This window comes from Paenibacillus sp. FSL R5-0486 (assembly GCF_037975155.1).
Classification (GTDB): Bacteria; Bacillota; Bacilli; order Paenibacillales; family Paenibacillaceae; genus Paenibacillus; species Paenibacillus amylolyticus.
Map to the genome: position 1 here is coordinate 4,786,726 of NZ_CP150237.1, position 115,343 is coordinate 4,902,068.

A 115,343-nucleotide genomic window follows, 5' to 3' on the forward strand; every position below is an offset into this window, starting at 1 on the left:
AGCGCACTTTGGCTTGTCCATTTACCTGTTCCTTTTTGTCCAGCCGCGTCCAGAATAACGTCAACCATTGGTTTGCCGGTTTCCGGATCGTATTTGGAGAAGATATCTGCTGTGATTTCGATCAGGTAGCTATCCAGCTCTCCTTGATTCCATTCCGTAAAGATCGCATGCAGCTCTTCAACGGAAACGTTCAATACGGATTTGAGCAAGTGGTACGCTTCACCAATCAACTGCATATCTCCGTACTCGATACCGTTATGCACCATTTTCACATAGTGTCCGGCACCGTCTGGTCCAATATATGTACAACATGGATCGTCACCGACTTTGGCCGAGATTGCCGTCAGGATCGGTTCAACCAGTTTATAAGCACTTTCCTGTCCACCTGGCATGATGGAAGGGCCTTTCAGTGCGCCTTCTTCACCACCGGATACACCTGTACCGATGAAACGAATGCCTTTGTCTTCCAACTCTTTGCTGCGACGTTGCGTGTCAGGGAAGTATGCGTTCCCTCCATCAATGATGATGTCGCCCTCATCCAGGTGAGGAAGCAGTTGTTCAATGGTAGCGTCGGTCGCTTTACCAGCTTGTACCATGATCAAAATTTTGCGCGGGGATTCCAGGGATGCTACGAACTCTTCAATGGAGAATGAGCCTGTCAGGTTTTTACCTTCAGCTTCTTTCAGAAGATCATTGGTTTTCTCCGGGGAACGGTTAAATACCGATACTGAGAAACCTTTGCTTTCAATGTTAAGGGCCAAATTTTTGCCCATGACAGCCAGGCCAATTACGCCAATTTGTTGTTTTGTCATCTGGTCCTCCATCCTTTGCTCCAATTAATTTTATTGAAATAAATTCTCAACAATACTCCCATTTTAACGGTTTTATGTATAGAAGTGAACCCCGTGGCACAGCTACGCAACGAGAAAACACCCCAATCTGCTGAGGTGTTCATCGTATTTTCATAAATACGGCCTTATCTTGTCATCCTTCCAACATTAACAGATGTCCAGACAACTGTTTTAAGACTTGACGGCAAGCATTTGCTTTTTCGATATTATCCATCTGCATGGCCGTGTAGAGGCGCTCCAGTTCATCGTCTACTTCCATGCGCAACAACATGAGCCTTTCCTCGCCTTCACGCGAGAGGAACATTTCTTCCATCTCTTCCGCCGTCGGCGCAGGTTCCTTTTGAAAAATGACACGCTGTTTGAACCCAGACACTTCCACGAGCCGAATGACTTCACCGAATAAAATGTTCTCCACGGTCATCTGTTGATCCTTAAATCGCTTCACAACCGCATGCCCTCGTGTATCCCCAATCAGCTTCTCCAGCCACTCTGCAAGTTTTGCATCCTTAATGATATAATCTCCAGTCATCTTGTAGTTCCCCGTGCGTGTCTGTTGAAAGCGGAGCTTTACCAGCTTGCGGCCGGTCCGGACTGACAGGATAAAAAAGGATTCGTCCTCGCTCCAATATAGTGAATATCCCTCACGAATAAGGTCTCTGATCAAATTTTGGATATGCCGACGGTTGAACCGCAGCTCCAGATTGCAATATTCAACTTCATAACTCTTATTCACGGCACTCCCTCCATCTGTACCGGATCAACTCCGGCCCTCGTCTTCAATCGCTTCTACTCAATCGGCTTACCCTATTTTATACTTCATTTTATGTAAGGGTACTTGGTTATTTGACTATTTTTCACCGAAAGGACCGCCGGATTGCAGCTTTCCGCAGACGCACAGGGGCAAGCCCCCGATTATCGTGATATATTGGACGCGAAAAAGGGAGCCCCACAACCAAGACGGTTGGTGGAACTCCCTTTTCTTTTGCTTTATTTGGCCGGAGCGGTGCGAAACGGATTGCGGGATAACACAAAGTGCACAACGGCAAGTCCTGCCATGACGATGGCACTGCCGATGAATGGAGCCGGATGGCTCACGTGGTCCCACAGCAGTCCAGAAACAATAGGTCCTACAACCATGCCTGATCCCTGCAATGTAAGGAAGAATCCCCAGATCGCTCCCCGCTCTCCTTTGGGAATCAGCGTGGCTACAAAAGCATTCCAGGCGGGTAAAATCATGGCATAACTGATGCCCACCAGCATGACAACACCAAACACCACCGGAATGGATGTTATGGAGGAGAATGCAAACAGACTCGCTGCCGCCATCAAAAAACCAACGTTCAGGAACGGTTTCGTGCCAAACCTGTCTACCATTTTACCAACAGGTAGCAAGGCAATGACCGTTATTCCACCACCTGCAATCAGCAACAAACTGTATAGATTCGGTGAGATGTGCAGGTCTGTGCGTGTATATAGCGTGATTACTGGACTGAGCAGCCCGATGACAAACGACTGCATAAACAGGGCAGGATACACCAGTGGATTAACATTAAGTGTGCTGCGTACCCGTTGCAGTGTGTCCTTCACACTCTTTTGCAGCCGGATGAACGGCGTGAGCAGATTTGGTTTGGCTGGATATTTCACATCACTATTCTTCGCTACTTGCTCGGCATGCTCTCCTTCAACAATGACACGTCCAGGAAGAATCATGGCCACCAGAATAACGAGAATGGCACAACCCATCAGCACGAGGAATATGGTGCGATAATCATGATGCGTGCGCTCCAGTAGCCAGTTCATGCCTATAGGTCCAAGCCCAGTTCCGCCGAGAGCAGCCATCTCCAGCGCACCCATTGCTGTACCATTCTTGTTCTGTGGGCCTGACATCGCCGTCACCCCTGTCATGGCGCAAGGCCATAGTGGTGACGTACCAATGCCAAGAATGAGACAGGCCATGGCCAGTCCAACGGCACTTTTGAGAAAAAGGATCATAATAACAGCGATTAAGGTACAGATTAATGCTGTAACCATCGTTGCGCGGAACCCGATCCGTTCTGCTGCCCAGCCGGAAGGCGCCCGGAACAGATTATCTCCCAGATATTGAAGAGCAAATGCCACACCAATGACGCCTGCAGACAGACCCAGTATATTGTCCATATACACGGGCAGAACAGCTACCAACAGGGCTCCTTTGATAATTTCAACTAGAAAAAGTGTCAGCCACATCGCGATAAAAAATGGTGATCGCAAAATTTTGGCTGGTTTTGTGTCGGTTTGCATTCTTTTTCCCCTTTCGGTGTTCATTTGCCTATTCCCTATCCTTAGTGTAACCGTGGGGAATGTGCCCAAATCTCGGCAATTTAAAAAATTGTCGATTATACTGTTGCATTCGGTTCTTAATTTGCTATACTCATCTTTGTTTACCAATTTTATTAGGAAGGGTTGTGACAGCACTGATGAATCACCACCGTACGCCGCTGTTTACCGCTTTAAAAAATCATGCGGCACTCAATCCGGTACAGTTTCATATTCCGGGCCATAAAAAAGGATTGGGAGCGGATACCGAATTCCGTGAATTTATTGGCGATAATGCCTTCTCCATAGATTTGATTAACATCGCACCGTTGGATGACCTGCATCAGCCAACCGGTGTCATTCAGGAAGCACAGATTTTGGCAGCAGATGCCTTCGGAGCCGATTATACCTATTTTAGTGTACAAGGCACAAGCAGTGCCATTATGACCATGATTCTGTCTGTATGCTCACCGGGTGACAAAATTATTGTGCCCCGTAATGTGCATAAATCGGTTCTGTCCGCGATTATTTTCTCAGGCGCCAAACCCGTATTTGTTTCTCCTTCACAAGATGCCAATCTGGGCATTGACCATGGAGTGACTACACAGTCTATCCGTCGCGCACTTGAGCGTCATCCAGATGCCAAGGCATTGCTTGTAATTAACCCGACCTACTACGGCGTGGTTACCGATCTGAAAGAGATTGTTGAGCTGGCACACAGCTACCAAGTTCCTGTACTTGTTGATGAAGCACATGGCGTACTCATTCATTTCCATGAGGATCTGCCGTTGTCTGCGATGGCAGCAGGTGCCGATATGGCTGCAACCAGTGTCCACAAGCTTGGTGGCTCCATGACACAGAGTTCCGTACTCAACCTGAACACAAAGAATGGGTTCGTGAATCCACAGCGTGTACAGACGATCCTGAGTCTGCTCACCTCAACATCAACTTCATACATTTTGCTTGCTTCACTCGATACATCAAGACGTAACCTGGCACTCCACGGTCGTGAGATTGCACAGAAGGCGATTGAACTAGCTGAGTTTGCCAGACGTTCGATTAATGATATGGATGGCCTGTATTGCTTCGGCAGAGAGCTGCTGGGTACAGAAGCGACTTTCAACTATGATCCAACCAAAGTAACGATCCATGTTCGCCATCTGGGTATTACAGGGTATGAGACAGAGAACTGGCTGCGTGAACATTACAACATCGAGGTTGAACTTAGTGATATGTACAATATTCTGTGTCTCATTACGCCAGGAGATACGGATAATAGTGTGGATATCTTGCTGAACGCTTTGCAGGATCTCTCCCGTACCTATTATCAAGTGAATCCGGCCCATGAACTGGTCGTAAAAGTTCCGGATATTCCACAGTTGATGCTGACTCCACGTGATGCATTCTACGGTGATACCGAAGTGATTCCGTTTAAGGAATCCGCAGGACGTATTATCTCGGAATTCATCTATGTCTATCCGCCAGGAATCCCGATCCTGTTACCGGGTGAGGTTATCACCCAGGAAAATATCGACTACATCATCGATCATGTCGAAGTTGGATTACCCGTCAAAGGACCCGAAGATCGCAGCGTAACCAACGTTAAAGTGATCGTGGAAGCCGATGCCATTTTCTAAAACAACCTCCTTGCGCTGTGCAGGGGATAAACTTAAAGGACCAAGCCCTAGCTTGGCCCTTTTTTATTTTATGGGACAAGCGAATTTGCATTTTCCCGTCTATTTCGTCGTTCAAACCGGTGGTGTAAATGCTCGTATACCTCTTAAAAAACAAACAAAAGGCCCCCTGAGATCAAGGAGCCTTCATGTTATGTTCCAAAAGAATGACTATTCTTGTGATGCAACGAGTTCGTTGTAAGCCGCTTCAACGCGGTTCCACTCTTCTTCGTCTTCAATATTGTAGAGCACCATTTCCTCGTCTTCTTCTTCCATACGCAGGATGATGCCGTCAGCTTCAGGATTGTTACGTTCCAGCAGGAGCGCATAAACATGCTTCTCCACGTCAAACGTCTCCACCAAAACCATCTCCACGTCTTGGCCGTTCTCGTCTGTTAATGTGAGAAGGACTTCTTCATGCTCGTGGTCGTGGTCGTGGTCTTGCCCGCATCCGCAGCCATCGCCGTGTTCATGTGTGTGATCGCTCATTGAAATACCTCGCTTTATAAATAGAAATTGTGTAACCTTGCATATCGTAACATGTTCAATGACACAGGTCAATTTAACTCACAGGGTTATTTTTGCTTCAATCGTTCAGCGCTGTAATGATTTTCTCCGCTACCAGGACGTAGCTGCTATTTGCATTTTCTTTAATATGAAAGCCGACCTGATACTTGCCGGCACGACTGAAATCATACGTAAAATCATATGTGCGGAACCAGAAGTTATCCTTCTGGGTCGTAAGCTCCTGTGACTGGATATCCTTCACCTGACCGCTTGGATTGGTAATCGTTACTTTCACCGCAGCTACATCTGCTGTCAGACTGTCCACTTGTGAAAATACATTGAATTTCAGCTTACCTACGTTAACGTTGCCAAATACAGTGTCTCCCTTGAAGAGAAAAATATGTACATTCGGTTTGATCACCGTTACTCTCTTGTTACTGCTGTCCCATTTGACGACGCCTCCGGCTTCCCTGACAGGTACATAGGTCGTTCCATCAATGAGATAACCTCCATCAGCTGCTTCCTTGCCGTTAATGAGAACACGAATCTTCTCGTTCACCGAATCTGCAAACAATAGAGACCCGCCGAGCAAGGAGAATACCGTGACACAAAGCAATATTCGTTTCCATTTCATCCCGTCAATATTCCCTCCCCTGCTGCTAGCTGTTGTACATTTATACTGCAGATTCATCCACAAAGTTGCGCTGTTTTTCATCATTTTTCATTTTTTATCCAGAATTTTTTCCACCCCTTGGAACGCACAAAAAGAGGCGATCCTCATTAAAGGATGCCCCTGATCTATAATTGTTATATATACGGGATTATACGAAGAGTTATGAAGAAGTATGGCGGGTCAATATACAGGGAACGCCCTTGCCTAAAGCCCCTTCAATTCTCATACGTGCAGCGTAATCCATACCTCGTGTACATGGTGTCTTACATCTCTCGCATACATCCGATGTGACCAACTTCATGGATACACGTATTTTATCACTCTTTAATGCGGGAGCTTTCTTACCTTTTGCCTTTGCCATCCCGGATTCCCCATTTCCCCAAGTGCTTACTAATGTAATGCATCATATGGGGATTCGCCCGGTTGTGTGTCTATTTAGAAAACGTATTTAAATAATAAAAATATGACAAGAAGGATACCTCCGAGAATGAGCCAGTTGCTGATTTCATACCAAATGCTCTTGCCTCCGGACAGGTATTTCTGTTCATTCTCCTGATGACGCTGACGGTGGGTATCGGTCTCAGAGCCATGGGGTGGTTTGCTAAAATCCATCATAAGTACATTCCCCTTTCAGCAGTTTTGTGTAAACTTACTACCATTATAACCCACAATTGAGTGCGAAATTGATTTTTATGCATAAAACACCAAAAAACCTCCGATTTCTCGGAGGCTTCTTATCAACAAATAGTATCAGTGATTACGCCAGTTCCACGTTAACATTCACGTTCCCTTTGATTCCTTTGGAATATGGGCAGTAGTCATGGGCAAGTTTCACAAACTTCTGTGCTGTTTCTTCATCTAGACCAAGGATTTTAACTTCCAAATCTACTTGAAGCTTCACGCCGTTATCCTCAGAGTCCGTCACCAACATTACGGTTGCAGCTACCGTACTTCTTTCAATCTCAACTTTGTGTTTCTTCAATTGAAACTCCAGTGCGGAGTTAAAACAAGCACTATACCCTGCTGCAAACAACTGCTCCGGATTGGTAGCTGTCGTCACTTGTCCTCCGAGTTCAGGCGGTGCAGCAACATCCAACATAAACACGTTATCTGGGGATTGTACGATGCCTTGACGTCCGCCTGTATTGATTACTGTTGTTTCATATAATGTTTTCATTTGTGAAAACTCCTTTAGTTAATTAGATTTATTTTGACTATATTTTGATCTCTTTTGTATCACCAACAATTACATTGTACACAATTAAATTGTGTATGTAAATAGTTAATATAAAAAAAATATAGTTTAAAACACGTTTGGAGAATAATTCATTTTTAACCCCGGACAAACCCAAACCTAAAGTCAGAGCACTTTCTGAAGTGTTAGCTATATCCACTAAACTTGGCCTGACTTCATTTGGAGGACCGATCGCTCATCTTGGTTACTTTCATGAAGAATATGTTCGCCGTAGAAAATGGATAGATGAACGAAGCTATGCAGATTTAGTTGCGCTATGCCAATTTTTGCCCGGGCCTGCCAGCAGTCAAGTCGGGATTGGAATTGGCATCATCCGCGGCGGTTTGCTGGGGGGACTGATGGCTTGGCTTGGTTTCACACTTCCTTCTGTCATTGCGTTAGTTTTGTTCGCTTTCCTTCTGCAAGGATTTGATATCAGCAGTACTGGCTGGATTCACGGCCTTAAGATTGTTGCTGTAGCAATTGTCGCTCAAGCGATATTGGGCATGGGGCAAAAACTAACTTCTGACCGTTACAGGGCAACCATCGCTATCTTTACTGCAGTGGCGACTCTTGTATGGCAGAATGCGTTCACTCCAATCCTTTTTATTGTTATTGCAGGCATAATAGGCATGATTCATTTCAGAAAAATGACAGGTATTAAGACAACAGACTTGTCTATCCCGGTGAGTCGTAACTTGGCAATATTCTGTTTGGCCACGTTCTTTGGAATCCTGATTCTTCTCCCGTTACTCACACCCTTTGATCGTTCGGGATGGCTGTTATTCTTTGATAGCTTCTACCGTTCAGGATCACTTGTATTTGGTGGAGGGCATGTTATACTTCCGTTACTGGAACGTGAATTCGTCCCTACGGACCTGATCAACAAGTCCGACTTTTTGGCAGGATATGGAGCAGCACAAGCTGTACCAGGACCATTGTTCACCTTTGCCGGTTATTTAGGAGCGATGATGCGTGGGGTTCCAGGTGCTTTGGTTGCAACGATTGCTATCTTTTTGCCAGCGTTCCTTCTGATCGTAGGCGCATTGCCCTTCTGGAATTCTTTATGCAAAAGCTCGAAAATTCAAGGAGCATTAATCGGAATTAATGCAGCCGTTGTAGGTATTTTGTTGGCATCGTTGTACGATCCGCTTTGGACAACTGCGATCCTAACTCCTGTTGATTTTGCACTGGTATGTATGTTGTTTCTAATGCTCGTTTTTTGGAAAGTACCACCGTGGATCGTTGTCGTTGCTGGTGCAGCAGGCGGTACAGTCATCAATCTTCTCTAATAAATAAAGGTACCCAAACACTGCACTTCATTTTCAAAGCGTCCGTGTTTAGGTACCAAATTACTGCACGTATATCTTTTTACCGATCCATACAGATAATCTATTTATCCTCGTCCTCATTCCAATTCAAATCATGCACCTTGTTCATCTTCATACGTCTTCCCTGTTTGATTAATTACTCCAGATATCCACTTTCATCTGTGCACATTTGAAATACTTGGCCTCGGCCTTACTTGTAGTCAGTTTCAAAAGACATTGCAGTTCTCCATGTTGGAACAACCCACCGCTAAGGTCAGCAGCAACACCGCCATATTGATCATCCGCACCAAGCCATACGGACGGTCTCTCGAACCCAGCTGAGAACTGTAATCCGGTACAGAGCAACACAGTGAGATTCTTACGGTTCTGTGCTTCATCTCCTGCTACGCCATGTGTGGTGAAGAACACCATGTTTTGATTAAAATCCGTGTACGTTCCATCTGCTTTATAGGCACGGACCATACCATATTTCTGATTTACGTTTTGAAAAAAAGTGATTCCGGCCTTGCTATCCTTCGATTTAATGCCAACCTGAACTGAGATTCCAATGTTCCCGTTTAATTGTAGCGCTTCCAAAGTGATTGCAATTGCGGTTACTTTCGAGCTGTCAATTAGATGTTTCATTTTTAACTCTGCCGTGGCTCCTGCCGTTGTCGGAGTTGTAACAGTAATGGTCCCTCTGTCGGGCAAAGGCTCAAACGTAGGGGTGCCCACCACCTCCACCCAATCCGGTAACGTTCCGTAAAGGAAATCGGCCACAAGCTGTTTGTGAACCTTTCCAAAGGGCACAATCTGACCCGCTGCATCACGTATAACCATCTCTACACCCCCACCGAATAGGCTACACCGATATTATGATCGGTATTGTAATACACGTACACTACACCGTCCATAACGGACACCATCAAGGACTGCATGTTGGTCGTTTCCCAATCCAATGCCGGAAAATATATATCTGTAGGTTTGTCCAGCAGTTGACGAAAGTCTGCACTGATCTTGGCAATGGCAGGCCGAGCTACCGTCGTAACCCCACCGGAAGCATAAGCTGATAACATACCCAGCCACCACATGCTCCCTTTGTACATAAATACACCAGCATTGGGTCTCGAAATGTTTTCTCCTGCACTTAAAGTGGCATCATTCCCACCCATTAATGGTCTTGGATCAGCTAACCAGCTACGTCCGTCATGTGAATGCCAGATACATTTACGACCAAAGTCCCCACCGCCCATCACTGAGAAACCGATCCATTTGCCACCATTTCTGAAACACGAGAAATATCCGGTATGACCATCACCTGGGAACCCGGGAGGTTTGTCCAAAATCAAACCCACTCTTGTCCAGTTGATCATGTCTACAGAGGTCGCAAGTGCCGTCGATTGATTGATCCCCAGTCCGTTTTGTTGATAATACATAAAGAACAATTGTTCTTCATCGTTCCAGATCACAAATGGAGTTTCCGTCGAATTCCCAACCACAGTATCGAGATACACCTGTCCGTGTTTGGTCCATGGTCCTGTCGGGCTGTTCGAGTAGGCTAGTCCAATTCCTCCGATGTGATTATGATTGGTAGAATACGTAGCATAATAATCTGCTTTTGCATCAGGGATAAGCCCCTTCACTTTGATCGCCCGAAACCAATAGATCGATTGAAGACCCGCCATTGTAGCAGTATACATAGGATTGTCCATTTTTTTATCAAATTGAGGCGTGTACATCCGTCTGGTTTCTGCATCACAATAATCATAAGGCGCAACGGCCCTGCTTGCCTTCATCGCTGCGTCGAGTGCTGTCTGAGCAATATTTTCAGTCATGGACATGGGAACTCAACTCCTTCGTGAGCAGGGTATTACCATTTACCGGTCGCGAATATAAAACATCCGAAGTGTCCTTTAATAGGATTGAAAAATCAACAACATTATCCTCATTCGTAGCGGGCTCCAGAGTAATACAAATGATAGGACAAATTCTAGCATTATATGAATACGCTTTCATTTTGTTCATTCCTTTATTTCCTTTACAGTTGTAATCAGCAACTGTCCCTTTCATTGGTACGCCCGGATAATGTTGATCCTTCATATTAATCCCTCCTATTGTTTTCTCCCGATAAGTATATTCATGAAGTTGCCTTTGTGTTAAAGCATTATGCCCATCTTGCAGCCTATTATTCTAAGACTGGTTTTCATATAAAACATAAACAGGCTAACCAATACAAATTGGCTAACCTGTTTGAACGAAGAAACTGCAAAACCAATTACTTATTACTCTGCAAAAAGTGAAGATATGGGATTCGTAATTTTTTTATTGGATTGCTCCTTGCCTTGGTTATCCAATACATAGTACTGATAAAAGTCGTTAGTGAATCCGATAGACTCCTGTATTTTCAGCTTAAAAGCTTCAAATGCCACATCACTCAGCTGATCCTCATTCCAGAAATAATGAAGCATCAATCGATTCTGGTTATAGGGATGTTTGATAACATATGCACCCGCGGCGAGAGGTTGATTCATGGTATTTTTCCAAGGAAAACCCGTCTGTTTCGTTCGATCAATAATGTTGAATTTTAAAGCCTGCACCAATCCGTTTGACTTGGCATTGCCAATGACAATAAGGTTGCTGTTGCCGATCTCTTTTTTCATCTTTTGCTTCAGTTCCTTGCGATCCCTTATAATGTCGTATCTCATACCAGTCATATCAAGGAATCCAGTCAACTGATTAACTATATCTTCCTGCTGTTTAGTTGCAAGCTTACTCACCTGATCGCTGAGCACAATGGTTAATTCCTCGCCTTGAAGGGCTTTGTACATCAATCGATTCATCACTTCATATGGCAGATCAGGGATCATACCCATGACAGCCTGATATTGCACTTGTAAGACATCATGCACATAGGCGGCGGTCTCTTCCTGTGATAATTGGTATTCCGGCTTTAAGACAAAATCAGGCTGATATAGGGCCATCTGCATTTCTGAACGTATTTCTTCACCAAGCACATCTTCAATGGTTTGAAGCAGCCCCTCTACCGTTGCATTTTGGTACACGTAGCGTTTGAAATATGTCCTCATCAACTCGTCAAATTTCTCTTCACCGACGGAACGGTAAAGCTGATAGATCGCTTGTCGCCCCTTCTGATAATATACCAAACTTGCCAAATCCCCAGCTTCATCGTTTGTTGACGCAATCGCCATATCTACGGGCGCAGTATCAAACTGTATGGATCTGAACCCATTTAGCTTGTCTCCCTGTTTCTCGGCAAAATACACCATGGAGAAATCAGCAAAGCCTTCATCCAGAAAGGATTCTGTCTCCGAGTTATTACCGATCAATGCATGGAACCACTGATGCGCTATTTCATGAACAAATGTTGTGTCTTCTTCTGGAACCGCACCATTTTGAATCTGTCCCATCTGAATGAGCCTCGCATACTCCACGGCAACGCCTTGTACATACGTCTCGACAATTCGGAACTCTGGATAGGGATACTTGCCATATTTCTCACTATAGAAATCGATGACCTTGAATGCCTGATTAATGTAGCGGTCAACTATCTTTTTCTTGGATGGATCATCGTTGTAATAATAGTATTCCACCGTCAGACCGTTACGAGTAACACTCTCCACTTGAAGGTTTGGGCTAGCAAAGAATACAAACTCCCTTGTGTTCTCGGCCACAGCAGAAACAACTTTACGACCATGTTCTGTACTGTTTTGAGTAGTGATCGTACCCGGCATGGCTACCTGATACTCATCAGGAACATTGAATTGAACTTCAAAGTCCGATGAGGTGTAATAATCACTCTCAAATGTTTGACTATACGGTGCCTTGTTCCATTGATGCTCAACCTCGTCGTATACAGACATCACCGGGAACCAGTGTGCACCATTGATCATGTCCTTGTAGTAGGAAACTCGCTGTGAGCCATAGGGTATATTCAACTGAAACTCCAGTTGGAATGATACCGATTCCCCTGGTTGAACGGGCTTCTTCAATTGCACGGTCAACGCCTGGTTTTCCTTATGGAAATCCAGCGATTGGCTATCTGCTGTTACAGCCTGAATATCGATGCCACCCAGAAAGTCCTCCGCTGTCTTCTCCGGGTGATCTTCACTAATCTTCTCATTATGCTGTTGGTACATGCTCGCCTGTGTAGACTTGGAGAGGTTTGCGTCAGCATATGTATGAAGGACCAGCTGCTGGAGTGCATCCTTGCTTGTGTTGCGATACGTTACCTCCTCGCTCCCCTGGATCGTCATTTCCTTCTCATTCAACCGAGCCTGAATCTGGTATTGAATCGGCGTCTGCTCTAGAGAGTCTTTCTGTGTGTTATATATCTTCATAGATACAGGTGCTGGGCCTGCTTCCGCGGCAACAACCCCCATGTTGGCAAGTGGGCTTGCTGCCAGTATTAAAGCCAGTGTACCCGCGATCCCTACTCTGGCTAACTTTGATGTAAATGGACTTGAATAATTCATAAGTTCTCTCCTTCTCCTGTTCTATGTTGACCTCATGACCAAGTATAGAAGACGAACCTTACGCTGAATTTATGTTTTATTTAAGTTTTGTTTAAAAAGAGGAAGAGAAACTGAAACTATCGCAAATCGCATTCATGTCTGTATGTAAAAAAAGAAAAGAAGCCTTACAATGTAAGGCTTCTCATGTATGATCTGTAGTGGGCTCGAACCACTGACCCCTACCCTGTCAAGATAGTGCTCTCCCAGCTGAGCTAACAGATCATGATATATAATTGTTTCCCAATCAAGTAACAGTATCATATCAAGTAACCGTGTTCATTGTCAATGATTTATTTGGTTATAAATCACCCGAAATGGTGCACAATAAAGGAAAGATTACCATTTCTACAACGAGGTGAATTCCCTATGAGAAACATAACAAAACGGTCAAAATCTAATAAACATACATTTACCAAATGCTTCTTTCTCTTTGCTGGGCTTATGATTCTCATTACAACCGTTACTGGTTGCGGCTTAGAGAGGGATGAACATACAGTTCAATTCCAACAATTACAACAGCCCAATGAAAATGGTGAATCTCTGCCCGTTTGGCTGGACGTATACTCCAAATCTGTAATTCAAGATGTGTATTCTCCGCGAGGAAGCAGTGAAGTCTTGCCGTGAAGGTTAACAGGTGAATTACTCATCTTCATCCCACTTGCGTGAGTATGCTTTCTTCGTAACGTAATACAACAGAGTAATCATTCCCGCCGACATTAGCAATGTAATTACCATGATGCCTGTCATGCCCATCACTACCCCCTCCTCTCCCAATATGTTCCAGACTTCACTATACAGGAAAAACATTTTTTTGTATAATTCAGTCTGATATGTCGCGCAAGAGCAGAAAGAAGGAATGGAATTGGCAGCTGAGATTAGTTATGTATCAACAGAAGAACAACTGGAGCAAGCCCTGGGAATTCGCCATCACGTATTTGTTATCGAGCAACAGGTGCCTGCCGAGATTGAGATTGATCAATATGATGTCATCAGTCCGGATGTGCATCATGTATTGTTAAGTACGGATGGCCAAGCTGTAGCCACAGGACGTCTGATCTATTACAGCAAGGATACAGCCAAAATGCAGCGAATCGCAGTGCTTGAATCTCATCGTTCATTTGGTTATGGACGTGTGCTTCTGCTCGCGATGGAGGAGCTGGCACGTGAACTCGGCTTATCCTATTCTGTACTGGATGCGCAGTGTCAGGCACAGAAATTCTATGAAAAACTGGGTTATGAAGTGATTTCGGAAGAACCTTTTTATGATGCAGATATTCTGCATGTTCGTATGAGAAAGAGCTTGTAAAACCTCGACGTTGGCAGCTCTTATCAGCATATGATGCATACTTCCGAGGAAATCGGATAGGCTAATCAGGTAGACAGATTCCTATCTCGTCATATAAGGAGAGTGTGACATCATGGATCAAACAACACGCGAGAGTTTCACAGCCGTACAGAAAAATGGCGACGGTGACCTGACAGCATTTCAGACTTCAGCAGGACGCGTACTGGATTATCAGCAGGCACTTGCAGAAGTAAAAGCTGGCGCTATTGCCGGTGTGAATGTATTTAAAGGCAAGGATGGCGAAATGTACATTCGCGGAGATGCCGACGGTGACCCAACCAACAACCTGGACCAACTTCCCCATTTCTAAAATAGATGCACATGTCGTACATGTGACACAGTAAGCGCCGATCCGGATATCCGGGTTGGCGTTTTCTTATTATGATTAGTAGTCCGTAAAATATTTTACGGAATCACCGGAAGGTTGGCTTTTGCGAATTGGCTGTTGTACCTGTTCCCATGCCTGCAAAATCTGTATCCCTTCAAGAGTAGACCGGTTCTCCCACGCGATGTGCCCGGTGCGTTCAAGCTCCAGCAAAGACTCATGAATGTAAGCTCTGCTTCGTCCCGTCTTGTTCTCCAGTTCATCCATACGCGGCAGCCTGCGCCGTTGTCCTGCATAGTTCACCATAATACGCAAAATCTTGCGTTCAAAGTCGTTCAGCATACTTTACCTCCCCATTCAGATCGGTAACAGGACGCCATGCCAGAATACCTTGCTCCAGAAATGTTCGGGGCGAGCCTTCTTTTCCCGCTGATGCTCTAATCATCCCGCCACGTACACTGTTAATTCGAATCTGTCGCTGCGTAATCTGCCCTGCACGATCCATGTAGACAAGCTCCACCATCTGGCCAATATATTTCCCTAGCATAATCATCCCTCCGATAAGAACGTTTGTTTGTATTTCATATTATATGCGAACATAAGTTCTTTATTCAATAGTAAAAAAAGGATTTTGTAAAATAAAAAAAACCAGACTTTCACCTTAATGATTAAGGCAGTCTGGTTCAACCCATAGTATAGCTAATATGAAAACATGACTTGTAATGACCAAGTTCAGCGGATCAGTGCCGATCCGATTCCGAAAATTGTACTTTCTTTAACTGTTGTGTAGATGGGTTAAAATCAACATTCACATAGACTGCGAATTGTTTGCCGTCTTTCGCACGAACCCATAGCTTGAATTGTTCCCGTGATTGATCTGCTGTTAGAGAGGTGCGACCGATATGCTTATAGTCCAAAATATCCACATTATACTTGGTCTGTGTTTCTTTGACCGCAATAATTCCCCACTTCGCATAATCAGGGATGGCGGCGCCTGTGCCTGATGTAATTCCGGCTAAACTCAGAACTACCGACATGACGGTAACGATGAGCATTCTCATTTCACTCACTCCTTGGGACAATATGTTTCTGTTATATTGCCCGTCCGGGTTTCATTTTACACGAATAAACGAAAGATCCAGGCCAGTGGCCGTAGGGAAAAAGGAACCACATGAACAAGTCGGTCAAACGAATCAGGAGGCTCCGTCCGGAAACTCATTCCCCAGTCACCCGAGAAAAAGTGTTGTTGTGTCTTCGGCTCCTCAGGACGATCCAACCCGTATTTCTTTTCAATTAACTGCCGTATTTCTTCATCCACCTGAACCTCATTCGTAACGACATATGCTGTGGCAGGCTCGCTGCTTATGTACATAAGCATCATTAGAAACATCACAATCCCAACTTTTTGTATCCAAAGCTTGTTCATCTCTTACTCCTTTATGGATTCATGACTCTCTTCTCTTATACGTGAAGACTCGTTTGAATGTTTGATTATACATAAATTTGACCGTATTGGAAATAACAAATGGGAGAAGAGTTGGGGCATGCGTTATGCGATGCTTAAGTCCCATTTGGTTGATTTTTTGTTTAAAAAACCCAATAAACGTGTAATAGGCCATGACAGAGTGACTCCACGATCTGAAACCCTACACGATCTGCAATACCAATATGAGGAGGTTACACCCGAATGTTCAAACGCTTGGATGAAATCCTGATTGAGATTCCCAATGTCGAGAAGCCAGATCCGAATGCTGCGGCAGCCATACAAGAATTACTCGGCGGCAAATTCGGAGAAATGTCAACGTTGAACAACTACCTCTATCAATCATTTAATTTTCGATCCAAAGAAAAGCTGAAGCCCTTCTATGACCTCGTCATGAGTATTACGGCCGAAGAATTGGGTCATGTTGAGCTCGTGTCTCATGGTATTAACAAGTGCCTCAGAGGTTCAACCGAGTACAAAGAACCCGACGATACACCGCTAGGTTCCGTAAAAGATGCTCGTCTGTCGTATCACTACCTGGCAGGTGCACAAGGCGCAATGCCTTTTGACTCTATGGGTAATCCATGGACGGGAGCAAACGTCTTCAACAGTGGCAATCTGGTCGAGGATCTGCTGCATAACTTCTTCCTAGAATGTGGCGCTCGTACCCATAAAATGAAAGTATATGAGATGACGGATCACCCAGCAGCCCGGGAAGTGGTTGGTTTCCTGCTGGTACGTGGCGGCGTGCATGTTGTCGCATATGCAAAAGCACTTGAGATTGCAACTGGCGTAAATGTGACCAAGCTGGTTCCTATCCCTTCACTGAACAACAAAGCCTTCAACGAGGCTCGCAAATATGAAGAAAAAGGGGTACACACTAAGCTGTATACCTATAGTGATAAAGATTTCAATACGATCGGCCAGATCTGGAAAGGAACTCACCCGGAAGATGGACAACCTCTTGAAGTCATTCAAGGGATACCTGAAGGATTCCCAATTCCAGAAGCTCCTGCGGTCGAGGAAGAATTTGCACCGGGCATTTCGCAAGAAGACTTTAAGGAAATTGCGCGTCGTCTGAAAATGGCTGGGAATATTGCGGATTAAAACTAAGATATACAGGAGATGTGCAAATATAATAAAGCCCTTATACTGTCAACGCAGTATTGAGGGCTTTGCTGTCTTCTAATCCATCATCAATCCCCACTAGGTAATTTTGAAGGTAAAATAAACTCGCTTTTTTAAGTTAATCAGCGTCTTCAATTGAATGTCTGTTGATCATCTGCGAGAGCTCTTCCTCACTATTCAATCGTATAGAATCTGTATATTCCCAACTGAAATAAGGGGCAAGATTTTTAGTTATATCTTCCCAGGTTTCTCCTTGATGTTTCAAGAGAATTTGATTTATTTCTTCAGTTATTAATTCGAAATCCAGTTTATTAACAATAAAGTGCCTTGCACCCAATATGATATCTGTTCCAGCTCTAAGTTCTTTTTCTAAAGCTTTCGGAGTTATGATTGTAAAATCAAAATTATCCTCACCTTCAGAATCTTTCGTCCCAATACAGGCTGTACCTGATAAGTAAAAATCGTCTCCAATATCTTCAGTTTCCGTGAATTGTAACTTGCCATAAATATTCGGATTTCCAGTAATAATAAGATCCTTCAAGATCGGTTTAATCACGTTTCGCACCTCTTAGGTATTTAGTGTCTTCCAGTAACATCTATTTTTCTTAATGCACAGCTACCATATTTCATTTTTTCTCAGCAAATTAAGTAGCAGTTCCTATGTATCCAAACTTCCATCTCCACCTATCTCTCGTTGGTCTCCCTTCATCTTTTCCAAAAGCTCCAAGATAACCTCATCCAACTCCTCTAGTATCTCATCATGTGTAGGAGACTCCAGTATTCTTACCAAATCCGACCGTAACATACTTAGATGAGATACAGGCAATCGATCAATTAATCCAACCAAAATAAAATATTCCCAAGTAGAATCTTGGGTTTGCAATACATCCTTAATATGAGGAACTAAGTCCTCGCCTAGTCTCAATAGTATATCCTCTACCGGCTTAGAGATAGGCCAATTCCCGTCTTGCAACCACTCCATAAGCTCTGGGATGATAACTTTTAATTCGACATCACTGAACTCACTTAACTTACGCACCGCTTCATAATCAAACTTATCGCGGGGAAGGCACTCCCTAAAATCCATTTAAACTTCCTTCCTCATCTCAATGTGCAAAATCATAAACTCCCTCTGTTACTCTACTGGCTCTATATCCTCTACTCTGATCTCAATTTCATCTTGATTCTTCGTTGTTGACATCGCGTCTCTTATGCGAATCGCCCACGTTCCTGCATCCTGATAGAATTGTACATCTTCAATCACAGGAACACGTACTTTTTCTCCATCTGGTGAATATAGTCCACCCCGAATTGCGTCCGCCTCACTTAGATGAGCACCATCCGGTGCTACTGGACAAGATACCGCTATCTTTTCTGCTCTGGCCTGCCCAGGATAAGGTTCATTTTCCGGGCCTCCATCCGTCCAGACTTCAACATAAGAGCCGATCTGCGGATCAGGCGCATTGGAGAACCATTTTGCCGGATAATACCGATTTCCTCCTCCGTTCGCACTGAAATCTTCATATGCAGGATCAACCACAAGAATGGAATTGTCTTTGCGTTCAACCACATAACCAGTGAAACCATCTTCACTTGGTGCATTCGCTTGAGTCTGCACAGAGTTGCATTCGTTTGATCCAGAACATCCCGTAAGGCATACGATCAGGATTGAGAGAAATATAAGGATTCGACGAAGATAGGTCATATGTAAATCCCCCTTTTAACAACACCTCTTCCTAAATTTAACGTTCCATATCAGGTTATTGTTGCAAATATAGCCTTTAGCTCACCCTTAACTTTCTGACGTGCTCAGCACGATCAACCCAAATATTCACTTCTTCATATCCCTTTTGTACACATACCTTCCCCATACCACCAACGCCGCACACAACAAGATCACACAATAAGCCCATACAAAAAACATGGCAAGCCCCAACCCGATGTTGGCATCCAGGCGCTTATCAAAGATCTCTGTGTATAGTGAAAAACCGAGTGGCACGGCGCCAACAATGAAAAGTCCAATGGACCATCCACCCCCGCGTCGGAAACCGGACCCCGCACGAGTACTGGAAAGTTTGCGAATCCCTTGAGTCAGTAGCCACCAAATCAGAATAAATAATAGACAGGTTATAAGAATTTTCAGCATATCGCTCAACTGCATATCGTGTACCTCCTATATCTTGCAAGATGATGAACATATCTTACACGTTAAGTGTTCTCTTTACTATATTACCCGTTTCCACATCCATGATCACAGGCAGATATGAGCACAGTATCCCTGACCCACAATTGATCATGAAAAAGAAAAAAACGCCAACGTCCTGACTCCTTCCAAGTCAAGAACGATGGCGTTACTTCTCGTATTTACATTGTTACATCCACATCGAATAGGTTACGCGCCAAACTGCGCATAGTGAAGGCGGCTGTACACCCCACCTGCTGCGAGTAATTCTTCATGACGCCCCTGCTCCGTAATCCCTTGTTCAGCAACGACAATAATGCGGTCTGCATTTTTGATCGTAGCCAATCGGTGAGCAATAACCAGTGTGGTCCGGCCCTCGGACAGTTCAGCAAGGGATTGCTGAATCGCCGCTTCCGTTTCTGTATCCAGCGCGGATGTGGCTTCGTCCAGGATCAGAATTGGCGGGTTTTTCAGGAACATACGTGCAATGGACAAGCGCTGTTTCTGTCCACCGGACAGCTTCACGCCGCGTTCACCAATTAACGTATCCAATCCTTCCGGCATCGATTGAATCAAAGGTTCCATCTGTGCACGTCTGGCGGCCATCCAGATTTCTTCTTCGGATGCATCCAGCTTGCCGTAGGCAATATTCTCCCGAATGCTTCCATCGAAGAGGAACACGTCCTGTTGTACAATCCCGATATGACTACGCAACGAGTCTAGTGTCATATCCTGTATCTCCTGCCCATCGATTGTGATGCGACCTTCCAGCACATCATAGAACCGCGGCAGCAGACTGCATAGCGTTGTTTTACCTGCCCCCGATGGACCGACAAGCGCTACAGTTTCACCTGCACGTACGTTTAGATCAATACCTTTGAGAACAGGTTCCTGATCGGAATAACCAAAGGTCACTTGCTCATAACGGATATCTCCACGCAAATGGGATACCGTAACGGCTCCTGGACGATCTTCCACATCCGGTTCCATATCGAGTAGCTCCGTATAACGTTTGAAGCCTGCAATCCCTTTTGGATACGTCTCAATAACCGAGTTGATCTTCTGGATCGGTGTCAGGAACACATTGGACAGCATAATAAATGCAATGAACTGACCGTAGGTCATACTGCCTTGAATGACAAACCACGTTCCGCATACCAGGACAAAGAGGGATACCAACTTCATCAGCATATAACTGACAGAGGAGTTCCAGGCCATGATTTTGTATGCGATTAGTTTGGTCTGACGGAAACGACCGTTGTTCACAGCGAATTGTGCTTTTTCATGCTCTTCATTAGCAAAAGCCTGAACAACACGGATACCTGTAATATTGTTCTCTACGCGAGCGTTGAAGTCCGCAATATCACCAAACATTCGGCTGAATGCCTTGGACATTTTGCTACCAAAGTAGAGCGACAGATAAATAATCAGCGGTACGATGATAAAGGTTAACACCGCCAGATTCCCGTTAATACTCATCATGATGCTGAATGCACCAATTAGCGTCATGACCGCGATAAATACATCCTCTGGACCATGATGGGCAATCTCACCGATATCCATCAAGTCGTTAGTCATGCGGGACACGAGGTGTCCTGTTTTTGTATTATCGAAGAAACGGAACGATAACTTCTGCACATGATTGAACAGACTTTTACGCATATCCGTCTCAATGTTAATACCGAGCTTGTGTCCCCAATAAGTAACCACGAAGTTGAGAAATGAATTCAATAAGTAGATGCCGAGCAATGCCAGACACGCCCATAGAATCCAGTCCCAGCGGCCGCCTGGCAGCAGATCATCAACTACCCGGTTGACCGCCAGTGGAAATGCCAGCTCCAGCAGGGCGACTAAAATCGCACAACTGAAGTCAAGAATAAAGAGCTTTTTGTAAGGCCTATAATAGGCAAAGAAACGGCGAAGCATGGACTGAAGTCCTCCTTATGCAATCACACAATGATGATTACGTTCTATTTCGTCTTGCTTAAGAGGTACAGGAAGTATGGCGCACCAATAATGGCAACCAGGATCCCCGCAGGAATCTCCGAAGGCTGCAGGATGACACGACCCAGCGTATCTGCAACCAGCACAAGCAATGAACCAATCAGCGCAGATGCGGGTAACAGGAATTGATGTTTTGGACCCACCAGACGACGTGCCAAATGCGGTCCGATCAGACCTACAAAACCGATCCCCCCACTCACAGATACACATGAGCCAGCAAGTCCTACAGCAGCCGCAAGCAAAATCAGTCGCTCACGCTCAACCGGAGTCCCGAGTCCGCTTGCAGTCTGGTCCCCCAGATTCAGTACGTTCAATACACGTGCCTTATACAGAACAAGCGGGACAAGAATAATAAGAAACGGTAGCAATGCCGTTACAAATTTCCAGTTCGAACCCCAGATGCTGCCTGCCATCCAGGTAGCTACAAATTGATACTTTTCCGGACTAAGCCGTAACGTAAGTACGATCATGGCAGAACTGATTCCCGCCGCTACCCCGATCCCCGTAAGTAACATACGAGTAGGCATAATGCCCTCTCCTTTTTTGTAAGAGAGAACATAGATCAGAAATGCAGCAAAACCGGAACCGATCAGGGCCAGAATTGGCAAAAGAAATACCGGCGCTGCTGTCGTTGTCGGGAAAAAGGAAACAAATAACATGACGACCAGACCAGCACCTGCATTAATCCCCAGGATCCCCGGATCTGCCAATGCATTCCGAGATACTCCCTGCAAAATACAACCAGATAACGCAAGTCCGGCCCCGACCAGCACCGAAATCACAATACGTGGCAGACGGAATTCAAACAGGATCAATTCCTGTTTCGCCGTGCCTCCACCAAACAGGGTTCGCAACACCTCAAGCGGCGAAAGCTTGGTAAAACCTGTGTTCATGCTCACCACAAAAGCCGTAATAATTAATAGGGCAAGCACAATGAGGACAATCGTACTCTTGGTTCTCTTCTTGCGCTCTGCTCCAACAATTGTTGAGGATTCCATCGTTACAGAGTCCTCCTTTCTTTACGCGCCAGATACAGGAAGAATGGTACCCCGATGAGGGCAACCAAAGCGCCAATTGGCGTCTCGTACGGCGGGTTAATCATACGTGCAGCCAGATCCGCAAATACAAGCAACAGACTGCCCATCACAGCGGAACATGGAATAATCCAGCGATAATCTACCCCAACCAGCTTCCGCGTGAGATGGGGAATAATGAGTCCAACAAAACCGACCGCACCCACCACGGACACAGCTGTACCCGCGAGAATCAGTACAACAATCAGGCCTATGAGCTTGATCAGCCCAGTACGTTGCCCCAAGCCCACCGCAATATCTTCTCCGAGACTAAGCAGAGTAATGGAACGGGAGATGAGAAGACCTGCGATCAGTGCCGCGAGTACCCAGGGGAACATGACCTCAAGTTGAGACCACTTCGTTCCGGCTACACCACCAGCTGTCCAGAAAGCCAAATCTTGTCCAATTCTGAAATATAATGCAATCCCTTCACTGAGTGCCGACAACATCGCAGATACAGCCGCACCTGCAAGCACAAGGCGTAGTGGTGTAAGGCCTGATTTAGAAGCTGCACCAAAACCATACACCAACAGGACACCAAGCCCCGCACCAAGGAAGGAATACATGATGATATACATAAATGGCAAGCCAGGGAAGAAGGCAAAACAAACTGCAAGCGCAAATCCAGCTCCTGCATTTAACCCAAGCAGACCTGAATCGGCCAGCGGGTTACGAGTCATGCCCTGCATGATCGCACCAGCTACAGCGAAACATGCACCTACCATTGCTCCTCCAAGGATACGTGGCAACCGAATCTCCCATATGATCTGATGTGGAGTCAGCTCAGGATTGAAGTCAAAGATGGCCTTCCAGACTACACTAAGCTTAATATCAGCAGCGCCAAAAGAAATGGACAACGCCATACCCAGAGCGAGTAGCAAAACTCCCCCTGTAAGAATAAGTGTGGCCGCCCACGGACGAGTGTGTATCTTCGCTGTGGGTGAATCCGGATTATGTTTTTCTGGTGAAGCTTGTGAACTCATACGCGCCCACCCTCGTTATGAGTGGAGCTGCTCAAACCTATGTACATAACAATCACCTCTCTATGAATACCGAACTTTAATGATATTGATTCTCATTCCCATAGACCATTGTAAGTGAATCCACCGGCTCTGGCAATGGACAAATAGGACATGTTTATTGCATATATGAATATTTGCACACAATTTCACACGCAAAAAGGCTGCGCAAGAGCCAAAAAGCTCGTACACAGCCTTATCATTGCATATGTAGAACATGTAAAATACAGACTCATTTAACGGGCATGTACCGTAAGTAAGGATGCCAGGACATCCGGAACATCGGTAATGATCCCTTGCACACCCATGTCAATCATGGCCTGCATCTCAGCAGGATCATTCACCGTAAATGGATAGGTAACAACGCCATGTGCAAGTGCAGCAGCAACATCTTCCTGTGTGACTGCCAGCTTGTAGGGATGAAGGCCGGTAGCTTCGAGTTTGGCGGCATAATCATAGGGTCGATATAACTTTTCCATATATAGAAGTGCTGTACGAATCTCCGGGGCAAGACGTTTACATCTCACAAGCGAAGCATGATTGAAGCTGGACAGCACGACCTGTTGCTCCAAATTCCAGTCCCGGATTGCCTGTATAACCTTCTCTTCCATCCCCTTATAACTCACAATACCATTTTTCAATTCCAGATTAAGCAGTGTTCCTTTCCCCTGTACCAGCTTGAATAACTCCTCCAGAGAAGGAATACGTTCCCCGGTAAAATCAGCATGGAACCAGGACCCCGCATCCCGTGTGCGCAATTGATCGTAAGTCGTATCCTTAACCCAGTCTTCTGCGCCGCCAGTTCGGTTTAACGTCTCATCATGAATCAGTACCAGTCTGCCATCACTCGTCATCTGCACGTCGGTTTCAATGCCTGTCGCTCCAAGCTCCAGACTCCGTTCAAAAGCGCTCATCGTATTCTCCGGGCATACGGCAGATGCACCGCGGTGGGCAATAATCTCCAAGTTCCTCATTCCAGCGCCTCCTGTGTTCAAGCTTCACTCTATGATCCTTACTATAAACACCGTTTGTTAGACCTGTATTAACAGAGCGTATAATGGGTTACCTGCTTCGCTGATACTAGCGAACGGGTTCAACATCTAACGGGCTGGGGATTCACTCATTTTTGCGAACTCAATCTGAAAATCGACATAACATAGTATGAACGATGGAAGCACTGAACTCCGTTATAAGGAGGTTGACTATTGAATCCCTCAAAGAAAAAATCGATACCTACGCGTCCTCACACATCCCAGTTACAGTCGGCTTCCAGGCTTTCCAGAACATCTGTCCATATCAAAAACAAATCCGGTAAGACGGCTAATCAGCGTTCTCTTAACTCCAGTTCACCCAACACACTGGATCAGCTGGCTATTGTTGCAGCAATACTCTCCTTAATTGCAGCCGCCATCGGGCTATATATCGCCTGGAAATCGTTAAGTAATCCGGATCAAACTGCTGTTGTGGTGTAAGCTGCTTGTTGTGCAGCTAATGGCTCAGGAGGCTCTCTCCTGCTTCTGACCTTATTCAGGGGCAGGTTTTTGCTTTTTCAATTACTCAACGTATGCTGGAAACGTCAAAAAACCGTTCCCCTGAAACGCCGGCATATACCGGCGTCTCTTTGGAAAGGTCATTTTTTATTCGGGCGCTGCCTCTGCAGCTTAATCCCCGTCCCGGGATACTGACCGAATTACAGAATGAATGTGCGAGAGATAATAACCAACAGAATGAACAATACCAGAATTGCACCTGTTGATGTCCATGCTCCACCACCGAAGCCTCCGCAATATCCGTAACCTGTACCTTTGAGTTCGCTCATGAGTGACACTCCCCTCTTCATCGAAGTACACTATAGACTATGTCCGATAGCGCAACTTGCTTGGGCAGATCGAAAATTCTCCCGAGGAACGAGTAGGTTCAGGCCCGTCTTCTTATGCACTCATTTCCCGTTGAGTTGTGACCACTTCTGAGTCAGCTCTGCAGGAATATAGGATGACATTTGTTTGATCAGTTCAGCCGGATCAGCTTCCAGACTCCATAGACTGAGATGGGAGGTATTGGAAAATCCTTCCTGTACGCTGTGTTCTACCATCTTCATCAGCGGTCCATAATACCCGTTGACATTCAATAAACCGACAGGCTTACGATGAATACCGATCTGTGCCCAGCACAGCACCTCGAATAGTTCTTCAAATGTACCCATACCTCCGGGAAGTGCAATGAATCCATCGGATAATTCAGCCATCGTAGCCTTCCGTTCATGCATGGTTCCCACTTCAATCAGTTGTGTGAGCCCTCCATGAACAACCTCGCCCCGGAACAATCCAGTAGGCATAACCCCGATTACCTCTCCCCCTTGCTCAAGAGCAGCATCGGCTACTGCACCCATCAAGCCCATGCAAGAACCACCATAGACCAGTGCATAACCACTATCAGCAATCTGTTTGCCCAGTTGAACAGCCTTCTCTGTATAATCGGGGTGATTTCCCGGATTGGAGCCTGCAAAAACAGCTATACGTTTCATTGGGTTTCACTCCTTCTCATGATCTTTTTAGATTGAACTAAAGAATATTTACACTTGCCACTTCGATGACAGAACAACCTTCCGATCGCTGTTATCCCCAGATTTTTTAATTCAATTTTACAAAGGTGAAAATCTGTTGATAAAGGCGAACGCTCCGCTTCTTCAGGTTATTTCTGCCCTCTACGTTCTCGTGTAAATGTTTAGTTCAATTTTCTATTTTAATAGTATACAACATGAATGTAATGGGTATGTACAACAGGTTAACAGAACCAATGGACAAAAAAAACCCGACCGTTTGCAGCCGGTCGGGCTCCCATTTCAATACACATCAATTTAGAAGGGGTTGTTATTACCTAATATACAGACCAAATATTAAATCCGTATGATCTTTGCATGAAATGAATATTAAATCTTCGTATAACTAACGTATCCCACGGCGTGAACGTACGACAAACATATGCTTGTCTTTACGAAGAACCCGACCATCTGCAAGTTCAACCTGATCCTCGTCATGACGCAGAATCGTCGTGGATAACGCTACAATTTTGGCCCGGCGCCAGATCATCACCTGTGACTTGAAATAGATCGCATTTTCGAACTGAATCGCCTTTTTCATCACATATCCAACCTTGTGCACTTCAGAACGTGCTTTCTTTAAGGGAAGACTCTCTTCGGGAAGAGGTCTGATCATTGCGATATTGTCAAACGATACCTTAATCCGTTTCGGTCCGATCCGTACACATTCCGCTTCTTCATCCCACTCGACCAGCGTTCCCTTTAATGGCTCCCGTATGCCTGTTGCACGATATACCGCTACTTTTCGTCCTATCCAATGTCGCAATGTTCTCACCTCCATCTGTCTAGTTTTCAGGTATCTTCCAATCGATCGGTTCAATACCTTTGGAGGTCAAGAAATCATTGGCTTTGGAAAAGGGACGACTGCCGAGGAATCCGCGATGCGCAGCCAGCGGACTGGGATGTGTAGACTCCAGTACCAGGTGCTTGTCCCTGTTAATAAATGCACCTTTCTTCTGGGCATGACTGCCCCACAGCATATATACCATCGGCTCTGAACGTTCATTCAACGCACGAATGACAGCATCCGTAAACGTCTGCCAGCCCAGTGCCTGATGGGAGTTCGGCTGACCTTCACGGACCGTTAGAACAGCATTTAATAGCAGGACTCCCTGCTGTGCCCAATGAACGAGAGATCCATGATTCGGAATGGGCAGGTCCAGATCCGCCTGAAGTTCCTTATATATATTTTTCAGAGAAGGCGGTACACGTACCCCCGGTCTAACCGAAAAACTTAATCCATGAGCTTGTCCCGCTCCGTGATAAGGGTCCTGACCAATAATAACAGCCTTAACCTGATGGTAAGGCGTCAGCTTCAATGCGGAGAACAGGTCTTCTTTGGGCGGAAAGACCGTCTGTGTTTTGTACTCAGCGGCGAGAGTGTAACGAATCTTGTTAAAATAGTCGGCTTCCGTCTCTTCCTGAAGCACCTTGTCCCAATCGTTTCCAAACATATGTATAGGCTCCTTTCCCCTGATGAATGCAGTTTCGTTCAGCCCAACTACTGGGCTCTACCTTCTGAGAGCCGCATGTCATGCAACTCATAGACTATCCACCATTTTAACATAACCGGGGACAGCAGACCAGAATTGCACATCAAGGTGTACGTTCACCTCGAAATAAATCGTATTCTTGCTACAATCAGTATACTCATACAAAAAAGTCACCTCGCTATTGCGTGATGACTTGATGACTTTATACTTGAACGGGCACCTCTTCTACTTCTTTCACAAGCACACTGCTGATTCTCCGTAACCCTTCCTGAAGGACAGAACGGGGACAAGCCAGATTCAACCGAATGCAACCCTCACCATTTGCTACAAACATATGACCATCTTCCAGCAACACACCCGCTTGCTCCGCGAAGAATAAAGGTAGACTTACATGCTCGGGAGCATATGCCGAGATATCAATCCAGGCCAGATACGTGGCATCTGGGATGTGAAAGACGGCCAGTGGCAGATGCTGCTTCACATACTGTTCTACGCAGGCGAAATTGGCATCTAGATACCCTTTTAATTGTTTCAGCCATTCATCACCCATTTCGTAAGCCGCTTGAGTGGCAGCAATGCTCAGTGGGTTTTTGAAACCATAATGGCGTGCCTGCCAGATGTCTCGAAGTGCTTTGTTCGGAATGATGACATTAGAGAACATCAGACCAGCCATGTTGAATGTTTTGCTCGGGGACATACATGTAATGATTCGATCCGTATCCGGGAACAGCTTTGCGAGTGGCGTATGTCTCTTACCCGTCCGCAGCAGATCACAGTGAATTTCATCTGAAATGACCCATACGTTGTTCCGCAGGCAGATCTCACCCACACGTTGTAACTCTTCGGTTGTCCAGACACGTCCAGACGGATTATGGGGGTTGCAGAAAATACATACCCTTACCTTCTCATCCTTCGCCTTGGCTTCAAAATCCTCAAAATCAACCGAGTAACGTCCCTGATCGTTGATCATATCCGAACATACCAGTTCAAGATCATTATGCTCCGCAGCTGACTTGAAGAAACCATAAGACGGGGTCACGATCAGTACTTTCTCATCCGACTGACAGATATATTCCACCAGTTCATACAAAGCGGGAATGATCCCGTTTGAGGTCTCCAAATGCTCCTGCGGGAAGGACCAGTCATAGTATCTTTTCATCCAGTTCGAGACAGCTTCGTAATACGCCGGATCAAACACCTGAGAGTAACCCATGATTCTACGGTCCAGACGTTCCTTAACTGCATCCAGAATCTCGGGAGGTGTGGCAAATTCCATATCTGCAATCCACATGCGAATGAATTCTTCATCTTTGAATGGAAAAGTCATGTCCTCTGTGGCGTTAAAAATATATTGACGGAAACCATCCGTATTCATCGCATTTGTTCCTGTGCGGTCGATAATCTCATCAAAGTTATATTTCATAGCTTCTGCTCCTCTATCTGCTTTACTTTTTCATTGTCGTTTCATGTCTTATTACACCTATTATTTCATGACGCAGGAATTGCATCAAATGTAATACAATCTATCCTGACGAAACAAATGAAGTTAATTGTTTCTCCAAAATAGGTATTTCAATGAAAAAGTGATATATTTCTCATATAACATCATTTTTATGAATGACTTTCATCATTTTCACGTACTCTCAAGAAACATTGCATAAGGAGAACCGTTTATGAACAATATCAATCAGGAAGTTGGCAAGAAAATACGAAACTTTCGGAAGTGGCGGGGACTGACCATTCAACAGCTTGCGGATCAGATCTTCAAAAGCAAGGGTACGCTGTCCAAATATGAGAGCGGAGATATTACACTTGATCTGGTCACGTTACATCATATTGCTAACGCGCTCAACATTCAGGTGGAGCAACTCTTGTACCAAGAACCAAGGCATGCATCTCCCCTGATGAATGCGGTCCCGTCCAGCTTTTTCAAGAACTCCACACGTTTCTATTCTTACTTCTATGATGGGCGTAACAACAGTCTCATTCGTTGTGTCATTGACATGATGGCTCAATCGGATGCCAACCGTTATCGCACCGTGATGTATATGAATGTGAAGGATTTTGAGAACTACCAAGAGTGCGAGAATATGTATTGGGGCCACACCGAGCATTATGATACACTCACCACGCTGATTTTGAAAAATCAGGCCACGCCGCTGGAGAACCTATATATTAATATTTTGGCGTCTTTTCAGGAATCGGAGAAAAAATGGGGACTGATGGCTGGAGTCTCGTTCAGACCTTTCATGCCTATCGCGCTCAAAATGTTATTCTCCAGAACCCCGCTGCCCGAGAATCAGGAGTTATATAATGAATTAAAAATCTCAAAGGAAGATCTGCGGACCCTGAAAATATACAACATGCTCGCTGTCACCTGAACAACGCAGTGTGTCACACATTCTCATATGGGATGGAGACAGTCCTTCCCCATTAGAAAAGGCACTTCTATAAGCTGTTGAAACCAGCTCATAAAAGTGCCTTTCGCTTTGCTGCCTATTCGACCCGGAAATAAGCGACTAATGCTTAGTTTTTAATTAAATCCAGCGTCTCGTCAAACATTTGTTTCTGTTCCTCAATTTTGTTCTCATTACCGATTACGCAGCGCTGTTGCTGTTCAAGTATGGCCGATAAGAGCTCAGCAAAACCGATAATGTCGCTTTCCTTCGTGCTTAACACTTCGTCACGTTCTTGTTGCAGATCCGCTTCAGTCACATTCGACAGATAACACTCCAGGGAGAATGCCCCTTCACCATAAGGTGTTCTCGGCGTATCAAGATCCTGGATCGCACCAATGATATAACGCGTCATTTCCCGCTCGTCTGCCCGGAAATCGGTCAAATATTGCGGTATCTCTTCATATACTTTGTACGTTTTATCCAGGTTCGGATCACGATACGATGCAACGTAGCTGTCTCCGTTCCGTCTGAAGCCTGACATACAGCCATAAGCTCCACCTTTGGCTCGGATATTGGTCCACAAGTAATCCAGAGACAGGATTCCTTGCAAGACTCGTAACGAACCGGTGTATTGATATCCTTTGTCGATATAATTGCCCGTTTGCACCACGTACTGCACCTCTGAAGGAGATCGGAATCCTTCCTTATGAGTAGCCGGTGTGAATGTAAATTCTTCCTTGGCAACCTCATGTGTGAACAGCTTCGCTTTCAGATCGGATACCTGTTGCTCCAGTCCTTCATATCCCTGCTCATCGGCAGTATAACTAACAAGCAAGTTCTCCGGTCTGAAAATATACCCCGTCAACTCTTGCAGGCTGGAAGATAACTCTTCTTTTCTCGCCTCAAAGTTCGCTTGAAGATCCTCAAGCCACTGGTAAGAGGCAATGCCACTCACAGCTTCTCTGAAATCCGCAACCGCTGAATGTTTGGACGAAGACCGGCCAATTCCCGCAGAGTGTCCGCTATTGATCAGATTACGTTGCAGGTTACCTTTCATCTGAGAGATGATCTCATATAACCGCTTCGAATTATCGAATTGGGAAGTGAACACGATTTCTTTGATCATATCAAAGGCAAATCCAAGCTTGTCATACAACACTTTTGCTTTGAACTCATAGGTAGCCTTGAATTCATTGTGCTTATGCGCGTTAGCATAAGATCCTATCCCGCTATGAATACCACCCGAATGGATATGGATTTCATTGGATAGTTCATTGAACGAGTAGTGTTGAGTATCCACGTAACCCAGTACATTTTTCAGCAATCCTGCATACGGCAGGAGATGACGTGGCACTTCTTTAATATCAAACAGCAGTCTCAGATAGCCAATTCCGTTGGTGTAGAGGTTATGATGGAGAATGGTTGTGCCGTCGACCTGGTTCACCGTTTGATGCAACGTAGAGGCCTTTGGTTCAATATCTTCAATCGATAACGTCGGAATGACCTGCTGCTGCTCTTTGGTTGAAGGTGTATTCTGATACTCGGCGAGTGCCTCCGTTTTCTGAATCAACGTCTGAACTTCTTCCTCACTAAGACCGGCCTGAATAGTTTTCAGACGTTCTTTCAACGCTTCTTCTTTGCGTGAATTCAACCCTTTGTCCGGTGTCAGGGCTACAAAGGAAGTATGTGTGTTCTGCAAAATATATTTCTCAATCAGTTGCTCGAAGTAACCTTCGTTCATTTTTGTCCGCAGTTCGGCAAATACGTCATTGGCTTCCAAATGAGTGAAAGGCGCTTCTTCATCGTACAACCAGCTTTGCAGGGAAGAGAATCCGTAGATCAGCCCCTTCGGCATTCTGCCATAGTCCGCTTCTCTATGATTGAACTCAGATGAGTTAATGCCTGCAAGCAGTGCCTTAGGATCAAAGCCTTCTTTTACCACACGCTCAAGCACTTCTTTGACCGTTCCCAGGAAATCCTCTTTGCTCGCCAGATTGCTCTTCTTCAGTCCCACAGTGAATACAGGTTGATACAGGCTGTCATCATACGAACCGTAGACATCCTTCGCAATTCCTTTGTCCAGCAAAGCCTGTTTCAATACCGCTCCCGGAGCGTTCAGCAGGGCGTATAAAAGAATTTGAAACGAAATGTTCAGTTCCTTGTCTAGACTTGTGCCGATCACTGCATTATAGGTCAAGAAGCTATTATCCACTTCCGATTCCGTACTTCCCGCAGAGTAAGTCTTAACCGTGTCTACCCGTTCTGCAAAGGCATGTTGAAGTTGAATGGCTGAATCAATATCGATTCGATCATATGCACTCAGGTAGTTCTCATCTAGCCATTGCAACTTCTCTTCCATATCCATATCCCCGTAGAGATAGATGTAACTGTTGGAAGGATGGTAGTATCTCGTGTGGAAATCCAGCAGCCCCTGATACGTTAAATCCAGGATAGCTTCCGGGAAACCGCCCGATTCACAGGAGTACGTTGTGTCCGGGAAAAGGGAGTTCAGCACTTCTCTGCGCACCATTCGTTCCGGTGAAGAAAAGGCCCCCTTCATCTCGTTATATACCACTCCGTTATAGGTTAACTCATCGTCGGCAGAGGCCAGATTATAATTCCAGCCTTCCTGCAAAAATATTTTTTCATTCTCATAAATATTCGTATTTAATACCGCATCCAGATAAATATCCATCAGATTGTGAAAGTCGTGATCATTACGGCTCGCGATCGGATAGATCGTCTTATCGGGATACGTCATGGCGTTAAGAAATGTATTCAATGAACCTTTCAGCAACTCAACAAAAGAATCCTTGGCCGGAAATTTCTTGGACCCACAGAGCACGGAGTGTTCTAGGATATGGGCTACCCCTGTATCATCTTCCGGAGGTGTGCGGAAGCCGATACTGAACACTTTGTTATCATCCTCATTGGACAAAAGTACAATTTGGGCCCCGGATTTCTGGTGTTCCAGCAGGTATGCATCGGATTTCAGTTCTTCGATTCTGCGCTCCTGTAACACCTTGTATGGTTTAAGCTGTTTCAACATGAATTGAGTTCCTCCGTCCATATGTTTGTTTTTATTTGTTTGTGAGCTTTCTATAAGTTCACATATGATTATTTACACTGGCACTCCGATGACAGAACAACCTTTCGATCGCTGTTATCCCCAGATTTTTTTGATTCCCTTTTGAAAGGGAAAATCCGGTGCTAAACGCGAAGCGTATGCTTCCGAAGCAGCTTTAACTTTCGGCTATGCTTCTTCAGGTTATTTCTGTCCTCTCCGTTATCGTGTAAATGTGTAGTTGAACCTATATCGTTCAGCACGGTAAAGGTAATATATGCCTATGGATAGTATACACCATTGTTCCGTCTCTTCATAAAAGCCAGTTAAAGAAATAGTACTTTGTATTGTTAAACCATTTCGGTTAAGAATATGCTAATAGATCTTTAACATACACTCTCTCAACAGTTGCTGTGAAAAAGACGTATTTAGTTCAGTCTAATTTTAGACAAAAAAAAGACAACAGAACAATTTCTAATTCTGTTGTCTTTATCAAATTATTCCCCCAATATGTCTTACAGGAAACTGCGGAGAGGAATACTTGAAAACAAGAAAAATAAAATACAGCGTTCGTTATTGATGGAGGCAAAGTCATGACCTTTCGGAAAAAACACCCGCAGCAGATCATTGGCGTTCTCGTTCGATCCTTGTTGCCACGACCCCTGAAAGACCTCCTGTGGAAATTGGCCAGATTTCGGGTTTGAGCCAGTATTTGCATAGGTATGCGATAATTAAAATGCTGGGTCATAGTTCACTTCCAATTGATTTTATGACTGGGGCGACCTAAAATAGATACGCCTACCAACATAACAACGATATATACGAAAGATTAGAAACTATACGCATGACAAGCATTACTGATACTCTCTTTAATTTTATTACAGCCAATCATCAAATTCTCTATATTTATCGTCAAAGGAGGCATGATTTTAATCACTGTGTCGTTACGACCAGCTCTTTCGAGAATAAGCCCATTTTTAAAGCAATTCGCTGTGATTTCCCGTGCCACTTCTTCGCCCAGACAAGAGACATCAATCCCCCAAATCATGCCAATGCCTCGAATATGTAGTCCAGGATATAGCGGTTCAATTTCATATTTTAAATATTGCTTAAGAAATTCTTCTTTTTTGCGTACCTGTTCCCCAAGCCTTTCCGCAGTCCTGAATTCAAGCGCGGCCTTAGCCGTGACAAAGGCTAATTGATTCCCCCTAAACGTTCCATTGTGCTCACCCGGACTCCATATATCCAGCTCCGGTTTCATCAGCAACAACGACATCGGCAATCCATACCCACTAATCGATTTGGATAAAATAACGATATCCGGCACGATTCCCGCCCGCTCGAATGAGAAGAACGCACCCGTTCTTCCGCATCCGACCTGAATATCATCGACAATCATCAAAATATCGTGATCATCACATAGCTGTCGCAGGCTTTGCAACCATTCATTTTCAGCAACGTTGATTCCGCCCTCCGCCTGAACGGTTTCCAGAATAACCGCTGCAGGCTTGCCAATACCGGAATGCGTATCTGACAGAATATGCTCCATGTAACGGATCGTATCCAACCCTTCAAAAGACTGTCCGTAAGGAATAAAAGTCACATTATTCAGCGGAATTCCCGCACTTTCCCGCATCGCATTGCTGCTCGTGACAGACAAACTTCCGAGGGACATCCCATGAAAGCCCCCCATGAAAGCAAATATACCATTTCTACCCTTGACCTTACGGGCCAACTTCAAAGCAGCCTCCACAGCATTCGTGCCTGTCGGGCCGCAAAATTGCAGCTTATAATCCAAAGATTGAGGTTGAAGGATATGCTCCGAAAATGAAAGAATAAAATCCTCTTTCGCTTTCGTATACATGTCGAGTCCGTGCATGATTCGGTCCTGAGCTACATACTCAATGATTCCGGCCTTCATATACTCATTATTATGCCCATAATTCAGCGCTCCGGCTCCTGCGAAAAAATCGATGTAGGCTTCTCCCGTAACCGAGTATAATTGCTCACCCTTAGCTCTATCGAAAATAACCGGAAAACTTCTGCAATAAGACCTCACGTTGGACTCCAACATTTCGAACGTATCCATTTTACATTCCCCTTTTCGTCTTTTGCAATTTCGATAGAAATTGTCAGGCCTCGTGTGTTTCCACAACTCTTAAAGGCTCAGGCTCGCTGCCTTGGGTAAAAAACTCTCTGAGATCGCGGTTACGGTAAGCCAGGATGCCGACCACAAGCAAACCGGCACCGGAAACCAATGTAATATAGTACCAATCTACAATTTCCAGAAGTGCACCGTATACCCCCATTCCTATAGGCACAGCGATGGTTATTACCGTGTTCACCACCCCTAAAACACTAGCTCTTATTCGCTCAGGTATATAGAGCTGAACATAAGAAAGCATTGGAATATTGCCCATTGTGTTAAGTATTCCGGTGAACATCAAGACGATCATGAAGCCTATCATAAGCACTACCTTTGTGCTTGTCTCAAAGATGGGCCACTCGGGGAACATCCATAGGACAATCATCAACGCCTGGATCTGAATTAAAATGAAGATTTTGTTGGTAATAAACCGGTTGATGACCGGTACCGACACAGCAACGGCCCCTATAATTACGCCTACCGCCAGCGCCGCTTCGATAAATGATAATTGCTGTGGCGTCATATCGAGCGCTTGATAAACGATAAAGGGCAGGATAAGGGAAACTGCCGGAGCAATTACAAAGTTAATAAAAACAAAAATCATCAGCAGATACTTGATCGCAGCCCGGCGGCGAATGTATTTGTAAACCTCTTTTACACTTTCAAAATAAGGCTTTGCTTCTCCGATCTCCTCTTTGCGGGGCGAGAATTTCAATAGCAAATTCAAAAACCCGGAGAAAATGAACGCGGCTCCCTCGATCAAAAAGATATGCTCCAGCCCAAATTTGCTATAAGCCGCTGCACCGAGCACCGGTCCCAGTATGCCGATTAGGGCACTGATGCTCTGCGTGCTGGAATTGACCGTCGGAACCCTTTCCGGAGAGACAATATTGGGAACGGATGAGTTTACCGTCAGAGTAAAGAGCGCTTGAAGAGCGCTCAAGATCATAGAATAAACAACGAACAGCCAAATGCTGTCGTGAAAAGCCTCAAACATGAACATAAGCATTAGAACTGAGATTCCACATAGAAAATCACAGACTATCATAATCCTTTTTTTACTACGGCTGCGGTCAACGAACACCCCAGCGATAATATTGACGAATATGCCCGGTATATAGGTGAAGCTCAACACTAAAGCGAACATACTCGATGAACCGGTGAGATCCAGAACATACAGACTGAGTGCAAAACGAAAAATGGATGTTCCCAATTCGGTGATTAATCTGCTTAGACTGAAAACGATTATATTTGTTGAGTCTCTCATATTTTTACACCCTTCATATGTTTCCGTGCGGCTTCATCAAGCATGCTGCGAAGAGTATCTGGATTCTCTTCCGCAGGAATAACAAGCGTCATGTGAATCCGGTTCCCTTGGTGCCACGCCATGCATAAGATCCGGTTAGGCTCATCGCAATTCACACCATCTTCCTCAAGGTAGTCCAAATCCGTTTCCGTGCCGAGTTCTCCCAAATAGTTGAAATTGATCGGCATCTCCCGATGGGCTGCAGCCAACCGCTGCGCCGCATCCATAAAGGCTGGATCAATCGACTCGTTGTACAACAGATTCGCAAAATGGATGTTATGCTCGGAAGCGGATTTCAGCATCCCTTTGATCGATTCGGTCTGCCTGTCCATTTCTTCTCCGCAGTCTAACAACAGCGGAATATAATCTATGCATTCACCGACAATATCGAAATAAGACTGATCCCGGTACTGTCTGCCAAAATGCGTCATCCACAACGGAATCCGTGACTTACCGAAGTACGTTCCGAAAAACGCAGCGCATATCCCCAACGCTGTCTTCCATTTAAACTCTGCATCCAGCGTTTGCGATAATTCCATATCAAATGGGACGCTATGGTGGAGAACCGTAATCTTTGCCGGATCCAAGTCGCTGCGCCGATACATACTGACGGCGATTTCCCTAGCAGCGGATTCAAATGACGGAATATTGTAAAGCTCGTTAAAACTTGCTGCCGATATCCCTTCCGGGCCTCTGCGAATCTGGTCGGCAAAATCCGTAAAGGTACGGCTTTTTCTCGTTTCGTCAACTCTCCCTTGGCTTAGTGATTCATATTCATGGATTACTCGATTACGAATAATTTCATTACTCATGTAATCGAATATCGTATGTGAGAACGGGAGCAGCAGGACATATTCCTTTACGTTTTGCTTGACCAGCAGCACCCGGTACATCAATGGATCGCTGTCCGTATACGGCCTGATGAAAAAATTCTTCATAAGCGCCCGCAGAATATCCCTTTGCGACTCTGGTTCGAAACCGGAAATATCTAAAGTTGGCAGCTCGAGCTGCTCCGGGCTTTCATGCAATCGCCAACGTCCGGTTTCCGTTTCAGTGTCTTCGATGAGTACACTGCGCATGACTTCCTCGGCAGACACAATTCGCTGCAAGGCTCGGCCCAACAACTCCGGCTGAATCACTTTTCCAAATTTCACCATGGTTCCCGACACATCTTTATGCTTGAAATGGTACGTTTGGGAAGGCGAAATATCATACTCTTTGACTATCGGCTGGTTTGTAATGCCTTTGGCGTACGCCTTCTGCTTCCGTGAGATCGAATTCATCATCGTTTCTACCCAGTCTGCGCCATTCGTCTGCCGCAAACCCAATTGGTCGTTCAGTTCTTGCCTGCTTAGGTTGCGTTCTGATGTCGGAATCAGCGCGCTCAAAGCATCCGCAATGAAGTGCGGTTGAATCTTCTCGTCCAGGTGTGCAGCAATCAAGTTCTCTGCTCTCCGTTTCAGTCCCTCATCCATTCCTGAAATGTGGACGACCATGAATTCCTCGCCGTCAACGGAATAAGTTTTCCAGTTGCATGTGCGTTCTAAGCGTTCCCCAAGCCATTGTTCCGCAGTGGGAATATCTGTAAAGTGGTGCTCAGATTCCACCGTTACAGAACGTGCCGTAGAAGCCGCCAGCTCGGCAGGAGTCTGATGGGCGAACACCTGATTTATACTCAGTTCGAAGCCAAGATTAGCCAGCTTTGAAACAACCTGCATGGCCTTTAATGAATGTCCCCCGATTTCAAAGAAATTGTTGTGGACACCAATCCGTTCCAATCCCAGCACTTCCGACCATACCTGCACAATTACAGCTTCCGCCTCATTCCTTGGCGGAGTATATTCGCCCTCGGTTACGTCATAATCCGGCTCGGGGAGCGCTTTTCGGTCAACTTTGCCATTCACGTTGAGCGGAAGTTGAGCCATAAATAGGATTACGGTCGGAATCATGTAGTCGGGGAGCTGTTGTCCCATAAACTCCTTTAGCGACTGTATGGTCAATTCAACCTCCGCCACAACATAACCGCAAAGGATCTTATCCTGCGACTCTCCGGCCTGCTTGACAAGGATGACGGCTTCTTTCACGGAAGGATGACTGAGCAGTATATTCTCGACCTCGCCTGTCTCGATCCGGAACCCCCGAATTTTCACCTGATTGTCCATTCTGCCGATAAACTCGATAGAGCCGTCTGGAAGCCATTTGGCGGCGTCCCCGGTCCGGTAGACCCGCTCACCTGGAATAAACGGATTGGAGAAAAATTTCTGAGCCGATAATTCTTCATTATTTATATATCCCCGAGCCACGCCGTCTCCCCCTACCCAAAGCTCGCCGGGGACACCTACCGGATTCAAATTCCCGTTTTTATCGACGATATAGGCCGTGGAGTTGCTGATCGGCGGTCCAATTGGCACGCTATTTCCGTATGCCTTATCGATGACGAAGCAGCATGAAAAGGTTGTATTCTCCGTAGGTCCGTACCCGTTTACCATGGTTAACGGACCGGATTGCTCTCTTACCTGCTGAATATGTTTCGGGGAGAGAACATCTCCACCGACAATCAAATAGCTTACGTTGCGGAACATGTTTGGCTTGTGTTGGGCAAATTGTGTAAACAGCGGCGATGTTAACCACAAAGTCGTAATGTCATGCTGCTGAAGCGCGGATTCAAAGAGGACCGGATCCAGCAGCGTAAGTTTGTCGACCAGGTGCAGCCTCGCTCCGTTCAGCAGCGCCCCCCATATATCAAATACACTGACATCGAATACGGGTGCCGCCGTTTGCAAGACCCGGTCTTCAGTGCTGAAGCGAACATAGTTGGTATTCTTGACCAATCTGGAAACGCCCAGATGCTCGACCATAACGCCCTTAGGCAGTCCGGTTGATCCCGATGTATACATTACATAGGCGAGATTGTCGGTGCCCGTCTTATTCAGCAGGTTCGGGGCACTCTCGTCACAGAGCTGCCGATGATCCATCAAGATGACTTCCGCGTCGCAGGCAGCCCGATCCGCAAAGCAGCTCCGGGCGAGCAGCCATTTGGCGCCGCTGTTTTTGAAGAAATATTCCACCCGATCACGCGGATAGTCAGGATCGATCGGAAGATAAGCACCTCCCGCTTTTAGAATGGCGAGCATCCCGATAATCATTTCCAGCGTACGGTCACCCATGACGGCAACGACCCGTTCAGGCCCTACACCCTTCTCTCGCAGCAGTGCCGCGAGCTGGTTTGCTTTGGCATTCAGTTCGCCATATGTCAGTTCGATACCATCACAGGCCAGCGCGATGCTCTCTGTATGCTTATCCACTTGTTCCTCGAACAGTTCGTGAATGGTTTGACGGGGATACTCGGTTTTCGTGTTGTTGAAGTCCCCAATGATCTGACCCCGTTCTTCTTCCGTCAGCATACGGATGTCGGATAGCCAGATCTCCACATCTGTGGTCACGGCCTCCAGAATTTGAAGGTAATGCGCGATCATCCGCTCCACCGTATCTTTAAGGAACAGCTTCCGGGCATATTCTACATCCAGGCGAATTTCCCCCTCCTCTTCTGCTGCCGTAACCATCAGGTCGAATTTGGATGTTCCGTTGTCGAAGTCATACGGTTCTATAAGAAGTTCACCAAGCTGAATTTCCCCGACGCCGACGTTATCGACGGCAAACATGGTATCAAACAGCGGATTTCGGCTGACATCCCGCCGTACATTCAGCCTTTCGAGCAAATCCTCATATTGGACCATCTGATGCTCGAATGCTTGCAGCGAATGCTTTTTAACTTCCTCCAAAAAGTCGATGAACCGTTTGCTTCCTTCCGGCTGATTTCGAATCGCCAGGGTATTGACGAACATACCGATGACACTTTCCAATTCCTTTTGCAGTCGACCAGAGGTCGGTGTGCCTACGATAATGTCCTCTTGGTTGGCGTATTTGGACAATAGAATGTTGTATGCAGCCAATAGAAACATGTATAACGTAGTTCCAGTCCGGGCAGCCGTCCCAAGAATCCGGGAGCTTAATTCACTGCCGATCGCAATAGAGAAAGCATCGCCTTCAAAGCTTTGGATTTGCGGCCGTGGATAATCTGCCGGAAGGTTTAGAGCGGGCAGCTCTCCTGCAAAACGCTCCAGCCAATACTGTTCTTGCTTCGCGTAGGCTTCCGATTGAAGCATTTCACTTTGCCATGCCGCATAATCCTTATATTCGATGCGTGATGAGGTATCATCCAGCTCTTGGCCGCTATAAAGCAAGTTCAGCTCCTCGACAAGAAGGCGGATCGATCCTCCATCCGAAACGATATGATGCATATCTATGATCAAAATATGCCTATCCTCACCCAAGTTTGCCAGCCCTACGCGCATTAGCGGAGCCTTTTGCAAGGAGAAGGGTTCAACGAACCGCTCTATGATTTCCGAAATATGGTCCGGATCTTCCGGTGCCTCAAGCTCCCGGACAGAGAAAGAAACGTCGTGATGCACCATTTGCATCAGCTCTCCTTCTACAAACCGAAACGAGGTCCTGAACGCTTCATGCCTGCGAATGAGGATAGTAAATGCCTGGTGCAGCCGTGCACGGTCCAGCTCCCCCGTTAGCTGTAAAACAAAAGGCATATTATAAGCCGTCCCCGCCCCTACAAGCTCATTGAGAATCAGCAAGCGCTTCTGTGCTGACGACACCGGATAATGCTCTCTTTCCGGCACCTTTGCGATCGAGGAATAGCTTGTTTGTTCCACAGCGTCGATCGCCTCAGCCATCTGTTCCATCGCAGGATGTTGAAAAATACTGCTTAACGGAAAGTCAATCTGGAAGACTTCCTTGATATGGGACGCCAGCGCTACCGCTTTGAGTGAATGCCCGCCCAGTTCAAAGAAATGGCTGTATGCTCCTATCGGGGCCGTTCCGAGAACCTCCGACCATATTTCGGCCAGCTTTCGTTCCGTCACACCGCGCGGTGGCACATAATTATCTGCTGCAGCGGATGCAAAGTCCGGTTGCGGAAGCGCGCGGCGATCCACCTTTCCGTTGGAGGTCAGCGGGATTTTGTTCAATTCCACGTAGTGAACAGGGATCATGTATTCCGGCAGCTCCCGCGCCAGACATCCCCGAATCTCGCGGACGGCAATATTACGGGATGTCGTAATATAAGCGCACAACTCTGTTTCCTGCTTCGGATTTAATACCACAGCAACGATAGCCTCAGCAACGCCCTCCTGTTTGAGCAGGACATTCTCCACTTCTCCAAGCTCGATGCGGTAACCTCGAATTTTGACCTGCTCGTCCATCCGGCCTAGATACTCCAGGTTTCCATCAGGGAGCCACCTAGCCAGATCACCGGTTCTGTACATTCTTTCACCGGTTTGAAATGGATCGGCGGTAAACTTCTCCGCCGTCAAATCGTCCCGGTTCATGTACCCCCGTGCCAGACTGTCTCCGGCAATACACAGTTCACCGGGAATCCCGATCGGAAGGAGCTTGTCATTTCTGTCAAGGATATACACCCTTACGTTGTCAATCGGGCAGCCGATCGGAATGTTATCGTATTCGCCATTCACCTTGAAAGCTGCCGTCACGATGGTATTTTCCGTAGGTCCGTAATTATTTACCAGGTCATAGGGTACGGGATGATAAGACTTGAGCTTATCTCCACCGGTAAGCAGCACACGCAGGGAATCGTTCTGGATCTGGGTGAATTGCTCGCAGACGGCCGTCGGCAGGAAGCTGACAGTGATACCCTGTTCGTTGTAGTAATCCGCCAATCGCGGCACATCGTATCGGATTTCCTCCGGGATAATATGAAGCTCACCGCCCGACAAGAGTGATGGGAATATCTCCCACACAGAGGCATCAAAGCCGAATCCGGCGTATTTGGTACTTTTGTCCTCAGGCGTCAGCCCGTAATACGATTGATACCATCCTGTCATATTGAGCAGGGAGCGGTGTTCGATCATCACGCCTTTCGGTTTCCCCGTAGACCCTGACGTATAGATCACATAGGCCAAGTCGGCGGACGAACCCTTTGGCGTCGAGAACGGCTTCTGTATATGAAGCTCACTGTTTGGCATCAGCACTGCCTCTAAATCGATCCAGGGGAGACTCAAACCTTTCGATTGTACCAGCCCATTTTTCGTCAGTAGCAAGCCAGCCTTGCTATCCTCCAGAATGTAAGTAATACGATCGGCAGGGTACTCATGGTCGATTGGGAGATATGCTGCCCCCGTTTGTAATACTGCAAGCACTGCCACAATCATTTCGACCGAATGTTCGACCATGATTGCCGTGATCCCCCCGGGTTTCACACCCTTTTCCAGCAGAACGTAAGCAAGGCGGCTCGTTTGTTCCTCCAGTTCACGGTAAGTCAGCCGCTGGTTTTTAAAGACGAGGGCAATATGGTCCGGCGTACGCTTGACCTGTTCTGCAAACAACTCATAAGCGGTCCGGTTATGGGCAAAGTCCTTTTTCGAACCGTTGAATTGTTCCAGAATCCAGCTCCGCTGCTCCGGCGGCAGCAGTTCTATATCTTCCAGCTTGATATGTCTGCTAACAACCACTGACCTTAAAACCTCAATGTAGTGCGTCATCAGGCGCTCGATCGTCCCGGCTTTTAACAGCTTCGCAGCATACTCCGCTTCGATGGACATTCCCCGGTCATTTTCCGTTACCGTCAATGTCAAATCAAACTTCGACATCCGTCCGTCCCAGGAACGAGAACTTACGGTAAGTCCGTCTAAAGCCAACTCTTCAATACCGAGATTCTGAAGCGTAAACACCGTGTCGAACAGCGGGTTACGGCTTAAGTCGCGTCTGAGTCCGAGCTTCTCGATAAGCTCCTCGTATGGATAGTCTTGGTGCTCGAAAGCCTGAAGTGTCGTTTGTTTCACTTCGCACAGGAATTGATCGAACGTTTTTGTTCCTTCCGGTTTTACACGCAAAGCAAGCGTGTTGACGAACATACCTACCGTTTGAAGCACGTCTGCATGAGTTCTGCCCATCGTTGGAGATCCAATCACAATATCCTCTTGGGAGGCATATCTGGAAAGCAATATGCTGTAGGCAGCCATCATAACCATATACAAGGTGGCTCCCGTTTCGTTAGCCAGCTGTTTCAACCGGGACGTCAGCTCTTCATCGAGATTCACTGAGGAAAAAGCTCCTTCAAAGCTTTGAATCTGCGGTCGTGGATAATCGGTCAACCAATTAAGCACGGGTGGCTCTTCGGCAAATTGATTAAGCCAGTAATGCTCCTGCTGCTCCCTGGGGCCGGACTGTTTACTTTGCCAAACGGCAAAGTCTTTATATTGAACACGTCGAACCGAATGCCCTGCATGAGTTTTTGCAACTGCTTCTTTACCCAGGCTGTTATACACTTCGCAGAATTCCTGCACGATGATTCCGATGGAAGCACCGTCGGCGACGATATGATGGATATCAATGATCAGAAGACAGCATTCTTCCCTTATTGTAGATAGTCCCGCCCTCAGCAAAGGTGCGCTTCCGAGGTCGAACGGAACTACGAATCGGTCGACGGTTTTCTCAATATCCTCACTAGGATGAGACTCCAATTCCTTTATAGCAAAGGGTACCTTCTCATGCACCACCTGGACGGGTTCCCCATGCAAAGACGCAAAAGAGGTTCGTAAAGACTCGTGGCGGGAAATCAAGATTTGAAAAGACTGTTCCAGCCGGTCGACATCAAGTTTACCCTCGATTTGCAGGACAAACGGCATATTATACGCTGTTGTAATTCCTGCCATACTATTCAAAACATACAGGCGCTTTTGCGCAGAGGACACTGGATAGAACTCGGCTAGGGGAGCAGGCTCGATCCCAACAAATTCCTCATCTTCGTTCCTGTTGATCCTCGCTGCCATCTCTGCTAGAATCGGCGTCTGGAATATATCTCTTAAAGGGAGTTGGATCTCAAATTGCTTTTTCATTTCCGTGACCAACTTTAACGCTGTCAGGGAATGACCCCCAAGCTCAAAGAAATGGTCATTCGCCCCGATCGAAGGAATGGCCAGTACAGCGCTCCAAATGTCCGCCAGCTTTTGCTCCGTTTCGTTCCGAGGCGCAACAAACGCTTCGTTACCAAGAGCATTAGCCTCCACGGGCTCCGGCAAGGCCTGCAGGTGAACTTTGCCGTTCGGAGTAAGCGGTAGTTGGTCCATAAATACCCAATGAACAGGTACCATATAATCCGGCAGATCATTCAAAAGATACTGTTTCATACTCGTCGCATCGAGATTTTCCGCACCAACCACATAAGCACATAATGATTTCAGACCGTCACCCTTGTCTCTTACTGAGACTACAGCCTCCTTCACGCTTACATGCATCTGAATCCGGCTTTCGATTTCCCCGGTTTCGATGCGGAAACCGCGTATTTTCACCTGATTGTCCAACCGGCCAATAAAATCGATGCTTCCGTCCGGGAGCCAGTTTACCAGATCCCCCGTACGATAAATCCGTTCTCCCTCGATAAAAGGGCTTGCAATAAACTTCTCCGAAGTCAGGGACAGATTGTTTATGTATCCGCGCCCGACGCCATCACCGCCAACCCACAGTTCTCCCGAAACACCGACGGGGCACAGATGCCCGTATAAATCGACGATGTAAGCAGTAGAATGGGCAATCGGTCCGCCGATCGGAATCCTTGTTTCCTCGAACGAACGGATCGTGTAGCAGCAGGAAAACGTCGTATTTTCAGTCGGCCCATACCCGTTAATGATCGTCGTATTGTGGCATTGGTTCGCCACAAGCTGAATATGCTTAGGGGAAAGGGTATCCCCCCCGACGATCAAGAAGCGAAGGGGACGGAATAACGTCGGATCCAATTGAGACAACTGATTGAACAAGGGAGAGGTGAGCCACATTGTTGTAATGCGGTATTCATGAATCGCTTCTCCCAACAGCTGCGCATCCAGAATGGAGTGCTTATCGATGATATAAAGTTCCAGGCCGTTTAGAAGTGCTCCCCAAATCTCAAATGTGCAGGCATCAAATACAGGTGCTCCGGTTTGCAAAATGCGGTCTCCTGGTTCAAAAGGGACATAGTTGCTGTTTTGGACGAGCCGTACCACATTATGATGTTCGATCATCACCCCTTTGGGACGTCCCGTCGAACCGGAGGTATACATCACATAGGCCAGGTTTGAGGGCGTAAGAATCTTTTCCGCATCGATTGCACGGTCCTCTATCACAGTTGAAGTACATTCATCCTCTTCCCGATCCAGAATGATGGATTCGACTCCGTCCATATGCTTGTCCGCATAACACTCCGACGTAACGATCCATCTCGTCTCACTATCCCTCAACATAAAGGCAATGCGATCTTCCGGGTATTCCGGATCAATAGGCAAATAGGCGCCACCAGCCTTTAAAATACCCAGCATACCCACTACCGTCTCCATTGAACGGTCGCCGATCAAGCCCACGACGCTATCTGGTTCAACACCCTTTCTTCTCAGTCGGGATGCCAGACGATCAGCTCGCACATTCAACTCCGCATAAGTCAGTTTGTGTTCCTTATTCACGATAGCGATGTTTCCCGGTATCATCCCGGCCTGACGCTCGAACAGCTGCACGATCGTTTGATCCCTCGGATATTCGCCGACGGTGTTAAATTGGTGCAGGATTTGCTGTTTCTCGTCGTCTGTAATGACTGAAATATGCTGAATCAGAATGTCAGCGTTCCGGCCGACCTGATCGAGCACTTGCTCAAAATTTTGGAACAAACGATCCATTGCGGCCTGGACATATCGGGCTGAGTTATATTTAAATTTGACTTCGAGCCCAGCGTTCGGCATCAGAATTAGGTTAAAGTCATAATGCGTCTGCTCAAAATCTTCAAGCTCAGTAATTGCAAACGCTTCTTCTCCTTCATCTAGAGGGTCCGCACTCACCGGATAATTTTGAAAGGCATAAATATGAGAGATCAGATGCTGCTTCTTGGAAGTCAGGGATTGAATCTCAGCCAGCGGATAAAAGTCGTAGCTTTGGGTTTCTAAGGAGGACTGCTGGACCTCCCGAATTAATGCAGAGAACGACATCCCGCCATGGAAGGCGATCCGGATCGGGACCGTATTGATGAACAGCCCGACCATGTTCTCAACCTCCTCCACTTCAGCCGGTCGGCCGGAGGTGACGGTACCGAAAACCACATCCTCGGTTCCGTTATAGCGGCCCATTAACAAGCCCCAGGCCGACTGGAGCACCGTATTTAAAGTCACCTGATGACTTTTGGCCAGATGCTCCAGCCCTTGTGTCGTTTCCTGGCTTATTTTGTAGGCACGGTCCACTTGAACGGCTTGCTCTCTTTGCCGTACCTCCCTGCGACCATAGCCATTCCGGCCTACCTGGGTGTTCATGCCAAAGGAGGGCAGTTCAATATCTGATTCGTAGCCTTCCAAATATCCGGCCCAGTAGCTTCGGGCTTCTTCGCGGTTCTGCCCATCCAGCCACTGAATGTATCGGGAGAAGGGCGGCGCCTCTTCCACTGATGAAAACGTACCCTGGCTGAGCGATTTATAGACGTCAAACAATTCCTGAACGATTGTTTTTAAACACCAACCGTCCAGAATGATATGATGATAGCTCCAAATCAGCTTATAACTGAGATCACCGGTTTGCAGCACGGCCGCACGAAGCAGCACATCCTTGGCCAGGTCGAACCCCTTCTTCTGGTCCTCTTGGATATAGCGGCGGATATACTGCTCCTGCTCCATTTCGCCAAACGACGACAAGTTCTCATAAAACACAGGCATCACGCGCTTTTTGAATACAACCTGCTTTGGATTTTTCGTGTTCTCATGGATGAAATTAAGCCGAAGCACATCATATTTGTCGATCAGGACATTAAAACTTTTTTCCAATATCAAGGCATTCAGCCTTCCCGAGACGGTGCAGGAAAACTGTTCGAAGTATGCGGCGGAATCCGGGTTCAAATAGGAATGAAACAGCATTCCTTCTTGCATCGGTGTTAAGTTGTATACCCCCGCAATAGTCAGCTTATCGCTCAAGACCATCTCTCCCTAAATTCATTTTTATTGGTTATAAAAATCCATAATGGCTTCCAGCTCTTCAATGGACAGATCGTCTCCCCCCACATCGGAAGGCGTCAGTTCCTGAGTCTCTTTTTCCGTGCAATGCTTGATTATTTCCATCAACTGTGTCTTAAAACGGCCGCCCAGGAGGCTGATTTCCGTTCCTGTATATTCCGCAAGATTATAGTCGATCGACATCGTCAGACAGCCATCTTCCACAAGGCCCGTAATATTCAAAGCCACTTCCCTTTCGGCTTCCGGGCTGACGGTTTGACCGTATGGCACGTCGGAAGCACTGAACAGCTCTGTATTCACATCGTTATCGAATTGCCCCAGGTAGTTAAACTTAATTTCAGGCACCAGACGGAATTGCATCTCTTCCTCAAGCCGGTTCTCACCAAGGTATTTCAGGATTCCGTAGCCAATACCCTTGTTCGGAATGCGACGTAAGTTCTCTTTGACCGATTTGATGTGGTAGGATATATCCGCTGAACTCGGGATATTCAATACGACTGGATAAATGGAAGTAAACCAACCGACCGTTCTGCTGATATTCACGTTCTTCATGATGTCTTCCCTGCCATGGCCTTCAAGACAGATCAAAACATTGTCCTCGCCTGTCCATTCCCTTACGGCCCGTCCCAATGCAGCGAGTAGAATGTCGTTGATTTCCGTATTGTAGGCCTTATGCACTTTACCGAGAAGCTGCCCGGTTTCGGCTGCAGACAGCTTAAAGGAATACGACATGTTATCCGAGACTGTTGCAGTGCCCTCAAAAAGGCCAGACTTGGGCAGGATCTTAATGTTCTGCGATTCGATTTGTCGCCAGTAGGACTTCTCTTTCTGCAGCATTTCACTGTTTGCATATTCCGTCAGTCGGTTCGCCCACGTTTGGAAGGAATCCGTCTTGGACGGCAGTGCAATAAGTTCGCCCCGCTCTGCTTGATGATACGCAAGCGTCAAATCCTCGAATAAAATGCGCCAGGAAATACCGTCAATGATCAAATGGTGAATAATGATCGCCAAATGATCACCCTGGTCTGTCTTGAATAATCCCGCCTTGACCAACGGTCCGTTTTCCAAATCGAGACTGCCATGCAGCTCATCAATGATTCGGGCCATCTCAATCCGGCCATCATCCTCATCGGCCATTGTCTTGATGAAAAGTTCGAACCACGGGTGCTCCTCCCGAATGTTCTCCCCCCTGTTATACTGCATCCATAATCCTTCCTCGCATTTATAAACCATTCTTAACGCATCATGATGACGGATCAGCCCGGTGAAGACCTCCCTTAACAGGTCCGCATCGAATCCTCCACGCTTATGCAGAACGACAGCCTGGTTCCAGTGATTTGCTGGTGAGAATCCGCATTCAAAAAACCACTTCTGAATTGGAGTAAGCTTCACAAACCCCTCGACCGGCCCCTGATCAATTTCGCGGTGGTCCGCCTGTACATATTTGGACAGCTTCCGAATTTCCGGATTTTGGAACAGATCCTTCATTTTCAACTTATAACCTTGATTGCTCAGCTTCGAAGAAATTTGAATGGCTCGAATCGAATCCCCCCCGAGCTCAAAGAAATTATGATCAATCCCGATCTTGTGGACGCTGAGAACCTCTTCCCAAATCGTCACCAGGATTTGCTCCACTTCATTACGGGGCTCCGTATAATTCCCACTCGACGCGGCGCTGCGTTCGGGAGCAGGCAGTGCATCCCGGTTGATCTTCCCGCTGATCAAAAGCGGCATTTCTGCAAGAATGATAAAGTGGGCCGGTATCATATAGCCGGGCAATGTTGCTGCCAATTCATCTTTTAACTCGAAGAGACAATTCTCCTCGCTGTCTTGCACGGAAGACTCCAGAACCAGATATGCACACAAATATTTGCTTCCGGTATCATCTTCTCTAGCCAATACAATCGTTTGTTTGATATGCGGGGATTGCATAATACAAACTTCGATTTCCTCCAGCTCAATGCGGTAGCCTCTGATTTTGACCTGAAAATCTTTACGTCCGAAAAACTCCAGATTTCCGTCATGCCGCCAGCGCCCTAAATCACCGGTCTTGTACAGACGAGGGATTTCACCCGATTCCGGGATACAAGGAGCAAATGGATCTTTCCCGAAGGACTGGTCCGTTCTTTTCGGATCATGGATATATCCACGCCCTACACCCGCACCGGATACACAAATTTCTCCGTAAACGCCTGCCGGACAAAGTTTCATTTGGTTATCGACCACATACAAATTTAAATTCGCCAGCGGTTTACCAATCGGGACGAAGTCTGTCTCCTTAGGCAAGTCGCGGATCACAAGCTGGCTGATATCATCGGCAGCTTCCGCAGGTCCGTACGCATTTACGATTGGAATTCCGGGATACAGGTTCAGCCATCTCCGGGCCAAATCCGGCTTTATGGTCTCTCCCGTAAGCATCAAGTGACTTAGAAAATCTAGTTTCATCCCTGTCTGTTCCAGCACATCCAGCATGACTGTCAAATAAGATGGGACCACTTCCAAAAGCGTCACGCGATCGGCTGTAATTGCCTCCAGGAAACGTTCTGCTTCAAGTACCATATCTTGTGGATACACCGCAGTCGTCCCGCCCAATGCAAGAGCACCAAAGCATTGCCATACCGAAATATCGAAACAGATATTGGCGTTCTGGGCAAAGACCAGATGATGATCCAGAGCAAGAGCATCGGCTTCGGCAAGGATGTGATTCAATAAACCCCGATGCTCGATCATTACACCTTTGGGCTTTCCGGTCGAGCCAGAGGTAAACAATATATATGCCAGACTGTCCGCACCCTGCAGTTTCCCGATATTCACCGGGCTTTCCTTCTCAATTTCCTCCAGCACCAAGTCAAGGCAAAGGATCACCCCTTCATACTGCTCTTCCAACCCATCCCGGACATATTCCGAGCGGGTTATAAGAACTCGTGCCCCGGAATCCTCCAAAATACTCGCTTTACGCTTTACTCCATACTCCGGATCGATCGGAACATAGGCGCCTCCCGCCTTCCAGATTCCGAGCACGCTTTGAATAAATCCGGGGGAGCGCTCCAACATCACTGCAGCAATCGCTTCCTCCGGCAGATCACCCAAACACCTTTGAAGGTAACGGCCAATCCGGTTGGCTTGGGCATTGAGTTCGGCGTAGTTCCATACTCCCCCAGCGAATTTCACTGCCGGTGAATCAGGCTGTTCATACGCAAAACGCTCAAAGCGTTGAGGAACACTCAGATTGAAGTCATAGGCTGCCTTTTGTCCCCGGCCCCAACTCATTATTTCCTTGCGCTCTTCCAAACTGAGCAGCTCCACGCTTCCCAGCGGTATATCGGGAGCCGTTACAAGGTTATGGAGGATCTGCAAGTAGTGACGACCCATTTGTTGTGCGGTGAAATCTGAAAACAAATCGGTGTTGTACTGCAAATCAAGAGAGATCTCGGTATGATCCGCATAAACATCCAGCATCAAGTCGAACTTGGAGATGTCGGTCTTCAGCTCATATGGAGTGAGGAGCAGATCGCCTATAGCAACTTCCGGTTTCTCGCGGTCCGTCAAATTGAACATGGTGTCAAAAAGCGGGTTTCGGCTTGTGTCACGATTCAGATCAAGCAGCTCCACCAACCGCTCGAAAGGGAAATCCTGATGATGGATTGCTGATAACGTGTGATCCATAACTTCCCTGACAAGCTCGCGAAACGTCTTATGATGTTCCGGAAAATTGCGAAGCGCCACTGTGTTGATAAACATCCCCAGCATGTGCTGTACGTCCCGATGATTACGCCCGGCGGCCGGCGTTCCGACGATAATTTCCTCCTGACCGCTATATTTCGATAACAGGGTGCAGTAAGCACCTAACATCACGGAAAACAAAGTTACGCCCATGTCCTGAGACAGCTTCTGAAGCGATCCAGCAAGCTCCGGGGACAGCGAAAGCTGCAATGTCTTGCCGTTAAAGCTCTGCACGGCCGGTCTACGGTAATCCAGCGGCAGGTTTAATAGAGGCAGTTCACCACAGAAATGCTCCAGCCAATAAGATTCATGGCGTTGCATCTCTTCCCCGCCGAGCCGTTCATTCAACCAGAAGGCATAATCCTTATAGTGGATGTCAAGCGGCAGCAGGCCGTTGTCGTTATACATCCGCTCCAGTTCGTCCAGTAGAATGACTCCCGACAAACCGTCGGAAATAATGTGGTGCATATCGATCAGCAGCACACCCTCGGCCTGTCCGGTATGAAGCCATTGAATCCGCAAGAGCGGTGCTTCTTCCAAAGTAAACGGGCGGATAAACGACTTGATTTGTTCATCGATCTGCTGCTTACCCGCACCGGTCATTTCAACCTCTTCAAGCTTACAGTCCGCTTCGGGATGAATGATCTGGACCAGCTCCCCGTCAACAAAGCGGAACGACGTTCGAAATACTTCATGACGGTCAATCAACCGATTGATAATATGCTGTAAGCGCGCGGAATCCAAACGGCCTTGAACTTGGTAGGCGAATGGCATGTTATATGCCGTTGATTCCGACTCCTCTAGCGTATGTAGCACATATATTCTTTTTTGCGCCGGACTCACTGGATAAGCGTCATCGGCAGGTGCCGGTGAAATGGACTCTGCATAGTACACACCTCCGTTCATTTCCCGGATTCGCTCCGCCAAAAGAGCAGCGGTCGGATACTCGAAAATGTCCCTCACTGTTACGTCAACACCCAGCTCCCCTTGAATACGGGAAACAAGGATCGTTGCTTTTAGTGAATGTCCGCCTAAACCGAAGAAATTATCTTCTATGCTTACCCTCTTCACTTCCAGAATCTCAGTCCAAATGGAAACTAAGGACTCCTCCGTATCATTGCGTGCAGGTACAAATTCGCCCTCGTTACGCTCGATGACAGGTTCGGGTAACCGGCTGCGGTTAATTTTCCCATTGGTATTATGCGGCATATCCTCCAGTTGTATAAAGATTGTAGGAACCATATAATCCGGCAAACAGGCGATCAGATACTCCTTCAATTCGGATGCCGTTAGATCGACATAAGCCGTGTAATACGCGCATAAGTATTTCTCGGCCCCACCCTTGACAAGCACTGCTGCTTCCCGAATTTGTTCGTGCTCGCTTAACCTGTGCTCGATTTCTCCGAGCTCAATCCGGAATCCCCTGATTTTGATCTGTTGATCCTTGCGGCCGATGAACTCGACATTACCGTCAGGAAGCCATCTGCCCAAATCTCCAGTTCTATACAATCGAACGCCTGGCCTGGAAGCAAACGGATCCTCCATAAACCCTTTTGCAGTCTGCTCCGGATCATTAAGATAGCCTCTTCCTACTGCAATTCCAGCTACACAAATTTCGCCAATGATTCCAATTGGACACAGTTGTGTTTGCTTGTTAACAATATACATTCGAATATTGGACAACGGTTTTCCGACCGGGATATATCCCTTATTCTCAGGTGCACAATCCATAACATACTGGCAAATATCATCAGATGCCTCCGCCGGACCGTATGCGTTAACCATTTTGATTCCGGGGCAAAGCTCAAACCAGCGTGTAGCCAGCGCAGGCGTGACGGCCTCCCCTGTAATCATCAAATGCTGCAGAGATTCAAAGCGAAGTGAACGTGCCTTAACGATATCCAAAAGTATACTCAAATACGAAGGAACGACTTCGAGAAGGGTTACCCGATCCCGGATGAGCTGATGGATGAACCTCTCGGGTGATAGAATCAGTTCCTCTGGATAGATAACCGTGGTCCCGCCAAGTACCAATGCACCGAATAATTGCCATACCGAAATATCAAAGCAGTGATTTGCCGTCTGGGCGAACACAATATCATCAGATAATTGAAGATCATGCGCTTCAGCCCAAATATGGTTCAGCATCCCCAGGTGCTCGATCAAGACTCCTTTCGGCTTTCCCGTCGAACCAGAAGTAAAGAGTGTATAGGCCAAATCGGTCATTTCTACCGGGACGCCGATATTGCTTTCGGCCTCTTCACCCTCGGGAGGGACAAGGTTGTCCAGCTCCGCAAACCGGCCTGGATAACGTGCTTTCAACTCGTCCTCCACGTGTGCGGATAATGCAACAACGATTCTGGCATCCGAATCGGCAACGATCCCCGACTTCCTCTCCTGTGGATATTGAGGATCGACAGGTATATAAGCAGCTCCAAGTTTCCAAATGGCGAGTATGCTCGCTACCATTAGCGGTGAACGGTCCAGCATCACCGCTGCAAAATCACCCTTTTCAAGCCCGAACTGTCTGAATATGCGTGCCAAGCGATTCGCTTTTCGGTTCAACTGATCGTAAGTCAGGTATTCCTCCTGATAGCGAAGTGCAACTTTTTCCGGCTGACGTCGTGCTTGCTCTTCGAATAGTTCATGCGCAGGCTTGTCAAGCCTGAATTCCTTTTCCGTGTTGTTAAAGTCGGTCAGAATGACACGCTTTTCCTGTTCGGAGATGATCTCGATATCCCGCAAATACACACCATCATTGTCCAATACAATGTTCACGATTTGCTTCAAGTGCCCTTCCAAGTTTTGCAGAAAATGCTCGTCATAGAGAAATCCGTTATAGGTGAACAACACTTCGAGTTCCTGTTCCGGGAATACGGTCACGTCCAGATTGTAATTGGTATGTTCCACCATTTCACTGTCGACTATCGACAGTCTGCCTTCATCGCCGCCCATCGTCTCCAGCGGATAATTCTCAAAAACGAGAATATGGTCGATCAGTTGATTTTTGAGTACTGTTTTTGACTGGATTTCCGCCAATGAAACATAGTTATACCGGTTCGCTTCCAGCATCGAATCATTCACTTGGGCAAGTAGTACTTGGAAAGAGGTGTCCTTATAGCTTCTGATTCGTAAAGGAACCGTATTAATAAACAGTCCCACCATGCTCTCGATACCAGGCAATTCTGGCGGCCTGCCCGATACGACCGAACCAAATACTACATCCTCGCTGTCGTTATAACGCTGCAACAATACACCCCAAATCGCATGGAACACCGTGCTTAACGTCACCTGATGTTTGACGGCCAGCGTTTTCAGGCGCCGAGTTGTATCTTCATCCCATTTAAAATGGTATTTGCGATGATCGAACCCTTTTCGATCATCCCCTCCCCCCAGGGATGGGACCGTCGCACGCAATTCGTAATCCTCAAGGTATTGGCTCCAGTATTGCAGAGCATTCTTCTGGTCTTGCTCCCCGAGCCACCTTATATAATCGCTATAAGGATATACCGGAGCCAATCGTAGCGAGGAACCACTCTCCAAAGCCTCATAAATTTGGAACAAATCTTGGGCAAGGATCCCCATACACCAACCGTCCATAATGATATGATGGAATCTCCAGACGACTTTGTAGACATCCTTATCCAGTTTGAACACAGTCATGCGAAAGAGCGGACCTGTCTCTAAATCGAACTTTCGCTCCAGGTCCCGTGCTTGAAACACCTCGATGAGCCTCGGCTGTTCTTCCTTCGGACAGGTCGAAATGTCCTCAAAGCTTATTTCCGGCTCGCATTGGTTCAAGACGATTTGTAAGGGCTGCTCCACTTCCGTATATATAAATACCGTCCTTAATACATCATATCGTTCTACCAAGGTTGTAAAACTGCGCTTCATTGTTGGAAGTGATAGCATCCCTTGAATCGTGAAGGAAACATGCTCAAAGTACGCTTCAGAGTCGGGTTCCAATAAGGAATGGAACAAGATTCCTTCTTGAGTCGGCGTAAGCGGGTATATTTTATCAATTTCATGATTGCTCAATGTCACACACTCCCCATCTACTTTGGCTGCCGGATTGCCACCAATCCGGCAGCTTCCACCTACGGCAGGACTATAGCTTCTTCTTCAGCTTGCGAGAAATGGCATCCAATTGCTTTTGCGAAAGTTTGTTGTACTGGAAGTCGGTCGGTGTCATTTCCTTAACCTCCTTACGGGAGCAGTGTTGGACAATTTGTTCAAGATGTTCTCCAAACCGCTTAGCGAGCCGCTGAATCGTTTCCTGATGATATTGATACTTGTTGTAGTTTATTTCCATACTGAATTGACCGTTGGAAACCATGGCATTCAATTCCAGCTTATATCCCTTCTGAACCTGCGGCCCGACCTCGGGTCCAGTCGAAATGTCGGACACTTGGAACACCGCCGTCCGCGCTGCCTCCTGGTCAAACTGCCCAAGGTAATTGAAGACAAGCTCCGGTTTGAGCAGGTAATCCAGTGAAAGTTCGGAGGTCGAGTCATGGAAGGTCAAATATTTCATAATTTCATAGCCCAACCCTTTACCCGGTACTCTTCGCAACTCATCCTTGGTACTCTTGATCAATTCGGCAAGATCGTCCGTCCCTTTCTCTCCGAGCACGAACGGGAACAGGGCTGTGAACCATCCTACCGTCCTCGACACATTCACCCCTTTTATTACATCCTCCCGGCCATGCCCTTCCAGTTGGATCAGTATATTACCGGAACCTGCCCACTCTTTCAGCGTGCGGCTCAGAGCCGCAAGAAGAAGGTCTTGTATCTCCGTACTGTAGGCATGGTGAGCGTCTGTTAACAGGCTACGGGTAACATTGGTGTCCAATGTCAGCTTCTGAACCGCGTGATCCCCTGCCTGATTCGAAGAAATCGAATGGTCGACGGGAAGCTCGGTGACAGAAGTCCGCTCGACGGCACTCCAGTATCCTGTTTCTTTTAATAGTGACGAGCTTACGGAATACTTCCTCAGCTTCTCCGACCATGCTTGGAAGGAATCCGTTTTGTCCGGGAGCTTCACCTCCGATTGTTCAAGCAATTGCTTGTAGGCAGTGGAGAAGTCCTCCAGAATGAACCGCCAGGACACCCCGTCAACGACCAGATGATGAATGATGAATAACAGATAATCTCCGGTATTTGTATGATAGATCGCCAGTCGGATAAGCGGTCCCTGCTCGATATTCAATTCCGTCTGCAGTTTGGCAGATTCCCGCTCGATTTCGGCCACAGTGTTTGCAGTTCCTTTGAGATCGATCACATTCAGCTTGTAATACTCCTGTTCTTCCAACCCTTGATTGAACTGAACGATCCTGTCATCCTCCATGCCAAACCTCATCCGCAGTGCGTCGTGGTGCTCCACCAGACGATCGAACGCCTCGGCGACCAACCCCGGAACAAAGCCTTCCGGCCTGTGCACCATGACTGAATGATTGTAATGATGGACATGCTCCCATTTCTGTTCGAACAGCCGATATTGAATCGGAGTCAAGCCTACCTCTCCAGTCACCGGCTCCTGACTGGTTTTGACAGTCAGCCTCTGTACGTATTTGCTCACTTCCCGGATTGTCGGATGTTTGAACAGATCCCTCATTTCCATCCGCAGACTGTAAGCTGTTAATCGTGAAGATACCTGCAGTGCCTTGATGGAATCGCCGCCGCATTCAAAGAAGTTATGATCCGTTCCTATACCTTGTACGCCCAACGTTTCCTCCCATACACGCAGCATCACTTCCTCAATTTCGTTTATTGGAGTCGAGTCTTCTCCGCAAAGCTTGACTTCCATGACCGGATCGGGAAGCGCTTTGAAGTTCACCTTGCCGTTCTCATTGAGCGGTATGTGGTCAAGGAAAACATAAGCAGAAGGCAGCATATATGCCGGAAGTCTGGCCCCTAAATAGTTTCTCATATCCTGCGCGGTCAACACTTGCGTAGTAACCAGATAGGTACAAACGTATTTGCTGCCGTTGTCGTCCTCCTTCACGGTGACTACGGCCTCTTGCACATCCGGATGAGCCGCAAGCTGAAACTCGATTTCAGCAAGCTCTACCCGGTAACCACGGATTTTGGTTTGATGGTCGACCCTGCCGATGAACTCAATGCTGCCATTCGGCAATCGCTTAGCCCGGTCTCCCGTTTTATACAGACGCTGTTCAGAATGAAGGGGATGGGAGATGAACTTTTGGTTCGTAAGTTCTGGCTGTCCCAAATATCCGCGTCCAACCCCCCGCCCGGCGATCACTAACTCACCTGGTATTCCATCCGGCAAAAAGTTTCCGTAATTATCCATAATTTGTGCTTCTGTATGAAAGATTGGCTGCCCAATTACCGGCTGACTGCTGAATTCCTCGAATGAATCCTGGTCGAATGGATGGGCAATACATCCGATCGTGGCTTCCGTAGGTCCGTAGTGGTTTACGAATCTGGTGTACGGATACCGTTCAAAATATCGCTTAACGTCCTGGATCCTCATTTTCTCGCCACCAAGAACGATCAGTTCCAGCGAGTTCAACAGCCCTTCCGTATCAAACCGTTCATGATTCGCCAAAATGTGAAACAGAGACGGCGTCACTTTAATAAATGTAATGCCGTTCAGTGACATGTAGTCCAGTACGAAAGCCGGGTCCACATAATCGTGTCGGTCGAGCAGATGCAGCTCGCAACCGCCCGCTAACGCCGGATACAGCGCGGTATAGCACAAATCAAAACCGGGCGAGGAAAGGAGCATTGTTTTGTCTGTGCAGTCGATTCGTTGACTCGTCACAAACCAGTGCACATAATTCACCAAATTACGCTGCTCGATCATAACGCCTTTGGGTGTCCCGGTTGTCCCGGAGGTATAGATCAAGTAGGCCAAGTCGTCTTCTTTCACCGGAATATTCAAATTCTTCTCCAGACCATCTGTCGCTTTGAGATGATCTAGAAGGAATAATTGCCCTCCAGTGTCAGCTGCAAGCAGATCGGCAGCATAGGTCAACAGGAACTGGGCGCCGCAATCCGCCAACATATACTTGATTCGTTCCTGAGGGAACTCGGGATCAATCGGCAAATACGTGCCTCCCGCTTTGAAAACAGCAAGCAGGGCAGCTATCGTTTCAGGCCGGTTCTCCATCCTAATCCCGGCAATACGGTTGCCTTCTCCGAAACCGTTCTCCAGCAGCATTTTTGCCAACCGATTGGCTTTTCCATTTAGTTCGGAAAAGCTCCATCGATCCTCTCCGCAGACAAGCGCCGTCTGATTCGGCATCCGTTTTGCGGTCGACTCGAACCATTCAATCATTGTGCCAAATGCCGGTTTCTTCGCAGCTTCGGTATCTTGGAGCAGCTGCCTATGCGAACCGTCTGTCTTCTCCTCACCCGACAGCAGGGAGAGCTTGGCAAGCTCCAGCTCCGGCCTGTTCGCACACGTGTGAAGCACATGGACCAATAACTGAGCAAACCGTTCCAGTGTATCAGCAGTAAACAAAGCAGTGCTGTAGACGAATTCCAAAAGAATATTATCCCCGGTCCGTTTGACCAGCAGAGAGATATCAAACTTGGATGAGTTCTGCTGTAGCGCATAAGGCTTGACTGCCAAACCTTTCACTTGAAAATCGTCTTCGTCTGCATTCTGCATCGTCAGCATCACGTCAAACAATGGGCTTCGGCTCAAGTCTCTCGGAATCGACAATGCCTCTACCAAGCTCTCAAACGGAAACTGCTGATGTTCATAAGCGTTCAGGCATATGTCTTTGACTTCCATCAAATACTCACGGAAGCTCTTCCGGCCCTCTGGGCTGGTTCGAATCGCCAGTGTATTGATGAATACGCCCATCACCTTGCGCAGATCAACATGATCTCTTCCGGCTGACGCCGTCCCTACAATAATGTCCTCTTGCCCCGCGTATTTGGATAGGAGGATGCTGTACCCGGCAAGTAAAATCATATAGAGGGTTGTCCCCGTTTCGAGCGCTAACTGCTGCAATTGAGCTGTCAGCTCCGAACCGACAGAAGTTTCAAGTTTTGCCCCCTCATTACTTTGGTATTGCGGACGAGGAAAGTCAGTCGGCATACTCAATACTGGAGGCTCTACGGCAAATTGCTTGAGCCAGTATTGCTTATCATCTTCAAACGATCCCTCATGCAGCTGCTCGTTATACCAGGCGGCATAATCTTTATATTGAATTCGAAGCTCCGGCAGTTCACCGCCGCTGTACAGCGTATTGAATTCCTCTATGAACACTTCAATGGAAGAACCGTCCGAAATGATATGGTGCATGTCAATCAGCAGGACATAACAGTTTGCATCCCTTTTTGCCAGACATGCCCTAAATAAAGGAGCTTTGCTTAGATCGAAAGGCATGATGAATCTCTTGGAAAGCGAGACTAAATCGGCATCGTCCATGCATTCGACAAGCTCAATGGCAAATTCAACCTCAGGATGAATGATCTGCACTGGCTCCCCGTCGACCGTCCGGAAGGAGGTGCGGAACGCCTCATGTCTTTGTATCATGGTACGGAAACTGGTTTCCAGCTTCCCAATATCCAGATCTCCCTCGACCTCAAAGGCTGCCGTCATGTTATATGCCGTGCTGGCCCCATTTAATTGTTCAAGGATAAACAGACGTCTTTGCGCCGCTGACAATGCGTAATGGCTGCGAGTTTCCGCAACGGGAATTTCATCAAACGTACGATGGTTGCCATGCTGAATCAACCTTGCTAATCCTCGTACCGTAGGATGATGGAAAAATTCCCCCACAGATATTCCCACACCCCATTCTTTGTTCATTCTGGCAATCATGATCGTCGCTTTCAGGGAGTGGCCACCCCGTTCAAAGAAATTATCATGAATGCAGACTTGCTCAAGGCCCAGTTCTTCCTCCCAAATCAGAACCAGTCGCTCTTCGATTGCATTTTCTGGAGGCGTATAAGACTCCAAAGTAACTGCACTCACTTCCAGCTCAGGCATTGCTGTTTTGTCGATTTTTCCGTTTAGCGTCAACGGCATCTGCTCCAGCGGTATAAAGTAGGAAGGCACCATATATTCAGGCAGCGACTTGAGCAGACTTTCCCGAATCGAGCCCAGTTCGCTCCCCGCTTGCGGAACGTAATAAGCGCAGAGGTAGGAATTTCCTTGGTTGTCCTGTTTGGCCACCACAACGGATTCCTTTACCGGAAGCTGACGAATCATCGCTGCCTCAATTTCTTCGAGCTCAATCCGGTACCCACGGATTTTAACCTGAAAGTCCATTCTGCCTATATATTCAAGGCATCCATCTTCTCGCCATTTAGCCAAATCTCCGGTCCGGTACATTCTTTGGCCCCGGACTTGCGGATTGTCGACAAATTTCTGATTCGTCAAATCGTCGCGCTGCCAGTAGCCTTCGGCCAATCCATCTCCTCCGATGCACAGCTCCCCGGGCAGCCCGATCGGAACCAGCATATCGTTGGCATCCAGTAAATAAATCTGTGTATTGCTAATCGGTGTGCCGATATCCACTATTTCCTTCTTCGTCAAGTTACTGATACAGGACCATACCGTCGTTTCTGTCGGACCGTACATATTAAATATGTTTAAACTGGAACCCTCCTGAAGTCGGTGTAAAAAATAAATCGGGAGGGGTTCTCCGCCGAGCATAATGTCGGTCACGCTGCTTAGAAATGTCATGTCCGGGTCACCGCCCAGGAGCATTTTCAAACGGGACGGCGTCATTTGCAGCATTTGCACATGATGTTTCGTGATCAAACGGTTGAGCGCTAAGGGATCCCGCTGGTCCGACTCTCCTGCGATGACGACAGTGAGCCCTTTGGTTAAAGGCACCCACGTTTCGAGAACAAAAATATCGAAAGAAACCGTCGTCAGGCACAGTATGCTTTTGCCGGGGGAGAATGCGATCTCCTTGGTCGTAGCTTCGATAAAGTTATGGACTGCCCGGTGCGATATCATGACTCCCTTGGGATTTCCCGTAGAGCCCGAGGTATATATAACGTACGCATTGTGATCGGCTGTATGAACTGGTAAGGAAGACATATCTTCCGGTGTTATCCCCTGATACAAGCTTTCATCGTGCATGTTGATCGTTGCGATACTGTATTCCACCTGGACGTCCAGCCCTTGATCGGTCAGCAAAATTTGTGCACCGCTGTCGGCCAGCATATACTCAATCCGCTGCACCGGATATTCCGGATCAATCGGCAGGTAAGCGGCTCCCGCTTTCAATACGCCAAGCAAAGCCACGATCATATGAATCGATCGGGTAACCATTACCCCGGCAATCGTTCCGGGCAGCACCCCTTTTTGCCGAAGCGCAGCCGCGAGCTCGTCCGATTGGGCATCCAGTTCACTATAGGTATAAGACTTATCCTCCCAAATTACCGCAACCTCATCAGGAGCACGTTCTGCCTGCCGCCGGATCAACTCATCGATTGTCAACTGCTTGTCATAAAGAAGCTCGGCTGCATTAAATTCAAACAGCAGTTGTTGACGCTCCTCCGCGGATAAAATATCAATCTCCGATAGAGTCAATGCGGATTGATCCGCCGCAGCATTTAGAATATTTACATAATGCACGAGCATCCGCTCTGCCTTTTCATGCTTGAACAATTTTTTACTATAGTCCAGGTTTAAGGTTACCGATTCCTCATTCCAGTCCTCAGCACTAAGCGTCAGATCATAGGGCGACACACCAGGATTTTTCTCTTCCGGCTTAAATGTCACTCCCGCTCCAGACACACCCTCTAATTCCATATTTTGAAAAATAAACATGACATCGAACAACGGATTGCGGCTGGGGTCTCTTCGGATATTGAGCTTTTCCACCAGCATTTCAAAGGGATAACTTTGATTTTCGAATGCTCCGATGCTGCTGTGCCGAACTTCCTCCAAATACTCGGCAAATGTCTTGTCTTTGGCCGGATAACTACGGATCGCAACAGTATTGATAAACACACCAATCAGCGGCTCGATGTCGGGATGAATACGCCCCGAAACCGGAGTACCAACAACAAGGTCATCCTGGCAGGAATATTTATGCAAAAGTACTTTATAAGCCGTAAGCATAACCATATACAACGTGGTGCCCGTATCCGCGGCCAATCGGCGAAGTCTTTTCGTCAATCCTTCGTCCAAGCAGGAGGTTAGTCGTTCCCCCTCCACGCTCAGTTGTCCAGGCCGCGGATAGTCCATTGGCATATTCAGAGTGGGCAGCTCTCCTACAAATTCATTAAGCCAGTAAGCTTCCTGCTCTCTCATACGTTGTTCGTTAACCGTTTGATTCTGCCAGACAGCGAAGTCCGTGTATTGTACTCTAAGCTCTGGCAGTGCATCTCCTTGATACAATCCCACTAGCTCTTTCATAAATACGGCCATGGAATAACCATCTGAAATCAAATGATGCATATCTACTAACAGCAGAGATTCAGCATCGGACAGTTTGACAAGCTCTGCCCTGAAAAGTGGCGCTTGGGTCAGATCAAACGGCTTTACGAAATTTCGGAACCGGTCATCTGTTGTTTCCTCAGAAGAAAGTTCCGAGTACGGAACGTCCAGCACAACCGCATCACCAATTCTCTGCACAATTTCCTGGCCCCGAATTTCAAAAGACGTTCGAAACACCCGATGTCTGTCCACAATTTGTTGAAGAGCAGTAATTAACCGGTCCGGATCCAGTTCACCCGCAAGATGGATCTGACCCGGGATATTGTGGATAAGACTGTTCGCCTCAAGCTGCTCCAATATATAAATCCGCTTCTGGGACGCGGATATTCCATAGTACTCCTGCTGAGGCTGTACCGGAATCAGATCGTATGATTCCTCCGCATGTCCGTTCAACAACCCGGATAACTGGCGAACCGTCGGCTGCTGGAACCACTGGCCAATTGGAATTTGAATACCGAACTCCCGGTATATTCGCGACAGCATGACTGTCGCTTTTAAAGAGTTGCCGCCAATGTTAAAAAAATGATCGTTAGCACCAACATGCTCGGTCCCCAAAAGTTCGTTCCAGATTTCAGCAATGCTGGACTCCATCTCATTTAACGGCTCCTGTTCCTGCGAGAACATATCCAGACCGGATAGTGCATTTTCGTCGATGGATCCGTCATCCAATCGCTGGAACGACTCCAGTACCGCCACATCAGCAGGTATTGCATACTCGGCCAGGCGTTCGGCCATCTCCACTCGGACACGCGAAACATCGATCGGCATCTGAGATGCAATATACGCCGCAAGTCTCGTGGATGCGTGATGACATTTTATTATCCGAACAACCACTTGAGCCTGTTTCAAGCTTTCCAGCTTCGTCAGCTCGGCTTCCAACTGTGTCAAGTTGATGCGGTATCCGCGAATTTCCGCCCAGCGATCAGTATCCCCACACATGATCATCGCCCCGGAAGGAACAATCATCGCGAGCTGTCCCGAAGGTATCATTGCATCGTTCTCTAAATTCAAGGTATGCAGTTCGCCGATGGAACCGATCGGAGTCGGTTTCCGCTGCGAATCAAGAATATACTTTCCCTTATGTTTATTCTGGAACTGCGATAGCGCATGCGTATGCTCTTCAGTACTCAGCGACATTTGCGATACACTCATGGAGGAATCTTGTGTCATGGAAAGTAATAGATGCCGGTAACCTTCCGCCCAAATCTTCATAACTTCCGGTTCGAATAAATCGGTGCTGAAATCGAAATCCAACCTCAGCTCTTGATTGATTTCCGTTACATTAAGAAACAAATCATAATGCAAATGGCGAACAGGGTACGGAAGAAGCTCAGTTTCTAATCCACTAAAGTTCAGTTGACGAACAGGACGGTCCATATTGAACATCATATTCAAGTTCGGTATATGCACATCGGGCATGTGTTCCATCAGGCTTGCGAGCGAATAACTTTGATGCCGGTCCACCCGCTGCATGACTTCCTTTACGGCACCTAAGTAGTCAGCGATCGATTCACTGTCATTCAGCTCCGTATATATAGGAAGCAAATTCACACAATTTCCGATCAGGTGGGTTTCCCCCATGTGGGATTGTCCTGCCGTTGGAATGCTGACGATAATTTGTCTTTGACAGGTGAGCCGATATAAAAACAAACTGTAAGCAGCCAGCATGGTAATAAAAATACTGTTCTTACTACGAATGCTGAGCGCCCTTAACCTCTTCGTCTCATCCCGGTCCAGCACCAGAGTATACCTGCCACCATTGAACATCTTTTTTCTAATGTATCCGTGAATCGAAGGCAGCTGTAAGGTTGGAACTGGCTGGCTGCATTGGGCCGACCAGAACGTCGCAGCCTCGTCGGCATCGGGTTGATGAAGTTTTTGTTCCTGCCATTGCAAATATTCGCGAAATTGGACCGGCTGCGGCAGCTGCGGTATTCGTTTTTCGCAGACCGCCGAATAAGCCTCTTCCAGCTCGCCTGCAAATATAGCGATCGACCAACCGTCAATGACGATATGATGGAAGGCAAATGCCAAAATGTATTCCTCATCGTCCATTTGCAACACGGTAATCCGAAACAACGGCTGCCCGGTTTGCAGATCGATTGCTTCGGAAGCGTCCGCCGCCAGCCAGCGATCCAGATTATCCTTACTACTATCAGCCAGATCACCGCGCATATCCTGCACCCTCAACGGTGCTTGCGCCTCGGGCAGAATCTCTTGGTATTCACCGCTGGCATCAATGACCGTGCGCAGTGCCTCGTGCCTGCGGATCAGTAAGTTGACCGCCTGCCGTAACGCATCAATATTCAAAGACCCCTTCATTCGAAGCAGTACGGATTCATTCAAAGAAGCGGAAGCGGGTCCGCCTGCAACGGAGGAAATCCAAAGCTGTTTTTGCTCATTGGACAGCTTGACACGCTTTCCTCCTCCGCCGTCATCGTCCGGAGGTGGGTCTCCCGGCAAAAATCCGCCACGCTGTAAATCGCTCACGGTCTCTTTTACGATGTGAATGATCGTACCAATATCTTCATCGGAATGGGCCGTGGACATGAAGCAATTCCGTCCTTCCCACACATAAAGTCCTCTGTGGTTCAAATGATAGAAGAACAGCTCGATGTCTCCGAAGGAAACGAAGCGGAATAAAGATCCGAAATTCACCATATAAATCGGAACTTTCCGCTCTTTGAAGAAGGCGTTCAATGATTGCACGAGATAATCCGTTTTACTATTCAACTCGTCGTACAATGCGGGCCCTTGAGACTCCAAATAGTCGATCGTTTTTAGAGCCACGCGCATCGTGAGCGGGTGAGTGCAGAACGTGCCTCCGACAAAGGTTTTACGATCGGCCTTTGACGGATAGGAGATATCTCCAAAATTCCACTTCCCGCCGTCGATCGGATCCATGAAATCTCCTTTCCCGGCCACGACCCCGATGGGCAGACCTCCCCCGACCACCTTTCCATACACCACCAGATCGGCATTTACACCAAACCAGGCTTGAGCACCTGCCAGGCCGATTCGGAACCCGGTGATGACTTCGTCAAAAATAAGCGCCGTCCCCGATTCGGAAGTGATCTCCCGGAGCTGCTGCAAAAATTGGCGCGGCTGCAGGTCCGGCCGGCGACTCTGCACGGGCTCGACGAGCACTGCTGCCAACTCATGTCCATACTTGCGGATGAGTTCCAACGATTCAGGCTTATTGTAGTTCAGCATGATAACGTCGCGAACAAAATTTGCCTGGATGCCAGGTGCCATCGGGTACGCGGCAGCATCGGAATCCGGATGGGATACCCCCAACACTCCGTCGAATGTACCGTGATAGGAGCCGGAAAAAATGACGACCTTCGAGCGTCCCGTCGCGGCTCTCACCGTACGCAGTGCAACCATGACAGCTTCTGTTCCGGAATTGTAGAAAGCCACGCGTTCCATGCCCGTAATCCGGCTAATTCTTTCCGCTACATCGCCGGCCAGATCAGACATCGGGCCTAACGGAGGCAGAGAAGAAGAAGACTGCTCTTTCATCTCTGAAACGAGAAATTCCGGATTATGCCCGAGCAGATTTACGCCGAAGCCCATTGTCAAATCAATATATTCGTTGCCGTCCACGTCCCACATCCTTGAACCCGAAGAACGCTCGGCCACGATCGGATAAATTGCTTCTTTCCAATAGGAACGGAATCCCGGTACATTACGGTTGTTTGCATGGACATACCGCGTCCGCTGCGCATATGTTTTGGACCCTTCTGTACGTCTTGTATATTCCGCAAAAAACTTATTCAGATGTTCTTTCTGCTGCTCTGTAAAATCTCCGTCCTCTCCAATCACCATCGGCTGATAGGGAATAAATGGCTTAGGCTCCTGCCCACCGCTGCCGGTTGGCGCAACCCGAACGGCAGGATCGGCCTGAAACACTTCGGTCGATTCGGGAGCAACGCTGGAATCAGGAGAGGATACAAAGTTGGACAGATTGGCTGTGCTCTGGCCGTCTGGTCTCACCTTTTCTTTCTCTCCCCGCTTGTATCCACCCGGCAAAACGTCAAAATTCCGCACGTCTCCCTCAGTTCCGCTCATCTTTGCCCCGCTGCCGCTTAAAAGCTCCAACTGCCTGCCGAGAATATCATTCACATTTTGCTGCTGAAGGGTCATCAGCTCTATCTGCTGGGTAAAAATCCGCTCCAATGCCGAGCCTCCCGCAACCGGCGGAGATATCCAATCCTTCATCTCCACGGAAACAGTCGCTGCAGCCTGAAGTCGCTGATCTTCTGCTTCTTGAAGCACCGCTTGCTTCTGGGACTCTTCCTCCTGGTTCGGGACTTCCTTAGGTGCCGAAGCCACAGCCGGTTTCAAATTGGCATTTTCGATAATATATCGGGTTAATGTGTGGACATTGGTGATCGAGTCGAAAAACCTTTCAATCGCGATATCCAGCAGGTAAATATGTTCAATTTCCTTGCGAATCCGGACAAGCATGATAGAGTCCAGTCCCATTTCAAGGAAGTGGGCGGAGCTGTCTATCTCAGTCACGTCCAATCCTGAGGCATCACCGATCATTTTCTTCACTATTTTCTCTACATCAGCCGACAAATGGGAAGTTTCAGCGGTTGGCGTCATTAAATCCTTTTGCTTAGAATTCGTATGTCCTTCCTCCTTTCGATGATCGCTTCGTTCAATTTCAATCCAGCAGCGCTTACGTTCAAAAGGATACAGCGGCAAGGGAACCTTTCTCGCGGAATAGAGCTTGTCCCATTCGATCCGCGCGCCCTGAACGTACAGCTCGCATAACCGTTCAAGCTGCCACCCCCGGCTCTCTAGCGCCGTGGAAGCGAGGTTCAAAATCATCCCGGCTGCTTCTTCATTGATACGGTATAATTCTTCTTCAGTGATTTCTCCCCGCCCGGGTTCCCGGTTTGACTCGGAAACGATCCGATGTACACCTCGAAATATTCCCTGCTGTCCTTTGTTCTCAGCAAGATCTGTCAGTTTACGGGCTAATTCTTCGCGTGAGTGGCAGACGAATGCGATACGGTACTCAAGATGAGCCCTCCCTGTGCTTGCCGTGTAGCAAATATCGGATAAGGCCTGGTACGGATATAAGTCCAAATGGTCCACATGACTGCGAAGCAGCTCTTGAAGAGCGCCTTCGCTTTTGGCAGATAGGGTGAACAAATGGGATCGTCCATCCTCTTGTTCCGCTGCTTCCGCTCTTGGATCAACGAATTCCTCCATAACCACATGGCAGTTCGTTCCGCTGAATCCGAAGGAACTGACTCCGCAGCGAAGCAGTTGCTCCGTTGCATCAAATGCAGCGGGCTCGGAATTAATATAAAAAGGGGAATGCTCTAAATTTATATTTTTGTTTGGCTCTCTGAAATGGAGCAGCGGCGGATTTTGCCGGTGCTTAAGCATCAGAACCGATTTAATCAGACCAGCGATCCCAGACGCTTCAAAAGTGTGTCCAATATTGGCCTTCACGGAGCCTAGTGCACAAAACTGCTTCTTATCTGTATATCCGGCAAATGCTTTTTCTAATGCTGAAAACTCGACTGGGTCGCCCAGCTTCGTCCCCGTTCCGTGAGCTTCGATAAACGTAAGGGTTGCTGGATCCACGCCCGCATCCTCCCAGGCCGCACGGATCACTTCACTCTGGGAAGCAGGGTTAGGCGCCGTAATTCCCACCGTCGTTCCATCCTGATTCACCGCGCTGCCCTTAATGACAGCATATACTTGGTCTCCGTCACGGAGCGCCTGAGCCAGAGGCTTCAACAACACGGATGCCACCCCTTCGCTCACGCCCGTTCCGTCCGAATCTGAATCGAAGGCGCGGGTATAACCGTCCTTGGATTCCATATCCAGACCTAAAGACAAGGGAAGTATGGAAGTTCTGACCCCCCCAGCCAACGCCATCTCGCATTCGCCAGAGCGAATCGCCTGACACGCCATATGAACAGCGACCAAGGAAGAAGAACAAGCCGTGTCTACGGTTACCGCCGGACCCTTAAAATCAAGAAAATACGCGATGCGGCTGGCCAAAACGGAGGGCAAGTTTCCGACGATATAATTTGATATCTGGTCCGGCTGTGCTTTGGAAATCAGACGTTCGTAATCATATCCCACTTTTGAATAACCGGCGTATACCCCCACCTTCCGGCCGCGCAGCTTATCTCCGGCATATCCTGCGTCCTCTATTGTTTTCCAAGCTTGCTGAGTAAATAACCTTTGATTCGGGTCCATTAACTTGGCTTCATTAGGGGTGATTTTGAAAAACGTATAATCGAATTTATCAATTTCCTTTAAATATCCTCCGGCACTAAACTCGGGTTCCTGGACATCCAGCCCCATCACGGATAAATAATCTTTGGCATCTTCCCGCCGATTACCCTGCAATTCTCCGATATGATGGCGGCCTTCCATCAAATTTCCCCAGTACTCCTGAACCGTTGCCGCACCCGGCAAATGAAGTGACATCCCGATAATCGCGATATCATGATCCTGTTTCGATGAATCAATTCCATTTTGCTCCGGTTGATGGGATAAATTTGGTTCAGACTTCAGGAATTTGGCCAAGTCATGAATCGTCGGATAAGCGAACAAATCTGCAACTGCTAGTTTGACCGAAAACCTTTTCTCGATCCGGTCAGCCATTTGCGCCATATGGAGGGAGTTTACTCCCATCTCGAAGTAACTGTCCCGAACACCGATCTCGTCTTTCCCGAGGACTTCGCGACAGATACGCTGGATATCACGCTCAATTTCCATTTGCGAACTCCTCGGATCGAGAGACTCTTGCTGCTCGTCCGCCATTTCCTTTTTTTCTGCTGAGAACATACTCTTCAATTCCTGTAAAACCTCAGTAAACTCGCCATTCTGATACTGTTGGGCAAGTACATACCGCTGTATCTTTCCGCTGGTCGTTTTCGGCATTCGTTTGGTCGGAACCACATCCGCAATTTCCCAGCCTCCCCGCTCGTTCAAAAGCCGCTTTAGCTTTAGCACGATCGGATAAAACTTCTCTATTTTTCTTTTGGAAACGACAAATATAACAATTTCTTCCTTTTTATTTTCTGTATTGTAAATCCCACATACGGCTATTCGGCCGAGCTCCACACCGTCTATTTCCTCAGCAATTCGCTCCAGATCATGAGGGTATACGTTTTGCCCGTTCACAAAAATAATATCCTTCGCCCGTCCGGTGACGACTAACTGACCGTTGCGGAGGAATCCCAAATCCCCGGTTCTAACCCAGCCGTCCGGTGTTAGTAGCTCACCAGTTGCTTCCGGGTTATTGTAGTATCCTTTGGTGACGTTATCCCCCCTGATATGTATATGGCCTATCTTACCGTTCATTGACTCTGTTCCGTCCTCATTACAGATCCTCAACTGGCAGTAGTCGATCGAGTAACCGACTTCTACAAAGGACAACGCATAGGGTAATTCTTGATCAACTTCAATAACCTGTTCCCCAATATTAAGATGACGGCGGTCGACAAATACGGTCACAAATTCATCTTCGATCGGAGGCAAAGCAACGCCTACAGAAGCTTCGGCAAGTCCATAAACAGTACACATAGCAGTCCGTTTTAGACCGTAAGGGGCGAAGGTGTCCAGAAATTCATTACACAGCTCGGTTGAAATCGGCTCTGCTCCGTTATAAATCAGGCGGATATTTGATAAATCCCAATTCTCAGCTTTTTCCGGTTTGAAAAACTGCAGTAAGTATTTATAGCCGAAATTCGGAGAGGAGATGACAGTAACCTGATGCTCGCTTGCTTTTTTGATCCATAGTGCGGGTTGTCTTATAAATAAGGATGTTGGAATAATATATTGATCCGAGTTGGCTGTCAGAGGTGTCAAGTGGTTGCATATCATTCCCATATCATGAGTCAGAGGCATCCACTGCAAATAGGAGTCTTCAGAGGTGGTTTTAGTTCTGTTTATAATACCGTTAACGTTATAGATCAGATTGCGATGGGTCAGTATAACCCCTTTGGGATCTCCCGTCGAACCTGATGAAAATTGAATAAAGGCAATATCTTCGGGATGTGGACTATAGATTTGGGGAGAGAATGCCCGTGAGAATACTGAATTGTCGTCAAAAAGTGATACCTTGCCGCGAAGCTTGTCGAATAATTCTGTCTGTTCGCTTTTCACCGCAAATTCTTCCAAATTTTTTAATATTTTTGAGTTTGCAAGCAAATAAGGGCGATTCAGTATATTCCAAATACGAAATACTTTGCTCTTATGTTCGTCATTGTTCCCAGTGCTTACCGGGACAGGAATCATACCGCCAAGGATGCAGCCCCAAAAAGCGATAATAAAATGGCGATTGTCGTCTATTTGAAACACAACCTCCTGCCCTGTCTCCACTCCCCGCTTTTGAAGGTAGCCTAAAAATCCGCAGGCTTCTTCATAGAGCTCCTTATATGTAAGCTGCTTCTCTTGATCGTCCCCTTCAATAAAAATGATTCCCCGATCCGCTGTGTTCCCTCTTTCTTTCAATACGTCAACCAGGCTTGTAAATTGCTTTGTGTACACATTCTTCCCCCCAAAAAAATGATGAAATTCATTAGTGCGGCTTCCTAATCCATTGCCGGTAACTTGTCAGTGATTTTCATCTGTTCTTCCAGCGGTAATTGTTTGGTGAACAGTACTGACTGCAACAGACTTTTAATCTGATTTAGCGTTTGCGTAAAATCCGAAGGATTATTTCCACACAACTTTTCGATCAAATCCCTGATTTGTTGGATGGGCAGAATTACGCCGGCACTGTACGCTATGGCATCGTTATTCCGATTTCGCGCAATGATAGCGGCTGTCAATGATTCTCGAATGCTGGCGATGACGGCTTCACGATTATTCTCGCTTCTGTCAAACCATGCACGTAGCTCCTCCAATTGCTTAGGATGATCGAATTGGCAAGTCTGAACAGCGGGATAGGTGCCCTTCATTAGATGTGTCAATACCTGGCGTGGCCCGACTTCCACCGTTCGGCTGATTCCTTGACTGTTCAGATAATGCATCGTTTCCAGCCAGCGAACCGGTTCGGTCATTTGGCGGTAAAGAAGCGGAAGTAGTTCTTGCCGCCCATACGTTCTTGCCGTCACGTTCGATATGACCGGCCACCGGGCGTCCCTAGTCTCAATCCTCTCCAGTTCAACGGCCAGTTGCTCCGCCGCTGATTGCATCAATGGACTATGAAAGGGGGCGCTAACATTTAAATATTTAACGCTTACATCTGTAAATTGCGCTTGTAGCCGATGAACCACCGATTGTACAGCTATTCGATGACCGGCAAGCACATGTTGGTTCAAAGAGTTATAACAAGCAATAACAACTTGTGATGTGTCGTTACTAGCTTGACGACAAAACTCCTCCAATTGATCAGAAGCAGCATGCGTCACAGCGACCATCGCTCCAATGTCGGAAGAATGCGCAGCTTGCATTAACATCCCCCGCTTCCTTACAATCCCGAGCCCGTCCCGAAAAGATAGCACACCGCTGCATACAAGTGCGGAATATTCGCCAAGACTATGTCCGGCCATAAAATCAGGTTGCCACCCCAGTTCCCTCCTGCCGATTTCGAAGGCAATAACGCTTACTGCCAATATGGCCGGTTGTGTATTCATCGTCTGCATAAGCTGTGAATGGCTGCCTTCAAAACACATTTCAGTAAGATTGAACCCCAGCGCATCGTTCGCTTCTTCGAAGTAACGCTTTGCTATAGTAAATTCATCGTGCAACTTTCTTCCCATACCGACATATTGTGATCCCTGACCCGGAAACAAAAATGCCGTAGTTGGCATAAGCAAACCTCGATTCGTAGTATTTTGTTTTAAAACAATTAAAGCGGTATGAAAAACACTCTATGTTGGGAGATTTTGATGAAAGATGTCGATTTGTGGTTGATAAAAGAAGAATTTGCTTTCGAGTTATACTCAAGAATAGGATATAGTTGTAATTTGAGCATAAAAATACAATACAGTACAATTTATTTCCATGTCAAGTAAGTATTTAGCTTAAAAAGAGGCTGTTCTAAAAGTAGATATACTACTGGCGGAGGAAGACGGAGCGTTCTCAATTCAATTTTACATACTCTCTCTTCAAAAAAGAAGGGTGTCACAAGCAGCCATTTCATGGCTTTTTGTGACACCCTTTTTCTATTAATCCATCGTCAAAAGCCGAGGAGATGTAGTTTGAATAGATTTGGATGCTGCCCAACAACCTAGACCAGCAGCGATGATGCTTAGAGGTATCATCAAGGCTATCCCTCCACCGTTCATAATCAGTGGAACTTCAACAATTCCGTAATCTGCCAATATAAAGTTAAGCAGAGGGGGGAGTCCTACTAAACCTAATGGAATTCCGACCAGCGCACCGATCCCCGATACGACAAGGATTCCAGTGGTTTCCGACAATCGGATTTGACGGGATGTCATACCGATTGACTTGTAAATTCCGTAGGTACGGCTCTCTTTCTTCATGTTAATTCGGCAAATACTGTATATGATAACAAACGTAATGACGATAAACAACAGCGCCATGACCGACATTGGCAGTACGATGATCGTGACAGCCTGGGAGAATACCTCATCAACCAGCGCAGCCTGACTTGCTATCCAGATTACACTTCCATATCGCTGATTCAATTCATTCACGAATTGATCAACTGAAGTTCCCTCATGCAGATTAACAAATGTTGTGTTCATCGCACTTCCATAGTCTGGATTACTTTTTCTGATGACGTCAGCGGTAATTCGCCCCGTATTGGACATGTTCGCGATCGCCTGGTAAATTCCGGTGACTGTCAGAGTATGTTTTTCACCCTCAATGTAAATGTCCAATGAGTCGCCTGACTTGATGCCCAGAGTTCTTGCAACATTCACACCGACCGAGATTTCATTGTCAGAAACTGGGTTATGACCCTCCACATTTTCATAGCCTATTTCATCATAGTTCCCATCAGCCACCGTCAGTAATATCCCCATCGTATCCTGTTTCATTTCAACCCCAGACTCCTGAGGCATCGGCAATACCGCATTTGCATCCCCGTAACGTGAGTAATTCTTAACTCTCGGATCCGAAAGAACCTCTTCTTTAAGCTGTTCAAAGGTCAATTCGGCTGGATTATCGATTCTTACGGACAGATCGGCCGAATCATAGCCCCATTTGGCAATGGTTCCATGTATGGACGAAATGCTGTATACAAACAGGAAACCAAAAACGAGTACAGAGGTGGACAAAGCCGATATCAGAACAATCAGCAGCGAACCCCGAATATTTTTCGTGACGCTTCTTAGCCCGATAATCATAGAAGTCGGAAGAGCGCCTATCTGGAGGAGCTTTCGTTTCCATGTTCCACTCCCTCCTGATTTTTGGGAATACGCCTTCTCCGACATGCCATAACGAACGGCTTGTGCGGGCTCGACACTGCGCGCCTTATTAGAAAACAGCAGGGCAGAGAGGAAGATAACCGCTACTACAGCCGCGCCAGTCCAAATGCCTGTTACTGAATACAGCCCATTCATACTTGATGACCCTGTGTTGAGATAAGCCATGGAATTTGCAATAATTGTACCTGAGAGGATATTGCTGACCAGAATCCCCGGGATGACCGAAACGAGCGCCAAGAGGGTATATTGCCCTACATAAGCCATAATTACTCTGCTGGAAGATAATCCAACGGATTTTATAATCCCGATCGTCCTGTAGCTGGAAAGAATAGCATCGGAAATCGTGAATCCCAAGGTGTAAAGGGCAACAGAGATCATGACGACTGCAAGAAATATCATAATGAAACTGATGACCTGGTTCGCAATCATATAATACGAAGACAAGCTCTCGAAGTCTTTAACCGATTCCAGATAGGGGGTCCCGAGAGACTGTTCAAATCTTTCCCAGTAGGCCCTGTTTTGGCTGTAGTCATCAAACCGCAATCCGGTCATATACTTATCGTCGCCCGGCAATGTGGTCATATTTTTATTATAATCCTGATGATTCAGCCAGATTCTCCCGCTCGTAGCAAATGGCGAACAGTATGAAATATCCACGACGACGGCCGCAACGTTCAACTGGATAACCCCTTCGTCCGTCTTAAATTCAATCGGATCCCCAACATGAATATCATTGGGATAAGCCAGAGAGGTGGGAATCCAGGCGCTTCCTTCTTCCGGTGTGCTTTTTTCTTCTCCTTCTACAAACTGCAGCCGGTCGACGGGAAAAGGTCCGCTTGGTGCATCCATCATGAATAAGTCAACATTAGGGATCTCTTCTCCAGCGTGAGACATACTAGACAGATAGCGGTACCGCATTAAATCCGAAACAATGACGCCTTTCTGCTTCTCCCACCAATTGTGTACCTGGATCGGATCATGGATGCCGTTCTCCATCCGCAATATTTGATGGGCGCCATGGGACTGATCATGCATACTCTCATACATACGATTTGTGTTGTTAAGAACCGACACAGCCGTTGAAAGGAGCAGGGCTGCCAGCATGATGATGATTGCAATGAAGCTGTTTTGAACTTTTTTATGCTTCAGGTTCGTCCAACATAGTTTCCATGCTGCATACATCCCTACCCCTCCTTACCTGACATAAAAATGAATATTTGGTTTTCTCTTGCTTTCAATTCATCCGGGGAATATTTGCCCAGTTCCAATATCCCTTCGATGTTTCCGTCTTTGACCAAAACTAACCGATCCGCCCTGCATGCAGCTTTTATATCATGCGTCACCATAACGATCGATTGAGCATTCTGGTTCATTTCGGTCAAAAGATCCAAAATAACTGCACCTTGCTCCTGACTTAATGCCCCTGTTGGCTCATCCGCAAAAATCACTTCTGGGGAATTGATCAAGGCTCTGGCAATAGCTGCTCTCTGCTGTTGGCCTCCAGATACTTGGGATGGCAGGCGCTCTGCTTGAGCCCCGATCCCTATCCTATTCAACAGGTCTAATGCTTGTTTATTCACATCCTTTTTGCTGCGGCCAGCCACGTACCCCGGGAAAGCAACATTTTCAAGCAATGTGAAATCAGGAATCAAATTGATCGATTGATACACATAGCCGATTTTGTTGGACCTGAAATCCGTAATTTCCTTTTCTGAATATTCATCAATTCGTTCTCCTTTGAAAATCACTTCTCCGGAAGTGATTCCATCTAGGCCGCTGAGGAGGTATAATAACGTAGATTTACCCGAGCCCGAACTGCCCATAATAACCGTAAAGTCACCTTTATATACTTCAAGATTAATACTTTTAGCTGCGAGAAACTGTTCATTTCCCGAGGTGTAGACTTTGCATAAATCAACCGTCTTGATTAAAGTTTCTTTCTTGGAATTTTGTGTTATCAAAAGGACGCCCCCTAAAATTAATCTTATTTTTCTTCCTGATATTCGCCTGAATTCTGTTTGATCTCAAGATTGCCGGTGTCGGAGATAAGTTCTACCAATGGGCCTCCCTCACCGATATAACCATCCTGATAATTCGGCAGTGTCACCTTAATGGTTCCAGAATCCGCAAACAATTTGGTGCGGAGTGCTTGGGGAGCTTCAGCTGTTTGGATGAGAATATCTCCCGTATCAGATGTAGCACGGATATTTTGACTTATGTTAACAAAAGAAGCAGTGATTGCTCCCGTATTTGTTTCTGCGTTTATTACCCCTTCTTTTATATCCATCTTTATAGAACCCGTGTCGCTTATCACCCGATATTCGCTCGCCAAGACGGAGCCTACATAAATATTTCCTGTGTCAGTCACAACCTGCAGCTGGTTTAACTGGGTTTCAGGAATCCCTATCGTGAGTTTAAGGTTCGTATAGATATCAAAGAAACGGAATTTGCTGTCCTGAACAACTTCAATTCTGGTTTGTCCCTGATCCTGAGTGATATCCAGCCGGTAATCCTTCAGCGACTGCTTTGTTGTCTTTCCCTCCAAATTTGCCTTGATTTCATGTCCCTTAATTGGCACCACATCTACCGTCCCTGTTTCTGTATGGATAAGGACGTTTGTTGTCTGGTCCATCCGAACATTTTGTTCAGTAGAAATCTCACCCAAATTGAATGGCGACTTTCCTAACATATACAGCACTACATTTCCAATTACTCCGATAACGATCAGTAGAAGAGCAAGTCTGGTTAAGTTCCGGAATCTATTTTTCAATATAGCTCACATCCTTTTTATGACTTTCAAATTATATTTCAGATACCTGATAACAAGATTGTAATAAATTCGGGTAAATTTTAATGCTCCAATGACTATCAAAATTCCTCCACCGACCAAGACAAGCATAAGAAAAATATCATTGAAGAAAAACGCGACCGACTGATTCTGAATAATGAATAAGATCGGCGAAATGATTAAGAAAATTGCAAAGCCGAATCCCCCGGCAATGATAACTAAAGAAGCGACAAATGGCAGCATAACGATAATTAAGTTGAACAATCCTAAACTCACTGTTGCCAAAACCGCTTTAGTTACGCTTAAGAGCGTAGGCGATTTATCCGCCTTTGCAATTTGAGACTGGGCAAGTACTTCACGAGCAACCAATCGGGGATTTCCCAGCTTGGAGATCACCTCTGCTTCAGACCGTCCGCTTAATTTGGCAAACTCAAAATGTTCCCTGAATTCAGCCATAATATCAGTAAATTCCTCAGGAGGAAGCAGCTTCAGATACTGTGCCAATTCATTTAGATAGGCTTCTTTATTCAATCCGATCCCTCCCCAATCATTTCCTGCACTCCTACGGCAAAAGCGTTCCATTCTTCAATCATTTTGTTCATAACTTTCCTTCCCTCATCGGTAATCTTATAGTATTTGCGGGGAGGTCCCTCATCCGATTCGGATAAATAGGTTGAAAATAATCCTTCCGAAGCCAGTCTTCTTAACAACGGATAGATGGTTCCCTCCGCTATTTCAAATTTTTGCGATATCTGTTCAACTAACTCATATCCGTAACGGTCCTTTTTTGATGTTAAAACAAGAACACAAAGCTCCAACACACCCTTCTTGAATTGAACATTCATAATTTTTCACCACGCTTTATTTAGTACTGAGCAATAAACAGTAGCTGTTAATACAAATATTACCACCTACTACCGTTTATTGCAAGGTACCTGTCAATATTTTTCCCTTTGACTCCATTTTCTGGGTATATTTTTGGACAGCGGAAACAATGCCGTATATCGTAAAATCATTACCCTATGAGCCTGTGAGGTACGACAAGTGAAACTATCAAAACTCCTTAATGAAGACCGAACAATCCTGAAATTTTGGCAATGAAGATAGCCATCATAGCGACCAGGACTTGCGAATGCACGAAAGATATCAAACGATCTTGCTTAATCTTCATGGAGTGTCCAAAAAGGACATCAGCAAGTTCATCGGATGTTCACTTTCCACCGTCTACAATTACATAAACGCCTATCGCAGAGAGGGAATCCACGGTCTGCGACTCGAACCACCTATTGGACGTCGGCCTTTTCTGACCGCCGAACAAGAGCAATGCGTTTATCTTCCGCCAGATACTTGAAGGCCGCATCCGCAAGTCTATCTGCCGTTGACCAAGCGCTCGGATACTTCCGAATAAAACCGTGCCGCGTATAGTCGCTCTGCGTCTGCTCGGCTAACCCCTCAGCACGCTTATAATCGAGGAACCGCGCTACGCCGCTTCCCACGATTATCTACACTAACTTTCGTAATTCTCACCACAACAAAAAACACCCCTTCCGCAATTTACGGTGGAGTGCTTCGAGTGTGTTTGCGCGAATCCTGTGTACCTGCAAATGCTTCATTACAAGTACACAGAACTCAACGATAATTATCGTCCATTTAACACTGTCTATCGGGAATAAACCTAGTTATGCCGAGGACCGGGATCGAACCGGTACGGTAGTCACCTACCGCAGGATTTTAAGTCCTGTGCGTCTGCCAATTCCGCCACCCCGGCAGGATTATGTATTTCTTGGCGACAAGAAATATCTTACCATGAACTAATTAACTTTGCAACACTTTTATTAAAAATAATAAAAAAAATGAAACAGGCACTGCAAGCGTCAGCTCACAGTGCCTAGAAAGTCCGAGTTGCGGTCCCGGACTTCCGGTAAACCAATCTATATTAAGGGAGGTGTGAGATAAGAATACCTCCCCAACATTAAAGAAACCTAAAATCAGCCTTAAATTAAACTAAAAAAGTAAAATAGGTTGAACACGAGCCGCTTCTTCCTCACTGCACTCCACGATAACCAAGATATGGTCCTTTAACAGCCAATCTTCGTAATACCGCGCATCCTCCTCCGAGATCCCCGCTTCAGTCAGTGTAAGCACCAAATCATCGGTCTCACTCCCAATCTCATTACCAGCGAGTCTACGCACTGCATTTCCGATCGACATCGTCTGATCCATTCGCTTCCCCAGACCAGCCAATATGCCTTTCAGAGCGCCAAAGGCACCATCTGTTCCGGCACCCTTCAAAGGTTTGGGTAGCCCCGTCTTTTCGCTCACCAGCTCCAGATTAAGCTGCTCCTTCGCCACCGCTCCCAAATATTTATCCTTGATGCCTTCCTCTTTGACCTTATTCAGCATAATTATAGCCTCGTTCTCGGTACGGGCCAGCCCAATAATCAATTGTGTCATTCCGTTCCCCTCCTTTTACCCTAATATAACCCCGTAATCCCCATTCAAAAACGGATCATCCACAGCTAAGACAAATCACCTAGAAGATTGTTGATTTCTCTTCTGGAAATCTATACCTAGTTCTGATAGACTAGATAAAGAAGACAAATTAACCATTGAAAACATTGACATATGGATTTAACATCTCATAATCAGGAGCAATGACTTATGAAAAAAGAGGTAGAAATTGCCATCCGGCGCAAGCAACAGATCATGGTTCGTAATACAAGCGGTCAGACGGTAACCGGATTTCCCGAGCGTACCGCTGATACATCCATTCTTTCCTTACGTACGGTCCACGGCAGTCTGTGGATACCGTTTGATGAGGTGGAACATGTTACGCGTCTGTTAAGCATCCGGTCTCATCATTTAAGCGGAATGCAACTCGTTTAGTCGGCTCTGTAATCCTAGAAACTCCAGTTCCCGTATAGATACGTTAACTAGATCTATTTATGCCAGCACTTTACACCAAAAAACCAGACGCATGCACGTCTGGTTTTTCTCTTCTACTTATCCTGTACCACGCTGCCACTGACCTCACAACAAAGGCCTTACAATCCTTATTTCTGCCCAACCATATCCTGTTGTTACTTCACTACAAACTTCACTCGTGTTCCATCCGGATATGTACTTAACTGATTCCCTACCCATGAACCTGCACCACGATTATCCTTCGGGGTAATGTACTGGATATCTGCACCTGTTCCTCCCTCAGCACACATCGCCATTGGCCACTCGTCACGATCCTTACCTTTTTTGACCGGAACACCCTTAAGTGATAGATCCCGATTGCCTTCCGCTCCATTACGATTAATGGTGCATACATCCGAATGCCCTGCCTTGATAGCAGCTTTAATATGTTTGGCTGTTTCGGGATAACGCTCTGAAGGGAACGTAATGGTATGGTCTACACTCTTATTAGTCCCACCGAATGGATTAGGTATCTCCTCGGGCCATTCGCCCCCAGCCCAGGCATAGAGGGCTACCAGCAGCATTGCTACCAGCGTCAGAACCTGCTTTTTGAAACCTTGCTTACCTTTACGTTTTCTTCTTGTGCGTCTCTTACTCATGCTGTGTCTCCCCCATTCAACACTTGCATTATAACAGAACGCCCGTTCGTAAAACAATCCAATACAATAAAAAAACAGCCGAGACCGCCCGGCTGTTCTGCTTGATTGATTATCCTACATTGGGAATGGCCTGTTGGCGCAGCAAGGGCAGTGTCACCTCAAACTGTGTACCTTTCCCCTCTGTACTCTCCACCGAAATCTGACCATTCATCAGTTCCAGCAGTTCTTTGCAGATGGTCAGACCAAGACCGCTTCCGCCAAATCGGCGCGCATGGGAGATGTCGGTCTGGGTAAATGCATCAAACAATGGTTCGATCTGATGCTGAGGAATGCCAATTCCCGTATCACGCACAGAGAATACCAATACAACGGTATCCATCAGTTGTTGCCTCACATCCACCTGTAACTGCACTTCACCTTGTTCCGTGAACTTAATTGCATTACTCAGCAAATTATCCAGTACCTGCCGAAGTCTTAGCGGATCACCGATAAGCACATCAGGAACATTCAGATCAGCATGACAGAGCAGACGTATTTTTTTATTCTGTGCCGCAGGTTCATGTGTCTTCACAATCTGTTGGATCAGCTTCAACGGCTGAAATTCAATGTTTTCAACATCCATTTTGCCTCTGCCCAGTTTCGCCATATCCAGGCTGTTGTTAATGATGTTCAGCAGCGCCTCACCTGATTGACGTGCTAGCTCCAGATATTCTTTCTGCTCATCCGTAGTTTCACCCATACTGGCAAGTTCGATCATGCCCATAATGCCGTTAAGCGGGGTACGAAGCTCGTGATTCAGCTTGCCGATGAATTCCAATTGCCCTCTGCTGTTCATCTCAGCCATGGAAGTTGCAAACTTCAACTGCTGTTCAGCATACTTCCGTTCTGAAATATCGTATTGAATGCCTACAAAATATAAACACTCTCCGGATTCATTAAAGATCGGATCGATATTCAGTTCGTTCCAGAACTTCTGACCACTTTTTGTATAATTTAAAATATCAATCTTAATGGACTGTTGTTTCTTTAACGCATCACGAATCTGCATTATCGTTTCCGGGTCTGTATCCTGCCCTTGCAAAAATCGGCAATTGTGTCCGACAGACTCTTCATACGTGTATCCTGTCAGTTGGGTAAAGTGTTCGTTTACATACATGAGCGGAAGCTCAGGCAAGGTAGCATCGACCACCGTCACGGAGGATTTCACTTTCGAGATGATAAATTCCCATTGTAATGAGAGTTGATTATGTTGGCTCATGCCTTCCTCCTTCATCTCACACACATTAATGTTTATATATTCTGCAATCGTACATTATAAGGAGAGAAAACTAACCAGTCGGAATGTGTTGATATTAAATCAATATATTTTAATTGTAACACAGTTATTCAAGTCATGTGGTTTATGGGTAATAGTTGATAACTAACATTCCACAATAACCTAACTACTCACCAGGAGGAACATACATGAAATTTCTGTTAATTATCATCATTATTATTTTGATTGTAGTCTTTTTTACCAGACGCAAACGTTAAAATAAGATCCGTTATGTAAGTGAGAAAGGAAGATGGGTATGAGAACCCTCTTTTTTATATTCATGGTACTCTGTATCATCAATCTCTGTTTCCCAAAATTCGGCTGGTATCTGCGCTATGGCTGGATTTCCCGGGGCGAAGCCGAACCCAGCAGGCCTTATATGACTATGGTCAGAACGACCAGCCTGCTGATGTTGCTTATCGCCTTCACACTTGCTATGGCATGAACTATAGGCATTAGAAGATGACTGCCCTGTTGGGCAGTTTTTTTGTGATGAAATGACGGGAAAATGATAACTTTGTTTGTGGTGCAATGATGACAATGCCCGTAATATAGATATATCGTTTCGGAAAGGACATCATTGGCATGAACATCGCATTTTATCCGTACTGGGCCGCCAAAACGCTGCTCTCGCTTATTAATGTCATATATATCATGGTCATTACTACATTTATATACGGTCTCACTGGATCGGTACTCTCTGCTGCAATGTTTCCACTTATTCAGATCATTGCACGCATAATAGCCAGTCTCACTTTGCCATTACTTGTGAACCGTTTCCCATTCTCCAGACTATTGATCAGCATTTCCATAGCCAAAACATTAATCATGACCTGTATAGCCATTTCGTTGAATCACTTGATTTCACAACTGCCGCTTCTATTGCTCGGAGTGATTGTACTATCCTTCTTGGACGGATGGGAAACTCCGTTACTGAAGACTTTAACGCCACGATTGGTTCAAGGTGAAGACCTTATAAAAGCAAATAGCCTACTATCTTTCTCCAATCAGACTGTAACCATTGTCGGTTACGCCATGACGGGATTCGCCGTGATGAACTGGGGGGCGTCACAGACCTTCTGGGCAGTTACAAGCCTGTCCTGGGCCGTTCTGATCTTCACGATTGCCATGGGCTCGCTCACACGGAATGTAGAACAACCTCAGAAATCTGCTGTATCGCGGAATGTATTGAGGGAAGGTTGGAGTATACTTTGGAAGAATCCATCCTTACGGCTGATTACGCTTATGGACATTGCCCAAGCACTTGCGGGTTCCATCTGGATCGGAGCTGTTACGCTGGCCTTTGCAAAAGAAGCTCTGGGACGAGGAGAAGGTTGGTGGGGACTCATGAACTCGAGTTACGCTGCTGGAACCATGCTTGGAGGTATTCTGGCTCTGGCTCTGGCCAAACGGATTCAGAAGCACTTGATCGCCAGCATGACCATGGGTTCTCTTCTCCTCAGCCTGATGACCATCGTTTATGGCCTCAACAGCCTGCCATGGCTCGCGCTGGCGTTATGTATACTTATGGGCCCTGTCTACCAGATTCGTGATATGGCTCAACAGACAGCGCTTCAGAGAAGTGTGCCCGCTGAATCCTTGTCCCAGGTATACGCCGCACATGGCGTCCTGATCTCCACGGTTATGAGTGTATCCATCGTCATCTTCGGTCTAGTCGTCGATCTACTAGACGTTCGATGGGTATACCTTATCGGTGGAGCCTTGTTTATCGTGTCTGCGATATGCTCTATATCGTTGAACCGGGTGCACAGAAACGAGCATATTGTTAAGCATACGAAAAATATGTAAATCAAAAAGACGAGCAACATCTGCTCGTCCCTCACAACCTCAATCCAATCGATAATCTGTCAGCGGCCTGCCTTTTTTATAATACAAATTAGGTGACAATATATTGAAGAAAATATGCACATCCGGCATGTATGCTTCTTCCAAAATAGCTTGCACCGACGATGCAATCCGATTATGAATCTCCTGGTCACGTTGAAACATCAGAATCTCTATAGAAGCCGGAGAAGGTGTTAGCGCTTGTACATCATGACGCTCTGCCTTCATTCTCTCCCTTGGAATATGAGTAATTAGGGCCATCTGCTCTGTAATTTGGGGTACAACTTCCTCTAGCTGAGGACCTGTGAATCCTTTAAAGCGAATAAACGGCATTGCTATCCCTTCAATCTCTGTTAATAGTCTCTTATGTGATTTTAAGCACATTGTTTTCAGTTGTCAAATGTCATGGATGGCATATGTTGCTTCTTATAAACAGGAAAAGCCCCGCTGAAGTCTCAGCGGAGCCACTGTTTGCACGTTTCTATACGTGACTTACAGCCAGAAAGATTTTGTGATGATCACGAGCAGGATGAACAGCACGAGAATTGCACTTGTAGAAGTCCATCCGCCACCAGCATTACAACAACCGTATCCAACTTGACTCATTTGATTGGCCTCCTTTGAATTTCAAGGTATGCCATAACATATGCGTATTCCGTGCAAGTGACCGGGCGAATCGGCAAGTTCAACAGCCCATTCATCTGGGATTCATACCCGTTAATTTAACCGGATGGGGCTATGGAAATTTTCAGTTTTTTTTCTTGTGACTCCTGAGGTGAAGGGTCTGTATTTCCTCTGTCGAGAAAGATTGTACGAGTACGTGTATCACTTTCGGATGCCAGAACAACCTCTCCATCAGGTGTTATGCAATACGCGATTGGAATGGAGATCTCGCTATCACGGTACGAACCATCCGCATGGCTAGTCCCCATGACAATACATTGATGCTTCAAGGCGATCTGCCGAGCCTCTTCGACCCACTCACTGTACTGCTCTTCACTGAACATGCCCACACCAATGGAATGCATCACAATGTCCACATCCCCTATATTCTCATTGCGAAATCCTTGCAGGACCAGCTCATCACACAACAAAGTGCTTATTACCCAACCCTGTTCCTCAACCCTCTCAGCAGGTGTATATTTAGCTTTCTCCAATACAACCTCTCCAGCCTTACTGATGATAATTGATCGGTCCTTTGGACGTTCGTCCAGTCTGCGATGACCTGAGACAATCATGGTCCCATATTCAGCCGCCAACCTGCAAGCTTCCTCAACATTTTGGTTCAGATAACCTTCAGGAAAAACCAATATATCCGCATCAGGGTGTTGCTTGAGTTCGGCTTCAAGCTGTAGCAAATGCCGTTCGAGCCTCGGTTGTCCAATGATAATTTTCATCTGGTATCCCCCAGTCATAAATAAAAGCCGGTTCATACCTGAATAAGGTACGAAACCGGCTTAAAGGTTGCACGAACAGAACTCCTGCTCACCGTACTTCGCTTCAAGAGTAATTGGTTCTCATGTTATTGCTCGGTGAAACAATTACCTTTACAGTTGAATGATATGTAGTTAGGCATTTCTATGTTCAATACTATCATAGATGGCCTGCCCATCATAGCTTCGATCTGTGGCGATATCTTTCACAAAGAGGGCGCTGCCTGCTGCACTATTTGCATTTACAGACAGAAAGCTAAATGCACCCACAACCCACATTAATGGATATAATGCAATGGATAAGGCTTTTTTCATGTTTTTGTCTCCTTTGCTGTTGAAATAGTGATTGGTTGAATATCCCATTAATACGATGAATTTCAATTAAAGGTTTCAATTTTTATATAAATATCACCAATTACATCCAACATACATACAGGAGACAAACTAAAATTGTTCCGTTCAGATCAACTCGAAACTCTGGAGCAAGGCTGCCGCCTCTTCATGATCAGGTTCCAGAGCCAATACTTTATGCGTATATGACAGGGTTTCTTCTTCCAGTTCAAGTTCGTAACAGCACACAGCCAAATCGTACAAGACGGCTGGATTATGGTTACTCGGATCTGCAACCAATGATATCTCCAGAAACCGTTTTGCATCCTCATACATATACATCTCATATAATAGCTGCCCTGCCAGAAATGCGAGACCTCCTTGCTGCTCCATCACATAGTAGGACGACCACATCGTATGAATACCAGACTGAATATCAAGCATTTCCTCATCACTTGCATCAGGAAGAAGACTGGAAATGTGGGTAGCACTGTGAATCAAGAACTCCGCATCATACCCGCCCAGACGCCAAAACGGTAAAATATGCTTTAACTCCATACTCTCTATTCGAGAGTCTACCCATTGTTTCATGCTGAAAAAGTCATCCGGGCCAAAACGTTCAACAAATCGATGGTAGGCCAGACGTGTGTTCACATAACTGATGGGTTCGTCCACCATCAACATACACCCAACATTCAGATCTTTATAATGATGTGTTGTGAATCGTGTATGAGCGCCCTGCTGTTCAAGAACATATTGAATGGCATGGTAGTTAGCCGTTAGAGAAAAACTCCCGTGAAGAACAAATTCTGGTGGCTCTGCGAACTTCCAGTTATCCAGGCGATGATCCCCTTTATCAGCGGTAATCAACACATAACCTGACTGTGACAGCTTGTTCAACCGTTCGAGACAGGACAACCCGATTGCAGGGAAAAGAATGTGCGAATCCTCCAGTTCCTCTTTGTACAATGTAATAAGCTCCTGATATGGATAGTTATCCGCACTGTATTCCGGCGCTCGGCAATACTCATAACTCAGTGTCATGTTCTTCAGCATCTCAGCGGGCTCAAGATCAAGACGACGATCCGGAGACTGTACAAGCAGATCACACTCATAGATCTCGCCATCCCCAATGTAGATTAATTCCTGTGGAATGCTGTCAAAAAAGTAATTAGCAATCAACAACAACGGTTGTTTCAGATCACCGGGCTGAATAACCGTGCCTGCAACGACCAGATTCAATTCCGTATCCGCTACAGCGTCAAAACGCGCAAAATCCAATATACCTTGTTGAATAAAGGATTGCATGGATGGATGCTCCTGCCAACCTAGCACATTCTCCGCTACGAGATCCGTCATCACATATCTGAAAGGCGGTAAAGGTATTCCAGCAAATTCCTTTAACTCAAGCAATTTCAGGAGAACTTGATGTGCCAAACGCCCTACACCCGCTCCAAGTTCAAGAATGGTTACGGTCTCGTTGATCTTTCCTTTGTTCGAAAGGTCCTGAAGAAAGCCAAAGATCATCTCTGCATACGCCGTGGCAATCAACGGATTACTCGTAATATATTGAGGGACATGGTTCTCTGTCCAAGCTTGTAGCCCCTTCTGCTCATAATAAGCTCTCTGCCAATCCCAGACCGGAGCTTCACTGTAACGAAAACGTTGACTTTCATTTGACGTCATTAAACGGAAACCTGCTTTCTATCACTAATTTCATACGTTTCTCAGATGATCACGTATTATTTGATGTCCAATACCATTCAATCTCTGTAATGCATTATATCATAGAACCCTACCTACTCGATGAAGTTCAGTTTTCCCCTTCAACAGGAAAAAAACCTGCTTTTTAGGGCAGGTCCTTGAGGCCTTTCAATTAAGAAGACTATTGATCTAGTTTACTTAGGCAAGGACGCTCAACATTAGTCGGAATATACAGCTCCATCAAAGTTCTCAGGGCCTACACGGATCGTACCGAGCAAGTTGGAACTGATAAATGCAGTGTACGTCAATTGAGGTGTGATAGGCGGGTTGAAGTCATCTGCAGAGAACGTAATAATCTGAGGTGCAAGGACACTCAAGCTAAACGTAGACGTTGCGGAATAGATCACAGGGTCCGTAGCCAAAGTCCCCCTAACAATTGTAATAGTTACACCAACGAGTGCCAAAGGAAGTTGCACAGACACCGTTCCTTTGAATTGTACCCGTGGGTTTGCCCCTGCTCCTGCTGTTTGCAGACCAATCTGACCGAATAATTGTGGTGTATTAATAACCAGGATTGGTATTGCAATAGAGTTAGCCAAACTCGCATTCTGAGATGTTCTTGCATCAAGAAATTGACTCATGAAATCTACCTCCTATGGGTTGGGATAAGGTAGTATATGCGAGATTTGAGATATGGCATGGACATACATCGTGATTCGAAAAAAAGGGCATACTAGAAAGACACCATTTACAAGATACCTTTTACTTCAGAGCTTACATGCAGACAGAAAAAAACCCTTGCTAGGCAAGGGTTTTAAGAGTATGGGCCCTACAGGACTCGAACCTGTGACCAATCGGTTATGAGCCGACCGCTCTAACCAACTGAGCTAAGGGCCCTAGACATAATGTATAACGTGCAGATGATGGCTGTGAATCATCCAAGTGAAACTAAATTGCGGGGGCAGGATTTGAACCTGCGGCCTTCGGGTTATGAGCCCGACGAGCTACCGGGCTGCTCCACCCCGCGTCAGTAAGAAATATTAAAACAGCGACTTAATTAATATACACCATTCTATCCCAATAAGTCAAGGGGTAATGTCAGGGAATAAAACGTACACCGTAACGTCCTTTACGTGATCGATAAACTTCCACTTCCGCTGGTTCATTATGACCGTAAATCCACCCATCCTGCTCCATACGTTTGGCCAGACACCCTGCCTGAAATTTGGTTGCATACAACTTGCTGAAATATACCCAGTGCATACCGCTCGTCCTTTCCGGAGTCGTCATTTATTCCTGCTTTTTGTAGAATACCCCATTTTCATAAAAATAGCCGCCAAAGATTAAAATCTTCAGCGGCTATCCTTAACTTATGATATGACTACTACATCAAATCTCATTGAAACGTAGCTTTAGGATCCTTTTTCAATTTCTCCAGCATCTCGTTTCCTTTAGCTGCCCACTCACCAAGTGCTTCTTTTGGTGTCTTTTTGTTCTCTAGTACCTGGTTGAAATATTCCATACCTTTTTCATTGACTTGCCATAAACCTGGGGATTTTTGATACATTTTATCCAGATTGGTATTTGTTGGCGGAATCGGCTTCAGCGAATAGAATGCTTGAATGTTATAATCCAGGCCGTCTTTGGGCTTAATGAAACTCTTCCGTGATACCATCTCATAGCTGCTGCGTGCTTTAATCTTAGCCCAGTCCTCACTGTTCATGTACTTGATCAGTTCCCACGCATCATCCGGGTTCTGAGCCGCACTATTAATCGCCATGAGGTTGCTCAGGTAGATGCTACCTCCAATTTCAGGAGCTTCCGGGTGAACTGGAGGTGTTACCACATCCCAATCCACTTTCGTAAAGTCTTTCATTTTATCCGCATTTTTATTAGCATCAATTAATTGATTAATATAGCTGTAATCACCAATAACCATGGCTGACTTGCCACTCAGGAATAGGTCACCCTGTACCGGATCATAACGCCCACTCGGATTCTGATCCTGTGGCTCGTCGCCTTTAGGAATAACTTTGTCAATCGCAAGTTTGCTGATGGTGCTCCACACTTTCTCCCATTGAGGAGAATCTACTGTCATCTTCTCTGCTTTGTCATCAAACGTCTTCAGCTGCAACGAGCTGTAGTACTGCTGCATGGAGTAGTACGGCGGACCACCCTGATATGTCGTGAAGGAGAAACCAAATACATGATCTTTACCTTCACCTTTCGTTAGACGGGTACCCAGATTGAAAATATCATCCCAAGTCATATTGTCCGTTGGCGGTTCCACGCCTGCTTTTTCAAACATACCCTTGTTATAGAACAAAGCGGAGGAGGAAAACGTTGGTGTCAATGCATAGATGCTCTGGTCCCCAAGGTCCTTAATTCCCTCCAGCACACTAGGCACAATATCACTGGTATCAAACTTGTCTTCCTGCATCAATGGGTCCAGCTGTTTGACCAGATTCTCCTGAATTAATGATTTGACTGTAGAGGTATCCGCCACGATGACGTCAACCGGATTATCCCCAGTCATAATCTTCTTCAGACTTTCCATCGTATCCGGAGCTTCCTGCTGTTCTTCTGTGTTACCGTACCCATACATACTGCTCTGATCAACGGCAGCCACAATCTCGATCGTTACATTGGGGTGTGTCAGTTCAAAAGCATCGGTAAATTGCTGACGGAAGTAACTGTCATCCTGTCCGCCCCACATCGTAGCCACACGCAATACACGCTGCTCCGTATCCTTCGCCTCACTTGCCGTACAGCCGGCAATCAGCGGCATTGCCAGCGTTGCTGTAGCCATGACGGCTAAAACACGTTTTCCCCACATACTGTTCTTCATATCCCAGTTCCCCCTCTTAATTATCTTGGCGGTGTAATAACAATGCGTTCACCGTCAAATTCCAATGTAGCCCGGTTATCAATGGATAAGGCCTCCAGATACTCTTTAGGCACCTGAAGTCGCCCTGCACGGTCAATAATGACAAATGCTTCGTGAATGTCCGGCATACCCGCCTCGGACAAGTTATGCTCATCATCCAGATTCGGGTTGCGCTTCACAAACTCGGTACTGGTCAAGCCGTCCCGAATCGCAACGATCCGGTCCACCTTGCCAGCAAGCGTCAAGTCATGGGTAACGATGACAATCGTAACGCCAAGTTCCTTGTTCATTCTTCGAAAAATGCCCATGATTGTATCACATGTCTCGGAATCGACCGAACCGGTAGGTTCATCTGCAAGCAGAATTTTGGGACGATTGGATAATGAGATCGCAATCGCTACCCGTTGTTGCTCTCCTCCTGACAATTGATGCAATTTGTTATGCATCCGATCCTTAAGGCCTACCCATTCGAGCAACTGTTTCGCGTAAGCACGATCACGCTTGCCTCCCAGTATCATGGGAGTCTCCACATTTTCCAGTGCAGTGAGATAAGGCAGCAAGTTACGACCGTTATTTTGCCAAATAAAACCTACCGTATGACGTTTGTATTCGACCAATTGAGCATCTGTCATCTTGAGCAAATCCCAGTCTCCCACAACAGCCGTACCAGCCGTAGGACGATCAAGTCCGCCCAGAATATTCAGCAGCGTGGATTTACCGCTACCGCTGTTACCGATGATCGCCATCATTTCACCTTGATTGACAGTCAGGTTGAGACCCTGAAGGGCAACGACTTCCACATCGCTGGATTTAAAAATTTTGACAAGTCCTTCGCATTGGATCACGTTTACCTCTCCTCTCCCATTTTGACTGCCTGGTGAACTCGCAATCTGCGAATCTGCCAGAGCAACATCGTTGCACCAATGACCAGCATCACTACGGTGACCCCATACAGTTGCAACATATCTTGCTGTTCAAACACAATCCGGAACGGAGGTACCTGAGCAGATACATTATCCGTCGTTTGCAGGAATGGCAGGAATAAACGACTGGATACCTGACCAATCCCAATACCTAGCAGGATCGATAGACCTGCTGTGAACACCTGCTCCAGCAGCAGCATGCCGCTTAGTTGTGCCCGGGATAACCCCATGGCCCTTAATACACCAAACTGCACAACACGCCCGGACAAATTGAAGAACCAGTACAGCACGTATCCAATCAATGAGATAATAACCGATACCAGGAATCCAAGGCTCAGTATCCCGAATACGCCACCTCTTGACGGATGTTTAGCCTGAGATACCAATTCGGTACGTACGTCACGTACAGATGATAACTCAATGCCTTCTGCTGCAAGTTTCTCCATTAGTGGAGCCACTTTGGCATCCGATTCCATTTTCAGCCACACCTCATAAGGAATCAAAGGCACCTGATCATAGATATAATCCAGATTCGCCACGAAAAATGGCATCTGATCCGGATACTGGGCTGGCCAGTAAGGTATGATCCCAAACACGACGAATTCAATCGCCTGTCCCTGTACACCCATGGAGACGAGATCTCCAGTTTTGAGTTTGAACTTGTCAGCAAATTTGGAAGAGATCAATACAGCCCCTTCATATTTACCAAGCAAGTCAAGGTACTTGTAGGGATGTGCCGGGAACAGATCGTTGCGGAACCAAGCCACTTGAGCAAAGTCCACATTATCAATTCCGACCAGCATTCCCTGTCCACCCGATTTACCAGAGACGATAATATTGCCTTTGGTCTGCAGCACGCGTGCTGCATGTTCAACCCCGTCTAATCTGCGGAACACTTCAAATGGAGGTTCGGAGTAGATGACTTTGGATGGCTGCGAAGAACCGCCACCACCACCTGGAGCACCTCCACCGCCATTGCCTCCGCCGGAACCACCACCAGCAGAACCTCCTCCTCCATTGCCACCGCCTTGTTGACCTCCACCCGTACCGCCGTTCTGTCCTGAACCACCGGGTTTAACCTCAGGTGTTCCTTCCCATACAGTCTGCATAATCACATCAGAACCATAACGGTACAAGGTACGCTCAGTGGAATTCAGATCAATCGTCCGAGCTGCAGCCGAGTTGTACACCCCAAGTCCCAGTGTCAGTACAAGGAGGATCATCAGCGGATAATAGGAAGAAGATGAACGCGATAACTGTGTTAATGTCAGATACAACGGGACCGGGAGAAACTTGCGACCGATCAACTGAATGAGCTTTAAAATCCACGGGAACAAGCGCAGGAAGAATAGTCCAAGCGCAAAGATCGCGAGTGCGGGTACAAAAAACAGAAACGGCTGTACCTGCAACTGATCCGTTGTCATTCCGGTCTGGAAGGTCAACATCTGACGTTCATAGAACAGGTAGTATCCATATCCAGCCAGACCCAGCAACACAACATCCAGGAACCAGCGTTGCCATACTGGAGCGCGGTCTGTACGTGCTTGTCGCCGCTTAGCTGATACAATGGTTGCCCGTGCATAGGTTATCGCAGGGATAAGTGATGCGATGATCGCAACAAGGACCGCTGCTACGCCCAGGAGAATAGCTTCTTTTGATACACCGATCGGAATAGACTTCCGATCTACGAACGAGAGAAAGCCACTTGCAGAGCCAATACTCTTGGCCATAAACCAACCGAGAAACGGTCCAATAATCAACGCAATAACGCCCAGGAATATACCTTCAAGCAGGTAAAGAGAGAAGATCTGCCGAGCTGAAGCTCCACGGCTACGCAATACCGCAATATCACTCTCTTGCTTCTGTAATGACTGTCTGGCGTTCATCGCAATAAAATAAAAGACCATCGCAATCATCGGTGCTGCCAAGGTAAACAACATGGTCTGCAGTTGCAGACTCTGACTGCGGAACTGCTTAAGCAGATCACCAAAGGTGATGTCCACTTTTGTATCTTTCAGCCGCTGGTACAGATCGATATCCAGCCTTTCCAGCATGGAAGTCAGACCTGATAACTGGCTGGTTTGAATTTCTTTCAGATCAAAGGCATAATACCAACGTGAATTTTGAAGTGGAATCCCTTTTTCCTTCAGTAAAACATCATTAAAAACCGATTCATCCACATATAGTCCATTCATCATGCCGTCAAATCCTTGTACCCAGTAAGGACTGTTCGGATCATCTGCCTTGAAGGACCCCGTAATCTTCACACGTAACGTGATATCAAGACCGCTATACACCGGATATTCCAGAATGTCACCGATATGCAGGTCGTTACGGTACATGCCCTCTTCCAACATGACTGCCTCGATCGTGTCATCTTTGACCTGGTTTCCAGGTTTCACCCCGGCAGAGTAGTTCACCTGTGCATCCAGCCCACTCATCGTACCCAGACTCATACTGCGCGCCCTGCTGGCATCCACTTTGGTTGGATCTTCCGGGCTCACCTCTGTGCTGCGAATGGATCTCGAATTCACATACGTATGAAAAGGAAACCCGATGTCGCGAGGAACATCCTCACGAATATAACGATCTACTTCGTCCAGACCCCGAGTGTCTGTCTTCACGCCACCAGGTGCCTGATAACTCATCAGCAACGAACCGGCTGGCAACCCTTCACTGTTATCCTGCAGCGTTTGCGCGACGACCCGTTTCAACGCACCATCGGCGTACATTGGAATACTGACGGTGAACGCTACCGCCACAATCAATCCAATCAGTGTGCTGAAGGTCATCCAGCGCGTGTTCCACATTTTGCGGAACAGCAGCCGAAGCAATGGCAGCCCCATTAGCGTCCCACTACTTTCTGACCTACGGTCAGACCTTTCAGAATCTCGACATCTGTCGATGTCTGCTGTCCAACTTCAACGTCCACTTCACGCTTGCTGCCATCACTCTCCACCACTTGTACATACGTTCTTGAACCGATGGAGCGTAAAGCGGATACAGGAATCACAATTGCGTTCTCGGTACGCTGCGTTACAATCGAGACCGATAGTGGTGTGCCACGTTCGACGCCTTTTGGCATTTTTGCAAGTGTAACGATGACATACTTATCCAGCGTTTCCTTGGTTGGAGGCGTACCGCCTTCACCCGACCCTTCGCCACTGCCGCTTCCCGATGCTTCCGCGATAGGCATAACTTTAATTTTGCCAGCGACTTTACCAGCTCCATTAATATCTACTTCTGCCTTCATACCGGCCGAGAACTTCTCCAGATCTTCCTTGGCAAAGGTAGCTGCCACAACCAGATTCGATGTATCCGCAATCGTAGCAATCGGATCATACGCTTTCACGGTTGCACCCTTCTCTACCTGCACTGCAATAACGGTGCCGCCAAACGGAGCTGTCAACGTGGCTTTGCCCAGTTGTTCCTCCAGATCAACGAGTTCCTGGCGTAGTTCTTCAAACGCAATCGTTGATTCTTCGAACTCTACCGGGTCCATCTCATCCTTCTTGCGGAGTGTTTCCTTCATTTGAACTTCGGATTTGCGAATAGCCAGTTTCTTGCCACGGATCTCCTTTTCTACACTCTCCACATCGAGGACAGCAAGAAGTTGACCCTTTTTCACTTTATCCCCTGGTTTAACATTTAACTCTTTGACATGCATGCCATCAAGCGTGAAGTACACCTTCTCTTCCCGCTGACTCATCATCTTGCCGCTGCCACTTACTTTTTTCTCCAACGTTTCCGTCCGGACTTCATATTCCGGTTTCTTGGAGATCGTTGGTGGTGTAATAGGCGGAAGCACTTCTTCCTCTGTTTCTGACGGCAGCAATGAGCAGCCGGACATCGTTGCAACCATTATCGCACCGAGTACAATAATCGCTGCGCGTTTCCCCCTCTTCGGAGCGGCCCCTTTACTTGATAAATCTGCCGTCCGCCATTTCATAAACATGGTCCGCAACCTCCAAAATTGTAGGATCGTGTGTAGTCATACATATTGTTACTTGTTCTACTTCAATAATATTGCGGAATACGGCCATGACCTGAGCGCCCATCTTGGAATCCAGTTCCGCTGTAGGCTCATCCGCAAGCAACAATCTGGGTCTATGGGCAATCGCCTTGGCTATAGCCACCCGCTGTTGCTCTCCCCCGGACATCTCGAAAGGTCGGTGCTTCACCCGTTTGGATAATCCAACCAGATCCAGACAGTGACCAACCCTGTCCTTCCATTCCGCTCGCGGAACGTCCGCCATTCGCAGCGACAGTTCTACATTTTCCCAAGCAGATAATAAGGGCATGAGTGCATACGCCTGGAAAATAAAACCGATCTCTTTGCGCCGCAAAGCGGTCCGCCGCCGGTCTCCCCAATCCTGAAGAGGCTGACCAGAGAACAGAATGTCTCCACTTGAAGGCTGATCCAGTCCACCGAGCATATTCAGCAGTGTTGTTTTGCCTGAGCCCGATCGCCCCTTCAGCATGACCAGTTGTTGCGGATTCACTTCCATATCAATGCCTTTGAGCACATGGATAATGCGACTGCCTGTCTGGAAACTGCGATGCACGTTACGCACCTCCAGTACAGGTCCATCATATGGAGGCAGCATATCCTTCTTTGGTTTGATCTTCTTCTGGGGTTCATCAACGGTAGTGACAGCAGTTGCAGCCACTTCATCTGAAGCGATTTCACTTTCAGGTAACGGAGATTTACTTGTCGGGTAATCGTGTTCATTGTTGTATGTATTTTCCCCCGACTCCGTCGATGCCTCCAACGGCGTTTCCCCCTGTTGATGTTCATCGCCTGACTGGCTCTTGGCAGGTCTTTTTCTGAGAAATAAATTCTTCATGCCAGCAATCACGCTCATCCTTTCTTGAAATCCCGTTCATTTCTTCAAAAAACCTAAAATTAGAAATCTGTTCCATCCTACACTGAATTATAAACGACCGATCACAACTAAAAGTTACAAGCTTTTTACAACGGTAGAGTGAAAAAGTTAATATTTTGATGAACAAACAAAAAAAGCACCCCAAAGTGCGGGATGCCTCTTGCATATTCAATGGTTTTGCCGCTATGACGGCAATCATTACAATTTTGATACCGTTCATTCCTGAACATTTTTTCGAGGTATCAATGATATTATTTACCAAATGAAGAAGGATCTTCACGCCAGGATTTAAGCAACTCAAAGTCACTCTCCTGAATCGTTCCCTGAGCCAAAGCCACATCCATCAGCGCCGTGTAATTGGACAACGTCTGAAGTGGAATTCCAGCATCTTCAAATGCTTTAACACCTTTATCCAGCTGGTAGCTGAAAATGGCAAGCACGGCGAGAGGTGTTGCACCTGCAACGCGTACAGCTTCTGCTGCTTTGATCGAACTTCCACCTGTAGAGATCAGATCTTCGATGACAACCACTTTCTGTCCTTCGGTAATCAGACCTTCGATCAGGTTCTCCTTGCCGTGTCCTTTCGCTTTATCACGAATGTAGGCCATCGGCAGATTCAGCTTCTGAGCCACCCAGGCAGCATGCGGGATACCTGCAGTTGCCGTACCTGCAATGACTTCTGCATCCGGGTATTGGTTCCGAATAATCGTTGCAAAGGCTTCAGCGATATCGTTGCGAATCTCCGGATAGGACATCGTTAAGCGGTTATCGCAATATATTGGTGATTTGATGCCGGATGTCCATGTAAATGGCTGCTGCGGACGTAACGCCACGGCTTTGATTTTCAATAGTTGGGAAGCAATATGATTCGGAATCTCATTCAGTTCGATCATGCGTTCAACATCTCCTTCAAAATGGTTTCTACCGCTTCTCGCGGATTGGGAGCGCCTGTAATGGGTCTGCCTACAACAATGTAATGACTGCCTCTGGCGATGGCTTCACCTGGGGTCAAGACGCGTGTCTGATCTCCCAGACCACTACCCGCTGGACGAATTCCTGGAGTAACGGTGTGAAAAGCACTGCCACACGTTGCCCGAATTGCGGGCACTTCCAGTGGAGAAGCAACAACTCCATCCAGTCCGGCCTCTTGGGCTAGTCCTGCATAACGGACCACAGCAGCTTCCACACTTCCCGGGATGCCAATCTCGTTATTCATCGTTTCCAGACTTGTACTGGTGAGTTGGGTGACTGCAATGATCTCGGGCTTGCTGAGGGAAGGATCAGCAGCGACTGCTGCCTCAGCACCTTCACGTGCAGCACGCATCATAAGGGCTCCACCCGCTGCATGTACATTGAACATGTCTACGCCAAGACGTGTGATACTCTCAGCTCCGCCACGAACGGTGTTGGGAATGTCATGCATTTTCACATCCAGAAAAACGGAGTAACCTTTGGATTTCAGCTCCCGAATAAAGTCCGGTCCTGCTGCGTAGAACAGCTGCATACCCACCTTGAGATAACAGGGAATGCCCTCAAGAGCTTGTACCAATTCTTGAGCTTCTTCCGCTCCAGGATAATCCAGTGCCACCATCAGACGGCCAGCCATTTCATTGAAACTCGCTTGATTCATCACCAGCGTTCCCCTCCACTTGCTCATTTTTTCCGTTTTTGCCCGATATAAAGGACATCCCGCCAGCCCGCAGGCTGACTGATGTCCTTCATCAGAGAGTTATTTATTTTACAAAGACAGGCATTGCTTCCGAAGAGAAGTTGATCGTTTGCAGCATGATCAGCAGCGCACGAATCGTATCCAATGAAGTCATACATACAATGCCGTTTTCTACCGCTTCACGACGGATACGGAATCCATCACGCTGCGGTGTTTTGCCTTTGGTGAGTGTGTTGAAGACAAAGTTTGCTTCGCCGCTACGGATCATATCCAGAATGTTCGGCGAACCTTCACTTAATTTGTTCACAGTCGTTACCGGAATGTTCGCTGCTTCAAGCGCAGCTGCTGTTCCGCCGGTAGCCATGATTTTGTAACCCAGTCTGTAGAAACCTTCGAGCAAAGGAACTGCTTCGTCTTTGTCTTTGTCTGCTACAGTTACTACGATCGCTCCGGTTGCCGGAATTTTCATTCCTGCACCGATGAGGCCTTTGAACAACGCTTTAGCGTAATTCGGGTCACGGCCCATAACCTCACCTGTAGACTTCATCTCAGGTCCAAGGGTTGGTTCTACACGACGCAGCTTCGCGAAGGAGAAGACCGGAACTTTGACAGATACATGATCCGATTCAGGCCACAGTCCATCGACATAACCAAGATCTTTCAGTTTCACACCCAGAATGGCTTGGGTTGCCAAGTTCGCCATCGGAATGTTGGTTACTTTGCTCAGGAATGGTACGGTACGGGATGAACGCGGGTTCACCTCGATAATGTACACTTGGCCATCATGGATAACAAACTGGATGTTGACCAAACCTACCGTTTTCAGTTCTTTCGCAATTTTGATTGTAATCTCTACAATTTTCTCTTTCAAATCCTGGGACAGATGTTGAGGAGGATATACCGCGATGGAGTCACCAGAGTGAACCCCTGCACGCTCGATATGTTCCATGATTCCCGGAATCAATACCGTTTCACCATCACAGATGGCGTCAACCTCAACTTCTTTACCCATCATGTAACGGTCGATCAGGACCGGATGCTCCGGATTGATTTTAACCGCCTGTTCCATGTATGTCAGCAATTCAGCATCGGAGTATACAATCTCCATCGCACGACCGCCGAGTACATAGGAAGGACGAACCAGTACCGGGTAGCCCAGACTTTGAGCTGTTTCTACTGCATCATCAACGGAAATGACCGTTTTACCTTTTGGCTGTGCAATCTCCAGACGGGAGAGCAGACGCTCGAACTTCTTGCGATCCTCCGCCTCATCGATGCTTTCCAGATCGGTTCCGAGAATCGTTACACCTGCATTACGCAATGGTGCTGCCAGGTTGATGGCTGTTTGACCACCGAACTGTACGATAACTCCTACTGGCTTCTCCTGTTCGATCACGTTCATGACATCTTCGAAGAAGAGCGGTTCAAAGTACAGGCGATCCGATGTATTAAAGTCCGTAGACACCGTCTCCGGGTTATTGTTGATAATGACTGCTTCATAGCCTGCTTTTTGCAATGCCCATACTGCGTGTACAGTTGAGTAGTCGAACTCGATCCCTTGACCGATCCGGATTGGTCCTGAACCCAGCACCACAACTTTTTTCTTGTCTGAAGGGATAACTTCATTCTCTGTCTCGTAAGTTGAGTAGTAATATGGCGTTGTTGCTTCAAACTCAGCCGCACATGTATCTACCATTTTGTACACTGGGCGCAGGTTCTCTGCTTCCCGACGAGTTCTAACTTCCGCTTCAGTTGTTAATGTGCCTCCTGGTTGACCTTGCGCACGCAGTTCAGCAATGGCACGGTCTGTGAATCCAAGGCGTTTCGCTTGATACAGAATGTCGGAAGACAATTCGGATTCTTCGCGAATGCGATCTTCAAATGCGATCAGACCTTCGATTTTGTCCAGGAACCACCAGTCAATCTTGGTCAGATCCTGCAGCTGTTGCAACGTATAACCTCTGCGGAATGCTTCGGCAATCAGGAAGATACGCTCATCATCTGCTTTGATCAGACGTTCGTTCAAGGTCGCTTCGTCCAGCGTTTCGGCATCCTTCAGGTAGAGGCGATGTACGCCAATTTCCAGGGAACGAACTGCTTTGTGAATCGACTCTTCGAATGTCCGGCCAATAGCCATTACTTCGCCTGTTGCTTTCATCTGAGTTCCCAGTTTACGGTTCGCCGAGATGAACTTGTCGAACGGCCAGCGTGGGATTTTGCTCACGATGTAATCCAGTGTAGGCTCAAAGCAAGCATACGTTTGGCCTGTTACCGGGTTCACGATTTCATCCAACGTGTAACCCATGGCAATTTTGGCAGCCATTTTTGCAATCGGATAACCCGTTGCTTTGGAAGCCAGAGCCGATGAACGGCTTACCCGTGGATTTACTTCGATAACATAGTATTGGAAGCTGTGTGGGTCCAGTGCAAACTGTACGTTACATCCACCCTCGATGTTCAGGGCACGGATGATTTTCAGGGAAGCTGAACGCAGCATTTGATATTCACGGTCCGACAATGTTTGGCTTGGTGCTACGACGATACTGTCACCTGTATGAATACCTACCGGGTCAAAGTTTTCCATGTTGCAGACAACGATACAGTTATCGTTTTTGTCTCGCATAACCTCATACTCGACTTCTTTCATACCTGCAATGCTCTTCTCGACCAGACATTGCCCAATCGGGCTGTAACGAATTCCCGCTGCCACCGTCTCACGCAGTTCTTCTTCGTTCGCACAGATTCCGCCGCCAGTTCCGCCCAGTGTATAGGCTGGACGCACGATGATTGGATAACCAATCTCATTCGCAAATTCAAGTGATTCTTCAAGTGTCGTTACGATGACACTCTCTGGTACAGGTTGTTCCAATTCACGCATCAGGTCACGGAACAGATCACGATCTTCCGCTTTCTCGATGGATGTCAGCTGTGTTCCGAGCAATTTCACATTTTCACGTTCCAGCACGCCAGCACGAGCCAGCTCTACAGCCATGTTCAGACCTGTTTGACCACCCAGTGTTGGCAACAAGCCATCTGGACGCTCTTGACGAATGATTTGGGTTACAAAATCCAGTGTAATTGGCTCAATGTAGACTTTGTCAGCCATGTTTGTATCCGTCATAATGGTCGCCGGGTTGCTGTTGATAAGTACAACTTCCACGCCTTCTTCTTTCAGAGCCTGGCAAGCTTGTGTACCGGCATAGTCGAACTCGGCCGCTTGACCGATGACGATTGGACCGGAACCAATCACCAGGATTTTTTTGAGATCTTTGTTAATCGGCATGTTATTGTGCTCCTTTCACTGCGGCTGCCAATACGGCTTGACGCGGCTTTTGCGGGTTAGTGATCTTGTGCTCGCGAATCATCTCGATGAAGCGGTCGAACAGATAGCTGTTGTCGTAAGGACCCGGGGCTGCTTCAGGGTGATATTGAACCGAGAATGCCGGGAATGATTTATGTTTCAGACCTTCAATGGTCTTATCGTTATTGTTGATATGTGTAACTTCCAGGTCTGTACTCTTCACAGACTCTTCGTTTACGGTAAATCCATGGTTCTGGGATGTGATGAAGCAACGTCCGCTCTCCAGTTCTTTCACCGGGTGGTTTCCTCCGCGATGTCCAAACTTAAGTTTTTCCGTGTCTGCTCCTGCTGCAAGTGCGAACAACTGGTGACCCAGGCAGATACCGAAGATCGGGTATTCGCCAAGCAATTCACTGATCATGTTAACTGCGTGAGGTACGTCTTTCGGGTCCCCAGGGCCGTTGGACAGTTGAATGCCGTCCGGGTTCAGGCGACGAATCTCGTCTGCTGTTACATCGTGTGGAACAACAACAACGTCACAGTTACGTTTGCTGAGTTCGCGCAAGATTCCTGTTTTCGCACCGTAATCCACGAGCACAATACGCTCAGCCGTTCCCGGGCTGTTGTAGACATGCTCTGTAGAAGTCATTGGCACCTGGTTACGCAGCTCGGCAATGGTGGTGTCTCCCATCATCTCCAGCAGTTCTTCCACAGGCTTCGATCCTGTTGTGAGAATTCCCTTCATTGTGCCGTGGTGACGAATCCGGCGAGTCAACATGCGTGTATCAATTTCGCTGATTCCTACGATGCCGTATTCCTTGAGCAGATTGTCTACGCTGTATTCCGCACGCCAGTTACTCGGCGTTGGCTCATGACGACGCACAACGAAACCGTGTACGTATGGACGAATCGACTCAAAGTCATCACGCGTAATACCGTAGTTTCCGATCAGCGGATACGTCATGGTTACGATTTGACCGCAATAGGAAGGATCCGAAAGCACCTCTTGATAGCCTGTAATTCCCGTATTAAAAACGACCTCACCTGTAGTTTCACCTTCAGCACCAAATGCTTTCCCGGTGAACAGTGTGCCGTCTTCCAACAATAATCTTGCCTGTGCCTGCATCCCATTTCACTCCTCTGTGTTTATCAACGTTGAATGCATTGGGGTTGAACATGGGGGACGTTACGATTGTGCGGCTCCGTGGGCAGAAAACCCTTTGATCGCTGTTATCCCCGGATTACTTTGATCCCATTCTTCAAATGGAGTAATCCGGTGATAAAGGCGAACGCTTTGCTTCTTCGGGTTCTTTCTGCCCACTCCGCAGTTACGTTGGTGTCCAAGTTCAAAATCATGACATTCAACTTTGCTTTGTTTCGTATGTTAGACTCTCGGCATAATTTGCCTCGAGTTAGTTGAAAAGATGTTACTGTGTAGAAGTTGTAAATTTAGAGTTATAATGACTTGTTGATTTAAGAGTTAAGAATTACTGTTACTGTTTTAAAGAGTTAAAGATATAGAGTTACTGATTTATTAATTTGCTAAGTTACCGTTTTACTGTTGTACCGTGTTATTCCACACGCTTTTGCCATCCACCCAAGTTTGTACGGCCCAGCCTTTCAGCTTCCAACCTGTGAATGGTGTGTTTCTTCCTTTGGTTGCAAACGTTGCAGGATCAACTGCTTTTTCCTCGTTCAGGTCAATCATCGTGATATCGGCTGGTGCTCCCTCTTCCAGTTTGCCTGTATCCAGTCGGAATACACGTGCCGGATCAGCTGTCATGCGTTTCACCAGGAAATCCAAGCTCCACAATCCTGTTTCCACAAACTTGGTGTACAGCAGCGGGAAGGCTGTTTCGAATCCTACGATTCCGAAAGGTGCCAGCTCCATGCCTTTGGCTTTCTCTTCTTCACTGTGTGGTGCGTGATCAGTTACGATCATATCCAGCGTGCCGTCCAGCAAACCTTCGATACAAGCCTGCACATCGCGTGGTGAGCGCAGCGGCGGGTTCATTTTCCAGTTGGCGTCCATGCCCGGGATATCTTCATCCGACAACACCAGATGGTGTGGACATACCTCAGCAGTTACTTTAATGCCAATGGACTTCGCCAGACGAATCAGACGAACCGATTGCTCTGTACTTACGTGACAGACATGGTAGTGAACTCCTGTTGCTTCTGCGAGCAAGATATCACGGCCAACGTGGATGGCTTCGGATTCATTTGGAATCCCTTTGATGCCGTGGCGCTTCGAAAACTCACCTTCCGTCACATATCCACCAACAACCAGTGAGTCATCTTCACAGTGAGCGATCACTGGCATATCCATGCTTGCTGCGAGGCTCATGGCATCCTTCATCATTTGAGCGTTTTGTACGCCTACACCGTCATCTGTGAATCCAATAGCGCCTGCTTCTTTTAATGCGGCAAAATCGGTAAGTTCACGACCCAGTTCATTTTTTGTAATGGCTGCATAAGGCAACACTTTAACCAGATCAGCTTCTTTGGCTTTATCCAATACCAGCTTCACAACTTCCGCTGTATCTGTTACTGGTCTTGTGTTCGGCATGCAAGCGATTGTTGTAAAACCACCTTGTGCTGCTGAACGGGCACCTGTCTCGATCGTCTCTTTGTGTTCGAATCCAGGTTCACGCAGATGCACATGCATATCGATCAATCCCGGAATGACCAGTTTGCCTGATGCGTCTGTCACACTTTGCGCTGACTTTTCGGCATCCAGTACGGCTTGGTCTTCCAGACCAGCGATCTTTTTAATTTTACCTTCATCTATAATGATCGTTTTCCGTTCAAGTTCCCCTTGTTGGTTCAAGACGTTTGCGTTTTTTATAATCTGTAGCATAATTGCCCTCCGCTTCGGTTCTGTCCGGCTTACCAGGCAAGCCGGATGATTTTCTTTATCGTGTACTCTCTTATTGCTCTATAAGAACTACCGTACCGTCAGCCTATGACCCACAGCCAGACCCTGTTACAGTTTCATCGCACGTTCCATAACCGCCATGCGGATTGGAACGCCGTTTGCCATCTGCGGGAAGATCCGCGATGCTTCACTTTCCACAACCGCGTCATCTACCTCGACGTTGCGATTCACTGGAGCAGGGTGCATGATAATGGTGCTTGGTTTTAGGCGTGATGCCCGTTCTTCCGTCAATCCGTAGTGTTCGCGATAATCCTCAGCTGAAGTAATTAAGCCATGTTGATGACGTTCCAGTTGAACCCGGAGCATCATGACTACATCTGCATCCAGCGCTTCTTCAAGACCGACATAAGGAGCATGCTCTGCGAGTTCCGGTGCCTGCATCGTTTGCGGTGCACAGAAGCGTACATCTGCACCAAACTTTTGCAGTGCCCACAGGTTGGAACGAGCTACACGGCTATGCAGAATGTCACCTATGATGGAGACACGCAAGCCCTTCAGTTCGCCAAATGTTTTCCTCATCGTGTAGAGATCCAGCAACGCCTGTGTGGGATGCTCATTGTTGCCGTCTCCGGCGTTCACGAGTGGTACATTCACTTTCTGAGCCAGTTGTTGCAGAACCCCTGCCGGTTTCAACCGGATCACGCCTGCATCAATGCCCATCGACTCAAGTGTTCGTACCGTATCGTAGATGGACTCTCCTTTTTCCACACTGGATGCGGCTGCCGTAAAGTTCAGCACTTGTGCGCCCAGACGTTTCTCTGCCATTTCGAAGGAGAAGCGGGTACGTGTGCTGTTCTCGAAGAACATGTTCGCAACGAAGCGTGATTCCAGTACAGGAACCAGTTTCTCTTTCTGCGCTTCCCAGTGAGCCGCTCGGTTAAGAATGGACTCGATTTCTCCTCGACTAAGTTCCTTCAGTCCAAGCAAGCTTCGGTCTCTCAATGCTGTCTGTGTAATCATTATGCTTGCTCCCCCCGGTTCTGAGTGATCTTGACTTCATCCTGTCCATCCGTTTCCATGAGTGCAACTTCGATCTCCTCTGATTTGGAAGTCGGCACATTCTTGCCGATAAAATCAGGTCGAATCGGAAGTTCCCGGTGTCCGCGGTCTGCGAGTACAGCCAGCTGAATGTTCTGCGGTCTTCCACAGTCCATCAGGGCATCCATCGCTGCGCGAATCGTCCGTCCGGTATAGAGCACATCATCGAACAAAATCACTTTTTTGTTATGGATCGAAAGTGATTCAGGTGTCATAATCAACATTTCCTTGCGATTCGCTTTATTTTCGTCCAAGCGGTCATCGCGGTAAGGAGTCACATCCAGCTCTCCCCAGGGGACTTTGGCGCCCTCGATTTCTTCAATCTTGGCGGCAATCCGTTCTGCCAGGTAAACCCCGCGTGTACGGATACCGACCAACACACAATCGTCGATTCCTTTGTTTTTCTCCAATATCTCATGGGCAATCCGTGTTAATGCGCGGCGGATCGCCGTCTCATCCATAATGACATGTGTCTCTGTGCTCATGCGTTCAGCCTCCTCAGGATTTCCCTTCAGCATCATGGCCCCGTGACGAGGAGAAAAAAAAAGACTCCTTGCCGTGTTTATTGGCAAGGAGTCTCCGAACTTCAGACCGCTCTGAAGAAAGTTTACTCTCGGGGATGCATCGCTTCATTTGCCGCAGCAAAAAACGATGTATCGTTCACGTTACCTTGCCAGTCTCACGGGACTGATTTAAAGGTGCTATTCATGTCGTTCATATTGCAGGACCTCACAGGGTTCTGTAATCAATATGTCCGTTTGTCTTCATGAATTATGACAGAAAGACAACCCCCTGTCAACACCTCACCATCGCAGGTGAAAACCCTCTGCTACGTTCTTCTTAGAATCAGCAGTTAGGCTGAAAAACATCCATGCACAATACATCTCATTGGTTATTCATAATTATACAACATTTCTGCATATTTATCCATAGGAAAATGAGAAATTTGATATAACCAAAATAAACCTCTTACTGTACTCAAAAGAGATAAAACACTTCTTTTTAGAACAGACAGTGAGTTTCATTTTACGCAATATATGAAGGCTCTGAATTAGTACCAAGTGAAATGGGTACAGTTTATAAACATGAACCCATTATTAGATACTGCAATAATACCGATATACATAAGATTCACAAATTTACGACATAGAAATAAGTTACGCCCTACATTTATGTACATTTAGGAGGAAGTCATGCGTCACATTTGGCACGTTTACAAAACAGACTGGTTGCATATTCTGAAGGTTCCCACAGGTATATTTCTAATTGTGGCTATTATTCTACTGCCCGGGGTGTATGACTGGGTCAACGTGAAGTCCGTCTGGGACCCATACAGTAATACCCAGGGGATCAAAATTGCGGTGACAACTGAGGACAAGGGTGCGACTGTTGAAGGAACCCATGTTAATATCGGAGACGAACTGGTATCCAGCCTTAAACACAACGAAAAGCTGGGCTGGACTTTTGTGGACCAGGCTGAGGCTAATCGGGGTGTGCAAACTGGAGAGTATTATGCAAGCCTGCTCATTCCGGGGGACTTTTCATCCAAAATTACAGGCATCGTTAATGGGAAGCTGGAGCGACCGGAAGTAATCTATACCGTCAATGAGAAGGTGAATGCCATTGCTCCTAAAATCACAGGCTCTGGTGTATCTGCCATAACAACACAAATCAATGAAAATTTCACTGAAGCCGTCAGTGAGGCCGTTCTGACCAAGCTGAATGAAGCCGGGGTTGAGATTAATTCCCAGCTTCCAACATTACGCAAAATGGAGAATGGCATTTTTACACTGGAGAAAAATCTTCCGGCTATTCAAGCCGCAGGTCAAAAGGTTCTGGAAGTAGAAAAAGCCATGCCCGAGATTGTAAAAGATGCTCAAAAGATCGTTGAAATCGAGAAAAAACTGCCTGAAATCAATGAAGCAGCACAGTATGTGCTCAAGGTGCAGGAGTATTGGCCACAAATTAATGATGCGGCTTCCGAAGTGCTGGCTATTCAAGAGCGGATACCGGATATACAAAAAGCGGTAGAACGCATTCGAGAAGTGGATGAAAACTTTAGCCAGGTATCAGATGTCATCCAAACGGCGCTGGATAAAACCAACAAAGCTCTGTCTATCGTAACGGCAGCAGAGCAAGGTTTGGACAAAGTATCACATATCGCTGGCAACGGGATTGAGCTTGCAGAGGGATTAAATCAGTTCGTGGATTCCAGTGAAGAAGCGTTTCAGACAATTGGCCCGACGATCCGCCAAAATCTGCTGCTGGTGCAGCAGATTACTAACGCTACAGGAGACGTATTTGCACAATTGCAAAATTCGGATCTTAATAACCTTCCTACAGTAGAAGATCTCGACCGGATTGCTTCACGTTTAGGGGTTGCGGTAAAACTCGTGGACAGTATGGCAGAACTACTGGGCAACATCAATAACTTGCTTCCAAGCCAACCACTTGCCGTTAAAATCACACAACTGAACTCCATTTCAGATAAACTTCAGTTGCAGATCCGCTTGGCTGGCATCATCAGTGATGCCATGCGTCGTAATACAACTCCACCAACAGACGTCATCGCTCAGTTAAATACTCTCTCGAAGGACATCAGCAGCGGGATTGGCAATATCTTAAACACCTATGAAAGTGAAATATCGCCTGCACTTGCAGCTGGTGCGGATAAGCTCAGGTCTACCCTCTCCACTTCAGCAGAAACTCTGCAAAGAGCAAAAGATCGTATTCCGGATATTGCGGACATTCTTGCATCAGCCAAAGAAGGAATTACGTTTGGGCAGGCCGAGTTGACAAAAATCCAGAGCGAACTGCCTCAAATACAATCTAAGATCCATGAGATATCAGAGACACTCGCGAACAAAAGTGAAGGTTTTATCCAAGCTCTGAACACAGTGTCTTCATTAATTCGAAACGATCTGCCCAAGCTGGGAAACAAACTGAACGAAGCAGCTGATTTTGTTCGTAATGATCTGCCTACTGCCGAGAAACAGATAGGCAAGGCATCCGATTTTGTACAGAATCAGCTGCCGGAGGTCGAAAAAGGAGTTCACCGTGTTGCCGCGCTTGTACGTGATGATCTGCCAGCATTGGAAAGTGCCATCAGCAAGGCTGCTGACAAACTTCGGGAGGTCGAAGGTAATAACCAGTTTGCGGAGCTCGCCAAACTTTTGCGCGGCGATATTGAAGAAGAGAGTGCTTTCCTTTCGAGTCCCGTGCAAATCAAAGAACAACAGCTTTATCCGATTCCGAATTATGGATCGGCCATGTCACCATTTTATGGCGTGCTGTCCTTGTGGGTTGGCTCAACACTGCTGATTTCTCTGCTTCGTGCCGAAGCTGAGAATCCAGGGGGTAAGTTCCGGGGATATGAATTGTATCTTGGACGTCTCGCTACTTTTCTGACCATTGGGTTACTTCAGGCGATATGTGTCACCCTGGGAGATATCTTAATCCTGGGTACCTATGTTGCAGATAAACTGTGGTTTGTCCTGTTTGCCATGCTGGTGAGTGCCGTATTTGTCACCATAACGTACACCCTGCTGTCCGTATTTGGAAATATCGGAAAAGGGATCGCCATTATCTTCATGGTGTTCCAGTTCTCCAGCTCCGGCGGTACGTTCCCAATCAGCATGACATCACCCTTTTTCCAAGCATTGAATCCGTTCATGCCCTTCACGTATGCGATCAGTCTGTTGCGTGAGTCGGTCGGCGGCATATTGTGGTCTACTGCCATCAAGGATATTCTGTGGTTGTGTATGTTCATCGCGCTGAGTCTCATTGTTGCTCTCGCTTTGAAACGTCCACTCAGCAGTCTCACCAAACGTTCAGCCGAGAATGCCAAGAAGACCAAAATTATTGCTTAACTCATTTTGCTCAACACTAATTAAGAAAAGGCCATTGGACTTTACATCCAATGGCCTTTTCTCGTTTCATTATATGAATCGATACATTTACTATTTGACTATTTCACTGAGCGTTCCTGTTCCAACTGATTATAGGATTGTTTGATTGTTGTTAATGTTTCTACATGGCGATAGATGTTGTTACTTGCCGTAACGATAACACATAACATGATCAAGCCTATAACCACTTTTTTCCCCAATCCCGGACGAAGACTGATGACGAAACCTCCACCCAACAGGAAGAACGCAAACAGATAATGTCCCGCATACAGGTACATATCATATTGAAATACAGCCAGACCAAAGCCCACGACGACATGAAGCAAAAAGGCAAACAGAATATATGGCACAAGGGTCCACACTTCTCGTTCACGAATGCCCTTAATGAAGCCCATGAATGCCAGTAGTAAAACAAAGATACCTGTCATCTGCACATAGATTGGATTGGAACGGGATAGATCCGTAACAAAGGCTGCCATGCCCGGGTCCAGTAAATGCATCTTCGGTGTCAGCATTGGATTAATCGTTAACATGTTCAATGCTTTCCAATGAACAGCGAACTGGAATGGTGTTGCATAGCTTGTTCCGCCATTTTGAATGCCCAACAGCCAGTTACTAACCCAACTGCGGCCTCCAAAGGCAACATACTGAATGCCAGTTAATACAACGATGATCAGAACCGCCAGTGCCATGATGCCGATGTATTTTTTCAAATTCGCCTTATTGCGCCATGTATTCATATTGAAGAATGTGGCAGCAGCAAATGGTACGATATTAGTCGAGGTTAGTCCAAAGTTAATCGATGCAAGCAATGCATTGGGTACATAACGTACGTCCTGACGCTCACGAGTATACTGCATGTAAACCACCGACAACAGAATAACGAACTGTACATAAGGATACGAATCCGGGATCAACGCGGTATACATCAGATAGGAACTGAAACCAAACAGTAAGGCAAACAGCAGCGGTACGATGGTCGATTTATCTTCTTTTTGACTCAGGAACAGATAAGCCAGCACCACCGAACCCGCATTCACCAGCGATTGCAGGATTAGAAAGAACCAGTTGCCTCCCAGCAGTTTCGCTACAGCCGCAAGGGTGACTGCGAGAAAAGAAATGAGCGGATGGATCACGGAAGAACTGTTGTCCCCATAATACATTGAAGGATCAAAGTTGAATAAATTAATTGGAAACAGCGTCGTATTAAATGGGGTATACGCCCCAAGCATCTCTGCATTATTTTCAATGTACAGAACATACGAGCCGTTCATTAAACCATAGAACAGAGCAAATCCCGCAAACAGGTAAAAGGCTGTCCAGTTGGCTCTGCGATTATAAAATAAGTGATCTAAAAAGTTCATGCTTTCATTTCACATCCTGATTAATTAAGTTCTAAAATACCAATAAACATAGGCCACCCATAATACATGCCACACCTATCCAGCGTAAAGGGCCCACTGTCTCTTTAAATACCAGCCGAGCTATGATGAGAGTCCAGACATATGTTAATGCGTTCGCAGGCAACACTACGGTTAATGGAAGAAACTTCAGCAATACAATATTCAGCAACGCACCAGTTCCGTAGAATCCAAGTCCCATGAGTACATGCAGACGATTGCGACTTGTCGCATAAGCTTTCAGTCCGGCCCCGCCCAGTGCACCACACAACGTCATGACAATTAATACGGCAACCATCCAGCTATCGATCAACACTGGTTAATGTCACCCCGATTCCAAGCAACACAACTGCTGCCAGCTTTTGCACCGTAATTTCTTCCCCAAGCAAAAAATACCCATAGATTAAGGCAAATACGTAGCTGGCACACATCAGAGGATAAGCAACTGAGAGTTTTTCCAGAGCAAAAGCTTTAATCATCAAAATCGCTCCAAGTCCATAACACAGAAAACCAACACCTAGGTAAATCCACTCGGTTAGTCCCCATTTCCAAAACAATTGACCCGTTGCTGTCAGAAAAGCGGAAACGAGCATCAACCATTTACCAGTATGACGCGATTTTATTTCCCCCACGTTAATGCCTCCATGTCCGGAACACGCTTGTTAATAAAGTATCGTTGACTTACAAGTTGCATGACTGGAAGGTCGGATAAGGAGTCCGAGTAGGAACATGACTGGTCATAATCAATGACCATATTCTTCTCACTCAGATAAGCCTGAATTCGGCGTACCTTCTCTTCCCCTTTGCAATTGCTGCCATCAACTCTGCATGTGTAACCATTCTCATGACGGACAAGTTCAGTTCCAATTACATGATCCACCCAGGGAAAATTATTAAAGTATTTCATATAGGCATGCGGAGATGCAGTTACTAGCAAGACATGATACCCTGCTTCTTTGCGATGTTGCATCTCTACACTGGCCTCGGCAAAAATGGACGTACGCAAGCGAGTATCAAAGAAATGTTCGAGATCTTTTTCAGACATACGCTCAATTTCTTGAAAGTAGGATCGTTTGACTTGTTCAACCGTCATAAAACCTGCCTTGAATAACACGGTATGTAATGCAATGACAGGTAATCTCCATACCTGCCACGGGTAACGGCGAACACCGTAATGCACAAATTGAAACATGGAATCACTGCGTATGATCGTTTTATCAATATCAAAAATTGCGACTTTCGTGCTTTTCACCCTGATCCCCCTCAGCCTTTATTCAAAGATTGCAAATATTGTAACAACACTTATCACATACAACATAACCGTAATTAATATAGGCTTGTCCTCAAACAGCACACGATCGGGCGAACCTCCCTGGTTCTTCATGTGGATCAGATACAGGTAACGGAACATGCCGTAAATGACCAATGGGATCGTCCACATGAGATGAATGGTTCGATCTGAAGTGAATGTGAACAGGGAATAACTGATAATCGTAGCTGTTGTCACAATCGTATTGAATTGATCCAGTAACGTAATGGAGTAGTTATCCAAAACCTTACGGTGTGATCCCGTATTTCCTTCAAGCAACGTAAGTTCATTTCTCCGTTTGCCAATGGCCAGAAATAACGACAACAGCATCGTACAGATCAAAAACCACGGTGTGAATGGCACATGGATCAGCACACCACCTGCAATGGCACGAAGTACAAAGCCGGCTGCAATGGTCATCATATCCAGGATAACGAGATGTTTCAGCACAAATGAATACGATACATTCAACAGGAAATAAACGATACATAACACCCCGAATAGAGGGTTCATCATGAAAGCCGTTCCTACGGAAAGGATTAATAGAATAATGCCAAACAACAAAGCATGACTCGGATTCACCTGCCCAGAAGCCATAGGACGATACTTTTTCACCGGATGCTGTCGATCCCTGTCCCGGTCTACAAAGTCATTTAAAATATAAACACAGCCTGCAACAAGGCTAAATAGAATAAAACCAAGCAACGTCGCAAGAATGGTTTCAGTCCGAATCTCTTCAAAAGAAAATAGTAACGCAGCAAATAACAGCAGATTTTTAGTCCACTGTTTGGGTCTTAACAATCTGATTAATCCTGACACTGTACTGCCTGTTCCTGTAGCCGGTGAGGACACCGTACTTGTTCGTGATGATAACAATTGTAATAACTCCCTTCAACAACAACTTCTGTATATAACAAATAACGTAAAGATCTAATCATATGTTGCTTGTATAATTTTGTAAAGGGAGTAAATGAAAAAATTCTAATATGGACATAAAAAAAGAGACCGTTTTCGGTCTCTTCGTTAGTACATGATTGAACTATTGGGTAATGCGATTAAAATTCAAATTGTACATCGCTCAGACGACGTTTGATCTCAGCAATAACACGTTTTTCTTCCTCTTCACCCTTCGCTTCAAAGGTTACGGAGAAACGAACAAAGTTACCCGCATCATCCCAAGGTACGGATGAGATCAGTTTCTCACGAATCAGGAATTGGGAGAAATCTTCGCCGGATTCGAAGCGACGTCCGCCAACCACACCTTTTGGTGCTTCTACATACAGGAAGAATGAACCTTTAGGTTTTTCAGCCTGGAAGCCCAGTTCGTTCAATGCGGCAACGAGCATGTCGTGACGGCGAGAATATTTCTCTGCAATTTTTTCCGTAATTTCAGGGTGATTCAATCCATAAGCAGCAGCCTTTTGAATCGCGATGAACTGACCTGAGTCATTGTTGTCCTTCACGTCACTGAATGCTTTGACTACAAGCGGGTTACCCGCTACAAATCCGATTCTCCAACCCGTCATGTTGTAGGACTTGGACAGAGAGTGTAGCTCTACGCCGACATCCTTCGCACCAGGTACAGACAGGAAGCTGAACGGTTTTTTGCCATCATACGTCAATGCTGCGTATGGAGCATCATGTACAACCACAACATTGTATTTCTTAGCCCATTCCACAACTTCAGTGAAGAACTCCACCGTCGCGCTTGCGCCTGTTGGGTTGTTCGGATAGTTCAGGTAGAGCAACTTCGCACGTTTTGCGATGTCTTCCGGGATAGCCGTCAGATCAGGCAAGAAGTTGTTCTCTTTCGTCAATTGGATGTTGAATACTTCTCCACCCAGATACTTCGTATGTGTACCCATAACCGGGTAACCTGGAACGGTCATGATCGTCACATCACCGGGATTGATGAAGCATGAAGGCATCATCGCCAAAGCCGGTTTTGAACCAATGGAGTGTACAATCTCAGTATCTGCATCGATACCTTCTACGTTAAATACGTTTTTCAGGTAGGAAGCAGCCGCAGCTTTGAATTCAGGAATACCATTGTCGGCATAACCACGGTTCTCAGGTCTGGAAGCTTCTTCTGCAAGTGCAGCTACAATGCCTGCATCAGCCATTTCGTCCGGTTCACCTACACCAAGGTCAATCAGTTCCACATCGGGAAAATCTTTTTTGGCCGAAGCTTTGGCACGTTTGATTTTCTCGAATTTATAAATGTTCGTGTCTTTACCATAGTTGGAGCCACCGATACGGTCGGCAAAATTAGTCTGAATGTAAGTTTCTTGGTATTTATCGATACTCATAACGTTGTTCATCTCCTCATTTGACGCAAATTTCTACACTTTAATATGAAGCATTTGCGTGATCAAAGCCATGGACAAAGTATCCGAACATTTGTACTTTCTTGGAGCTGTTAACGACTGCGTAGCGAGGCGAGCACGTCTTCCATATCTTGCGGAATCGGAGCTGAAAATTCAAGGTATTCTCCCGTTGTTGGATGCACAAATCCAAGAATGGCCGCATGAAGAGCCTGTCCTTGCATTTTGATGCCTTTATTCCGTCCATAAGTTGGATCTCCTACAAGCGGATGACCAATAAATTTCATGTGAACCCGAATCTGGTGAGTACGTCCTGTCTCCAGTTTCAATTCCAGCAAGGTGTAATCATTAATCCGCTCTGTAACGGTAAAATGCGTAACGGCATGTTTACTGTTACGTTCTGTGACCGTATACATTTTGCGGTCATTGGTATCCCGTCCAATCGGTGCATCAATGGTACCTTGATCATGATTAAGATGACCATGAACAAGCGCAATATACCGTCTATTCACCGTATGTTCCTTCAACTGAGCAGCCAGTGATGCATGAGCACGATCGTTCTTGGCAGCCATGATCAGGCCGGATGTATCCTTATCGATACGATGCACAATACCAGGACGCAACTCCCCATTAATACCCGAGAGGTCTTTGCAGTGATGCATAAGTGCATTAACGAGGGTACCCGACGTGTGTCCTGGTGCCGGATGCACCACAAGACCACGCTGTTTGTTGATCACGATCAGGTCGCTGTCTTCATATACCACTTCCAGCGGAATATCTTCGGCAATGATCTCCACAGCAGCTGGTTCTGGAATCTGTAACTCAACCAGATCCCCTTCGGATAACTTGGCATTGGCTTTGACTACAGCACCATTTACCGTAACCATTCCGTCTCCGATCCACAATTGAACTTGGGAGCGAGATACGTTATCCACGGCTTCCGTAATATATTTGTCAATTCGTTCTTTTTTATGTTCAGCGGCAACGGTCCATTCCATACGTTCATTGCCATTCATTAGTTCTTCGTCGTTAATCTGTTCCTTATTCGGATTACTCATGATGTTCATTCCCTTCAATCTTCGCGGCTGCTTTTTCGCGCCGTCCTTCAAGCAATGTCTCCACTATGATCAACCCTACACCGATGCAGATTGCCGAATCGGCGATGTTAAAAATGGGAAACGTATAACTTCCAAAATTAAGTTGTACAAAATCTACAACTTCTCCGGTCAATGCCCGGTCAAGGAAGTTGCCAATTGCTCCACCAAGCACCAAACTAAGCGCCACAGGCAGCAATTTGTGCGGGGTATCTTTTACCTTTTGCAAATACCAAATCAAGGCAACGACCACAATCAACGTAACCACGATAAAGAACCAACGCTGGTCTTGCAGAATGCCAAATGCTGCTCCTGAGTTACGATGTGATGTGATGACAAAGAAATTGCCAATGACCGGAATTTCTTCTCTGAGTTCCATCCGGGTTGCAATCAGATACTTGGTTCCCTGATCCAATAAAAATACGATAAAAGCGAGGATATAATACACCACG

The 115,343-nt window shown here is 46.6% G+C and carries 81 protein-coding genes and 4 tRNA genes (1 of these 85 running past the window's edge); 11 read left to right on the plus strand and 74 right to left on the minus strand.

From position 1 onward, the window contains the following. From gndA to MKY01_RS21315, 3 genes are all read right to left on the minus strand, one after another. Positions 1 to 812: the 5' portion of an NADP-dependent phosphogluconate dehydrogenase gene (gene gndA / locus MKY01_RS21305; protein WP_036614715.1), read on the minus strand. Its footprint begins 598 nt before the window's first position; 812 of the gene's 1,410 nt are visible here — the first part of the coding sequence; the start codon lies at positions 810 to 812; the stop codon falls past the left edge of the window. Positions 813 to 984: 172 nt separating this feature from the next. Next, positions 985 to 1,584 carry a hypothetical protein gene (locus MKY01_RS21310; RefSeq protein WP_036614719.1) on the minus strand — a complete coding sequence of 200 codons (600 nt, stop codon included), beginning with the start codon at positions 1,582 to 1,584 and terminating at the stop codon, positions 985 to 987. A gap of 254 nt (positions 1,585 to 1,838) precedes the next feature. Continuing rightward, on the minus strand, positions 1,839 to 3,131 hold the full coding sequence (locus tag MKY01_RS21315) for an MFS transporter (protein WP_339283435.1): 1,293 nt from the start codon (positions 3,129 to 3,131) through the stop codon (positions 1,839 to 1,841). A 176-nt stretch (positions 3,132 to 3,307) separates the two neighbouring features. On the opposite strand from MKY01_RS21315, the gene MKY01_RS21320 reads away from it, so the two are divergent. Next, the gene (locus MKY01_RS21320; protein ID WP_026080977.1) at positions 3,308 to 4,783 is read left to right on the plus strand and encodes an aminotransferase class I/II-fold pyridoxal phosphate-dependent enzyme; all 1,476 of its coding nucleotides are present in this window, start codon (positions 3,308 to 3,310) and stop codon (positions 4,781 to 4,783) included. 207 nt (positions 4,784 to 4,990) lie between these two features. Here MKY01_RS21320 and MKY01_RS21325 read toward each other — a convergent pair whose 3' ends face one another. From MKY01_RS21325 to MKY01_RS21340, 4 genes are all read right to left on the minus strand, one after another. Then, positions 4,991 to 5,308 (minus strand): DUF1292 domain-containing protein, encoded by a 318-nt coding sequence (locus MKY01_RS21325; RefSeq protein ID WP_036614722.1) that lies wholly within the window; start codon positions 5,306 to 5,308, stop codon positions 4,991 to 4,993. A 97-nt stretch (positions 5,309 to 5,405) separates the two neighbouring features. Then, on the minus strand, positions 5,406 to 5,960 hold the full coding sequence (locus MKY01_RS21330; RefSeq protein ID WP_036614723.1) for a copper amine oxidase: 555 nt from the start codon (positions 5,958 to 5,960) through the stop codon (positions 5,406 to 5,408). Positions 5,961 to 6,434: 474 nt separating this feature from the next. Then, a complete protein-coding gene (locus tag MKY01_RS21335) occupies positions 6,435 to 6,614 on the minus strand; it encodes a hypothetical protein (protein WP_017687398.1) in 180 nt (59 codons plus the stop codon). Between the two features lie 142 nt (positions 6,615 to 6,756). Then, on the minus strand, positions 6,757 to 7,176 hold the full coding sequence (locus tag MKY01_RS21340; RefSeq protein WP_017687397.1) for an organic hydroperoxide resistance protein: 420 nt from the start codon (positions 7,174 to 7,176) through the stop codon (positions 6,757 to 6,759). A gap of 137 nt (positions 7,177 to 7,313) precedes the next feature. Between MKY01_RS21340 and MKY01_RS21345 the strand changes: the two genes are divergently transcribed. After that, a complete protein-coding gene (locus MKY01_RS21345) occupies positions 7,314 to 8,525 on the plus strand; it encodes a chromate transporter (protein ID WP_339283437.1) in 1,212 nt (403 codons plus the stop codon). Positions 8,526 to 8,696: 171 nt separating this feature from the next. On the opposite strand, the gene MKY01_RS21350 is transcribed toward MKY01_RS21345, so the two are convergent. The 5 genes from MKY01_RS21350 to MKY01_RS21370 all read right to left on the minus strand — a co-directional run bounded on the left by MKY01_RS21350 (position 8,697) and on the right by MKY01_RS21370 (position 13,297). Next, the gene (locus MKY01_RS21350; protein WP_047843708.1) at positions 8,697 to 9,383 is read right to left on the minus strand and encodes a hypothetical protein; all 687 of its coding nucleotides are present in this window, start codon (positions 9,381 to 9,383) and stop codon (positions 8,697 to 8,699) included. A gap of 2 nt (positions 9,384 to 9,385) precedes the next feature. Next, positions 9,386 to 10,384, minus strand: coding sequence for a hypothetical protein (locus MKY01_RS21355; RefSeq protein ID WP_339283439.1), 999 nt, complete (start codon positions 10,382 to 10,384; stop codon positions 9,386 to 9,388). Continuing rightward, positions 10,371 to 10,643 carry a hypothetical protein gene (locus tag MKY01_RS21360; RefSeq protein WP_339283440.1) on the minus strand — a complete coding sequence of 91 codons (273 nt, stop codon included), beginning with the start codon at positions 10,641 to 10,643 and terminating at the stop codon, positions 10,371 to 10,373. Before MKY01_RS21360 ends, MKY01_RS21355 begins: the two co-directional genes overlap by 14 nt. 182 nt (positions 10,644 to 10,825) lie before the next feature. Next, entirely contained in the window at positions 10,826 to 13,036 is a 2,211-nt protein-coding gene (locus MKY01_RS21365) for a M1 family metallopeptidase (protein WP_339283442.1), read from the minus strand. Positions 13,037 to 13,224: 188 nt separating this feature from the next. Beyond that, positions 13,225 to 13,297: transfer RNA gene (locus MKY01_RS21370), tRNA-Val, on the minus strand. 640 nt (positions 13,298 to 13,937) lie between these two features. Between MKY01_RS21370 and MKY01_RS21375 the strand changes: the two genes are divergently transcribed. Next, positions 13,938 to 14,381 carry a GNAT family N-acetyltransferase gene (locus MKY01_RS21375; protein ID WP_036614958.1) on the plus strand — a complete coding sequence of 148 codons (444 nt, stop codon included), beginning with the start codon at positions 13,938 to 13,940 and terminating at the stop codon, positions 14,379 to 14,381. A gap of 112 nt (positions 14,382 to 14,493) precedes the next feature. Then, a complete protein-coding gene (locus MKY01_RS21380) occupies positions 14,494 to 14,730 on the plus strand; it encodes a DUF3892 domain-containing protein (protein WP_017687389.1) in 237 nt (78 codons plus the stop codon). 75 nt (positions 14,731 to 14,805) lie between these two features. Here the strand turns inward: MKY01_RS21380 and MKY01_RS21385 are convergent, their stop codons facing one another. From MKY01_RS21385 to MKY01_RS21400, 4 genes are all read right to left on the minus strand, one after another. Next, positions 14,806 to 15,087, minus strand: a complete 282-nt coding sequence (locus MKY01_RS21385) for a hypothetical protein (RefSeq protein ID WP_047843713.1) — start codon at positions 15,085 to 15,087, stop codon at positions 14,806 to 14,808. Continuing rightward, on the minus strand, positions 15,071 to 15,292 hold the full coding sequence (locus MKY01_RS21390; protein WP_017687387.1) for a hypothetical protein: 222 nt from the start codon (positions 15,290 to 15,292) through the stop codon (positions 15,071 to 15,073). Before MKY01_RS21390 ends, MKY01_RS21385 begins: the two co-directional genes overlap by 17 nt. A gap of 193 nt (positions 15,293 to 15,485) precedes the next feature. Then, the gene (locus tag MKY01_RS21395; protein WP_036614744.1) at positions 15,486 to 15,806 is read right to left on the minus strand and encodes a DUF3889 domain-containing protein; all 321 of its coding nucleotides are present in this window, start codon (positions 15,804 to 15,806) and stop codon (positions 15,486 to 15,488) included. A 56-nt stretch (positions 15,807 to 15,862) separates the two neighbouring features. After that, positions 15,863 to 16,171, minus strand: a complete 309-nt coding sequence (locus tag MKY01_RS21400; RefSeq protein ID WP_339283444.1) for a hypothetical protein — start codon at positions 16,169 to 16,171, stop codon at positions 15,863 to 15,865. Positions 16,172 to 16,432: 261 nt separating this feature from the next. Between MKY01_RS21400 and MKY01_RS21405 the strand changes: the two genes are divergently transcribed. Further along, the gene (locus MKY01_RS21405; protein WP_036614750.1) at positions 16,433 to 17,335 is read left to right on the plus strand and encodes a manganese catalase family protein; all 903 of its coding nucleotides are present in this window, start codon (positions 16,433 to 16,435) and stop codon (positions 17,333 to 17,335) included. Between the two features lie 139 nt (positions 17,336 to 17,474). Here MKY01_RS21405 and MKY01_RS21410 read toward each other — a convergent pair whose 3' ends face one another. The 8 genes from MKY01_RS21410 to MKY01_RS21445 form a co-directional block, all read right to left on the minus strand. Next, the gene (locus MKY01_RS21410) at positions 17,475 to 17,912 is read right to left on the minus strand and encodes an Imm8 family immunity protein (protein WP_282320789.1); all 438 of its coding nucleotides are present in this window, start codon (positions 17,910 to 17,912) and stop codon (positions 17,475 to 17,477) included. Between the two features lie 102 nt (positions 17,913 to 18,014). Continuing rightward, positions 18,015 to 18,443: a DUF5071 domain-containing protein gene (locus MKY01_RS21415; RefSeq protein ID WP_282320788.1), complete on the minus strand. Its 429-nt coding sequence runs from the start codon at positions 18,441 to 18,443 to the stop codon at positions 18,015 to 18,017. A 48-nt stretch (positions 18,444 to 18,491) separates the two neighbouring features. Further along, positions 18,492 to 19,061 carry a DUF3221 domain-containing protein gene (locus MKY01_RS21420; protein WP_282320787.1) on the minus strand — a complete coding sequence of 190 codons (570 nt, stop codon included), beginning with the start codon at positions 19,059 to 19,061 and terminating at the stop codon, positions 18,492 to 18,494. Between the two features lie 126 nt (positions 19,062 to 19,187). After that, a complete protein-coding gene (locus MKY01_RS21425) occupies positions 19,188 to 19,517 on the minus strand; it encodes a hypothetical protein (protein ID WP_282320786.1) in 330 nt (109 codons plus the stop codon). Between the two features lie 231 nt (positions 19,518 to 19,748). Beyond that, positions 19,749 to 21,464, minus strand: a complete 1,716-nt coding sequence (locus MKY01_RS21430; protein ID WP_076250814.1) for an ABC transporter ATP-binding protein — start codon at positions 21,462 to 21,464, stop codon at positions 19,749 to 19,751. 44 nt (positions 21,465 to 21,508) lie between these two features. Continuing rightward, a complete protein-coding gene (locus MKY01_RS21435; protein ID WP_036674863.1) occupies positions 21,509 to 22,540 on the minus strand; it encodes an iron ABC transporter permease in 1,032 nt (343 codons plus the stop codon). 2 nt (positions 22,541 to 22,542) lie between these two features. Continuing rightward, entirely contained in the window at positions 22,543 to 23,598 is a 1,056-nt protein-coding gene (locus tag MKY01_RS21440) for an iron ABC transporter permease (protein ID WP_036614761.1), read from the minus strand. Between the two features lie 272 nt (positions 23,599 to 23,870). After that, positions 23,871 to 24,608, minus strand: coding sequence for a glycerophosphodiester phosphodiesterase (locus MKY01_RS21445; protein ID WP_127550803.1), 738 nt, complete (start codon positions 24,606 to 24,608; stop codon positions 23,871 to 23,873). A gap of 231 nt (positions 24,609 to 24,839) precedes the next feature. On the opposite strand from MKY01_RS21445, the gene MKY01_RS21450 reads away from it, so the two are divergent. Further along, positions 24,840 to 25,106 carry a hypothetical protein gene (locus MKY01_RS21450; protein ID WP_036674861.1) on the plus strand — a complete coding sequence of 89 codons (267 nt, stop codon included), beginning with the start codon at positions 24,840 to 24,842 and terminating at the stop codon, positions 25,104 to 25,106. A 218-nt stretch (positions 25,107 to 25,324) separates the two neighbouring features. Here the strand turns inward: MKY01_RS21450 and MKY01_RS21455 are convergent, their stop codons facing one another. The 5 genes from MKY01_RS21455 to MKY01_RS21475 all read right to left on the minus strand — a co-directional run bounded on the left by MKY01_RS21455 (position 25,325) and on the right by MKY01_RS21475 (position 29,149). After that, on the minus strand, positions 25,325 to 25,453 hold the full coding sequence (locus MKY01_RS21455) for a hypothetical protein (RefSeq protein WP_255319930.1): 129 nt from the start codon (positions 25,451 to 25,453) through the stop codon (positions 25,325 to 25,327). 120 nt (positions 25,454 to 25,573) lie between these two features. Then, positions 25,574 to 26,158, minus strand: coding sequence for a TIGR00730 family Rossman fold protein (locus tag MKY01_RS21460; protein ID WP_017687370.1), 585 nt, complete (start codon positions 26,156 to 26,158; stop codon positions 25,574 to 25,576). A 421-nt stretch (positions 26,159 to 26,579) separates the two neighbouring features. Continuing rightward, on the minus strand, positions 26,580 to 26,999 hold the full coding sequence (locus MKY01_RS21465) for a hypothetical protein (RefSeq protein WP_017687369.1): 420 nt from the start codon (positions 26,997 to 26,999) through the stop codon (positions 26,580 to 26,582). A gap of 19 nt (positions 27,000 to 27,018) precedes the next feature. Then, complete coding sequence (gene ung / locus MKY01_RS21470; RefSeq protein ID WP_282320785.1) at positions 27,019 to 27,687, minus strand: uracil-DNA glycosylase; 669 nt, start codon at positions 27,685 to 27,687, stop codon at positions 27,019 to 27,021. Positions 27,688 to 27,928: 241 nt separating this feature from the next. Next, entirely contained in the window at positions 27,929 to 29,149 is a 1,221-nt protein-coding gene (locus MKY01_RS21475; RefSeq protein ID WP_282320784.1) for a MalY/PatB family protein, read from the minus strand. A 250-nt stretch (positions 29,150 to 29,399) separates the two neighbouring features. Here MKY01_RS21475 and MKY01_RS21480 point away from each other — a divergent pair, with 250 nt between their 5' ends. Further along, positions 29,400 to 30,107, plus strand: a complete 708-nt coding sequence (locus tag MKY01_RS21480) for a helix-turn-helix transcriptional regulator (RefSeq protein ID WP_017687366.1) — start codon at positions 29,400 to 29,402, stop codon at positions 30,105 to 30,107. A gap of 145 nt (positions 30,108 to 30,252) precedes the next feature. On the opposite strand, the gene MKY01_RS21485 is transcribed toward MKY01_RS21480, so the two are convergent. The 14 genes from MKY01_RS21485 to MKY01_RS21550 all read right to left on the minus strand — a co-directional run bounded on the left by MKY01_RS21485 (position 30,253) and on the right by MKY01_RS21550 (position 79,478). Beyond that, complete coding sequence (locus MKY01_RS21485) at positions 30,253 to 33,174, minus strand: insulinase family protein (RefSeq protein WP_339283448.1); 2,922 nt, start codon at positions 33,172 to 33,174, stop codon at positions 30,253 to 30,255. Between the two features lie 844 nt (positions 33,175 to 34,018). Continuing rightward, positions 34,019 to 35,278 carry a diaminobutyrate--2-oxoglutarate transaminase gene (gene ectB / locus MKY01_RS21490; RefSeq protein WP_127550793.1) on the minus strand — a complete coding sequence of 420 codons (1,260 nt, stop codon included), beginning with the start codon at positions 35,276 to 35,278 and terminating at the stop codon, positions 34,019 to 34,021. 43 nt (positions 35,279 to 35,321) lie between these two features. Further along, positions 35,322 to 36,602, minus strand: coding sequence for an MFS transporter (locus MKY01_RS21495; protein ID WP_127550791.1), 1,281 nt, complete (start codon positions 36,600 to 36,602; stop codon positions 35,322 to 35,324). Beyond that, entirely contained in the window at positions 36,599 to 47,650 is an 11,052-nt protein-coding gene (locus tag MKY01_RS21500; RefSeq protein WP_339283451.1) for an amino acid adenylation domain-containing protein, read from the minus strand. Before MKY01_RS21500 ends, MKY01_RS21495 begins: the two co-directional genes overlap by 4 nt. A gap of 24 nt (positions 47,651 to 47,674) precedes the next feature. Further along, on the minus strand, positions 47,675 to 55,450 hold the full coding sequence (locus MKY01_RS21505) for an amino acid adenylation domain-containing protein (RefSeq protein WP_339283453.1): 7,776 nt from the start codon (positions 55,448 to 55,450) through the stop codon (positions 47,675 to 47,677). Positions 55,451 to 55,520: 70 nt separating this feature from the next. Continuing rightward, complete coding sequence (locus MKY01_RS21510; RefSeq protein WP_339283455.1) at positions 55,521 to 71,381, minus strand: amino acid adenylation domain-containing protein; 15,861 nt, start codon at positions 71,379 to 71,381, stop codon at positions 55,521 to 55,523. A gap of 44 nt (positions 71,382 to 71,425) precedes the next feature. After that, entirely contained in the window at positions 71,426 to 72,649 is a 1,224-nt protein-coding gene (gene fabD, locus MKY01_RS21515) for an ACP S-malonyltransferase (RefSeq protein ID WP_282320778.1), read from the minus strand. A 357-nt stretch (positions 72,650 to 73,006) separates the two neighbouring features. Continuing rightward, the gene (locus tag MKY01_RS21520) at positions 73,007 to 75,418 is read right to left on the minus strand and encodes an FtsX-like permease family protein (RefSeq protein WP_339283457.1); all 2,412 of its coding nucleotides are present in this window, start codon (positions 75,416 to 75,418) and stop codon (positions 73,007 to 73,009) included. A gap of 2 nt (positions 75,419 to 75,420) precedes the next feature. Next, positions 75,421 to 76,197, minus strand: a complete 777-nt coding sequence (locus tag MKY01_RS21525; protein ID WP_127550779.1) for an ABC transporter ATP-binding protein — start codon at positions 76,195 to 76,197, stop codon at positions 75,421 to 75,423. A 23-nt stretch (positions 76,198 to 76,220) separates the two neighbouring features. Then, positions 76,221 to 77,006, minus strand: coding sequence for a DUF4097 family beta strand repeat-containing protein (locus MKY01_RS21530; RefSeq protein WP_127550776.1), 786 nt, complete (start codon positions 77,004 to 77,006; stop codon positions 76,221 to 76,223). Between the two features lie 6 nt (positions 77,007 to 77,012). Further along, positions 77,013 to 77,555, minus strand: coding sequence for a DUF1700 domain-containing protein (locus MKY01_RS21535; protein WP_164783394.1), 543 nt, complete (start codon positions 77,553 to 77,555; stop codon positions 77,013 to 77,015). Continuing rightward, on the minus strand, positions 77,552 to 77,869 hold the full coding sequence (locus tag MKY01_RS21540; protein WP_127550772.1) for a PadR family transcriptional regulator: 318 nt from the start codon (positions 77,867 to 77,869) through the stop codon (positions 77,552 to 77,554). The genes MKY01_RS21535 and MKY01_RS21540 overlap by 4 nt, the downstream gene beginning before the upstream one ends. An 837-nt stretch (positions 77,870 to 78,706) precedes the next feature. Continuing rightward, positions 78,707 to 78,792, minus strand: a tRNA-Leu gene (locus MKY01_RS21545). A 236-nt stretch (positions 78,793 to 79,028) separates the two neighbouring features. Further along, positions 79,029 to 79,478, minus strand: a complete 450-nt coding sequence (locus MKY01_RS21550) for a general stress protein (RefSeq protein ID WP_127550767.1) — start codon at positions 79,476 to 79,478, stop codon at positions 79,029 to 79,031. A gap of 207 nt (positions 79,479 to 79,685) precedes the next feature. Here MKY01_RS21550 and MKY01_RS21555 point away from each other — a divergent pair, with 207 nt between their 5' ends. After that, positions 79,686 to 79,910, plus strand: a complete 225-nt coding sequence (locus MKY01_RS21555; protein ID WP_017687353.1) for a hypothetical protein — start codon at positions 79,686 to 79,688, stop codon at positions 79,908 to 79,910. A 194-nt stretch (positions 79,911 to 80,104) separates the two neighbouring features. Here MKY01_RS21555 and MKY01_RS21560 read toward each other — a convergent pair whose 3' ends face one another. Both MKY01_RS21560 and MKY01_RS21565 read right to left on the minus strand, forming a co-directional pair. After that, positions 80,105 to 80,587, minus strand: a complete 483-nt coding sequence (locus tag MKY01_RS21560) for a NucA/NucB deoxyribonuclease domain-containing protein (RefSeq protein WP_047843725.1) — start codon at positions 80,585 to 80,587, stop codon at positions 80,105 to 80,107. 109 nt (positions 80,588 to 80,696) lie between these two features. After that, positions 80,697 to 81,845: an ATP-binding protein gene (locus MKY01_RS21565; RefSeq protein ID WP_339283460.1), complete on the minus strand. Its 1,149-nt coding sequence runs from the start codon at positions 81,843 to 81,845 to the stop codon at positions 80,697 to 80,699. 313 nt (positions 81,846 to 82,158) lie between these two features. Here MKY01_RS21565 and MKY01_RS21570 point away from each other — a divergent pair, with 313 nt between their 5' ends. Continuing rightward, positions 82,159 to 82,347 carry a DUF6199 family natural product biosynthesis protein gene (locus MKY01_RS21570; RefSeq protein ID WP_051447369.1) on the plus strand — a complete coding sequence of 63 codons (189 nt, stop codon included), beginning with the start codon at positions 82,159 to 82,161 and terminating at the stop codon, positions 82,345 to 82,347. Positions 82,348 to 82,487: 140 nt separating this feature from the next. Next, positions 82,488 to 83,711 carry an MFS transporter gene (locus tag MKY01_RS21575; RefSeq protein ID WP_339283462.1) on the plus strand — a complete coding sequence of 408 codons (1,224 nt, stop codon included), beginning with the start codon at positions 82,488 to 82,490 and terminating at the stop codon, positions 83,709 to 83,711. 39 nt (positions 83,712 to 83,750) lie between these two features. Here MKY01_RS21575 and MKY01_RS21580 read toward each other — a convergent pair whose 3' ends face one another. The 21 genes from MKY01_RS21580 to pyrR all read right to left on the minus strand — a co-directional run bounded on the left by MKY01_RS21580 (position 83,751) and on the right by pyrR (position 105,341). Next, a complete protein-coding gene (locus MKY01_RS21580) occupies positions 83,751 to 84,080 on the minus strand; it encodes a DUF1904 family protein (RefSeq protein WP_091028528.1) in 330 nt (109 codons plus the stop codon). 159 nt (positions 84,081 to 84,239) lie between these two features. Beyond that, positions 84,240 to 84,353 carry a YjcZ family sporulation protein gene (locus tag MKY01_RS21585; RefSeq protein WP_082219140.1) on the minus strand — a complete coding sequence of 38 codons (114 nt, stop codon included), beginning with the start codon at positions 84,351 to 84,353 and terminating at the stop codon, positions 84,240 to 84,242. A gap of 116 nt (positions 84,354 to 84,469) precedes the next feature. Continuing rightward, positions 84,470 to 85,144 (minus strand): hypothetical protein, encoded by a 675-nt coding sequence (locus MKY01_RS21590; protein ID WP_339283463.1) that lies wholly within the window; start codon positions 85,142 to 85,144, stop codon positions 84,470 to 84,472. Positions 85,145 to 85,315: 171 nt separating this feature from the next. Continuing rightward, positions 85,316 to 85,495 carry a hypothetical protein gene (locus MKY01_RS21595; protein WP_339283465.1) on the minus strand — a complete coding sequence of 60 codons (180 nt, stop codon included), beginning with the start codon at positions 85,493 to 85,495 and terminating at the stop codon, positions 85,316 to 85,318. 144 nt (positions 85,496 to 85,639) lie between these two features. Next, positions 85,640 to 87,196, minus strand: a complete 1,557-nt coding sequence (locus tag MKY01_RS21600; RefSeq protein ID WP_339283466.1) for a tetratricopeptide repeat protein — start codon at positions 87,194 to 87,196, stop codon at positions 85,640 to 85,642. 236 nt (positions 87,197 to 87,432) lie between these two features. Continuing rightward, on the minus strand, positions 87,433 to 87,855 hold the full coding sequence (locus tag MKY01_RS21605; protein WP_036614795.1) for a hypothetical protein: 423 nt from the start codon (positions 87,853 to 87,855) through the stop codon (positions 87,433 to 87,435). A 182-nt stretch (positions 87,856 to 88,037) separates the two neighbouring features. Further along, positions 88,038 to 88,111: transfer RNA gene (locus MKY01_RS21610), tRNA-Ile, on the minus strand. Positions 88,112 to 88,167: 56 nt separating this feature from the next. After that, positions 88,168 to 88,241 (minus strand) — tRNA-Met (locus tag MKY01_RS21615). 71 nt (positions 88,242 to 88,312) lie between these two features. Beyond that, positions 88,313 to 88,504 (minus strand): hypothetical protein, encoded by a 192-nt coding sequence (locus MKY01_RS21620; RefSeq protein ID WP_047843730.1) that lies wholly within the window; start codon positions 88,502 to 88,504, stop codon positions 88,313 to 88,315. Between the two features lie 106 nt (positions 88,505 to 88,610). Further along, on the minus strand, positions 88,611 to 90,062 hold the full coding sequence (locus tag MKY01_RS21625; protein WP_036614797.1) for an extracellular solute-binding protein: 1,452 nt from the start codon (positions 90,060 to 90,062) through the stop codon (positions 88,611 to 88,613). A 20-nt stretch (positions 90,063 to 90,082) separates the two neighbouring features. Beyond that, complete coding sequence (locus MKY01_RS21630) at positions 90,083 to 90,946, minus strand: ABC transporter ATP-binding protein (RefSeq protein WP_036614799.1); 864 nt, start codon at positions 90,944 to 90,946, stop codon at positions 90,083 to 90,085. A 2-nt stretch (positions 90,947 to 90,948) separates the two neighbouring features. Beyond that, positions 90,949 to 93,870, minus strand: coding sequence for an FtsX-like permease family protein (locus MKY01_RS21635; protein WP_339283468.1), 2,922 nt, complete (start codon positions 93,868 to 93,870; stop codon positions 90,949 to 90,951). Further along, positions 93,870 to 94,979 (minus strand): efflux RND transporter periplasmic adaptor subunit, encoded by a 1,110-nt coding sequence (locus MKY01_RS21640; RefSeq protein WP_339283470.1) that lies wholly within the window; start codon positions 94,977 to 94,979, stop codon positions 93,870 to 93,872. Before MKY01_RS21640 ends, MKY01_RS21635 begins: the two co-directional genes overlap by 1 nt. Next, complete coding sequence (locus MKY01_RS21645) at positions 94,942 to 95,889, minus strand: ABC transporter ATP-binding protein (RefSeq protein ID WP_339283472.1); 948 nt, start codon at positions 95,887 to 95,889, stop codon at positions 94,942 to 94,944. Before MKY01_RS21645 ends, MKY01_RS21640 begins: the two co-directional genes overlap by 38 nt. 272 nt (positions 95,890 to 96,161) lie before the next feature. Continuing rightward, positions 96,162 to 96,803 (minus strand): orotate phosphoribosyltransferase, encoded by a 642-nt coding sequence (gene pyrE / locus MKY01_RS21650; RefSeq protein WP_036674850.1) that lies wholly within the window; start codon positions 96,801 to 96,803, stop codon positions 96,162 to 96,164. Next, entirely contained in the window at positions 96,800 to 97,540 is a 741-nt protein-coding gene (gene pyrF, locus MKY01_RS21655) for an orotidine-5'-phosphate decarboxylase (RefSeq protein WP_127550748.1), read from the minus strand. Before pyrF ends, pyrE begins: the two co-directional genes overlap by 4 nt. A gap of 103 nt (positions 97,541 to 97,643) precedes the next feature. Then, positions 97,644 to 100,862, minus strand: coding sequence for a carbamoyl-phosphate synthase large subunit (gene carB / locus MKY01_RS21660; protein WP_036614808.1), 3,219 nt, complete (start codon positions 100,860 to 100,862; stop codon positions 97,644 to 97,646). 1 nt (position 100,863) lies between these two features. Then, positions 100,864 to 102,006, minus strand: coding sequence for a glutamine-hydrolyzing carbamoyl-phosphate synthase small subunit (gene carA / locus MKY01_RS21665; RefSeq protein ID WP_047843735.1), 1,143 nt, complete (start codon positions 102,004 to 102,006; stop codon positions 100,864 to 100,866). A gap of 429 nt (positions 102,007 to 102,435) precedes the next feature. Next, positions 102,436 to 103,740 (minus strand): dihydroorotase, encoded by a 1,305-nt coding sequence (locus MKY01_RS21670; protein WP_036614813.1) that lies wholly within the window; start codon positions 103,738 to 103,740, stop codon positions 102,436 to 102,438. A 126-nt stretch (positions 103,741 to 103,866) separates the two neighbouring features. Next, positions 103,867 to 104,781: an aspartate carbamoyltransferase catalytic subunit gene (locus MKY01_RS21675; protein WP_282322138.1), complete on the minus strand. Its 915-nt coding sequence runs from the start codon at positions 104,779 to 104,781 to the stop codon at positions 103,867 to 103,869. Then, positions 104,778 to 105,341, minus strand: a complete 564-nt coding sequence (gene pyrR / locus MKY01_RS21680; RefSeq protein ID WP_017687330.1) for a bifunctional pyr operon transcriptional regulator/uracil phosphoribosyltransferase PyrR — start codon at positions 105,339 to 105,341, stop codon at positions 104,778 to 104,780. The genes MKY01_RS21675 and pyrR overlap by 4 nt, the downstream gene beginning before the upstream one ends. A gap of 708 nt (positions 105,342 to 106,049) precedes the next feature. On the opposite strand from pyrR, the gene MKY01_RS21685 reads away from it, so the two are divergent. Further along, positions 106,050 to 108,725, plus strand: coding sequence for a YhgE/Pip domain-containing protein (locus MKY01_RS21685; RefSeq protein WP_339283475.1), 2,676 nt, complete (start codon positions 106,050 to 106,052; stop codon positions 108,723 to 108,725). Positions 108,726 to 108,823: 98 nt separating this feature from the next. On the opposite strand, the gene MKY01_RS21690 is transcribed toward MKY01_RS21685, so the two are convergent. The 8 genes from MKY01_RS21690 to lspA form a co-directional block, all read right to left on the minus strand. Then, the gene (locus MKY01_RS21690) at positions 108,824 to 110,128 is read right to left on the minus strand and encodes a DUF6080 domain-containing protein (RefSeq protein ID WP_339283477.1); all 1,305 of its coding nucleotides are present in this window, start codon (positions 110,126 to 110,128) and stop codon (positions 108,824 to 108,826) included. Between the two features lie 31 nt (positions 110,129 to 110,159). Beyond that, a complete protein-coding gene (locus MKY01_RS21695; RefSeq protein WP_315371630.1) occupies positions 110,160 to 110,480 on the minus strand; it encodes an EamA family transporter in 321 nt (106 codons plus the stop codon). After that, a complete protein-coding gene (locus MKY01_RS21700; RefSeq protein WP_017687326.1) occupies positions 110,467 to 110,796 on the minus strand; it encodes an EamA family transporter in 330 nt (109 codons plus the stop codon). Before MKY01_RS21700 ends, MKY01_RS21695 begins: the two co-directional genes overlap by 14 nt. Further along, on the minus strand, positions 110,784 to 111,416 hold the full coding sequence (locus MKY01_RS21705; RefSeq protein WP_036614827.1) for an HAD-IB family hydrolase: 633 nt from the start codon (positions 111,414 to 111,416) through the stop codon (positions 110,784 to 110,786). The genes MKY01_RS21700 and MKY01_RS21705 overlap by 13 nt, the downstream gene beginning before the upstream one ends. An 18-nt stretch (positions 111,417 to 111,434) precedes the next feature. Then, positions 111,435 to 112,325 (minus strand): decaprenyl-phosphate phosphoribosyltransferase, encoded by an 891-nt coding sequence (locus MKY01_RS21710; protein ID WP_074096975.1) that lies wholly within the window; start codon positions 112,323 to 112,325, stop codon positions 111,435 to 111,437. Between the two features lie 203 nt (positions 112,326 to 112,528). Next, the gene (locus tag MKY01_RS21715; RefSeq protein ID WP_036674844.1) at positions 112,529 to 113,782 is read right to left on the minus strand and encodes an LL-diaminopimelate aminotransferase; all 1,254 of its coding nucleotides are present in this window, start codon (positions 113,780 to 113,782) and stop codon (positions 112,529 to 112,531) included. Positions 113,783 to 113,892: 110 nt separating this feature from the next. Further along, positions 113,893 to 114,864, minus strand: a complete 972-nt coding sequence (locus MKY01_RS21720; protein WP_091028499.1) for an RluA family pseudouridine synthase — start codon at positions 114,862 to 114,864, stop codon at positions 113,893 to 113,895. Continuing rightward, positions 114,848 to 115,342 (minus strand): signal peptidase II, encoded by a 495-nt coding sequence (lspA, locus tag MKY01_RS21725; RefSeq protein ID WP_017687321.1) that lies wholly within the window; start codon positions 115,340 to 115,342, stop codon positions 114,848 to 114,850. The genes MKY01_RS21720 and lspA overlap by 17 nt, the downstream gene beginning before the upstream one ends. Between the last annotated feature and the right edge of the window lies 1 nt (position 115,343).

What these genes read in the sequence shown, in the direction of transcription:
- MKY01_RS21315 (WP_339283435.1), bottom strand. Translation starts at nt 3,131, where the DNA reads ATGCAAACCGACACAAAACCAGCCAAAATTTTGCGATCACCATTTTTT.
- MKY01_RS21320 (WP_026080977.1), top strand. Translation starts at nt 3,308, where the DNA reads ATGAATCACCACCGTACGCCGCTGTTTACCGCTTTAAAAAATCATGCG.
- MKY01_RS21325 (WP_036614722.1), bottom strand. Translation starts at nt 5,308, where the DNA reads ATGAGCGATCACACACATGAACACGGCGATGGCTGCGGATGCGGGCAA.
- MKY01_RS21330 (WP_036614723.1), bottom strand. Translation starts at nt 5,960, where the DNA reads ATGAAATGGAAACGAATATTGCTTTGTGTCACGGTATTCTCCTTGCTC.
- MKY01_RS21335 (WP_017687398.1), bottom strand. Translation starts at nt 6,614, where the DNA reads ATGATGGATTTTAGCAAACCACCCCATGGCTCTGAGACCGATACCCAC.
- MKY01_RS21340 (WP_017687397.1), bottom strand. Translation starts at nt 7,176, where the DNA reads ATGAAAACATTATATGAAACAACAGTAATCAATACAGGCGGACGTCAA.
- MKY01_RS21350 (WP_047843708.1), bottom strand. Translation starts at nt 9,383, where the DNA reads ATGGTTATACGTGATGCAGCGGGTCAGATTGTGCCCTTTGGAAAGGTT.
- MKY01_RS21355 (WP_339283439.1), bottom strand. Translation starts at nt 10,384, where the DNA reads ATGTCCATGACTGAAAATATTGCTCAGACAGCACTCGACGCAGCGATG.
- MKY01_RS21360 (WP_339283440.1), bottom strand. Translation starts at nt 10,643, where the DNA reads ATGAAGGATCAACATTATCCGGGCGTACCAATGAAAGGGACAGTTGCT.
- MKY01_RS21365 (WP_339283442.1), bottom strand. Translation starts at nt 13,036, where the DNA reads ATGAATTATTCAAGTCCATTTACATCAAAGTTAGCCAGAGTAGGGATC.
- MKY01_RS21380 (WP_017687389.1), top strand. Translation starts at nt 14,494, where the DNA reads ATGGATCAAACAACACGCGAGAGTTTCACAGCCGTACAGAAAAATGGC.
- MKY01_RS21385 (WP_047843713.1), bottom strand. Translation starts at nt 15,087, where the DNA reads ATGCTGAACGACTTTGAACGCAAGATTTTGCGTATTATGGTGAACTAT.
- MKY01_RS21390 (WP_017687387.1), bottom strand. Translation starts at nt 15,292, where the DNA reads ATGCTAGGGAAATATATTGGCCAGATGGTGGAGCTTGTCTACATGGAT.
- MKY01_RS21395 (WP_036614744.1), bottom strand. Translation starts at nt 15,806, where the DNA reads ATGAGAATGCTCATCGTTACCGTCATGTCGGTAGTTCTGAGTTTAGCC.
- MKY01_RS21400 (WP_339283444.1), bottom strand. Translation starts at nt 16,171, where the DNA reads ATGAACAAGCTTTGGATACAAAAAGTTGGGATTGTGATGTTTCTAATG.
- MKY01_RS21405 (WP_036614750.1), top strand. Translation starts at nt 16,433, where the DNA reads ATGTTCAAACGCTTGGATGAAATCCTGATTGAGATTCCCAATGTCGAG.
- MKY01_RS21415 (WP_282320788.1), bottom strand. Translation starts at nt 18,443, where the DNA reads ATGGATTTTAGGGAGTGCCTTCCCCGCGATAAGTTTGATTATGAAGCG.
- MKY01_RS21420 (WP_282320787.1), bottom strand. Translation starts at nt 19,061, where the DNA reads ATGACCTATCTTCGTCGAATCCTTATATTTCTCTCAATCCTGATCGTA.
- MKY01_RS21425 (WP_282320786.1), bottom strand. Translation starts at nt 19,517, where the DNA reads ATGCAGTTGAGCGATATGCTGAAAATTCTTATAACCTGTCTATTATTT.
- MKY01_RS21430 (WP_076250814.1), bottom strand. Translation starts at nt 21,464, where the DNA reads ATGCTTCGCCGTTTCTTTGCCTATTATAGGCCTTACAAAAAGCTCTTT.
- MKY01_RS21435 (WP_036674863.1), bottom strand. Translation starts at nt 22,540, where the DNA reads ATGGAATCCTCAACAATTGTTGGAGCAGAGCGCAAGAAGAGAACCAAG.
- MKY01_RS21440 (WP_036614761.1), bottom strand. Translation starts at nt 23,598, where the DNA reads ATGAGTTCACAAGCTTCACCAGAAAAACATAATCCGGATTCACCCACA.
- MKY01_RS21445 (WP_127550803.1), bottom strand. Translation starts at nt 24,608, where the DNA reads ATGAGGAACTTGGAGATTATTGCCCACCGCGGTGCATCTGCCGTATGC.
- MKY01_RS21455 (WP_255319930.1), bottom strand. Translation starts at nt 25,453, where the DNA reads ATGAGCGAACTCAAAGGTACAGGTTACGGATATTGCGGAGGCTTCGGT.
- MKY01_RS21460 (WP_017687370.1), bottom strand. Translation starts at nt 26,158, where the DNA reads ATGAAACGTATAGCTGTTTTTGCAGGCTCCAATCCGGGAAATCACCCC.
- ung (WP_282320785.1), bottom strand. Translation starts at nt 27,687, where the DNA reads ATGTTTGGAAACGATTGGGACAAGGTGCTTCAGGAAGAGACGGAAGCC.
- MKY01_RS21475 (WP_282320784.1), bottom strand. Translation starts at nt 29,149, where the DNA reads ATGAAATATAACTTTGATGAGATTATCGACCGCACAGGAACAAATGCG.
- MKY01_RS21480 (WP_017687366.1), top strand. Translation starts at nt 29,400, where the DNA reads ATGAACAATATCAATCAGGAAGTTGGCAAGAAAATACGAAACTTTCGG.
- MKY01_RS21485 (WP_339283448.1), bottom strand. Translation starts at nt 33,174, where the DNA reads ATGTTGAAACAGCTTAAACCATACAAGGTGTTACAGGAGCGCAGAATC.
- ectB (WP_127550793.1), bottom strand. Translation starts at nt 35,278, where the DNA reads ATGGATACGTTCGAAATGTTGGAGTCCAACGTGAGGTCTTATTGCAGA.
- MKY01_RS21495 (WP_127550791.1), bottom strand. Translation starts at nt 36,602, where the DNA reads ATGAGAGACTCAACAAATATAATCGTTTTCAGTCTAAGCAGATTAATC.
- fabD (WP_282320778.1), bottom strand. Translation starts at nt 72,649, where the DNA reads ATGCCAACTACGGCATTTTTGTTTCCGGGTCAGGGATCACAATATGTC.
- MKY01_RS21520 (WP_339283457.1), bottom strand. Translation starts at nt 75,418, where the DNA reads ATGTATGCAGCATGGAAACTATGTTGGACGAACCTGAAGCATAAAAAA.
- MKY01_RS21540 (WP_127550772.1), bottom strand. Translation starts at nt 77,869, where the DNA reads ATGAATGTTCAATTCAAGAAGGGTGTGTTGGAGCTTTGTGTTCTTGTT.
- MKY01_RS21550 (WP_127550767.1), bottom strand. Translation starts at nt 79,478, where the DNA reads ATGACACAATTGATTATTGGGCTGGCCCGTACCGAGAACGAGGCTATA.
- MKY01_RS21555 (WP_017687353.1), top strand. Translation starts at nt 79,686, where the DNA reads ATGAAAAAAGAGGTAGAAATTGCCATCCGGCGCAAGCAACAGATCATG.
- MKY01_RS21560 (WP_047843725.1), bottom strand. Translation starts at nt 80,587, where the DNA reads ATGAGTAAGAGACGCACAAGAAGAAAACGTAAAGGTAAGCAAGGTTTC.
- MKY01_RS21565 (WP_339283460.1), bottom strand. Translation starts at nt 81,845, where the DNA reads ATGAGCCAACATAATCAACTCTCATTACAATGGGAATTTATCATCTCG.
- MKY01_RS21570 (WP_051447369.1), top strand. Translation starts at nt 82,159, where the DNA reads ATGAGAACCCTCTTTTTTATATTCATGGTACTCTGTATCATCAATCTC.
- MKY01_RS21575 (WP_339283462.1), top strand. Translation starts at nt 82,488, where the DNA reads ATGAACATCGCATTTTATCCGTACTGGGCCGCCAAAACGCTGCTCTCG.
- MKY01_RS21580 (WP_091028528.1), bottom strand. Translation starts at nt 84,080, where the DNA reads ATGCCGTTTATTCGCTTTAAAGGATTCACAGGTCCTCAGCTAGAGGAA.
- MKY01_RS21585 (WP_082219140.1), bottom strand. Translation starts at nt 84,353, where the DNA reads ATGAGTCAAGTTGGATACGGTTGTTGTAATGCTGGTGGCGGATGGACT.
- MKY01_RS21590 (WP_339283463.1), bottom strand. Translation starts at nt 85,144, where the DNA reads ATGAAAATTATCATTGGACAACCGAGGCTCGAACGGCATTTGCTACAG.
- MKY01_RS21595 (WP_339283465.1), bottom strand. Translation starts at nt 85,495, where the DNA reads ATGAAAAAAGCCTTATCCATTGCATTATATCCATTAATGTGGGTTGTG.
- MKY01_RS21600 (WP_339283466.1), bottom strand. Translation starts at nt 87,196, where the DNA reads ATGACGTCAAATGAAAGTCAACGTTTTCGTTACAGTGAAGCTCCGGTC.
- MKY01_RS21605 (WP_036614795.1), bottom strand. Translation starts at nt 87,855, where the DNA reads ATGAGTCAATTTCTTGATGCAAGAACATCTCAGAATGCGAGTTTGGCT.
- MKY01_RS21620 (WP_047843730.1), bottom strand. Translation starts at nt 88,504, where the DNA reads ATGACGACTCCGGAAAGGACGAGCGGTATGCACTGGGTATATTTCAGC.
- MKY01_RS21625 (WP_036614797.1), bottom strand. Translation starts at nt 90,062, where the DNA reads ATGAAGAACAGTATGTGGGGAAAACGTGTTTTAGCCGTCATGGCTACA.
- MKY01_RS21635 (WP_339283468.1), bottom strand. Translation starts at nt 93,870, where the DNA reads ATGGGGCTGCCATTGCTTCGGCTGCTGTTCCGCAAAATGTGGAACACG.
- MKY01_RS21640 (WP_339283470.1), bottom strand. Translation starts at nt 94,979, where the DNA reads ATGTTTATGAAATGGCGGACGGCAGATTTATCAAGTAAAGGGGCCGCT.
- MKY01_RS21645 (WP_339283472.1), bottom strand. Translation starts at nt 95,889, where the DNA reads ATGAGCGTGATTGCTGGCATGAAGAATTTATTTCTCAGAAAAAGACCT.
- pyrE (WP_036674850.1), bottom strand. Translation starts at nt 96,803, where the DNA reads ATGATCGAACTGAATGAGATTCCGAATCATATTGCTTCCCAACTATTG.
- pyrF (WP_127550748.1), bottom strand. Translation starts at nt 97,540, where the DNA reads ATGAATCAAGCGAGTTTCAATGAAATGGCTGGCCGTCTGATGGTGGCA.
- carB (WP_036614808.1), bottom strand. Translation starts at nt 100,862, where the DNA reads ATGCCGATTAACAAAGATCTCAAAAAAATCCTGGTGATTGGTTCCGGT.
- carA (WP_047843735.1), bottom strand. Translation starts at nt 102,006, where the DNA reads ATGCAGGCACAGGCAAGATTATTGTTGGAAGACGGCACACTGTTCACC.
- MKY01_RS21670 (WP_036614813.1), bottom strand. Translation starts at nt 103,740, where the DNA reads ATGCTACAGATTATAAAAAACGCAAACGTCTTGAACCAACAAGGGGAA.
- pyrR (WP_017687330.1), bottom strand. Translation starts at nt 105,341, where the DNA reads ATGAGCACAGAGACACATGTCATTATGGATGAGACGGCGATCCGCCGC.
- MKY01_RS21685 (WP_339283475.1), top strand. Translation starts at nt 106,050, where the DNA reads ATGCGTCACATTTGGCACGTTTACAAAACAGACTGGTTGCATATTCTG.
- MKY01_RS21690 (WP_339283477.1), bottom strand. Translation starts at nt 110,128, where the DNA reads ATGAACTTTTTAGATCACTTATTTTATAATCGCAGAGCCAACTGGACA.
- MKY01_RS21715 (WP_036674844.1), bottom strand. Translation starts at nt 113,782, where the DNA reads ATGAGTATCGATAAATACCAAGAAACTTACATTCAGACTAATTTTGCC.
- MKY01_RS21720 (WP_091028499.1), bottom strand. Translation starts at nt 114,864, where the DNA reads ATGAACATCATGAGTAATCCGAATAAGGAACAGATTAACGACGAAGAA.